This is a genomic window from Microtetraspora niveoalba (assembly GCF_001570405.1).
Classification (GTDB): Bacteria; Actinomycetota; Actinomycetes; order Streptosporangiales; family Streptosporangiaceae; genus Microtetraspora; species Microtetraspora niveoalba.
The window spans coordinates 1-82205 of the sequence record NZ_BBYM01000050.1 but is presented as its reverse complement, the minus strand read 5'-3'; the positions used below and the strand labels follow the sequence as shown (position 1 = coordinate 82205).

70 protein-coding genes, 1 rRNA gene and 1 riboswitch are annotated in these 82205 nt (G+C 71.4%); of the genes, 32 read left to right on the top strand and 39 right to left on the bottom strand.

Annotation, left to right across the window (positions count from 1 at the left end; genetic code table 11):
• The 8 genes from AWQ70_RS34700 to AWQ70_RS34665 all read left to right on the top strand — a co-directional run.
• Positions 1–360: transposase (locus AWQ70_RS34700; RefSeq protein WP_174552452.1), on the top strand; the 360-nt coding region annotated here is incomplete at its 5' end.
• A 543-nt stretch (positions 361–903) separates the two neighbouring features.
• Positions 904–1119, top strand: a complete 216-nt coding sequence (locus AWQ70_RS34695; RefSeq protein WP_067185992.1) for an EF-hand domain-containing protein — start codon at positions 904–906, stop codon at positions 1117–1119.
• Positions 1120–1571: 452 nt separating this feature from the next.
• Positions 1572–2489 (top strand): helix-turn-helix domain-containing protein, encoded by a 918-nt coding sequence (locus tag AWQ70_RS41775; protein ID WP_245647295.1) that lies wholly within the window; start codon positions 1572–1574, stop codon positions 2487–2489.
• A 311-nt stretch (positions 2490–2800) separates the two neighbouring features.
• Entirely contained in the window at positions 2801–3967 is a 1167-nt protein-coding gene (locus AWQ70_RS34685; protein WP_067185990.1) for a homogentisate 1,2-dioxygenase, read from the top strand.
• Positions 3968–4012: 45 nt separating this feature from the next.
• Positions 4013–5227, top strand: a complete 1215-nt coding sequence (fahA, locus tag AWQ70_RS34680; RefSeq protein WP_067185988.1) for a fumarylacetoacetase — start codon at positions 4013–4015, stop codon at positions 5225–5227.
• Positions 5228–5575: 348 nt separating this feature from the next.
• On the top strand, positions 5576–6859 hold the full coding sequence (locus tag AWQ70_RS34675; protein WP_067185986.1) for a L,D-transpeptidase: 1284 nt from the start codon (positions 5576–5578) through the stop codon (positions 6857–6859).
• A 52-nt stretch (positions 6860–6911) separates the two neighbouring features.
• Positions 6912–7343 carry an NfeD family protein gene (locus AWQ70_RS34670; RefSeq protein ID WP_067185984.1) on the top strand — a complete coding sequence of 144 codons (432 nt, stop codon included), beginning with the start codon at positions 6912–6914 and terminating at the stop codon, positions 7341–7343.
• A 14-nt stretch (positions 7344–7357) separates the two neighbouring features.
• Positions 7358–8455 (top strand): SPFH domain-containing protein, encoded by a 1098-nt coding sequence (locus AWQ70_RS34665; protein ID WP_067185982.1) that lies wholly within the window; start codon positions 7358–7360, stop codon positions 8453–8455.
• A gap of 182 nt (positions 8456–8637) precedes the next feature.
• Here AWQ70_RS34665 and AWQ70_RS34660 read toward each other — a convergent pair whose 3' ends face one another.
• The 9 genes from AWQ70_RS34660 to AWQ70_RS34620 form a co-directional block, all read right to left on the bottom strand.
• The gene (locus AWQ70_RS34660) at positions 8638–10233 is read right to left on the bottom strand and encodes a GTPase (protein ID WP_067185980.1); all 1596 of its coding nucleotides are present in this window, start codon (positions 10231–10233) and stop codon (positions 8638–8640) included.
• Positions 10230–12002 carry a GTPase family protein gene (locus AWQ70_RS34655; protein WP_174552451.1) on the bottom strand — a complete coding sequence of 591 codons (1773 nt, stop codon included), beginning with the start codon at positions 12000–12002 and terminating at the stop codon, positions 10230–10232. The genes AWQ70_RS34660 and AWQ70_RS34655 overlap by 4 nt, the downstream gene beginning before the upstream one ends.
• 314 nt (positions 12003–12316) lie before the next feature.
• Positions 12317–12994, bottom strand: coding sequence for a hypothetical protein (locus tag AWQ70_RS34650; RefSeq protein ID WP_157530816.1), 678 nt, complete (start codon positions 12992–12994; stop codon positions 12317–12319).
• Between the two features lie 285 nt (positions 12995–13279).
• Positions 13280–14809 carry a sensor histidine kinase gene (locus AWQ70_RS34645; RefSeq protein ID WP_245647294.1) on the bottom strand — a complete coding sequence of 510 codons (1530 nt, stop codon included), beginning with the start codon at positions 14807–14809 and terminating at the stop codon, positions 13280–13282.
• Positions 14793–15482, bottom strand: a complete 690-nt coding sequence (locus tag AWQ70_RS34640; protein WP_067185974.1) for a response regulator transcription factor — start codon at positions 15480–15482, stop codon at positions 14793–14795. Before AWQ70_RS34640 ends, AWQ70_RS34645 begins: the two co-directional genes overlap by 17 nt.
• A 77-nt stretch (positions 15483–15559) precedes the next feature.
• Positions 15560–16240, bottom strand: coding sequence for a hypothetical protein (locus AWQ70_RS34635; RefSeq protein ID WP_067185972.1), 681 nt, complete (start codon positions 16238–16240; stop codon positions 15560–15562).
• 50 nt (positions 16241–16290) lie between these two features.
• The gene (locus AWQ70_RS34630; protein ID WP_067185970.1) at positions 16291–17538 is read right to left on the bottom strand and encodes an ABC transporter permease; all 1248 of its coding nucleotides are present in this window, start codon (positions 17536–17538) and stop codon (positions 16291–16293) included.
• Complete coding sequence (locus AWQ70_RS34625) at positions 17535–18377, bottom strand: ABC transporter ATP-binding protein (protein ID WP_084518133.1); 843 nt, start codon at positions 18375–18377, stop codon at positions 17535–17537. Before AWQ70_RS34625 ends, AWQ70_RS34630 begins: the two co-directional genes overlap by 4 nt.
• Positions 18374–19531, bottom strand: coding sequence for an efflux RND transporter periplasmic adaptor subunit (locus AWQ70_RS34620; protein WP_067185968.1), 1158 nt, complete (start codon positions 19529–19531; stop codon positions 18374–18376). Before AWQ70_RS34620 ends, AWQ70_RS34625 begins: the two co-directional genes overlap by 4 nt.
• 207 nt (positions 19532–19738) lie before the next feature.
• On the opposite strand from AWQ70_RS34620, the gene AWQ70_RS39570 reads away from it, so the two are divergent.
• Positions 19739–21847 carry an efflux RND transporter periplasmic adaptor subunit gene (locus AWQ70_RS39570; protein WP_157530814.1) on the top strand — a complete coding sequence of 703 codons (2109 nt, stop codon included), beginning with the start codon at positions 19739–19741 and terminating at the stop codon, positions 21845–21847.
• Positions 21848–21927: 80 nt separating this feature from the next.
• Here the strand turns inward: AWQ70_RS39570 and AWQ70_RS34605 are convergent, their stop codons facing one another.
• The 3 genes from AWQ70_RS34605 to lhgD form a co-directional block, all read right to left on the bottom strand.
• Positions 21928–23583 carry a sensor histidine kinase gene (locus AWQ70_RS34605; RefSeq protein ID WP_245647293.1) on the bottom strand — a complete coding sequence of 552 codons (1656 nt, stop codon included), beginning with the start codon at positions 23581–23583 and terminating at the stop codon, positions 21928–21930.
• 2 nt (positions 23584–23585) lie between these two features.
• Positions 23586–24299: a response regulator transcription factor gene (locus AWQ70_RS34600; RefSeq protein WP_067185960.1), complete on the bottom strand. Its 714-nt coding sequence runs from the start codon at positions 24297–24299 to the stop codon at positions 23586–23588.
• 69 nt (positions 24300–24368) lie between these two features.
• The gene (gene lhgD / locus AWQ70_RS34595; RefSeq protein WP_067185959.1) at positions 24369–25550 is read right to left on the bottom strand and encodes an L-2-hydroxyglutarate dehydrogenase; all 1182 of its coding nucleotides are present in this window, start codon (positions 25548–25550) and stop codon (positions 24369–24371) included.
• Positions 25551–25657: 107 nt separating this feature from the next.
• Between lhgD and AWQ70_RS34590 the strand changes: the two genes are divergently transcribed.
• The gene (locus AWQ70_RS34590) at positions 25658–26020 is read left to right on the top strand and encodes a hypothetical protein (RefSeq protein ID WP_373282417.1); all 363 of its coding nucleotides are present in this window, start codon (positions 25658–25660) and stop codon (positions 26018–26020) included.
• A gap of 26 nt (positions 26021–26046) precedes the next feature.
• Here AWQ70_RS34590 and AWQ70_RS34585 read toward each other — a convergent pair whose 3' ends face one another.
• Positions 26047–27348, bottom strand: a complete 1302-nt coding sequence (locus tag AWQ70_RS34585; RefSeq protein WP_157530813.1) for a hypothetical protein — start codon at positions 27346–27348, stop codon at positions 26047–26049.
• Positions 27349–27591: 243 nt separating this feature from the next.
• Between AWQ70_RS34585 and AWQ70_RS34580 the strand changes: the two genes are divergently transcribed.
• Complete coding sequence (locus AWQ70_RS34580) at positions 27592–28560, top strand: aldo/keto reductase (RefSeq protein ID WP_067186008.1); 969 nt, start codon at positions 27592–27594, stop codon at positions 28558–28560.
• Positions 28561–28654: 94 nt separating this feature from the next.
• Here AWQ70_RS34580 and AWQ70_RS34575 read toward each other — a convergent pair whose 3' ends face one another.
• From AWQ70_RS34575 to AWQ70_RS34560, 4 genes are all read right to left on the bottom strand, one after another.
• On the bottom strand, positions 28655–29344 hold the full coding sequence (locus AWQ70_RS34575; RefSeq protein ID WP_084518131.1) for a 2'-5' RNA ligase family protein: 690 nt from the start codon (positions 29342–29344) through the stop codon (positions 28655–28657).
• Between the two features lie 128 nt (positions 29345–29472).
• On the bottom strand, positions 29473–30822 hold the full coding sequence (locus AWQ70_RS34570) for an MFS transporter (protein ID WP_084518130.1): 1350 nt from the start codon (positions 30820–30822) through the stop codon (positions 29473–29475).
• A 167-nt stretch (positions 30823–30989) separates the two neighbouring features.
• Positions 30990–31451 carry a MarR family winged helix-turn-helix transcriptional regulator gene (locus AWQ70_RS34565; protein ID WP_067185953.1) on the bottom strand — a complete coding sequence of 154 codons (462 nt, stop codon included), beginning with the start codon at positions 31449–31451 and terminating at the stop codon, positions 30990–30992.
• Between the two features lie 149 nt (positions 31452–31600).
• Positions 31601–33073, bottom strand: coding sequence for an NCS2 family permease (locus AWQ70_RS34560; RefSeq protein ID WP_067185951.1), 1473 nt, complete (start codon positions 33071–33073; stop codon positions 31601–31603).
• A 270-nt stretch (positions 33074–33343) separates the two neighbouring features.
• Between AWQ70_RS34560 and AWQ70_RS34555 the strand changes: the two genes are divergently transcribed.
• The gene (locus AWQ70_RS34555; RefSeq protein WP_157530811.1) at positions 33344–33553 is read left to right on the top strand and encodes a DUF2530 domain-containing protein; all 210 of its coding nucleotides are present in this window, start codon (positions 33344–33346) and stop codon (positions 33551–33553) included.
• Positions 33554–33580: 27 nt separating this feature from the next.
• Here AWQ70_RS34555 and AWQ70_RS34550 read toward each other — a convergent pair whose 3' ends face one another.
• Together AWQ70_RS34550 and AWQ70_RS34545 are read right to left on the bottom strand one after the other, a co-directional pair.
• Positions 33581–36730 carry a sacsin N-terminal ATP-binding-like domain-containing protein gene (locus AWQ70_RS34550; RefSeq protein WP_067185947.1) on the bottom strand — a complete coding sequence of 1050 codons (3150 nt, stop codon included), beginning with the start codon at positions 36728–36730 and terminating at the stop codon, positions 33581–33583.
• Positions 36731–36849: 119 nt separating this feature from the next.
• Positions 36850–37719 carry a DUF3027 domain-containing protein gene (locus AWQ70_RS34545; RefSeq protein WP_067185944.1) on the bottom strand — a complete coding sequence of 290 codons (870 nt, stop codon included), beginning with the start codon at positions 37717–37719 and terminating at the stop codon, positions 36850–36852.
• An 89-nt stretch (positions 37720–37808) separates the two neighbouring features.
• Here AWQ70_RS34545 and AWQ70_RS40755 point away from each other — a divergent pair, with 89 nt between their 5' ends.
• The gene (locus tag AWQ70_RS40755) at positions 37809–39596 is read left to right on the top strand and encodes an MFS transporter (protein WP_169808787.1); all 1788 of its coding nucleotides are present in this window, start codon (positions 37809–37811) and stop codon (positions 39594–39596) included.
• A 155-nt stretch (positions 39597–39751) separates the two neighbouring features.
• On the opposite strand, the gene AWQ70_RS34535 is transcribed toward AWQ70_RS40755, so the two are convergent.
• Positions 39752–40150 (bottom strand): cold-shock protein, encoded by a 399-nt coding sequence (locus AWQ70_RS34535; RefSeq protein WP_067185942.1) that lies wholly within the window; start codon positions 40148–40150, stop codon positions 39752–39754.
• 88 nt (positions 40151–40238) lie between these two features.
• The gene (locus tag AWQ70_RS34530; RefSeq protein WP_305071781.1) at positions 40239–40841 is read right to left on the bottom strand and encodes an HAD family hydrolase; all 603 of its coding nucleotides are present in this window, start codon (positions 40839–40841) and stop codon (positions 40239–40241) included.
• 252 nt (positions 40842–41093) lie between these two features.
• Between AWQ70_RS34530 and AWQ70_RS34525 the strand changes: the two genes are divergently transcribed.
• From AWQ70_RS34525 to AWQ70_RS42190, 5 genes are all read left to right on the top strand, one after another.
• The gene (locus tag AWQ70_RS34525; RefSeq protein ID WP_245647291.1) at positions 41094–43622 is read left to right on the top strand and encodes a helicase C-terminal domain-containing protein; all 2529 of its coding nucleotides are present in this window, start codon (positions 41094–41096) and stop codon (positions 43620–43622) included.
• A 211-nt stretch (positions 43623–43833) separates the two neighbouring features.
• Positions 43834–44421 (top strand): MgtC/SapB family protein, encoded by a 588-nt coding sequence (locus AWQ70_RS40355; protein WP_176580233.1) that lies wholly within the window; start codon positions 43834–43836, stop codon positions 44419–44421.
• 85 nt (positions 44422–44506) lie between these two features.
• Entirely contained in the window at positions 44507–46171 is a 1665-nt protein-coding gene (locus AWQ70_RS34515) for a DNA repair helicase XPB (RefSeq protein ID WP_067185937.1), read from the top strand.
• A 463-nt stretch (positions 46172–46634) separates the two neighbouring features.
• On the top strand, positions 46635–48656 hold the full coding sequence (locus tag AWQ70_RS34510; protein ID WP_067185935.1) for a HelD family protein: 2022 nt from the start codon (positions 46635–46637) through the stop codon (positions 48654–48656).
• 141 nt (positions 48657–48797) lie between these two features.
• Positions 48798–49724, top strand: coding sequence for a DUF4190 domain-containing protein (locus tag AWQ70_RS42190; RefSeq protein ID WP_157530809.1), 927 nt, complete (start codon positions 48798–48800; stop codon positions 49722–49724).
• A 105-nt stretch (positions 49725–49829) separates the two neighbouring features.
• On the opposite strand, the gene groL is transcribed toward AWQ70_RS42190, so the two are convergent.
• The 5 genes from groL to AWQ70_RS34480 form a co-directional block, all read right to left on the bottom strand.
• The gene (gene groL / locus AWQ70_RS34500) at positions 49830–51455 is read right to left on the bottom strand and encodes a chaperonin GroEL (protein WP_067185931.1); all 1626 of its coding nucleotides are present in this window, start codon (positions 51453–51455) and stop codon (positions 49830–49832) included.
• A gap of 391 nt (positions 51456–51846) precedes the next feature.
• On the bottom strand, positions 51847–52050 hold the full coding sequence (locus AWQ70_RS34495) for a cold-shock protein (RefSeq protein WP_061260793.1): 204 nt from the start codon (positions 52048–52050) through the stop codon (positions 51847–51849).
• 360 nt (positions 52051–52410) lie between these two features.
• The gene (locus AWQ70_RS34490; protein ID WP_067185929.1) at positions 52411–52686 is read right to left on the bottom strand and encodes a MoaD/ThiS family protein; all 276 of its coding nucleotides are present in this window, start codon (positions 52684–52686) and stop codon (positions 52411–52413) included.
• A gap of 37 nt (positions 52687–52723) precedes the next feature.
• Positions 52724–53986: a threonine synthase gene (gene thrC, locus AWQ70_RS34485; protein WP_067185927.1), complete on the bottom strand. Its 1263-nt coding sequence runs from the start codon at positions 53984–53986 to the stop codon at positions 52724–52726.
• Between the two features lie 14 nt (positions 53987–54000).
• Positions 54001–54140, bottom strand: a riboswitch (SAM riboswitch).
• A 148-nt stretch (positions 54141–54288) separates the two neighbouring features.
• Positions 54289–54840: an RNA polymerase sigma factor gene (locus AWQ70_RS34480; RefSeq protein ID WP_067185926.1), complete on the bottom strand. Its 552-nt coding sequence runs from the start codon at positions 54838–54840 to the stop codon at positions 54289–54291.
• 101 nt (positions 54841–54941) lie between these two features.
• Between AWQ70_RS34480 and AWQ70_RS34475 the strand changes: the two genes are divergently transcribed.
• A complete protein-coding gene (locus AWQ70_RS34475; protein ID WP_067185925.1) occupies positions 54942–56369 on the top strand; it encodes an alpha,alpha-trehalose-phosphate synthase (UDP-forming) in 1428 nt (475 codons plus the stop codon).
• An 85-nt stretch (positions 56370–56454) separates the two neighbouring features.
• Complete coding sequence (locus tag AWQ70_RS34470; RefSeq protein ID WP_067185924.1) at positions 56455–57630, top strand: MFS transporter; 1176 nt, start codon at positions 56455–56457, stop codon at positions 57628–57630.
• Here AWQ70_RS34470 and AWQ70_RS34465 read toward each other — a convergent pair.
• The 3 genes from AWQ70_RS34465 to AWQ70_RS34455 form a co-directional block, all read right to left on the bottom strand.
• Complete coding sequence (locus AWQ70_RS34465; protein ID WP_157530805.1) at positions 57608–58219, bottom strand: hypothetical protein; 612 nt, start codon at positions 58217–58219, stop codon at positions 57608–57610. The two genes, AWQ70_RS34470 and AWQ70_RS34465, sit on opposite strands and share 23 nt — an antisense overlap.
• Positions 58220–58300: 81 nt before the next feature.
• The gene (otsB, locus tag AWQ70_RS34460) at positions 58301–59134 is read right to left on the bottom strand and encodes a trehalose-phosphatase (RefSeq protein ID WP_067185920.1); all 834 of its coding nucleotides are present in this window, start codon (positions 59132–59134) and stop codon (positions 58301–58303) included.
• Positions 59135–59159: 25 nt separating this feature from the next.
• The gene (locus tag AWQ70_RS34455; RefSeq protein WP_066951230.1) at positions 59160–59462 is read right to left on the bottom strand and encodes a DUF3263 domain-containing protein; all 303 of its coding nucleotides are present in this window, start codon (positions 59460–59462) and stop codon (positions 59160–59162) included.
• A 94-nt stretch (positions 59463–59556) separates the two neighbouring features.
• Here AWQ70_RS34455 and AWQ70_RS34450 point away from each other — a divergent pair, with 94 nt between their 5' ends.
• Positions 59557–60378, top strand: coding sequence for an SAM hydrolase/SAM-dependent halogenase family protein (locus AWQ70_RS34450; RefSeq protein WP_245647290.1), 822 nt, complete (start codon positions 59557–59559; stop codon positions 60376–60378).
• A 110-nt stretch (positions 60379–60488) separates the two neighbouring features.
• On the top strand, positions 60489–61541 hold the full coding sequence (locus AWQ70_RS34445; RefSeq protein ID WP_067185916.1) for a S8 family serine peptidase: 1053 nt from the start codon (positions 60489–60491) through the stop codon (positions 61539–61541).
• Between the two features lie 16 nt (positions 61542–61557).
• Here AWQ70_RS34445 and AWQ70_RS34440 read toward each other — a convergent pair whose 3' ends face one another.
• The 5 genes from AWQ70_RS34440 to AWQ70_RS34420 form a co-directional block, all read right to left on the bottom strand.
• Positions 61558–62577 (bottom strand): ABC transporter ATP-binding protein, encoded by a 1020-nt coding sequence (locus tag AWQ70_RS34440; protein WP_067185913.1) that lies wholly within the window; start codon positions 62575–62577, stop codon positions 61558–61560.
• Complete coding sequence (locus AWQ70_RS34435) at positions 62561–63592, bottom strand: ABC transporter ATP-binding protein (protein WP_084518127.1); 1032 nt, start codon at positions 63590–63592, stop codon at positions 62561–62563. The genes AWQ70_RS34440 and AWQ70_RS34435 overlap by 17 nt, the downstream gene beginning before the upstream one ends.
• A 12-nt stretch (positions 63593–63604) precedes the next feature.
• A complete protein-coding gene (locus AWQ70_RS34430) occupies positions 63605–64552 on the bottom strand; it encodes an ABC transporter permease (RefSeq protein WP_067185910.1) in 948 nt (315 codons plus the stop codon).
• Positions 64545–65471, bottom strand: coding sequence for an ABC transporter permease (locus AWQ70_RS34425; RefSeq protein ID WP_067185908.1), 927 nt, complete (start codon positions 65469–65471; stop codon positions 64545–64547). Before AWQ70_RS34425 ends, AWQ70_RS34430 begins: the two co-directional genes overlap by 8 nt.
• A 198-nt stretch (positions 65472–65669) precedes the next feature.
• Positions 65670–67367 (bottom strand): peptide ABC transporter substrate-binding protein, encoded by a 1698-nt coding sequence (locus AWQ70_RS34420; protein ID WP_067185907.1) that lies wholly within the window; start codon positions 67365–67367, stop codon positions 65670–65672.
• Between the two features lie 473 nt (positions 67368–67840).
• Here AWQ70_RS34420 and AWQ70_RS34415 point away from each other — a divergent pair, with 473 nt between their 5' ends.
• The 4 genes from AWQ70_RS34415 to AWQ70_RS40060 all read left to right on the top strand — a co-directional run bounded on the left by AWQ70_RS34415 (position 67841) and on the right by AWQ70_RS40060 (position 70439).
• Positions 67841–68746, top strand: a complete 906-nt coding sequence (locus AWQ70_RS34415; RefSeq protein ID WP_067185904.1) for an ABC transporter permease — start codon at positions 67841–67843, stop codon at positions 68744–68746.
• Complete coding sequence (locus AWQ70_RS34410) at positions 68739–69584, top strand: ABC transporter ATP-binding protein (protein ID WP_084518126.1); 846 nt, start codon at positions 68739–68741, stop codon at positions 69582–69584. The genes AWQ70_RS34415 and AWQ70_RS34410 overlap by 8 nt, the downstream gene beginning before the upstream one ends.
• A 90-nt stretch (positions 69585–69674) precedes the next feature.
• A complete protein-coding gene (locus tag AWQ70_RS34405; protein WP_067185903.1) occupies positions 69675–70211 on the top strand; it encodes a YbhB/YbcL family Raf kinase inhibitor-like protein in 537 nt (178 codons plus the stop codon).
• A 66-nt stretch (positions 70212–70277) separates the two neighbouring features.
• On the top strand, positions 70278–70439 hold the full coding sequence (locus AWQ70_RS40060) for a hypothetical protein (protein ID WP_169808785.1): 162 nt from the start codon (positions 70278–70280) through the stop codon (positions 70437–70439).
• Positions 70440–70598: 159 nt separating this feature from the next.
• Here the strand turns inward: AWQ70_RS40060 and AWQ70_RS34400 are convergent, their stop codons facing one another.
• Together AWQ70_RS34400 and AWQ70_RS34395 are read right to left on the bottom strand one after the other, a co-directional pair.
• Positions 70599–71627: a hypothetical protein gene (locus tag AWQ70_RS34400; protein ID WP_067185901.1), complete on the bottom strand. Its 1029-nt coding sequence runs from the start codon at positions 71625–71627 to the stop codon at positions 70599–70601.
• Between the two features lie 374 nt (positions 71628–72001).
• Positions 72002–73321, bottom strand: a complete 1320-nt coding sequence (locus AWQ70_RS34395; RefSeq protein ID WP_067185897.1) for a KamA family radical SAM protein — start codon at positions 73319–73321, stop codon at positions 72002–72004.
• A 190-nt stretch (positions 73322–73511) separates the two neighbouring features.
• Between AWQ70_RS34395 and AWQ70_RS34390 the strand changes: the two genes are divergently transcribed.
• The 4 genes from AWQ70_RS34390 to AWQ70_RS34375 all read left to right on the top strand — a co-directional run bounded on the left by AWQ70_RS34390 (position 73512) and on the right by AWQ70_RS34375 (position 78728).
• Complete coding sequence (locus AWQ70_RS34390) at positions 73512–74105, top strand: DUF1707 SHOCT-like domain-containing protein (protein ID WP_084518125.1); 594 nt, start codon at positions 73512–73514, stop codon at positions 74103–74105.
• 65 nt (positions 74106–74170) lie between these two features.
• Positions 74171–75226, top strand: coding sequence for a phosphate acyltransferase PlsX (gene plsX / locus AWQ70_RS34385; protein ID WP_281197175.1), 1056 nt, complete (start codon positions 74171–74173; stop codon positions 75224–75226).
• A 52-nt stretch (positions 75227–75278) separates the two neighbouring features.
• Positions 75279–77000 carry an arginine--tRNA ligase gene (gene argS, locus AWQ70_RS34380; protein WP_067185892.1) on the top strand — a complete coding sequence of 574 codons (1722 nt, stop codon included), beginning with the start codon at positions 75279–75281 and terminating at the stop codon, positions 76998–77000.
• A 414-nt stretch (positions 77001–77414) separates the two neighbouring features.
• Entirely contained in the window at positions 77415–78728 is a 1314-nt protein-coding gene (locus tag AWQ70_RS34375; RefSeq protein WP_084518124.1) for a hypothetical protein, read from the top strand.
• 129 nt (positions 78729–78857) lie between these two features.
• Here the strand turns inward: AWQ70_RS34375 and AWQ70_RS34370 are convergent, their stop codons facing one another.
• Complete coding sequence (locus tag AWQ70_RS34370) at positions 78858–79238, bottom strand: cell division protein SepF (protein ID WP_067185890.1); 381 nt, start codon at positions 79236–79238, stop codon at positions 78858–78860.
• Between the two features lie 166 nt (positions 79239–79404).
• Here AWQ70_RS34370 and AWQ70_RS34365 point away from each other — a divergent pair, with 166 nt between their 5' ends.
• Positions 79405–80196 carry a PhzF family phenazine biosynthesis protein gene (locus tag AWQ70_RS34365; RefSeq protein ID WP_067185888.1) on the top strand — a complete coding sequence of 264 codons (792 nt, stop codon included), beginning with the start codon at positions 79405–79407 and terminating at the stop codon, positions 80194–80196.
• A 221-nt stretch (positions 80197–80417) separates the two neighbouring features.
• On the opposite strand, the gene AWQ70_RS41760 is transcribed toward AWQ70_RS34365, so the two are convergent.
• Positions 80418–80861 carry a hypothetical protein gene (locus AWQ70_RS41760; RefSeq protein WP_067185884.1) on the bottom strand — a complete coding sequence of 148 codons (444 nt, stop codon included), beginning with the start codon at positions 80859–80861 and terminating at the stop codon, positions 80418–80420.
• Here AWQ70_RS41760 and AWQ70_RS34355 point away from each other — a divergent pair.
• Complete coding sequence (locus AWQ70_RS34355; protein WP_067185883.1) at positions 80826–81728, top strand: helix-turn-helix transcriptional regulator; 903 nt, start codon at positions 80826–80828, stop codon at positions 81726–81728. The genes AWQ70_RS41760 and AWQ70_RS34355 overlap by 36 nt on opposite strands.
• Positions 81729–82061: 333 nt before the next feature.
• On the opposite strand, the gene rrf is transcribed toward AWQ70_RS34355, so the two are convergent.
• A 5S ribosomal RNA gene (gene rrf / locus AWQ70_RS34350) occupies positions 82062–82178 on the bottom strand.
• Between the last annotated feature and the right edge of the window lie 27 nt (positions 82179–82205).

The following is an 82205-nucleotide window of genomic DNA, read 5'->3' as shown; positions in this document are numbered from 1 at the left end:
GCCACCATGCTCGGCCGCCAGTTCCCGCCCGTGGAGCAGATGCTGCTCGAGGCCGCCGACGACATCACCGCCTTCGCCGACTTCCCCTCCCAGCACTGGAAGAAGATCTGGTCGACCAATCCCCTGGAACGGCTCAACCGGGAGATCAAACGCCGATCCGACGTCGTCGGGGTCTTCCCCAACCCCGCAGCCCTCGCCCGCCTAGCAGGCGCGGTGCTGGCCGAACATCACGATGAATGGCAGGTCAGCGACCGCCGCTACCTCTCGGAGGGATCGATGGCCCAACTCGCCGCACCGACCAGCGAGCCGAGCGGAGATATGAGCGAACCGCTGGCGCCGACCGCGCTGGCCGCGTCATAGTCACAACGTTCCGATACAACTCGCCGACCTCACATGATCGGCTGGAGTTACACCATTCAGCGGGACGTGACCGCTCTCACAGGCCCGACGAGGTCGTCGAGCCTCTGCACGACGTTTCCCCGCGGTGACCGATGAGGTCGAGGACCGGAGCGGTGCCAAAGGGAGAGCTCAGCACCCGCCGGGGCCGACGGCGTCCATCAGGTGGGCGGAGCGTGCGGGCCGCATCACCGACCGGGCCCCTGAGGCCCACGACCTCTTACAAAAGAAGGAGCTGATTACCCGCCGCGGCCCATGTGGCCTTCACCCGATGGGGAGCGTGCGGACCGCATCGCTGGCCGGGCTCCTGAGGACAACGACCTCTTCGTCACAGCCGCAAACGACCAGGGGTGCGCGACACAGGCGCAGTACTTCGCGACACCGGCGCAGTACTTGCCGCAAAACGGCACTGGTGGTGACTTATCCGGCTATCGTGCTGCTCGCCAACCTGAACCCATAGCCGGGGACGCTCTCGGACTCCGACGAGCCGCCGGGCGAGGAGAAGACATGAGCGAGTACGCGGCGACGTTCGACCTCGTGGACAGCGACGACGACGGCCTGATCTCGGCCGGCGAGCTGGTGCGCCTCATGGAGGTGCTCGGCGAGCGGATCACCGAGGAGGGCGCCCAGGGTGTGATCGCCAAGGTCGACACCGACGGTGACGGGCTGATCAACCTCGACGAGTTCGGCGCCTGGCTCCAGAGCGGCCGCCCGCTCGCCTGACGGTCCACGCCGGGCCACAGCGTCTTCCCCGACGCTCTCGCCGAGTATCCCCGGCCGCCTCACGGCGGCGCGGCCGGCAGTTCGACTCTCGGGGGGCGTGACGTCGGCCTCCGGCGGGCCGCCAGTTCACCCCTCAGGGGCCCAGGACATCGCTCTTCGGCGCCCGGCAGTTCACCTCCTCGGGGAGCGTGACGTCATCACCGGCGACCAGCAGGTTCGCCGCCCTCGGGGGCATGACGTCGCCCTCCGGCGGGCCAGCAGTTCACCCCCTCAGGGGCGTGACGTCGCCCTCCAACGGGTCGGCAGTTCGCCCTTCGGGAGGCCGTGACGTCGCTCTCCTGCGACCGGCAGTGCGCCAGGCGCGTGCCTCGCGGCGTCGCCCTCCGGCGGGGCCGGCCACGAACGCGTCGTCCACTCCGCACTGGTGTCATCGAGGCGGCGATAATCGCAGCATGGCGGCGGAATCGGCACAGACGCTGGAGCGAGGGCTGCGGCTGTTGCGGCTGCTGGCCGACGGGAACCGGGGGCGCACCCCCACTGAGCTGGCTCAGGAGCTCGGGCTGAGCCGTCCCGTCGTCTACCGGCTGCTCACCACGTTGCAGAACGAGGGTTTCGCCCGGCGTGACGCGGAGGGCCGGGTCCATCTCGGCTTCGGGGTGCTCGTGATGGCCCAGGCCGTGCAACCCCTGCTGCGCGCGGCGGCGCTTCCCGCGCTGCGCGCGCTGGCCGAGCAGGTCGGGGCCACCGCCCATCTGACCGTCGCGGAGGGCGAGGACGGCGTCGCCGTCGCCGTGGTCGAGCCCTCGTGGACCGACATGCATCTCTCCTATCGGGAGGGCTCCCGCCATCCGCTCACGCGTGGAGCCGCCGGGCTCGCCATCCTCGCCCTCCGCGAGGAGACGAGGCGCGGCCATGCGGCCACGCCCGCCGGTTCCCGGCTCCCCGGTGAGAAGGCACGACCGGCGAACGCGGCCGCGTCGGGAACTACGACGACGGGGAGGGCGGCGTCGCCCACGAAAGAAGCGGCTCCGGGCGAGGAAGCGGCCCCTCATGGGAAGGCAGTGCCGGGCGGGCAGACGGCACTCAGTGAGAGAGCGGTGCCGGGCCGGCAGACGGCCCCCTACGGCAAGCCGGCGCCGGACGAGCAGGCGGCGGGCGAGGAGGCGGCGGGCGAGGAGGCGGCGCGGCCGTTCCTGGTCACCGAGGGCCAGTTGCAGGAGGGCGCGCGGGGCATCGCCGTACCCGTCCGGGGCCTTCCGTGGCTGGAGGCGTCCGTAGGCGTCGTGACCTTCGGCATGCTCGACATCGATACGGTCGGCCCCCGCGTGGCCGAAGCCGCCCGCGACCTGGCCCGCACCCTCGCCCGGTAACGCCCTGGTGACGCATCCCGTGACGCCGCGGCCGAGGGTGCATGGGCTTATCCGGACGAACGACCGTCCGGCATACCCGGCGACGCCGACGCCTGGCCAGGGCCGACGCCAACGCCAGGGCCGGGGCCAACGCCGGGGCTGACGCCGGGGTCGGGATCGGGGTCGTCGGCACGTTCGCGCGGGCAGAGCTTCCCGCCATGCCTGAACAAATCATCTCTTTGTGGTCCGAAGGGTTTGACATCTCTGCGGCGATGGCGGATCGTCGTACGTATAGAGGACATCGACGTCCGCATTCCGTACGCGGAGGACCAATGCCGTACTACCGTGTCGTGGGCGAAGTGCCACGCAAGCGCCATGTCCAGTTCCGCCGTCCGGATGGTGGGCTCTACGCGGAAGAGCTCATGGGTGAGGAGGGCTTCTCGTCCGACTCCTCGCTCCTCTACCACCGCCACCTGCCGACGGCGATCGTGAAGGCGGAGGCCGTCGACCTCGCCGCTCCCGACCTCACGCCCAACCTGCCGCTCTCTCCGCGGCACTTCAGAACCCCGGATCTCACCCCCACCGGAGACCTCATCACCGGGCGGCAACCGCTCGCCGGGAACTCCGACGTCCGCATCTCGTACGTCGCGACCGACAGGCCCAGCGACCTCTACCGCAACTCCATGGGCGACGAGTGCGTCTACATCGCGAGCGGCCGGGCCCGCTTCGAGTCGACGTACGGCGTGCTGGAGGCGGCCGAGGGGGACTACGTCGTCATCCCGACCGGGACGATCCACCGGTGGGTTCCGGAGGGCCGGCTCACCGCGCTGGTCGTCGAGGCGGCCGGGCACATCCGCCCGCCCCGGCGCTACCTGTCCGCGTACGGCCAGTTCCTTGAGCACGCGCCGTACTGCGAGCGCGATCTGCGCGCGCCCTCCGAGCCGCTGGTCGTGGACGGCGGGGAGACGCAGGTGCTCGTGCGGACCCGTCGCGGGCTCACCCGGCTGACCTACGCCCACCACCCCTTCGACGTCGTCGGCTGGGACGGCTGCCTCTACCCGTACGCGTTCAACATCCAGGACTTCGAGCCGATCGTGAAGCGGACGCACGCGCCGCCCCCGGTCCACCAGACGTTCGAGGGCCCGGGCTTCGTGATCTGCTCGTTCTGCCCCCGGCCGCTGGACTTCCATCCCGACGCGGTGCCGATCCCGTACAACCACCACAACGTCGACTCCGACGAGCTGATGTTCTACGTCGGCGGCGACTACAGCGCGCGGCGAGGCTCCGGCATCGACGTCGGGTCGATCTCGCTGCACCCGGCCGGGTTCACGCACGGGCCGCAGCCGGGCGCCGTCGAGGCCGTCGTCGACGCCGTACGGCGCGGCCACTCGGAGACGAGCGAGATGGCCGTGATGATCGACACGTTCCGCCCGCTCGACCTGGGCGCGGCCGCCCTCGCCTGCGAGGATCCGGCGTACGCCTGGACGTGGGCCCGCTGACCGGCCCCTGACAACGGCCGCATGTGACTGACCGAGAGGACGACGGTGACGCGAAGCTGGGTGCCGGGAGCGGACGAGTCGCTCTTCGGCCTGGACAACCTGCCCTACGGCGTTTTCTCACGCCCGGGAGAGCCGCCCCGGGTCGGCGTGCGCGTGGGCGACCATGTGCTCGACCTCGCGCCCGTGCTGCACGACGAGGTGTTCGCCGCTCCCAGCCTCAACCCCTTCCTCGCCAGGGGCCGTACGGCATGGCAGGGGACGCGCGCCCGCCTGCGCACCCTCCTCGCCGACGGGCGGGTCCGCGACCGCGCCGCCGACGGCCCCACCGACGAAGGAAGCAGCGGGAGCGCGGGGAACCGGGCCGCGGTCGAGCCGCACCTGATCCCGCTCGACCAGGTCACGATGCATCTGCCGGTCGAGGTGGCCGACTACGTGGACTTCTACGCCTCGCTGGAGCACGCGTCCAACCTCGGGCGCATCTTCCGGCCGGACGAGGAGCCGCTGAAGCCCAACTGGCGGCACCTCCCCGTCGGCTATCACGGGCGCGCGGGAACGGTCGTCGTCTCCGGCACCCCGATCAGGCGGCCGTGCGGGCAGCGGATGCCGGGGCCGTCGTTCGGCCCCTCGGCGCGGCTCGACATCGAGGCCGAGCTCGGGTTCGTGGTGGGCGCGCCGACTCGGCTCGGCGATCGGGCGGGGGCGTTCGAGGACCATGTCTTCGGCGTCACCCTGCTCAACGACTGGAGCGCGCGGGACATCCAGGCGTGGGAGTACGTGCCGCTCGGCCCGTTCCTCGGCAAGTCGTTCGCGACGTCCGTCTCGCCGTGGATCACACCGCTGGAGGCCCTGCACGGCGCGCGGGTCGCCGGCCGCGAGCAGGACCCGGCGCCGATGGACTACCTGCGCAGGGACGCGCCGTGGGGCCTCGACCTCACGCTGCGCGTCGAGCTGAACGGCGAGACGATCTCGACCCCGTCGTACCGGGACATGTACTGGACGCCCGACCAGATGCTCGCCCACATGACGGTGAACGGCGCGTCGCTGCGCACGGGTGACCTCTTCGCCAGCGGGACGATCTCCAGCGAGGGCGCGTTCGGCTCGCTCATCGAAGTGACCTGGAACGGCGCCGAACCGATCAAACTGGCCGATGGCACCACGCGCGCCTTCCTGGAGGACGGCGACACGGTGACGATCAGCGCCGTGGCGCCGGGCGGGATCGGGCTCGGGGAGGTCACCGGGAGGATCACTCCGGCCACGTAGAGTACCTATACTGCTACGGAGTGCCAGGAAGACGTCCCGTGGCTCCCTCGCCATGGTGAGGGAGCACCCGGGGCGCCCCGGTGGAACGGCACAGCCGCGAGGAGCCGCACAGGCCGGCCGCGGCGAGCCGGGAAGGTCCACGGCACCTGGATCGGGCACCGAGGAGGCAGGCAGCGGATGCGGTTCGCAGCATGGGCGACGGCTCTCCTCCCGGCGGCCCCTCCGCACTCGGCCGCCACCGCGCACCCGAACGCTCCGCTTCTGGCATCCACCGCACGCCGGACCGGCCCCGGGCCCACCGCCCCGAGGCGTACCGGCGGGCCGGACGCGGCGGGCGGCGGGGGGCGGATGACCGCGGCGTTGTCGGCGGCGGTGCTGCTCGTCGCCTCCGGCTGCTCGGACGTGACCGCCCCGGCCGCCGAACGGCCGCACGACACGCCACGCATCACGATGTCCCCGGCGCCCGACGCGACCGCGGCCCGGCCGGACAAGGGCCTGGTCGTCACCGCGCAGGGCGGCACGCTGACCGCCCTCACCGCGTACGCGGGCGGCGTCGCCGTGCCGGGCAGGTTCAACGCCACCCGCACCGTGTGGCGGTCCGACTGGGCGCTGGCGCCCGACACCGAGTACGTCGTGACCGCCGCGGCGGGCGGGCTGGGCGGGTCCACCCGGCTGATGGGCCGGTTCCGCACCCTGCGCCCGCGGCGATCGCTCGACATCCTCGCCGTCACGCCGAACGACCACGAGACCGTCGGCGTGGGGATGCCGATCATCGTGACCTTCGACCAGCCCGTCCAGGACCGCAAGGCGGTCGAGCGGGCCCTGGAGGTGCGCGCGACACCGCTCGCCACCCCCGCCGCGTACGGCGAGCACGGCGCCACCGCGTACTCGAAGGCCTACAGCGGGCCGGTGGACGGCGCGTGGCACTGGTTCGACGGCACTCAGGTGGTGTTCCGCACCAGGAAGCTGTGGCCGGCCCGGCAGAGTGTCGTCCTCACCGCCCACCTCGCGGGCGTGCGCTCCGCCCCCGGCACGTACGGCACGGCGGACCGGACGGTCTCGTTCGCGGTCGGGCGGCGCATGGTCAGCACGGTGGACACCCGTACGCACCGGATGGTGGTGCGCCGGGACGGCGAGGTCGCCCAGCGCATGGCCATCAGCGCGGGCATGGCCACGACCAGGGAGTACACGACCACCAGCGGCGTCCACCTGACGATGGAGAAGGGCAACCCGGTCCGCATGATCTCGCCGGGGCGGTCCAAGGGCGATCCCGGGTATTACGACGTGATGATCGGGCACGCGGTGCGGATTTCCAACAGCGGGGAATACGTCCACGCGAAGAACAACGTGTGGGCCCAGGGACGGGCCAACGTGAGCCACGGCTGCGTGAACGCCCGCCCCGACCAGGCCGCCTGGTTCTACGACAACGCGCTGCGCGGTGATCCCGTCGTCGTCACGGGAACCGACCGCGAGCTGGAATGGAACAACGGCTGGGGCTTCTGGCAGCTTTCCTGGTACGAGTGGATCAAGGGCAGCGCGCTCCGCGCCCCCGGCCCGACGCGCGCGTTCATCCTCCCGGCCCCACCCGCGAATCTTGAAATATCACGTGACGCCCATACAGAGTTAACGTAAAAGAAGGAACCCCTGCGAAACGGGATCCGTTTATCGCTATGGAGGCGAAAAAATGGACTCGTGGATCATTTGGCTCATCCTGGCCGCCGGCCTGGGAGTGGCCGAGATCTTCACGCTGACCGCCGCCCTGGGGCTCGTCGCGGTCGCGGCGCTGCTCACGGCGGGCGTCGCCGCCATCGGGTTCCCCATCGGCATCCAGCTCGTCGTCTTCATCGCCGCCTCCGTCGCCGGACTCGCCGGAGTCCGCCCGATCGCCCGCCGACACATGACGCAGTCGCCCTCCCGCCAGTTCGGGGTCTCCGCGCTCGTCGGCCGGCCCGCCTACGTGACCCAGGAGGTCACCGGCCGGGACGGCCGGGTGCGCATCGGCGGCGAGGAGTGGTCGGCCCGCGCCTACGACGAGACCCTCGTCATCCCACCGGGCGCCACGGTGGACGTCATCGAGATCGAGGGAGCGACCGCCCTCGTCTACCCACGGGATTGAGTGCAGGAGTGAGCATGGATCCATCCCTGATCGCGGGAATCGTCGTCGCCCTGCTGGTGGTCTTCGTCGTGCTGCGATCCGTCCGGATCGTCCCGCAGGCCCGCGCGGGCAACGTGGAGCGGCTCGGCCGGTACAACAGGACGCTGGGGCCCGGCCTGAACTTCGTGATCCCCTTCGTGGACCGGGTGCGGCCACTGATCGATCTGCGCGAGCAGGTGGTCTCGTTCAAGCCGCAGCCGGTGATCACTGAGGACAACCTGGTCGTCGACATCGACACCGTGCTCTACTTCCAGGTCACCGACCCGCGCGCCGCGGCGTACGAGATCGCGAACTTCATCCAGGGTGTGGAGCAGCTCACCGTGACCACCCTGCGCAACGTGGTCGGCGGCATGGACCTGGAGAAGACGCTGACCTCGCGTGACACGATCAACAGCCAGCTTCGCGGCGTGCTCGACGAGGCGACCGGCAAGTGGGGCATCCGGGTCAACCGCGTCGAGATCAAGGCGATCGACCCGCCCAAGACCATCAAGGAGGCGATGGAGAAGCAGATGCGCGCCGAGCGGGACAAGCGCGCGGCGATCCTCACCGCCGAAGGTCTGCGGCAGTCGCAGATCCTCACCGCCGAGGGCGAGAAGCAGAGCGCGATCCTGCGGGCCGAGGGCGAGCGCACCTCCCAGATCCTCAAGGCCGAGGGGCAGGCGCAGGCGATCGACGAGGTCTTCCAGGCGGTCCACCGCAACGACCCCGACCCGAAGATGCTCGCGTACCAGTACCTCCAGGTCCTCCCGCAGCTCGCGAACGGCCAGGGCAACACGTTCTGGGTGATCCCGAGCGAGGTCACGTCCGCGCTGCAGGGCGTCTCCAGGGCGTTCACCGAGGCGCTGCCCCGCTCGGCGGCGACCCGCGCCCCCGAGGAGCGCGCGTATGAGCGCGCCGCGGGGACCGAGGCCGTCGCGGAGGCCGAACGCGCCGCCGCGGAGGCGAAGGCCGAGGCCGAGGACAGCGAGACCACCGGTCGTCCTCGCCAGATCGAGACGGCGAAGAACCCGCTGCCCGATCCACTGGACGCGGTCCGCAAGCAGGCCGACGGCGCCATCGACCCTGAACGCTGACCGACCGCCCGGCTCCCCCGGCCCCGGGGGAGACCGGGAGAACAGGCGGTCCGGCCGTTCCCCGGGAACAAGGCCCCGGGAACAGGGCCCCGGGGAGCAAGGCCCCGGGGAACCCGGAACGGGCGGCCCGCCGATCTCGCCGCCCACCGATCTCGGCCCGGCCCGGGAAGCCGGAGAACGGGTCAGCGTGAGCGCGCGATCCTGACGCGATCGGCGAAACGGCGATAGCGGTCCAGTTCCTCGTTCACCGGCGCGATCACCAGGCGCCGGGCGACGTCGGCGATGCTCACGCGCAGGGCGCGGGCGGCCCGGCGCGCCCGGCGCCTGCTGCCCAGCCAGGCGACCAGCCGGCACACCAGGGCGACGATCACCCCGGCGACCGCCCCTCCGACCAGCAGCGCGGTCGGCCACGGCACGTCGCCCTCCTTCGGCGTGGGCGGCGCGGGCAACATGAGCGCGGCGACGGCGAACAGCGCGAGCAGCCAGGCCGCCCCGGCCACCAGCACGGCGAAAACCAGCCACTGCAGCACGCCCACGACCCGCCACCAGCGCGGCCGCCGCGACGCGCCGAGCGAGGTCCAGGCCACCGCCATGTCGATCTGGTCCCCCAGCTCACCGACGTGCGAGCGGGCCGCGTGCCGGACGGCCGCCGCCCACGGCTCGGGCATCCCCCGGGCGGCCTCCGCGCCCACCTCGCGGATCGCGGTGTCCACCTGCGAACGCTGGATGGCGGTCGCCGCGGGCACCGAGGTCCGCCCCGGCGTACGGGCGACGCCTCCGATGTGGAGCCGCCGGAGCGGATCGGGACGCAGTCGCCGCAACCAGCGCGTCACCGGCCACCCCGTGGCCGCGACGGCCCGGTGCCGGTGCGCCTTGGCCACCGCCTCGACGACCAGCGGCACGGCCGCGGCCTCTTCCAGCGCGTCGACCAGCGGCTCGTCCGCCTCGTCCAGGGCGGCCGCCTCTGGTGGGGCCTCGTCCGACCCGGCGAGCGCGGTCGCCGCCGCCGCCGCGTCCGCGGCCAGTCGCGACGCCCACGCCGTACGGCGGGACACCAGGATGGACAGCGCCTCGCGCAGCTCGGGCAGCCCCTCGCCGGTCACCGCCGACGCCCCCACCACCCGTACGCCGGACAGGCCGTCGGCGGCGAGGAGCGAGCGCAGATCCGACAGGCAGCGGTCCACCGCGGGACGCGGCAGCCGGTCGATCTGGTTGAGCACGACGAGCATGACGTCCCGGTGCCGGGAGAGCGGCCGGAGGTACCGCTCGTGGACGGCCGCGTCCGCGTACTTCTGCGGGTCGAGCACCCACACGAGCAGGTCCACGACGGCGACGAGGCGATCGACCTCGAGCCGGTGCGTCAGCTCGATGGAGTCGTGGTCCGGCAGGTCGAGCAGGATGAGCCCGGAGAGGTCACGGCCGTCCACGGAGTGCCGCCGTGGGACGTCGAGCCAGTCGAGGAGCGGCCCCGCCCCTCCCGCGTCCCAGAGCGCCGCCTGGGCCTGCGAGGTCATCGGCCGGGTCACCCCCACGTCGGCGAGCGGCGTGCCGGCCAGCGCGTTGAACAGGGACGACTTCCCGCTGCCCGTCGCCCCGGCGAGGGCGACCGCGGTGTGCGCGACCGAGAGACCGCTTCGCGTGCCCGCCCGGGACACCACGGCCCTGGCCCGCTCCACCAGGGGGTGTCCGAGCCGTCCCTCCGCCAGATCGGCGGCCTCGGCGAGTGCGGCGAGCCGGTCGTCCAGGGGGAGGCCGGCCTTCTTCCGCCTCAGCTTCACCGCGTACCGCCGGAGGGCCCGCCGTCGCCGCCGTGCGGGACCGGCGCGACCGGGAGCTCCCGTTTCCGCTCCTCCACGGCTTGCGCGGCGGCCCGCAGCTTCGCGGAGGTCTCCTCGTCCGGGCCGAGGCCGTCGAGCAGGCCGGTGAAGCGGGCCAGCTCTTCGTCGAGGACGAGGCGGACGCGCCGGCGCAGGGCCTGGCGCGCCTCGTAGGTCAGGATGCGTACCGCCTGGTCGCCGAAGATGGCCTCGAGCAGTTTCTGGCTCAGCACGCTGGTGCCGCCCGCGATGCCGATCTCGATGCCGGTGATGCCGCCGGTGGACGCGAAGACGCCGAACATGAGCAGCAGGCCGAGGCCGTTCACGCCGAAGGAGGCCGTCCTGGCCGCGAGCCGCTTGTCCGCGCCCTCGCTGCGGACCAGGTCGAGGACCTCTCCCTGCCAGGCGCGCACCTCGGCTCCGGCCCTGGAGCGCAGCTCGGACGAGGCGCGGCCGAGCCGTCCGGCGGTGGCGACGCCCGCGCGTTCGAGCAGGTCACGGCCCGCGGGCATGGCCAGCCACGACTCCACGGCGCGTTCGGCGGCGCCTTCGGCCGAGGAGCGGATCAGGGACTCGATGCCGGTCTCCAGCGCGACCCGGAGCCGGCGGTCGGGGGCGGGCCGTCCCCTGACGAAGGCGACGACGCGGTCGCGCACCCAGCCGACGCGGGACTCCAGTGCCCTCATCAGGTCGCCGGTGCCGATGAAGTCCTGCCAGCGGGCCAGCACCTCGCCCCTGAGCAGCGAACCGTCGCGCATCCCCTCGTCGAAGGCCGACATCGCCGAGTCGTACGCCTTCTCGGCGACGTCGCGCAGGGCCGCTATGCCCTCCCGCTGCCGGTCGACGTGCGAGGCGAGCACGGGCACCCGGGCGACGAGGCTGTCCAGGGCGCCGGACAACGTCTGGCGCACCACCTGGGCGCGGGAGCGCGCGTCGGCGGACAGTTCGGCCAGCCATCGCGTGACGGGCCGTACGGCTTCCGCGGGCAACCTGGCCCGCTCCGAGGGGAGGACCAGCTCGGGGATCCCGAAGAGGGGGGTGCCGGCCAGCCCGTTCTCCCGGAGCAGGCGCTCCAGGTCGGCGGTGATGGGGGTCATCGCCTCGGACGGAACCCGCTGCAGGATGATCGCCAGGGCGGTGCTGCGCTCCCGGGCGCTGCGCAGGAAGCTCCACGGCACCTCGTCGGCGTAGCGGGCCGCCGTGGTGACGAACAGCCACAGGTCGGCGGCGGCGAGGAGCTGCGCGGCGAGCTCGCGGTTGGCGGTGACGACCGAGTCGATGTCCGGGGCGTCGAGCAGCGCCAGCCCCGGCGACAGGGAGTCCACCACGGCCACCTTCAGCGTGCCCGGCTCTCCCGGGCCCGGTCCGGTGACCCTGGGCAGTCCGGGCAGCACGCGGCCGGACATGAACCAGTCCGCGTCCTCGCGACCGGCCACGAGGGTGGGCGCGAGGGTGGTCGGCCGGAGCACGCCGGGTTCGGTGACGTCGGTCTGGACGATGGAGTTGACCAGGGTGGACTTGCCCGCGCCGGTGGATCCGCCGACGACCGCCAGGAGGGGCGCGTCGATGGCGGCCAGCCGGGGCAGCAGGTAGTCGTCGAGCTGCCCGGTCATCCCCTTGAGCGCGCGCCGGTCCGCCGCGACGTCCCCGATCTCCAGAGGGAACAGGTCGTGGTCGAGCTGGCGTCGCAGCACTCCGAGGGCTTCGAGCAGCCCCGTACCGCCCGGCATACCCACGGACCTTCCCGCACCGGCCTCCACTAAATGCCGAAATACAGGAACTTTCTTATACAAAGCACCACAAACGATGATTTATGGAGGTTTTGCGGTCTCGATAGGCGGCGGCATGGCATGGTCCCGGGCCGCGCGTCAGGCGGCATGGCGTGGTTCGGGCCGCGCGTCGCCGGCCGGGGTCGCCTCCAGGACCCGGGGGCCGTGTCGTCGGCCGGGGTCGCCTCCAGGACCCGGGGGCCGTGTCGTCGGCCGGGTCGCCTCCAGGACCGGGGGGCCGCGTCGTCGGCTGCCGCTCGACGCGGGCGGGGCGGCTACGAGGGCCGCGGGCTGGGCTCGGGCAGGAGGGTCCGGCACTTCGTGAGGGCGGCGGCCACCTTGGTGTCCTTCTGGTCGAGATCGCGCCAGCTCCCGCCCTCGGCGATCTCGGCGCCGTTGTCCTTCATGCAGGTGCGGAAGGGCCGCATGGCGGCTTCGACGGCGGCGGAATCGCGGGTCCCGTCGCCGGGGCCGCGTCCGTTCCCGCCCCACCCGCGCCCGCCCTCGGGCATGAGCGACCGGCACGCCTCCATGGCCTTGCGCATCTCCGGAGACATGGAACGGAAGCCGCCCGGCCCCCGGCTCGGACGCGCGCTGGGAGCATCGCTGGAAGCATCGCCGGGCGCGTCTCCCCGACCGTCCGAAGCCCCGCCATCGCCCTGCCCGTCCGAGGCGCCGGAAGTGCCCGCGGGGCCGGAAGCGTCGGTGTCGTCGCCCCGGCCTCCGGCCGCTTCACCGGCGGCCCCGCCCGCTTCGCCGTCCGGGGCACGGCTCGGACGGCCGCGGGGGCGTCCGCTGGGCAGCGTCACGCCGTTCTCGCGCAGGCAGTTCAGGTACGCCGCACGCTGGTCGCCCTCCGCTGCCGCACCGCCACCGGCACCGCCGTCCTCTCCCCCGCAGGCCGCGACGGTCAGCACGGAAACCGCCACCACGGCGGCGTACAGCGAACGCACGGTGATCGACCTGGCCTTTCGCACACGGGCGCGCGAGAGCGACGGCCTCCGGTGTCGTGAGGCCCGCGCCACGGCGATCCACTCCAGCGCGGGAAACTTGGAACCGCATCGGGCCCGGCTGAGGATCACCTGTCAACCCGCCCGCCCCGATGAGCCCCCGTCCGGACGCGAGCGACCCCACCTGCGAGCGCTCGGATCCGCGACCTGGGCCGGGACGCCGAACGGAGGCACTGGATTCCCCGATCTCCCGCACCGCTTCGAGTCCGGGCGGGCGATGGCGGGGTTTCAGCAGGCGGGGAGGCGGACCTGGAAGACGGCTCCGCCGCCGGGCGGGGACTCGGCGGTGATGGTCCCCCCGTGCGCCTTGACGAGGGCCGCCACGATGGACAGCCCGAGCCCGGTGCCGCCCGTGTCGGCGCGGCTGCGGGCCGGATCCGCGCGGTAGAACCGCTCGAAGACGCGCTCCACGTCGTCCTCGCGCAGGCCGGGGCCCTCGTCGGCCACCTCGATCACGACCGTCCCGCCGCCCCCGGAGCCGCCGTCGGAGCCGCCGCCCGGCCCGTCACCGGGCCCGTCACCGGACAGGGTCCCGACGCCGACGCGGAACGCCGTACCGGGCGGAGTGTGGCGGAGGACGTTGCCCACCAGGTTGCCGATCACCTGCCGGATCCGGTGCTCGTCGCCCAGCGCCTTGACCGGGGCGTCGGAGCCGTCGAGCCGGACGAGGTCGATCTCGCGGTCCGGTGCGAGCGTCTGCGCGTCCAGGACCGCCCCGGCCGCCAGGCTGAGCACGTCCACGGCGCGCCGTTGCAGCGGGCGCTGCTGGTCCAGCCGGGCGAGCAGCAGCAGGTCGTCCACGAGCAGGCCCATCCTGGCCGCCTCGTCCTCGATCCGGCGCAGCACCGCCGCCGGATCCTGTGAGCGCTCCTGGCGGTACAGCTCGGCGAACCCCCGGATCGACGTCAGCGGCGTGCGCAACTCGTGCGACGCGTCGGCGACGAACCGGCGCATCCGCTCCTCCGACCGCCGCGCCTCGAACGCCGACTCGCGCGCCATCGCCTCCGACTCCTCCCGGTCCCGGAAGGCCGACTCGATCTGCGCGAGCATGCCGTTGATCGCCCGGCCCAGCCGTCCGATCTCGGTACGGCGGTGCCGCAGTGGGAGCCGCCGCGACAGGTCGCCGCCCGCGATCGCCTGCGCCGTGCGTTCGATCTCGCCCAGGGGGCGCAGGCTGCGCCGTACGAGCCAGTAGCAGGCCAGGCCGAGAGCGACGAGCACCCCGAAGCCCACCCCGGCCACGATGACCACGAGCTGGGAGACGGTCCCGTCGACGTCGGCGAGGCTGACGGCGACGACCCGGGTGACGCCGTCGGCCTCGCCGACGGCGACCACGCGCCACTGCTCCCCGGACGGCGAGGACGCGGTGAACAGCCTGCGCCGCATACGTTCGGTGACGGCGGCCGTGAGCCTCGGCAGGACGGGCGGATCGACGTTCGGGGGCTCCTGCACGGTCCGTACGGCGTTGCCGTCCGCGTCCAGCAGGACGATGTAGTAGAAACCCGGCTGCCGCTGCGGCCGGGTCCCGCCGGGGGTCGTCGTGTCCCGGTCCTGGCCCCCCTGCGGGTCGCTCCTGGGCCGGGTGAAGCCGGTGAGCTGCCGGTCCACCCGGTCGATCAGATAGCCGCGCAGCAACTGCACGGCGAAGCCGCCGGTGAGCGCGATCGCGAGCGTCACCAGCAGCAGCGTGGCCCCCACCAGGCGGAGCCAGAGCGGGGTGCGGGCGAGCCGCCGCTTGACCTCAGCGACGGGGCGCACGGAGGACATAGCCCACGCCGCGAAGCGTGTGGATCAGCTTGGGATCCACCGTGTCGATCTTGCGCCGCAGGTAGGAGACGTACGACTCGACCACGTTGCGGTCGCCGCCGAAGTCGTAGTGCCACACGTGGTCGAGGATCTGGGCCTTCGACAACACCCGGCCCTGATTGATCATGAAATAGTGCAGCAGCTTGAACTCCGTGGGCGACAGCCGCACCTGCCGGCCGCCCCGCCACACCTGGTGCGCCTCCTCGTCCATCTCCAGGTCGGCGACCCGCAGCCGGCTGGGGTGGTGGCTCTCGCCGCGCGTACGGCGCAGCACCGCCCGGATCCGGGCGAGCACCTCCTCCAGGCTGAACGGCTTGGTCACGTAGTCGTCGCCCAGCGACAGTCCGGCGACCTTGTCCCCGGTGGCGTCCCGCGCGGTCAGGAAGACCACGGGGATCCGCCGCCCGGCGTCCCTCAGCCGGGAGCTCACCGCGAAGCCGTCCATGTCGGGCAGCATCACGTCGAGCACCATCAGATCGGGCCGCACCCGCTCGGCGATCTGGACGGCCTCCCGCCCGTCCGAGGCGGTCACCACCTCGAACCCGGCGTATCTGAGGCTCACCGAGAGCAGCTCTCTGATGTTGGGCTCGTCGTCCACGACGAGCAGGCGTGCCTCCGTTTTCATCTGGTGTTCTCCTTTCGGCGGTTCGTCCGCGTCCCTGCTGCCCCGGGCGGCGGGCTCGCCGCGCGCGGCCGGCTTCCCTAGCGGTTCCCGGCGCTCTGGACGACCGAGGTGGCGTCCACGGCGCCCTCCTCGTCCGCGGCGCCCGTGACGACGACCGGGCTGCCGACCTTGAGGTCGGTGACCTTTCCGGCCTTGGTGACCCGCACCTTCGTGTCGCCGGTGGTCCTGACGGTGACGATGGTGCCGCCCGAGGTCTGGACGTAGACCTTGGCGCCGTCCACGAGCTTGACCGTGCCGACGGTCATGCCGCCCGGCGAACCGGCACCGGCTCCCCTCCCCGTCTGGCCCCGTCCCTCAGACCACTGAGACCCCTGAGCGTCCTGCTCCTGGCCGCCCTGGGCTCCCTGGGTTCCCTGGCCCGCGCCGCCTCGGGAGCCGCCCGCCCCGCCGCCGAAGCCGGCCCCTCCGCCGAAGCCTCCGAAGCCGCGGCCCGTACCGCCCATGCCTCCGGCGAGCCCGCGGCTCGCGGCGCCGGACGGGGACGCCGTCCCCCACGCCTTCTGCGCCTGGATGCCGACCAGCACGCCCGCCATGAGCACCACGCCGGCGCCGAGCGCGAGGGTGACCTTCGACATCCCGCGCCCGGCCGGGCGAGCGGCCGGCTCCGTCTCGGGCTCGTCGCCGAACGGGGAGGTGTCCAGCAGCTCCGCCGCCGGCATCTCGGCCTCGGGCTGCGCCTTCGCCTTCGCTCTGCTCATCTCATCTCCTGGTCTGGTGCTCGCCTCGGGTCACCGCGCGGGGCGCGGGCTCACTCGAAGCGCAGTGCCTCGATCGGGCGCAGCTTCGCGGCGCGGTTGGCGGGATAGCTGCCGAAGAACAGGCCGATGGCGACGGAGACGCCGAGGGCCAGCACGATCGACTGCGGCACGATGACCGGCTGCACTCCCGCGATCGTGAAGCGGCTGCCCGCCACGGCCACGCCCACCCCGAGCAGGCCGCCGACCAGGCTGAGCAGGGTCGCCTCGATGAGGAACTGGCCGAGGATGGCCCCCCGGGGCGCGCCGATCGCCTTGCGGATGCCGATCTCGCGGGTCCGCTCCGTGACGGTCACGAGCATGATGTTCGTGATGCCGATGCCGCCGACGAGCAGGCTGATCGCCGCCACCGCGGCGAGCAGCACGGTGAACGTGCCGGTCGCCTCGGTCACCGTCTCCTGCAGGCTGGCCTGGTTGAGGATCCGGTAGTCCGCCGTCGCGTTCCCCGTGATGTCGTGCCGCTGGTCGAGGATCGCGGTGATCTCCGCCTCGGCCGCGTCCGTCTTCTCGGCGCCCGTGGCCTGCACGACGATGCTGCCGAGCGAGCCGTACCCGGTCAGGCTCTGCTGTACGGCGGGCAGCGGGGCGACGGCCACGTCGTCTGCGTCCTGGCCGCCGGTCGAGCCCGACTCCTTCAGCACTCCGACGACGGTGAACGAGACGCCCTGGATGTTGACGTTCCTGCCGACCGGGTCGAGCCGGCCGAACAGCTCGTCCGCGACCGTCTTCCCGATGACGACGACCTTTCGGACGCCTGTGACGTCCTGGTTCGTGAAGTACGACCCCGAGGCCACCGGCCTGTTGGTCGCCTCGAAATAGCTGGGATATGTGCCGACGACCTGGGATATGGCGTGACTCGCCCCTTCGTACGTCGTCGTGGCCGACGAGGAGGTCACCACCGGCGAGACGCTCTTGATGGAGGGGGCGTTGCCGGAGTCGGCGATGGCGCGGGCGTCCTCAAGGGTGAGGCCGCGCGCCTGCGTGCGCGGACCGCCGCCGCCCCCGCCGCCGCGCATGCCGGGGCCGCCGAACCCGCCCGAGAACGACGCGGAGACGGTGAGCGTGTTCGCCCCCAGGCTCTGGATCCGCTGCTTGATCGCGTCCGACGACCCCTGGCCGACCGCGACAAGCAGGATCACCGCCGCGACCCCGATGAGGATGCCGAGCATCGTCAGGACGCTGCGCATCTTGTTCGCGGTCAGGCCGCGTACGGCGAACCGGGTGATCTCCAGGGCGTTCATCGCTCGCTCATCGCTTCCGTGGGGGGTCGGTGCCCGGCGAGCGGCGGCGGCCCGTCCACCGGCGCCTGCCTGCGGTCCTCGACGATCCGGCCGTCCATCAGCCGGATCACCCGCTTGGCGTGCGCGGCGACGTCGTGCTCATGCGTGATCACGACGATGGTCCTGCCACTCAGGCTCAGCCGATCGAAGATCGCCAGAACGTCTCCTGTGGACGTGCTGTCCAGGGCGCCGGTCGGCTCGTCGGCCAGCAGCAGCGTCGGCGAGGTGACGAGGGCGCGGGCCACCGCCACCCGCTGCTGCTGCCCGCCGGACAGCTCGTTCGGCTGGTGTCCCACCCGGTCCGACAGCCCGACCAGGCCGAGGGCGGCCAGCGCCCGCAGCCGTCGTTCCGCCGCGCGTACGCCGCCGTAGGCCAGCGGAAGCTCGACGTTCGCCAGCGCGCTCATCCGGGGGATCAGGTTGAACGACTGGAAGACGAACCCGATCCTCCGGTTGCGCACCCGGGCGAGCCTGACCTCGTCGAGCACGCCCACGTCGACGCCCCCGAGCAGGTACGTCCCCGTGGTGGGCACGTCCAGGCAGCCGATGATGTTCATCAGCGTGGACTTCCCGGAGCCGGACGCGCCCATGATCGCGACGTAGTCGCCGCGTTCGACGGTCAGCGAGACCCCGCGCAGGGCACGCACGGTCGCCTCGCCCTCGCCATAGACCTTCGTGACGTCACGGATGAGCAGGACCGGCTCGGCCCCGTTCGCCGCGTCGCCCGCGCTCGCATCCGCGAGGCCGTACACCGGCCCCGCCGCCGGGCCGTGGGACGTCCCGTCCGCCCGGCGGTTCATCGGCCGCCGCCCGACCGGATGCCCCCGGTCATACCGCCGCCCATGCCGCCGCCCATGCCCGGGAAGCCGCCCTGCGTCCGGCCGCCGGACCCGAAGGTTCCGGTCGTCCCGCCCGACGCGGCGGCGGGGCGGACCACCTGGTCGCCCTCCTCGACACCGGACCTGATCTCGGTGGTGCCGTCGCCCTCGACACCGACCTCCACGGGCTGCGTCACCCGCTGCCCGTCCCGCACCAGGGTGACGCTGGTACGGCCTCCCGCCGTGGTGATCACGGAGGTCGGCACGGTGAGAACGTTCTCCGCCTTGCCGACGACGACCTCGACCGTGGCCGTCTGGCCCAGCCGTACGCCCTCGGGGATCTCGGTGAGGGTGACGGTCACGGGGTACTGCACGACGTTGTTGCTCGTGGACGCGACCGGGTTGATGATGCTGACCCTGCCCTGGGCGGTCACCCCGCTCAGCGCGTCGAACGAGACCGTGACCGCCTGCCCGACCTTCAGCTTCGTGACATCCGACTCGGTGAAGTTTCCGACGATCTGCATGCGCGAGGTGTCGATCAGCTCGATCAGACCGGACGAGCCCCCCGATCCCCCCGAACCCGACGCGGCCGACCCACCGCCGCCCGAGGACGCGCCGGCCCTGTCGCCGATCACGCCGTTGATCGCGGTGACCGTGGCGCTGAACGGCGCCTTGAGCACGGTCTCGGCCAGCGCGCGCTTGGCGCTCTTGTACGAGTTGAGCGCCTTCACGTACTGGGAATAGCTGGAGGCGGTCGCCTGGCTGTCGTTCTGCTCCTTGGCGACGGTGAGGCTCGCGGAGGCGGCGGCGAGATCGTCCCGCAGCGAGGAGCCGTCCAGCTTCGCCAGCACCTGCCCCTTCTTGACCTTCTGCCCCTCCTTCACGTCGACGGAGGAGATGGTCCCGCTGGTACGGAAGTCGAGGGAGGCGCTCCGGGCGCTCTCCAGCGAGCCGGAGGCCGAGACCGAGTCGAGGACCGTGCCCCGTCCCACGGTCACCGTCGAGGCGCCGGCCGCGCTCGCGGGACCGGCGGCGGTGCCCGCGATGGAGAGATAGGCGGCGACCGCACCACCCGCCACGAGCACCCCGAGGGTCCCGTTCACGATGAGCGCCCTGCGCCTGGTCGACAGCTTCACGGGCCTTCACCCTGCCTGGCCGGGCTTGGGCCAACTTCGGACGTGCCTGAAGCTTTGCTGACAACTCCGTATTCGCACCGTTGCCGGCATCCGAGCCGGGGAACCCGCGAATCATCGTGACCGTCCGGCACGGCGTGATCGCCGTACACAGACAACTCTCAGGCCCGCCTGAGCCTGGTATGACCTGGTGCCACCACCATTTTGCGCATGATTGTTCCGCCCAAGGTCCTTCGCACAGGAGGTCTGGCTCTCGCCTGCGCCGTACTCGTCTCCGGCGGCGTCTACCTCCTCGGCGGCGGCGACGAGAGCGCCCCCGCCACGAGGATCGAGCTGGTGGCCGCCAAGCGCGGCAACGTGACCGCCGCCGTCTCCGCGAGCGGCAACACGGTGGACGCGCACAGCCGCGACCTGTCCTTCGGCGCCTCCGGCGTCGTCAGGAAGGTGTACGTGAAACCCGGCCAGAAGGTCCGGGCGGGACAACCCCTCGCGCGGGTGGACGCGACGGAGGCCAGGGAGAACTACGTCGCGGCCCGCGCCGCGCTGTCGGCCGCGTACGAGGCGCTCGACAACGCCGAGAAGGCGGGGAGCTCCTCGACCGCCTCCCCCGCTCCCACGTCGAACCGGACGGGGGCGCGGCGGTCCGCCGCCCCCTCCGTGCGCCCGACGTCCTCGGCCGCGGCCTCGTGCCCGCCGGGGAAGGGCGCCTCGCCGAGGCCCTCCTCGGCCGCGCCGTCGCCCTCGGCGGTCGGCCCGATCGTGGTGAGCCCCGCCCCGCTGCTGACGACCTCCTCCGAGCCGGTGCCGATCTCGACGACGACCTCGCGCCCGACGCCCGTCTCTACGACCACGTCGAAGCCCTCCCCGATCGCCACGACCACGACCACCACCACGTCCGAGCCCGTACGGCGTTCCGCCGGCGGAGCCGGATCGTCCGGGACGGGGGCCTCCCACACCGGCTCGTCCGACACCGGATCCGCCGGAACGGGCACCCGGCAGGCCGGATCCGGCGCCTCCCACGCGTCGGCCGAGACCGGCGCCTCCGAGCGCGCCGAAGCACGGCGGTCCTCCCGGCGGACAGGACCGGAGCCGACGGCCTCCGGCTCCGAGACCACCCCGGAACCCACCGGGGAACCCACCCGGGCACCCGAGCCCGAGCCGACCCGGGCGCCCCGGCCCGAGCCCGTCCCCACGGTCACCGTCACCCAGACGATCGTCGTCACGGAACGCGTGACCGTCAGGGAGACCGTGACGATCACCCAGGGCATCATCGAGACCATCGTCAAGATGCTCACCGTCGGGGCGAACCCGGCCGGGGGCGGGTCGGGAGGCATCCTGGACGGCGTCTCCGCGGGCCGCTCGCCGGACGCGACGGCCACCGATGCCGCGGACCCGTCAGCGAAGCCGTCGGCGACGGGCTCGGCCTGCGGCACCGGCACCGATGACTCCGCCACCGGCCGCGCCACCACCTCGAACGGCTCAGGGGGCGGAGGCTCGACCCGGGGCGGCTCATCCGGCGGCACCGGCACCGGCTCCGGTTCCTCCGGAGGCGCCGGTGCCGGCAGCGGCGGTTCCGGAGCCACGGGCGGCGGCCGCGACGGAAACGGCTCCTCCGGAGGCGCGGGCGGGGCCGCCACGTCGGTGGAACAGGCCGAGGCCGACGTCGCCACCGCCAAGCGCGAGCTGGCGAACGCCAAGGACGCGCTCGACGGAGTGGTCATCACGGCCCCGTCCAAGGGCACGGTCATGAGCGTCGGCGGCAGGACGGGCGACACGGCGAACGCGGGCGCGGCCTTCATCACCCTCGGCAACCTGGACGAGCTCCAGGTGAACGCGCTCTTCACCGAGTCCGACATCGGCAAGCTCAAGGTCGGCCGGCGGGCCACGGTGACCATGGACACCCACCCCGGCCAGGAGTTCGCCGGGACCATCACCCACATCGACGTCACCGCGACGAAGACCGACCAGCTCGTCCGGTACGGCGTGCGCGTCGCCCTCTCCAGCGCGCCGCGTGACCTGCTCGTCGGTCAGACCGCGTACGTGCGGGTGACGACGGGCGCGGCCGAGAACGCCGTCTACGTCCCCACCCGGGCCGTGGAGATCGGGCAGGACGGCACGGCGACGGTGACGGTGCGGGCCGGGGGCGAGGACGTGCGCCGCCAGGTGCGGATCGGTGTCGAAGGCGACCAGTACGTCCAGATCGTCGAGGGGCTCGACGAGGGCGACTCGGTGATCGTGCCGGACGGCGCCGGGGGCGCGGGGACCTTCCCGGACGGAAGCTTCCCCGGCCTGTCCCCCACGCCGGCTCCCCCCTACTGACCTGGCCGTCCAGGACGTACCTGAGCACTTCGAGCGGGTCGCCGACAGAGAGGCCGGACGCGGACAACTTGTTTCGGCGACTATTCGGTGCGCGTCGCCTGAGTGGCGGGCGAGACCGCTCCTCCCGGGCCCGAGCCGTCCCGCGAGCCCGCGCCGTCCTCCAGAGGCGCGCCTTCCTCCGGGCCCGCGCATACTCCTGAGCCCGCGCCGTCTCCCGAGACGGTGACGTCTTCCGAGGCCGCGCCGGGCGGCGCGTCGTCTGATCCCTCCTCCTCCTCCGCGTCCTCGGAACCCAGGACTTCGGAGCCCAGGACTTCGGGGACCAGCGGGAGGACGACGCGGAAGGCCGCGCCCGCACCGGGCGCCGTCTCCACGGTCACGATGCCGCCGTGCGCGCGGACGATCGCGGTCACGATGGACAACCCCAGGCCGCTTCCGCCCGTCGACCGCATCGCGGCGTCGTCCTTGCGCGCCCGGGACAGGTCCGCCCGGTAGAAACGCTCGAAGACGCGTTCCGCCTGCTCCGCCGTCATGCCGGGGCCCTTGTCCGCGACCTCGACGACGGCCCGCCGGCCGGCCGTCCCGACCCGTACGGTCACCGGCGTTCCGGGAGGCGTGTGCGTCATCGCGTTGCTCATCAGGTTGCCGACGACCTGGCGCAGCCGCACCTCGTCTCCTTCGACGATCAGGGCGATGTCGGACTCGACCAGGAGGGACACGTCCCGGTCCGGCGCCAGGATCCGCGCGTCGTACACGACCTCGGCGGCGATCGCGAGGAGGTCCACCGGGTGCTCCTGGAGCGGGCGCTGCTGGTCCAGGCGGGCGAGCAGCAGCAGGTCGTCCACGAGCAGGCCCATCCGGGCGGCCTCGTCCTCGATCCGCCGCATCAGACGGGCGGTGTCGTTGCCGGGCACCCGCCGGTGGAACTCGGCGAACCCCCGGATCGACGTGAGAGGGGTGCGCAGCTCGTGCGAGGCGTCCGCGACGAACCTGCGCATCCGCTCCTCCGACTCGCGCGCGGCGGCCTCCGACGACGCCTTCGCCTGGAACGCCGCCTCGATCTGCGACAACATCCCGTTGAGCGAGCGGGACAGCCGCCCCACCTCGGTACGCGGATGGCGGTCGGGGACACGGCTGCTCAGATCGCCGTCCGCGATGGCCTCGGCCGTACGCTCGATCTCGGTCAGCGGGCGCAGGCTGCGCCGTACGGTCACTATGCCGACCACGGCGAGCACGGCCATGACGAGGAGGCTGCCGAGCAGCTCGATGAGCGCGAGCCGCGTGCTGATCTGCCGGACGGAGGCCAGGTCGATGGCGACGAGGGCGTGGCCGGAGTCCGGTTCCTTGACGACGCGCACGCGCCACGTGCCGCTTCCCGACTCGGCGGGGACGGTCTGCGGCGCCTCCGTGTCGCGGGAGGGCGAGCGCGGTCCCGGGATGTTCTCGACGGACATCCCGGCCTGGGTGGCGATGAGAACGCCGTCCTGGTCGTAGACGGCGACCCAGCCGTCGGGCGGGGTGCGCAGCCGGACGAGCTCCAGCGGTTTGTGCTTCATCTGCCGGCCGACGTCGTGCACGACCATGTCGAGCTGCGCGTCCACACGGTCCACGAGGTAGCCGTTGAGCACCGAGACGCTGCCGACGCCGATCACGGCGAGGGCGACGGCGACCAGCGCCAGCATCGCGGCGATCAGCTTGATCCGCAGCGGCGTGCGGTCCGACCACCTCCCCGCCACGGTCACACGGCGCCGGACGGCGGCGTTCGCATCACGTATCCGACGCCCCTGAGGGTGTGGATGAGCCTCGGGTGGGAGTTGTCGACCTTGCGGCGGAGCACCGACACATACGACTCGACGATGCCGGCGTCACCTCGGAAGTCGTAGTCCCACACGTGGTCGAGGATCTGGGCCTTGGACAACACCCGGCCGGCGTTCGCCATGAAGTAGCGCAGCAGCTTGAACTCGGTCGGGGACAGCGGGATCGCGGATCCGCCGCGCCACACCTCGTGGGACTCCTCGTCCAGCTCGATGTCCGCGAAAGTGAGCCGGGGCGGCGCCGCCATCGGGTCCCCCGCGGTACGGCGGAGCACGGCCCGGATGCGGGCGATGACCTCTTCGAGGCTGAACGGCTTGGTCACGTAGTCGTCGCCGCCGAGGGTGAGGCCGCGGATCTTGTCCTCGGTGGCGTCCCGGGCGGTGAGGAAGACGACAGGCGTGTGCGTCCCGCCGCCTCGCAGGCGGCGGACGATGTCGAATCCATCCATGTCGGGCAACATCACGTCGAGGACGATCAGGTCGGGCCGGTGGCGCTGGGCCGCCGCGACCGCCTCGCCTCCGTTGGAGGCGGTGGTGACCTCGAATCCGGCGAACCGCAGGCTGGCGGCCAGCAGTTCCAGGATGTTGGGCTCGTCTTCGACGATCAGCAACCGGGCTTCTGGGAATTCGCTCACCATGACATGTTGACCGAATTTCCTTAAGGCAACGTGAAGATGACGTACGGGGCATCAAGCACTCTAGGTGCATCACCTTAAAGGAACTGTTAAGACGACATGTCGGGCGATGGCGAGGCTCGCCGTGGCCGCCGGCGACGGCGCGTTCCTGACCAGCACGATCCGCCCGTGGACGTCGATCGCGAAGTCGTCGAGCAGCCGCCCCTCCCGGTCGACCGCCTGCGCCCGCACACCCCCCTCCGCGGGCTCCAGATCCGCCGGCCCCAGCGAGGGGACGTACCGTCTCGCCGCCTCCAGGAAGGCGTCGGCGGCCACCGAGCCGTACACCTCGCGCAGGCCGGTGCGCCAGTTCCGCCCGGCCATCCGCCACGTGCCGGGCCACGCGAGGATCTCCCGCAGGTCGTCGGGCGACACGTCCCGCCACCGGTAGCCCTCGAACGCGAGGGCCATGACCGCGTTGGGCCCGACCAGGACCTCGCCGTCGATCCGCCGGGTCAGGTGGACGCCGAGGAACGGATAACGAGGGTCGGGCACCGGATAGATCAACCCGCGCACCCGGTCACGCGCCGCGCCCGCCAGCCGCCGGTACTCGCCCCGGAACGGCACGATCCGCACGTCGCCCGGGGCCCCGGCGAGCGCGGCGACCCGGTCCGTGCCCAGCCCCGCGCACGACACCACGGCGTCGAACGCGAACCGGGAGCCTCCCGCGAGCACCTGGACGCCGCTCGCGGTCTCGCGCAGCGCGCGCACCGGGTGCGCCAGCCGTACGGCGCCGCCCATGGCGGCCAGGTCCTCGGCGAGGCGGCGGGCGACGGCCGGGAAGTCGGTGATCGCGGTCGTGGGCGAGTGCACCGCCCCCGCGCCCACCGCGAACGGCTCCACCTCGCGCAGCCCGAGCGCGTCCAGCTCGGCGATGCCCGGCACGCCGTTCTCGCGCGCCCGCTCGGCGATCCGGCGCAGCCCCGGCAGCTCGGCCCGGGTCGAGGCGACGACCAGCTTCCCCACCTCGTCGTACGGCAGGCGATGCTCGGCGCAGTACTCGCGCAGCATGGCGACGCCGTCGCGGCACAGCCGCGCCTTGAGCGATCCGGGGGCGTAGTAGATGCCCGCGTGGACGACGCCGCTGTTGTGCCCGGTCTGGTGCGCCGCGACGCGGCTCTCCTTGTCGAGCACGGTCACCTCGGCGCCGGAGGCGGCGAGCTCACGCGCGACCGCCAGCCCGAGGATGCCGGCGCCGATGACGCCGATTTTCATGATTGCCCGGCTTTCGCCCCCAGAACGCGCATCATCGCAAGTTAGCGCAGACGACACCCCGAGGGACAGCCCTCTAGATCGAACTCCTGTTCGGTATGCTGGTCGGCGTGTACCTGCCAACCGGATGGCCGTCGGAGGTGCGCCCGCCGGACACCCCCGAGTGGGAGGTGTCGGCGGCGGCGTGGCTGCTCGACGCCGTCCCACCCGACTACCGCGCGTACGGCGTGCTCAGGCGGCACCCGCTCGCGCTCGCCCGGATGGCCCGCCAGCACGTCCGGGCGGAGATCGAGGCGGCCAGGACGGGCTATCGCGGAGCCGCCGTCGACCTGAAGGGCCACCTGCCGCCGCACGCCGTCGAGGCCGTGCTCGACGCCTACCGGCGCGAGGGCGCCCGGCTGGTACGGCTGGCCCGCTCGGTCGATCTGGTCGAGCACGCGCTGCGCGGCGAACCGTTCGTCGCCAAGATGTGACCCGCCGGCGGGCGCCGGCCGGATGATCAGCGGGCGGTGCGGTACGCGATGACCGTGATGATCCCGATCGCCCCGACGGCCGTCCCCAGCCAGAGCGCCACCATCGAGAACGGGATGCCTCCGTCCTCGCCCTTCTCCGGCCCTCCGCCCGACGCGGTGACCGATCCCCCGTCCCTGGCCTGCGCCGCACCGGGTGGAGCGTCCGCGGTCTCGGCCGCCGCCGCGGACGCGGAGGGCGAGACCGCCCGGGCCGGAAGCGGCACGAGGTAGACCGGGCTGTTCAGCCCCTCCGATCCGGCCAGCAACGCCTTGCCGTCCCGGGTGTACGCGATGGACTCGGCCTGCTTGAGCGCCGGCATCGTGAGGTGGGCGATCAGGTCGCCCGGCGCGCGATAGAGCGAGGCGGAGAAATACGTGCGGATGACGAAGCTCGACCCGTCCGGCGCGTACGCGGCGTCCGTCGCCATGATCGGCGCGGGTCCGACCCGCTTGAGCAGGTTCACCCGGTCGGTGCGCAGTTCCTTGGGCGCCGCGTAAACGGAGCCGGAGAACTCCTTGCTCACGATGTACAGCCGGCCCGTCTTGGGATGAACCATCATGCCCTCGGCGTTCCTGGCCCCGCCCTCGTAGCGGAAGCGGTAGCGGGTGGCCGGAAGCGTCGCGGACTTCATGGTCGCCGGCTCGTCGACCCGGTAGACCGAGACGTCCGGCCAGGCGCCGTCGAAGTTGTCGCCGATGTCGGCGAACCACAGGACGCCCTTGCCGGTCGCCGGGTCCACGGACGCGGCCATCGCCTCCCAGTCCCGCGCGGTCACCCCGGCGAGCCGGAACGTGGCCCGGGTCCGCCCGTCCATGTCGACCGCGAAGAACCGGGCGCTGTCGCCGCTGTCGTTGTGGGTGTAGACGATGCCCTCATGGGTGGGCGAGACCGCGAGCCCGCTGGACTCGTCGATGCGCGAGTCGCGGAAGGTGAACAGCAGCCGCCCGTCGTCCCTCGCCGCCGACCTCGCGCCGGCGGCGTTCACCGGTACGGCGGGGGCGTTCACCGGTACGGCGGGGGCGAGCGCGGGTCGCACGGCGGCAGGGCGCACGGCGGCAGGGCGCACGGCGGCAGGGCGCGCGGCGGGCGGTGCCTCCCCGGGCTCCCCGGTGGACGCGGACGCGGGGTTCGCGGCGGCGAGGAAGAGGGCACACAGCCAGGCCACGACGATCAGCGGCGCCAGGAACCGGCCCGGACGCGGTCGACCGGAGAACGGCGCGCGCGATGTCGCCGCCCACATCGCCGAACCCGGCGGGGCGCAGCCGTACGAGCGATTTATCCTCCGCATCGGCAATCTCCCCGTCCCGCTCCGCATGCGCCAATCATTCCCGACCGCGCCCACGCCGACGCCGTCCCCACGCAAGCATGGGATCACCGGCACGGAAAGGGAGCACCCGGCCACCGCGCCGGGACGGTCCCGCCGCGACCCGGCGGCCACGACGGCCCACACGACGTTCCGGTCGCCGCCGCGCGGATTTCCGTACGCGATGCGCTCGACTGGAGTCCACTCCAGGTTCTTAGGGTGGACGGCATGGATTACGGACAGCTTGGCCGCACAGGTCTCCAGGTCAGCAGGCTCTGCCTCGGCACGATGAACTTCGGCCCCGTGACCTCGGAGGACGACTCCTTCGCCATCATGGACCGCGCCCACGAGCTGGGGATCAACTTCTTCGACACCGCCAACGTGTACGGGTGGAAGAAGGGCGAGGGCATCACCGAGAACATCATCGGGCGCTGGTTCGCCAAGGGCGGCGGCCGCCGCGAGCGCACCGTCATCGCCACGAAGCTCTACGGCGACATGGGCGACTGGCCCAACGAGGGCCGCCTGTCGGCGCTCAACATCCGCCGCGCCTGCGACGCGTCGCTGAAGCGGATGCAGACGGACTACATCGACCTCTACCAGGCCCACCACGTCGACCGGAACACCCCGTTCGAGGAGTTCTGGGAGGCCATGGACATCCTGAAGCAGCAGGGGAAGATCCTGTACGTCGGGTCGTCCAACTTCGCGGGGTGGCACATCGCCAAGGCGCAGGAGTCGGCCCGCCGCCGGAACTCGCTGGGCCTGGTCTCCGAACAGTCCCACTACAACCTGATCGTCCGGGCGGCCGAGCTGGAGGTCATCCCGGCGTGCGAGGACTACGGGCTCGGCCTGATCCCGTGGAGCCCGCTCGCGGGCGGCCTGCTCGGAGGCGTCCTCCGCAAGATCGACAAGGGCCGCTCCGCGTCCGAGACGATCGTCAAGGAGTTGGAGAAGCACCGCGACAAGATCGAGCGCTACGAGGCGTTCTGCGACGAGCTCGGCGAGGACCCGGCGCACGTGGGTCTGGCCTGGTTGCTCCACCAGAAGGCCGTCACCGCGCCGATCATCGGCCCGCGCACGCTGGACCAGCTCGACGGGACGGTGAGGGCCCTGGAGATCGAGCTCGACGAGAAGGCGCTCACCCGCATCGACGAGATCTTCCCCGGCTTCAGGACCTCTCCGGAGGAGTACGCCTGGTAGCTAGCGGAGCAACGCTCCGATCACCACGATGAGCACGAGTAGCGCGAGCACCGTGGGCAGCAACCAGCGACGAGGACGATCCACGCATTGGAGCCTAATCGCGTCCGCCGAGTGGGTAGACCGCGACCTGCTCATAGCGAACATGGGATCCCAGATGGCTGCGCACCAGATGGACGGCGTCCGCCTGCCATTCGTGTCCCCGGAACGCGCTCATCGAGGACACGAGCGTGCGCAGATCCTCGCCGCGTCGTGAGCGGGCCAGGGTCAGGTGGGGGTGGAACGCCTTGCGGTCCACCTCCTCGGCCCCGGCCCGCCGGGCTCCGGCCGCGAGCGACGCCGCCAGCCGCACCATCGGCTCGGCGAACGCCCCGGAGCGGCCCCGGGAGCCCTCCCGGCGCCCGCCCCGCTCGTCCCCGGGCATCCCGCCGCTCCGCGAGCCTCCGCGCCTCCCGGCACCCTCCGGGCCCTCCGGGTCGTCCGAGCCGGCGGGGACGGTGTTGAGCCCCACCCAGAAGGTCCTCGCCCGTGAGGGCGAGGGGAACGCGCCCGCCGAGCCGAACCACACCCTCATCGGCGCGTGACGCGCGGCGGCGCGCGCCAGCCGTACGTCGAGCTCGGGCAGCACGGTGTCGGGCACCTCGCCGAGGAACGCGAGCGTGACGTGCCACAGCGCGTCGTCCACCCAGCGCAGGCCCGGCCACTCGGCCCGCCTCGGGGCCACCTCGGCGGCGATCTCCGCCAGCACCCCGGCAGGCGGCGTCAACGCCACGAACAACCTGCTCATGCCCCGATTTTCGCGCACCGCCGTACGGAGCGCATCGCCGTACGGAGCGCACCGCCGCACGGAGCGCCCCGGGCGCCGGTTCCCCCGCACCGGCGAGGCGCCCGGAGTCTCCGTATCCGCGCCGTGCGTCAGGCGGCGCGGCGCAGCTTCCAGCGCGCCAGCGCGCCCACGCGCTCCCGGCGCGTGCGGAGCGTCTCCCTGAGGTTAGGCGTCGCCTCCGGCTCGCCGCCGGACGTCCCGCCCGCGATCTCACCGGGCACCCCGTCGGGCGTCTCCTCCGGCCGCATCCGCGCGGCCACGATCCTCGTCACCAGTACGGCGGCGCCGACGCCCACCAGGCTGAGGACGCCCGCCACGACCACCGACACGCGGGGACCGGCGGCCTCGGCCAGCCACCCAACCAACGGCGAGCCGATCGGGGCGCCGCCGGTGAAGACCAGCACGTAGATGCCCATGACCCGTCCGCGCATCTCGGGTGACGCGCCCATCTGGACGGTGGCGTTGGCGGTGGTGTTCACGGTGACCACGGCCATCCCGGCGGGGATCAGGAACGCCAGGAACGCCGGATAGCCGGGCGCGAGCCCCGCGACGGCCTGGAACACGCCGAAGCAGATCGCGCCGATGATCAGGAAGCGACGGCTGGGCCTGACCCGCTTCGCGGCGAGCAGCGCCCCGCCGAGCGCGCCGACGGCGAACGCGCTGGACGCGACGCCGAACGAGGACGCCCCCGCGCCGAACACCCCGGTGGCCATGAGCGCGATGCTGGTCGAGAAGCTCTGCGTGAATATCGCCATCGAGCCCACGATCAGGATCGGCAGCAGCAGGTCGGGCCGCCGCCCGACGTATCTGAGGCCTTCACGGAGCTGCCCCTTCGCCCGGGGGACGGGCTCGGGAGTGCACAGCTCCGACGTACGCATGAGCGCGAGCCCGGCGATCACCGCCGCGAACGACGCCGCGTTCAGCAGGAAGATCGGGCCGGTGCCCATCCAGTAGATGAGGACGCCCGCCACGGCCGGGCCGAACACCCGGGCCAGGTTGAACGTCGAGCTGTTCAGCGCGATCGCGTTCGGCAGGTCCTCGCGGCCGACCATCTCCACGACGAACGACTGCCGCGTGGGGACCTCGACGCACGAGATGACGCCGAGGATGAACGCCATCGCGTACACGTGCCAGACCTGGGCGGATCCGGTCACGGTGAGCACGCCCATGGTGAGGGCGAGCGCGCCCATGAGCGTCTGGGCGACGATGAGCACGCGCCGCTTCGGGTAGCGGTCGGCCAGCATCCCGCCCCACAGCCCGAACAGCAGCACGGGCAGGAACTGCAGCGCCACGGTCACGCCGAGGGCCGACCCGCTGCCGCCGGTCAGTTGGAGGACGAGCCAGTCCTGGGCGGTCCGCTGCATCCACGTTCCGACGTTGGACACGATGCCGCCGGACGCGAACAGCCGGTAGTTGTAGTTGCGCAGCGAGCGGAACATGCCGCCGCGTGCCTGTTCCTGACGGGTGTCGCCGCTCTCCGCTTCCGCGCCCTCGTCGCCCGAGGGGTCGTCAGCCGCCGAGACGCCCTGGTTTCCCGAGGCGTTCGTTCCGGTGGCGTCCCGGGGGTGCGTGGCGCCGGGGGCGTCCGTCCCGCCGGCGACGCCCGTCAGGTCTTGGAGAGTTTCTCCAGGATCGGCGCCGCCGCTCTCAGCGTCGCCTTCTCCTCTGGCGTCAGCCCCTTCAACTGCTGGGCCAGCCACGCCTCCTTGGTCCGCCGCTCCTCCTTGAGGAGCGAGGCTCCCTCGGCCGTCACACTCACGGTGACCTGCCGCCGGTCCCTGGGATGAGGGCTGCGGGCCAGCAGGCCGCGCTCCTCCAGTTTTGCGATGACGCGGGTCATCGAGGGCGGTTGCACCTTCTCGTGCTCCGCCAGCTCGCCGGGCGTCATCGCGGCGTGCCGTTCGACGGCGGCCAGCGTCGCGAGCTGTGTGGGCGTCAAGGAGTGCCGCGCGGCCTGCTTGCGCAGCCGCCGGTTCAGGCGCGCCAGGGAGACGCGCAGCGCGGACGCCAGACCGGCGTCGGTGCGTAGGTTCGCGATCGACTCTGTCTTGGGTTCGTTCGTTAGCATGACTCATTACCTTTGCTAACTATACCCGGCATCGCCGGTATTCCACGGGTCCGAACTTCACCAAAGAAACGCAAAGCGCGACCCTCGCGGAAGGACCGCGGGGGTCGCGCGGTGCGTACGGCGTCAGCGTACGACGAGGCGGGGACGGGTCAGAGACCGAGGAGGGACTTGATCGGCTCCACGGTGAAGTACACCACGAAGAGCGCGGCGACGACCCAGAGCAGCGGGTGGATCTGCCGGGCGTGCCCCTTCAGCGCCTTGATGAACACGTACGTGATGAACCCGGCGCCGATGCCCGCGGTGATCGAGTACGTGAACGGGATGAGGACGATCGTCAGGAACGCCGGGATCGCGATCTCGTAGTCGCTGAAGTCGATCTCGCGGATCTGCGACATCATCAGGAAGCCGACGATCACCAGCGCCGGGGTGGCGGCCTCGGACGGCACGACCTGCGTCAGCGGCGCGAAGAACATCGCGAGGAGGAACAGGACGCCGGTGACCACGCTGGCCAGACCGGTCCGCGCGCCCTCGCCGACGCCCGCGGCGGACTCGACGTAGGTGGTGTTCGACGAGACGCTGGCCGCGCCTCCGGCGGCCGCGGCGAGGGAGTCGACCAGCAGGATCGAGCGGGTCCGCTCCATGGTGCCGTCGGGGGCGACCAGCCCCGCCTGGCGGCCGACGCCGACGACGGTGCCCATGGTGTCGAAGAAGTCGGCCAGCAGGAGGGTGAAGACGAGCAGGATCGCCGCGACCCCGCCGATCTTCGAGAAGCTCCCGAACAGGTTGAACTGGCCGAGCAGCGACAGGTCCGGCAACTCCAGGAAGGTGGACGGCAGCTTCGGCACGTTCAGCGCCCAGCCGTCCGGGTTGACCGGCTTCCCCTGCGCCACCTGCGGACCGATTTTACCGACGGCCTCGACGACGATCGCCAGGATCGTGGTGCCGACGATGCCCAGGAGGATGGCGCCCTTGAACTTGCGGGCGATGAGGAACGCGGTCACGATCAGGCCGACGACGAAGACCAGCGTGGGCCAGCCGGTGAGCGACCCGTTGCCGAGCGCGCCCAGCTTCACGGGGACGGTGGTGTTCGAGGCGTCGGGAATGCGCCGCACGAAGCCCGCGTCGACGAACCCGATCAGCGCGATGAACAGGCCGATCCCGACGCTGATCGCCGTTTTCAACTGCGCCGGGATGGCGTTGAAGACGGCGACCCGGAACCCGGTGAGCACCAGGATCGCGATCACGATTCCTTCGAGGACCACGAGACCCATCGCGTCCGCCCAGGTCATCTGGGTGGCGATGCCGAAGGCCACGAACGCGTTCAGGCCGAGCCCGGTCGCCATGGCCAGCGGCACCCGGCCGAAGACGCCCATCGCGATCGTCAGGATTCCGGCCGCGAAGGCGGTCGCCGCCGCGATCAACGGGAAGTTCGGGACGGTGCCGCCCCCGAGGACGTTCTCGGTCTTGTCGGCGACCGTGCCGATGATGATGGGGTTGAGCACGACGATGTACGCCATCGTGAAGAAGGTGGCGAAACCGCCGCGCACCTCCTGGCCGATGGTCGAGCCACGCTCGGATATGAAAAAGAAACGATCAAGAAAGCCGGTGGCCCGAGGGTTCATGGGGTTACTCACGCGCGAAGAGTGGCAGGCGGTGTCACCTGCGAAAAGAGGTGGGTGATCAGTGTGACGGTTCTGTGACCGATTTGTGCCACATTTTACCGCTTCGGTGGGATGCCTGTTCCGCTCTGTGACACAGTCCGAGCCTCCCGAACCCGGCGGGACCTGCGGAACCGTCCGCTCGCCCCCGCACTCTCACCTCCCGGGCCGCCGCCCCCGCACCGCCTTGGTCCGCCGTTTCTCTGATTTGCGGGGGCTTTAAGCTTGGGTCTCGTGAGCCAGCAGCCCCGGCCTGACCTCCAGCCGATCAGGACCAACGACACCGCGACCGTCCTCACCGGGACGGTGTTGTGGCTGGTCGCGCTGATCGTGCTCCTCATCGTGCGTCCGGAGGACACCCGGTGGTTGTGGACCTGCGCGGCGGGCGTCGGCCTCGGCCTGTTCGGCCTCGCCTACCTCCGCCGCCGCGACCGCCGCCGCTGACCCACCGGGCCCGCCCGGGAGCCCGGGTCAGGAGTCCAGATCCGCCTCGGCGAGCAGCAGCGGGACCCGCGCCGGATCGCGCAGGAGCGCCGCGACCGCGAGGCGGTCGCCCCACTGCCCGGACGCCCACGCCAACCCCCGGGCCAGCCCCTCCACCCCGGACGCGTGGACCTTCCCCTCGAAGAACCGCCACGGCGCCGGCCTGCCGTCCACCAGCAGCTCGCCGTGCTCGACGTACGTCGGCGGGGCGGTCGGCAGCAGCGAGCGCACCTCCTGGGGCACCGACCGCTCCTCCCCCGACGACGTGACCGCGCCGCTCACCAGCTCTCCCGCCAACGGCAGGTCGAGCAGCTCCGACAACGCCTCGGCCAGGTCGAACGGCGCGAGCACCAGCGGCCGGTCCGCCACCAGGTTGAGCAGGTCGGGCGCCTCGACCACCACCGGCTCCCCGGCGCCCTCGCTCCCTGCCACGGACCCGTCGTCCGGCCCGCCGAGGACGCGGCCGTCCTCGGCGTCCGCCACCACGACGGCCCCCTCCAGTACGGCCCGCACCGCCGACGGCGGGCGCACCCGGGCCGGGTCGACCGCCGCGAGGGCGACCCACAGGGCGCGAAGCTGGGCGCGGTCCACCTCGATCGAGGGGTCGGCCATCAGGTCCAGCAGCTCCTCGGGGCCGCCGTGCGACGCGAGCAGCTCGGCGAGGGACGAGCGGACGCCGATCATGGTGAGCGCGACCTCGTCCACCCCGGCGGGCGCGTCGCCGTACAGGCCGAACAGGAGCGGGTCGCCACCGGGGAGCCGCAGGGACGTGGGCCGCCTGCCGTCGAGCACGGGATGCGTGCTCAGCCACCACGAGGTGTACGACGGCACCTCGACGACGTCACCGGCGGCCAGCACGCGCAGCGGCTGCAGGGCGGCGCGCAGCGGCGGCCGGGACAGCAGCGCGAGCGCCGACGGCCAGTCCGCGACGTACTCCAGGTCGCGGACGGCGGAGAACTCCCGGGCGACGGGAGGCACGTCGAGCTCGGGCAGCAGGTCGAGGACCGCCTCCAGCCACTCGTCCTCCCGGTCGAGGTCGTGGTCGCACTCCTCGGGGTCGAGCAGCACGTCGGCGTCGTTCACCACGGCGAACCCGTCCAGCACGCCGGTCGCCGCCAGGACGTGCGAGCCGTACCGCTCCACCAGGTCGGGCGCGGCGACGCCGAACGGCACGTCCTGGTCGATCAGGGTGGCCAGCGCGCCGTCGGCCAGCAGCAGGTCGCCCGCCGGATACAGCTCGCCGTCCGCGCCGCGCAGCGCCAGCTCGGCCAGCCACGGGGCCTCGCCGGCCGACAGCCCGGCCGCCTCGACCAGCGCGAGCACGGCCTGCGCGACGGGTTCGGGCTCGGCGCTCTCCAGCGACTGGGTCACCGCCGCGTGCGTGAGCGGGTCCTCCAGGACGGTGCGCGGGGTGGCCTCGGCCGCCCCCAGCCGCAGCAGCAGCGGGTGGGCCGCGCCGGGATGGACGATCCGCAGGCCCAGCGGCGCCAGGACGGCCGGATCGAGCGGACCGGCCCCGTCGCCCGAGCCGCCGTCCAAGCCGCCCGAGCCGTTCGTCAGGACCAGGGTGCCGCGCGGCCCGCGCACCAGCCGGCCGTCCGCGAGCGGCACGGGAACCGCGCCGACCGCCTCGGGGTCGTCCGCGGGCAGCACCTCGTACAGCGACCGCCACCAGGCGGGATCGCGGTCCTTCACCGCGTCGCCGGAGAGCATGTCGATCACGTCGGCCAGCTCGACCCGGCGTACGCCGAGGGCCGCCAGGGCGGGGTGGCGGGCCGGCCACCCGGCGGGCAGCAGCCCGGGGACCATCTCGGCGACCGTGTCCAGGAACTCCGCCGGCCCGGCCACGACCCGGGCCTCCCGGCCCGGCACCAGCCACCCGGGACGGCCGTCCGGCAGCTCCACCCGGGGCGCGGGGGCGGTCTCGGCGCCGTCCGGCGCCTCCTCGGGAGCGGAGACGGCCGGCAACAGGGGGATGTCCGGAAGCCGCCGCAGGATGGCGTGGCGGATCCGCGCGTCCAGCTCGCCCTTGCCGATGAGCCCCGGCACCAGGTCGAGCAGCCGCGGCGTGCGCGGCAGCGACGCCAGCAGCTCGACGTACGCGTCGGCCGCCCGCTCCACGATGAAGTCGGCGAGCGGGCCGCGTGCGGCGTGCCGCCGGTCGGTGGCCATCGGCAGCGTGGCGATCAGCAGCGCGGGCAGGTCGAGCGGCTCGTCGCTCGGCGTCGGCGCGTGCACGACGGGCGGCACGTCCTCCGGCAGCGGGCGCGGCTCGCCGGACGCCCCCACCGGCACCGCCCAGCGGACCTGCCAGTACGGCCGGGCCCGCTCCTCGGTCGGCCGGTCGGCGAACAGCTCGGCCACCCGCTCCGGGCCGAAGGATCCGGACGCGGTGACGAAATGCCACCCGTCGGCGGAGATCACGCGGGTGGCGCCGTGCTCGCCGTGCTCCCCGTCCTCACCGTTCTCGCCGTCGAGCTCGATCTCGATCGTGGCCAGCGCCGGCATGGCCAGCGGCAGCGCCGGGCCGGCCTCGCGCAACATCCGGCGCACGGCCCGCTCGGCCGCCTCGTCCCGGAGCGGGAGCCGTACCAGCGTGTCGAAGCCGTCCGGCACGTCGGCCGGCTCGGCGGGGAAGGGCAGCCGGAGCAGGGGGACGTGCCCCTCCCGCCCGGTGAGCTCGGCGGCCAGCTCGGGCCGCTCGGCCACGAGGGCGGCGGTCTCCTCCCGGGACCAGCGCACGCCACCGGTCTTGCGTGAAGTGATCGACGGCGCGTCGCAGACCGACACCACGGCGGCGAAACCCACGCCGAACCGGCCGACGGCGCCCGTCTCGTCCTTCTTGCCGGACACGCGCAGCGTGGACAGGCCCTCCACGCCCTCCGCGTCCAGCGGGGCCCCGGTGTTGGCGGCGAGGAGGACGCCGTCGCGCAGGGTCAGCCGCAGGTGGCCGGGCGATCCGGCGCGCAGCGCGGCGTCCGCCGCGTTCTGCGCCAGCTCGACCACCAGCCGGTCCCGGTAGCCGCCGAGCGCGAAGTCCTCCTCCGCGTTGGCGTCCTCGCGGAACCGCGCCGGAGACGCCGTCCACGCCGCGAGAACCGTCTCGCGCATCCGCGCGGTGCCGAAGGAGTCGTTCATCTGTCGAGGCCCCCAGGTCCCTGATCTCGCCGCCATGTCCGGACGTACCTTAACCAACCCCACCGACACGGCTCGGTCTCAACGATCGGCACGCCCCGGGAGCCGCCCGGGAGCCGGGATCAGGAGTGGCCGAGGGGCTCGGAGCCGGACTCGTCCACGGAGCCCGCGGACTCGGCGGGGCCTCCGCCCGCGGTCGCGCCCCCGGCTCCGCCCGCGACCTCCTCCTGCGCCTCGGCGGGCAGCAGGTCGTATCCGAGGTCGTCGAGGATGGGCGGCGGCTGGTCCACGATCATCGAAGGCACGGTGGTCGCCTCGGAGTGGGCTCCGCACCCGTGGTCGGCGGCGACCACGCGCCCGTCGTCCGGGGCGTACTCGTTCGCGCAGACGCCGAACCCGAGCCGCAGCGCGCCCGCGAGCGGCCAGTAGAACCCGCAGGTGGAGCACTGGGCGGGGGCGGCGTGCGCGATGGGGCTGTGCGGGCCGGACTCGCCGGAGTGCCAGCGGCGCACCGCGAGATCACGCCCGAAGGACGAGAGGACGCGGGCCCTGCCCAGGCCGTACTCGAAGATCATCTGACGGTCGGCCTCGTCGTCGTCCGTGGCCGTGTATCCGGGGACGAGCCGGTCGTCGTCGGCCTCGGTCGGCAGCAGGTCGCCCACGCCGAGGTCGCCGGGCAGCAGGCGCCGGCTCCACGGGACCCAGCTCGGAGCGAGCAGCGCGCCCGATCCGGGCAGCAGCACGGTCTCGCTCACCGTCACGACACGCGCCCGCGACGCCCGGGCGACGGTCACCGCCCAGCGCCACCCCTTGTACGCTCGATCAAGGCACGCGAAGTAGTGCGTGACAACGCGGTCGCCCTCACTGTCGAAACCGAGATGCTCGCCCACCTCCGCCGGCCGGGCGACCTCCTCGGCGGCCTGGCGGGCCAGCTCGACGGCCGCGACACATGCCTGGTCCGCTGCGCTGCTTCGGGTTCGGGTGCGACTCACACTCCATTTTCACCCACTCCGGGAGCGGACGGCACCCTGATCAGTGGGTAAGACTGAAATTCCCCAGGGTGGGAAGGGAGTCGTTCTTCGTGGGGAATGCCTGGAACCGGCTGTGTCGTGCGACTCGTGCCACCGCGGAGGCCTCCCGGCGGGCGGGACGGTCCGCCGCGCACGCGGGCCGGCGGCTCGGCCGCGGCACCCGCACCGTCGGCAGGACGACCCGGAGGCTCGGGCAGGCGACCCGGAAACTCACGCACGCGCAGGGAGCCGGGCGCACCGGGCTCGGCCGCCTGATCGAGCTCACCTCCGCGCACTCGGCGGGCGACGCGTTCGTCACCGTGGCGCTGGCGGGAGCCCTGTTCTTCAAGTTGCCGGTCGGCCAGGCGCGCGGCCAGGTCGCGCTCTACCTCCTGGTCACGATGATCCCGTTCACCGTCGTCGCCCCCTTCGTGGGCCCTGTGCTGGACCGGTTCCGCTCCGGCCGCCGCTACGTCATGGCGGGGACGCTCTTCGCCCGGGGACTCCTGTGCTGGGGCATGGCGGCGGCGATCCGGCCGTCCGACGCGCTCACGCTCTTTCCGGCGGCCCTCGCCGTACTGGTCCTGTCGAAGGCGTACAACGTGTCCCGGGCGGCGATCATGCCGAGTGTGCTGCCCGCCGACATCACCCTGGTCGCGGCCAACGCCCGGGTGGCGCTGTTCGCGCTGGTCGCCGCGGGCGCCGCGGCGGCCGTCTCGACCGGCCTGACCGCCTGGGTGGGAGCCGACTGGGTCCTGCGCGGCACCACGGCGCTCTTCCTCGTCGCGGGAGTCGCGGCCGTACGGCTGCCGCGGCATGTCGACTCCCCGGACCTCGACGCCGATCTCGCGCCCGATCCCGACCCCTGTCCCGAGCCCGTCCCGGACGCCGGCCCCGATCGTCCGTACGCGGAGGCGCCGGACGGCCCGCACGCCGGCCGCGAAGATCACGAACGGGTCCGGGAGGGTCAGGAGGCCGGGGACGCGCCTCCTGGCGAGAACGGCCCGGCGGCACCCGGGAAGGCCGGGCCGGGCCCACGCTGGCGCGAGCTGATCCGGATGGGGCCCTTGGTCGGCGAGGCCATGTGGGCGAACACCGCGATCCGCGTACAGGCCGGATTCCTCGTCTTCTTCCTGCTCTTCCTCGTGCAGGACGGCAACATCCCGGGCCTCTCCCCGCATGTCACCCTCGGCCTGCTCGCCGTCGCCGCCGGTGGCGGCGGCTTCCTCGGGGCGGCGGTCGCCTCGTGGACGCGGTCGCGCTCTCCGCAGATCATCGTGCTCGGCACGCTCGTGCTGGCCACCGTCGCGACGATCGTCACGGCGGTCTTCTTCACGCTGTGGACGGCGGTCGTCGTGGCGCTGGTGGCGGCGTTCGCGCAGGGCCTCGGCAAACTGGCCCTTGACGCGATCGTGCAGCGGGAGATCGCCGAGGAGGTGCGGTCCTCCACGTTCGGGGTCACCGAGGCGCTGCTCCAGATCGCCTGGGTGTTCGGCGGGCTGGCCGGGCTGGTCATGTCGTTGTCCGGGCACGGCCCGGCCGGACTCGCGGTGGTCTCCACCGGACTCGCCGTCACGTTCGTCTGGCTTCTCGTCCGGCGGCGGGGCCGGCTCGCCGCCGCCGCGCGGCGGGTCGCCGACAACGGCGGAACGCCGCCCTCCGCGCCGAACGGCGAGGCGGCGGCTCCGCGGGACCGGAGCGCCGACGGCACGACAACGCAGGAGCCGGGCGACGAGGACCGTACGCCGCGGGAGCAGGTGTGGACGCCGCACGAGGACTCCGACATCACCCCCGTCGTCCCGCGCGAGCCGCTACGCCCCCGCCGGGACGACACCAAGCCCCTGACCAACCCCTATTAGCCCGCACCGGCGGTGGGTCCGGCCGGTGACAGACCTCCGCCCGGCCGGGACGGCGCCGCCGGACAGGACCGGGCGGCCGCGACCCGCCGGGCGGGAAGGGGTATCGGAGCCGGGGGTTCGGCCGAGCCGGACGAGGTCCGGCCGAACACGCGCCGTCAGCCGTCGATGTCGTCCGCGACCGCGCGCAGCACGCTCGCGACCTTCTTCGCGTGCGCGGAGTCCGGCTGCTTGCCCTTCTGGTAGGACGTCGAGATGTCGTCGAGAAGCTTGATCAGGTCCTCGACGATGACGACCATCTCATCCGGCTTCTTGCGCTTGCCCTTGGCGCGCGCGGCCCTGGCGAGGGTCGGCGGCTGTTCGAGGACCCGGACCGACAGAGCCTGCTGGCCGCGACGGCCCTCGGCCACTCCGAACTCGACCTTCTGCCCGGGCTTGAGCACGTCCACGCCCTTGGGCAGCGCCGATGAATGCACGAAAACCTCACCGCCGTCGTCGCGGGTGAGGAAGCCGAATCCCTTGTCGGCGTCGTACCACTTGACCTTGCCACTCGGCACAGGGGTGACCTCGTTCAGACTGTCGTGAAAGGAATGGATGTAGGTTATGCCCGCGAAGGGCGCCTGTGGACCGCCTGACGGCCGTGTTTTACGCGGATGCGGCGGCCCAGGAGTCGAACCACCCGGCGAAGTGGGTGAGGTCCTCCAGCACCACGTCAGCTCCATGATCGATCAGTTGGTCCGCCGTGAACGACCCGGTGGCGACCGCGACGCTCGTGGCTCCACCGGCACGCGCCGCCTCGATGTCGGCTACGTGATCTCCAACATATGCTCCGGCACCGAAACTCGCGAGGGCCTGTCCCTTGTCGGCCCCGAAGACGGATCCCACGATCTCGTCCACCTCGAAGCCCAGGGCCTCCACGGTGTGCCGGGCGTGGAGCGCGTTCTTGCCCGTGACCACGATGATCCGGCCGCCCGCGTCGCGCACGGCCGCGAGCGCCTCGCGCGCGCCGGGCATGATCCCCGTGGCGGGCAGCGCGATCGCCGGATACAGCTCCCGGTACAGCGCGACGGCCGCGGGCACCTCCTCCTCCGGCATCCAGTGGGCCAGCTCCACCTCCAGCGGCGGCCCCAGCCTGGAGACCACCACGTCCACATCGATGGGATAGGCCAGCCGGGGCAACATCGCCTCGTACACGGCGGCGATGGCGGCGCGCGTGTCCGCCAGGGTCAGGTCAAGGTCGAATCCCACCGAGTTCACCTGACAAAGGATGCCAAAGGCGACACTGTGCCGCATCGGCACCCGGCCCGGCCCGCCTGCCGGGCCCGCCCTGGTCACCGCCACGAGGACGCGGAACGGCTCCGGCGGTACGGCACGTCTGAGGTCACCCCGGCGGCGCTCCCCGGAGGCTCGGTCGAGGGGGCTCCCCTTCCGCCGCGGACACCGTACGACCGGCCTCCTTCACGGAGAATCACGCGCACGCGTACTCCTACGATGAGAAGGATGAGCGACGGGATGGGCGGTGACTTCACCGCGTGGCTGCGCGGCCGCGCGGACGAGCAGCTCCGTGCCCTCGTCACGGCCCGTCCGGAGCTCATCATGCCGGTGCCGCCGCACATGGAGGGGTTGGCGGCACGCGCCGCGACCCCGTCGGCGGTCGGCCGCGCGCTCGACCGGCTCGACCGGTTCCGCGTCTCCGTGGCCGAGACGCTGGCCTCGCGGCCCGGCCCGGTGGCGTACGAGGAGCTGAGATCGTCGCTCGTCCGCGCCCTCCCGCACCGGAGCCGTACGGAGGACAGGCGGCAGGCCGCGGCGCTGGCCACCGCGCTCCGGGAAGCCGTCGACCGGCTCAGGACGGCGTGCCTGATCTTCGGTCCGGACGAGGCGCTGCTGCCCGCGCCGGGCGTCAGGGAGGCCCTCGACCCGCCCGCGGGCCTCGGACCGCCCGCCGCCGAGGTGTTCCGGCACCACGCGCCCGAGTCACTCGCCGTCCTGCTCGCCGACATCGCCTCCGGGGGAACGGCCGCCGGGGAAGCCGGCACCGAAGCCGGTACGGGCCAGGACATGACGTTCATGACGGAGAGCGCGGCGACCGCCGGGGAAACCGGCCGGGCCGCCCCTCCCGTACGGCGGCTGGCCGCGTTGCTCGCCGAACCCGGCACCGTCGAACGGCTGATCGCCGAGGTGTCCCCGCAGGCGAGGGCCGCGCTGGACGAGCTGGCCTGGGGCCCGCCGAGCGGCCGGGTGGCCGGGGCCAGGCGCGAGGTCCGCGCCGCCACCGCGCGGTCGCCGATCGAGGAGTTGCTCGCACGCGGCCTCCTGGGGGCCACCGGCGAGGAGACCGTCACGCTGCCGCGCGAGGTGGCGCTGCACCTGCGCGGCGGCCGCCTCCACCGGGACCTGACCCCCGGCCCGCCCGACCTCGACGGGGTCGCCCGCGACCAGGCGCTCGCCGAGCGTACGGCCGCCGGACAGGCGTTCACCTTCGTCCGTACGGTCGAGGAGCTGTGCGAGCTCTGGAGCCACGACCCGCCGGGTGTCCTGCGCGCGGGCGGCCTCGCCGTACGGGATCTGAAGCGGACGGCGCAGCTCATGGACCTCCCCGAGTGGGCGGCCGGGCTCGTGGTCGAGGTCGCGCACGCGGCCGGGCTCGTCGCCTCCGGCGGTTCGGTCGACGGCGAGTGGCTGCCCACCTCCGCGTACGACGCCTGGCGGGTCAAGGCGACCGAGGACAGATGGGCGCTGCTCGCCTCCGCCTGGGCGGGCATGGACCGCGCCCCCGGCCTGATCGGAGAGCGCGACGAGCGCGACCGGCCGATCAACGCCCTGCACCCGGACCTGCGCCGGTCGGCCGCCTCCGAGGTACGGCTGCGCACGTTGTCGGTGCTCGCCGCGGCAGGTCCCGGCATCGCCCCGACGGCGGCGTCGGTGATCGGCCGTCTCGCCTGGGAGCAGCCGCGCCGCCGGGTCGCGCACCGCGACCGGCTGGCCGAGTTCACGCTGCGCGAGGCCGAGCACATCGGCGTCACCGGGCTCGGCGTCCTGTCCGGCCACGGGCGCGCGCTGCTGCGCGCCTTCCCGTCCTATGGCCCCGCGTACGCGCCGAAGAGCGGGACAGGGAGCGGGCCCGCGGAACTGCTGGCGCCGCTGCTGCCGGAGCCGGTGGACCGGGTGCTGCTGCAGGCCGACCTGACCGCCGTCGCGCCCGGGCCGCTCACCAGCGACCTCGGCCGCTGGCTCGCGCTGGCGGCGGACGTCGAGTCCAAGGGCGGCGCGACCGTGTACAGGTTCGGCGAGAACTCGATCCGCCGGGCGCTCGACGCCGGACAGGCGGCGGACGAGCTGCTCGCGATGCTCGAACGGCACTCGGCCACGCCGGTGCCGCAGCCGCTGCGCTACCTGGTCACCGATGTGGCGCGCAGGCACGGCCGGCTGCGCGTGGGTACGGCCTCCGCCTACATCCGCTGCGACGATCCGGCGGTCCTGGACGAGGTGGTGGCCGACCGGCGGGCGGCCGTGTTGCGCCTGCGCAGGCTCGCGCCGACCGTGCTCGCCTCCAAGACGTCACGGGCGACGTTGGTGGACGCGCTGCGGGCGATGGGGTACGCGCCCGTGGCCGAGTCGCTGGAGGGCGACGTGCTGGTGTCGCGGGCGGACGCGCGGCGCACCGAGGGCCAGCCGCTCACCCGCGCCGGGACCGCCGCCGGGCCCGACCCCGACATGGTGGCCGCCGCCGTACGCGCGATCAGGGCGGGCGACGACGCCCATCTCGCGCGGCGCGGCCCGTCGGACGCGCCGCGCGGGCAGGTGCCGCGCTCGCCCTCGACCGCGACGATCAGCGCCCTGCAGGAGGCGATCCGCCAGGGGACGCGGGTGTGGATCGGCTACCTCGACTCGCAGGGGCACGCCACCAGCCGCATCCTGGAGCCGGCCCGCATGGAGGGCGGCTATCTGACCGCGTACGACGAGACCCGGGCCGCCGTCCACCGATTCGCGTTGCACCGCATCACCGGCATCGCCGACGTGAACTAGCCGCCCGCCGGGCGGTTAAATCCGTTGCCGTCGGATGCCCGATTGGCGATGATCCGGCTGACCGATGAGGGCTGGATTGGCGACCGGTCCCTCGCGGTCGCCGCGCTCCCCGTTTCGATGCCGTCCTCAGCACCGGAGCGGGGAGCGCCATACCGTGATATCTCTGGACACCGACAATCTGGACCCCGACGCGACGAAGGATCGATCGACGGTGACGACCCCAGACCAGCCGGGCCAGAACCCCCAGGAGTGGCAGAGCCCGCAGAACCCGCAGAACCCGTACGGGACCGGGCCCCAGGCCGGGCAGCCCCACGCCGACCCCCAGTACGGCCAGCAGCAGTACGGACAGCAACAGTACGGTCAGGCGCCCTACGGCCAGCCGTACGGTCAGTCCTACGGGCAGCAGGACTACGGCCAGCAGCAGTACGGGCAACAGCAGTACGGACAGCAGGGCTACGGACAGCAGCAGCAGTACGGGCAGCAGGGTTACGGCGCGCCGTACGGCTCTCCCTACGGCCAGCCGCCGTACGGATATCCGCCGCGCCAGGAGGGGCCGCGCACCCACGCTATCGTGGCGCTCGTCATCAGCCTCGTGCTGGCGCTGAGCTGCTACGTCTCGCTGGGCGGCATCGCGGGCGCCATCCTGTCCGGCATCGCGCTCAGCAAGGTGGACACCGAGCCGGACTCCGCCCGGCGCCTGCTGAGGTGGACGTGGATCTCCATCGCCATCAACGTCGTCCTGCTCATCATCGGCTTCGGCGTGCTCATCTGGGCGGGCGTGAACGGCTATCTCGACTGACACGCCGCCCCCTAATCGGCGAACCCGGGAGTGATTCCGCTCGATCCCTTGTTTGATAGGCGGTAGCCGTACAAGGGAGCAGGCATTGAATGACGGACCGCTGATCGTTCAGTCGGACAAGACGCTGCTGCTCGAAGTGGACCACGAGCGGGCGGACGAGTGCCGCAAGGCGATCGCGCCCTTCGCCGAGCTGGAGCGCGCCCCCGAACACGTCCACACCTACCGGGTGACCCCGCTCGCGCTGTGGAACGCGCGGGCCGCCGGGCACGACGCCGAGCAGGTCGTGGACACGCTGATCGGGTTCAGCCGGTATCCCGTCCCGCACGCGCTCCTCGTGGACGTGGTCGAGACGATGGCCCGCTACGGGCGGCTCCGGCTGGAGAAGCACCCCACTCACGGCCTGGTGCTGACCAGCACCGACCGGGCGGTGCTCGAAGAGGTGCTGCGGTCCAAGAAGGTGCAGCCCCTGGTCGGCGAGCGGATCGACGCGGAGACCGTCGCCGTGCATCCCTCCGAGCGCGGCAACATCAAGCAGGTGCTGCTCAAGCTGGGCTGGCCGGCCGACGACCTCGCCGGCTACGTGGACGGCGAGCACCACCCCATCACGCTGGCCGAGGACGGCTGGACGCTCCGGTCGTACCAGAAGGAGGCGGCGGACGCCTTCTGGCACGGCGGCTCCGGCGTCGTCGTGCTGCCCTGCGGCGCGGGCAAGACGATCGTCGGCGCGGCGGCGATGGCGCACGCGCGGGCGACCACGCTCATCCTGGTCACCAACACGGTCTCCGCCCACCAGTGGAAGCAGGAGCTGATCAAGCGGACGTCGCTGACCGCCGACGAGATCGGCGAGTACACCGGCACGAAGAAGGAGATCCGGCCGGTCACCATCGCGACGTACCAGGTCATGACGACGAAGCGCCAGGGCGTGTACCGCCACCTGGAGCTGTTCGACGCCCGTGACTGGGGGCTCGTGGTGTACGACGAGGTCCACCTGCTGCCCGCGCCGATCTTCCGGATGACGGCCGACCTGCAGGCCCGCCGCCGGATCGGGCTGACCGCCACCCTGGTCCGCGAGGACGGCCGCGAGGGCGACGTGTTCTCGCTGATCGGCCCCAAGCGGTACGACGCGCCCTGGAAGGAGATGGAGAACCAGGGCTGGATCGCGCCGGCCGACTGCGTCGAGGTGCGCGTCACGCTGAGCGACGAGGAGCGGCTGGCGTACGCGATGTCGGAGGCCGAGGAGCGCTACCGCTTCTGCGCCACGACCCCGTCCAAGAACCGGATCGCCGAGGCTCTCGTACGGCGGCACGCGGGCGAGCAGGTGCTGGTCATCGGCCAGTACATCGACCAGCTCGACGAGCTGGGCGAGCACCTGGACGCCCCGGTGATCAAGGGTGAGACGCGGGTCCGCGAGCGTGAGCGTCTCTTCCAGGCGTTCCGCGACAAGGAGATCCAGGTGCTGGTCGTCTCGAAGGTCGCGAACTTCTCGATCGACCTGCCCGAGGCGTCCATCGCCATCCAGGTGTCCGGCACGTTCGGGTCCCGGCAGGAGGAGGCGCAGCGGCTCGGCCGCGTGCTCCGCCCGAAGGCCGACGGCGGCGGCGCCCGGTTCTACTCCGTGGTCAGCCGCGACACCGTCGACCAGGACTTCGCCGCCCATCGGCAGCGCTTCCTCGCGGAGCAGGGGTACTCGTACCAGATCGTCGACGCCGACGAGGTGCTGGCCGAGGGGGAGGAGGACCCGGCGAGGTGATCCTCGCCAGGGGTTCCTCGGCGTGGGACGGCGAACCGACCCGTTCGTGCGCGACTCCGGCCCGGTCGCCCGGGTCCGGTCACATCCTGTAGCGACCCAGGTCTGACGACCTGGGAGACAGGACCTAGGTCCAGGAGATACCTTCGGCTCGGGACAACCGCATCACCCCCTTGTACGCCGGCCGGGTGCCCATCACAACCGGTCGCGGCATACCCCATCATTAGTCCAAATCACGCGATTTACGCGGTTTTTTCGGCATTGATGCCATGCCGATTTGTTCGATTTCGCACGGTGTCGGGGTGCTTACAGGGAGATCATGGCGATGGCGGGCGAGCACCGCCGACACGGCCGCCCCCGGCCGGGAAAATCGGTTGGGAGCATATTCCGGCGCCAGTAGACTTCTGCGTTTCGCTACCCGCCGTCACCACACGGCGAACCACCACCGACCCGCGAGGAGTTTCGCATGCCCGGACACCAACTCGCCCCCGACATATCGGCGGCCGACGACGTGCTCGCCGCCGAACGCGCCCATCTCGCCCTCTCCCGCGCCGCCCTCAAGAAGATGCGGGACCACGCCGCGTCACTCTCCGCCGACGCGGCCGGCGACTGGGTCTCCCAGCAGGTGCTGCAGGCGCTGCTCGACCAGCGGGTGGCCGCCCTCGCCGACCATCCCGACACCCCGCTCTTCTTCGGCCGGCTCGACCGGTCGGCCGCCGACGACCTCCCCGACACGATCTACGTCGGCCGCAGGCACGTCCACGACGACGACAGCCGGGCCCTCGTGATCGACTGGCGGGCCCCCGTGTCCCGCGCGTTCTACCAAGCCGGCCCGGCCGACCCGATGGGCGTCGCGCTGCGCCGCCGCTTCGGCTACCAGGGCGGCTCGCTCACCGCGTACGAGGACGAACCCCTCGACGGCCGCGAGCTGGGACAGAGCAGGCTGCTCACCGAGGAGATCGAGCGCCCCCGCACCGGGCCCATGCGCGACATCGTCGCCACCATCCAGCCCGACCAGGACGAGATCGTCCGCTCCGACCTCGGCGTGACCGTCTGCGTGCAGGGGGCGCCGGGCACCGGGAAGACCGCCGTCGGCCTGCACCGCGCGGCCTACCTGCTCTTCACCCACCGCGAGCGGCTGACCAGATCCGGCGTGGTGATCGTCGGCCCGAACCGGGCGTTCCTCTCCTACATCTCCTCGGTGCTGCCCGCGCTGGGCGAGGTGAAGGTCGACCAGTCGACCGTGGCGGGCGTCCTCGGCGACCACGACCACCCCGAGGATCCGGCCGTGGCCGCGATCAAGGGTGACGCGCGCATGGCCGGCGTGCTCAGGCGCGCCCTCTGGCTGCACGTCACCAAACCCGAGGACGGCGTTCTCTACACCAAGGGCGTCAACCGCTACCGTGTGGCCGACCACGAGGTCCGCGAGATCGTCGCCGCGCTGCGCGGCACCACCCGCTACGGCCCGGGCCGTACGGCTCTCGCCCAGCGGCTGGCCAACGCGGTGCTCGTGCAGATGGAGCGCCGGGGCGAGTCGCCCGACGACCGGGTCCAGGACGCCGTGGCCAGGTCCCGCCCGGTGAAGCAGGTCCTGGACGCGGTGTGGCCGAAGCTCGCGCCCGAGCAGGTCCTGTTCCGGTTGTTGTCCGACCCGGAGTTCCTCGCCCGCGCCGCCAGATCCGACCTGTCGCCCGACGAGCAGGAGACGCTGATCTGGCGGAAGCCGTACCGGTCATACAAGTCGGCGCGATGGACGGCGGCGGACGGCGCCCTCCTCGACGAGCTGGGCGACCTCATCGAACGCACCCCCTCGCACGGCCACGTCGTGGTGGACGAGGCCCAGGACCTCTCCGCGATGCAGTTGCGCGCGCTCGGACGGCGCTGCCGCAACGGCTCGGCGACCATCCTCGGCGACATCGCCCAGGGCACCACCCCCTGGTCCGCCCGCTCGTGGAAGGACGTGCTCGATCACCTCGGCCAGCCGTCCGGCGAGGTCACCGAGCTGACGCTGGGCTTCCGCGTGCCGCGCGAGGTGCTCGACTACGCCGCGCGCCTGCTCCCCTCCGTGGCGCCCGAGCTCGCCGTTCCGCGCTCGCTGCGCCCCGGCGCCGGCTCCCTGTCCGTACGGCGGGCGTCCGACATTCGCGCGGAGATCGTCCGGGCGGCCGCGGAAGCCCTCGCCCACCCCGGCTCCGTCGGCGTGATCGTCGCCGACGCCGCCGTTCCCGAGACGTCGGCCGCCCTGACGGAGAGCGGAGTGGACCACGCCGTTCTCGGCCCCGACTCGACCGGCGACCACCGGCTGCTCGTCATCCCGGCCGGCCTCGCGAAGGGCCTCGAGTACGACCACGTCATCGTCGCCGAGCCCGCCGACATCGTCGCGGCCGAGGAGCGCGGCCTCGCCCGGCTGTACGTGGTCCTCACCCGGGCCGTCACGTCATTGACCGTCATCCACGAAAAGGACCTCCCCGCCGAACTGGCCGGATAGCTCCCATACGCGTGGACCGAAAAGCCCCCCGACACGTTCGGGGGGCCGCGCCCTGACACGTTCGGGGGGCCGCACCCTGACCGCACGTCATGACATTTACCGCTTGCTGCTGACAAGGGCGGCAGGCCACCATGTGGTGCCGTGAACGAATCTCCCCCGGGCCCCCCTTCCACCTCGGGCGGCCCGCATCCCCCAGCCCCCGATCCGGCCGGCATGGCGGCCGGTCCCGGTGGCGGCCACCCGCCCGCCCCCGATCCGGGTTCTCCTTATCCCCCGACGTATCCCCCGGGGTCCGGTGCTCCGGGTTCCGGCTGGGCCCCGTACGGCCCGCCGCCCCAGGGTGCCCCGTACGGCCAGGGCACCCCGTACGGCCAGGGCTCCCAGTACGGCCAGGGCTCCCAGTACGGCCAGGGGGCGCCGTACGGCCAGGGGCCGTACACGTCCGGGCCCCATCCCCCCTACGGCGGTCGCCCGGCGAGAACGAACGGCCTCGCCGTGGTCTCGCTCGTCTTCGGGATCCTCGGCGGCCTGCCGGTCGCCGTCGTCTCGGGCATCGTCGCGCTGGTGCAGATCAGGAAGCGGGGCGAGCAGGGGCGCGGGCTCGCCATCGCGGGACTCGCCGTCTCCGGCGTATGGGTGCTGGTGATCGGCGCCGTCATCGCGATCAGCGCGGTGGCGTCGGTGCAGCGCGACGACTCCGGCACGATCACGGCGGGCGGCCTCATGAGCGTCAACGACCTGCGGAAGGGCGACTGCCTCAACGGCGTCGCCGACGGCAAGCTGTCCCGCGTCATCACCGCCACGTCCTGCTCCGAGCCGCACGACGCCGAAGTGATCACCCAGTTCGTCCTGGCCGACTCGTGGCCCGGCGCGAAGGCGGCGGAGGACAAGGCCACGTCCGAGTGCGAGACACGGCTCGCGCGGATCCTGTCGGACAGCCCGATGATCGACCGGCTGGCCAGCTTCATCCTGTACCCGCCCAACGCCGCCTCGTGGAAACAGGACCCGTCCGTCAAATGCCTGGTGGTCGACGTGAACGGCGGCAAGCTCACCCGGAAGGCCGGCTGAGCCGCCGGGGAACCCAGGCCCGGCGGATCGGGCCGGCACGCAGAGAAGGGCGGCTCCCCGAGGGGAACCGCCCTTCTCTGTGACGAGCAGGCTCGGAAGTCCGGCTCAGAAGTCCATGTCGCCGCCGCCGGGCATGGCGGGAGCGGCCGCGGCCTTCTCGGGCTTCTCGGCGATGACGGCCTCGGTGGTCAGGAACAGAGCCGCGATGGAGGCGGCGTTCTGCAGCGCGGAGCGCGTCACCTTGGCCGGGTCGATGATGCCCGACTCGAACATGTTGACGTACTCGCCGGAGGCCGCGTTGAGGCCCTCACCCGGGGTGAGGTTGCGCACCTTCTCGACCACGACGCCGCCCTCGAGGCCGGCGTTCACGGCGATCTGCTTCAGCGGCTCCTCGAGCGCCTTGCGGACGATCGCGGCACCGGTGGCCTCGTCGCCGTTCAGCTCCAGCTTGTCGAACGCCTTGGCGCCGGCCTGCAGCAGGGCCACGCCACCGCCGGGGACGATGCCCTCCTCGACGGCCGCCTTCGCGTTGCGGACGGCGTCCTCGATGCGGTGCTTGCGCTCCTTCAGCTCGACCTCGGTGGCCGCGCCGGCCTTGATGACGGCGACGCCGCCGGCCAGCTTGGCGAGGCGCTCCTGGAGCTTCTCGCGGTCGTAGTCGGAGTCGGTGTTGTCGATCTCGGCGCGGATCTGGTTCACCCGGCCGGCGATCTGCTCGGCGTCACCGGCGCCGTCCACGATCGTGGTCTCGTCCTTGGTGATGACGACCTTGCGGGCCTTGCCGAGCAGGTCGAGGGTGGCGTTCTCGAGCTTGAGACCGACCTCCTCGCTGATGACCTGGCCACCGGTGAGGATGGCGATGTCGCCCAGCATGGCCTTGCGGCGGTCACCGAAGCCCGGAGCCTTGACGGCAACGGACTTGAACAGGCCGCGGATCTTGTTGACGACCAGGGTGGCCAGGGCCTCGCCCTCGACGTCCTCGGCGATGATGACCAGCGGCTTGCCGGCCTGCACGACCTTGTCGAGCAGCGGCAGCAGGTCCTTGTTGGCCGAGACCTTGGAGTTGACGATGAGGATGTAGGGGTCCTCGAAGACCGCCTCCATGCGCTCCGGGTCGGTGACGAAGTAGCCCGAGATGTAGCCCTTGTCGAAGCGCATACCCTCGGTGAGCTCGAGCTCCAGGCCGAAGGCGTTGCTCTCCTCGACGGTGATGACGCCTTCCTTGCCGACCTTGTCCATCGCCTCGGCGATCATCTCGCCGATCTGGGCGTCGCCGGCGGAGATGGTGGCCGTGGAGGCGATCTGCTCCTTGGTCTCCACGTCCTTGGCCAGCTTGGAGAGCTCCTCGCTGACGCGCTCGACGGCGGCCTCGATGCCCTTCTTCAGGGACATCGGGTTGGCGCCGGCGGCGACGTTGCGCAGGCCCTCGCGTACCAGCGCCTGGGCGAGCACGGTGGCGGTGGTGGTGCCGTCACCCGCGACGTCGTCGGTCTTCTTGGCGACTTCCTTGACGAGCTCGGCCCCGATCTTCTCCCACGGGTCCTCGAGCTCGATCTCCTTGGCGATGGAGACACCGTCGTTGGTGATGGTGGGGGCGCCCCACTTCTTCTCCAGAACGACGTTGCGGCCCTTGGGGCCGAGAGTCACCTTCACGGCGTCGGCGAGCTGGTTCATACCGCGCTCGAGACCGCGCCGGGCGTCCTCGTCAAACGCGATCATTTTGGCTGCCATAAGGCTAGACCTCCCAGTTGCAGGGTGGCTTGCGAGGACCGAGCCGACGCCCGCGACGGCATCCGGGCCCGCTTTCCCTTCGCGGACCCCATCGCCTCGATCCCTGGTGTTTCTGTCACTCTCGACATCAGAGTGCCAACGAACTGTTTAGCACTCTACCCATGTGAGTGCAAGCCGCAACGGGCCTGAGCTGGCCGCATCACTTTTTCGCACGTCGCGCATCATGGATCTACCCGGCCTGTACGGATCGTCCCGCGTGCGCCGCCGCCTCCCTCCCACCGTCCCGAGCTCAAGCGGGGCCCGGGAACGCGAGAGGCCCGGCTCGCCCCACACGAACCGGGCCCCGCGCGCCGGTGCTCCGCCGAAGCACCGGCCATACGCCGCCTCGGGATCAGACGACGGTCCGCACGCCTTCCGCCTGCGGCCCCTTCTGCCCCTGCGTGATGTCGAACTCCACCCGTTGCCCCTGCTCCAGGGCCTTGTAACCGTCCATCATGATTGCCGAGTAATGGACGAACACGTCCTTACCACCGTCTACCGCGATGAAGCCGTAGCCCTTGTCCGCGTTGAACCACTTGACGGTGCCCTGCGCCACTTTCCGACTCCTCTTGCTGGGCTGGAGATCACGCCCATTCCCGCGCGATCCGTAACGCCGATCTCAATGCTTACGCCGAGACCAGTGCTGACCGCCGACACCGAAGAGGCCCCCGGTTACGTCGATCGTCCTCGACCATACCCGTGTCAAGCCGTAGGGCAACAGAGTCAATCCCCAAACTACTTCTTGGCGTTCGCTCAAAGCGGGATCAGGACAATATTCGGTTAACCATTGGTTAGTTGAGAATTGCACTAAACGCCATGTGGTCCACATAATGCACCATTAGCCATAACCGCACGTCAAACATGCGAACACCCACGTACCGGGCATGGCACGTGGGTGTCGTGAGGGTGTGCGGGGTCAGCCGCCGGCGACCGCGGGGATCACCGAGATCTGAACGCCGTCGGGGGTCGCCGTGTCCAGACCCTCGACGAAACGGACGTCCTCTTCTCCGACATAGACGTTGACAAAACGCCGGATCTTGCCCGTCTCGTCGAGGATGCGGGCGCCGATACCGGGATAGTCCGCGTCGAGCTTCTGCAGGACCTCGCGAAGCGTTCCGCCTTCACCGGTCACCTCCGCGACTCCGCCCGTGTACGTGCGAAGAATCGTCGGAATCCGCACAGATACACTCATTTTTCGCTCGCTTTCGTTGCTTGTGGGTAAAACGCGGTCAGTTGGCGAAAGCCGTACGGAATGCCGCGAGAGAGGGACGGATGACCGCGGCCGGCCGGGCCTCGGCCGCGACGGCGTCCAGCGTCTTCAGCCCGTCGCCGGTGTTGAGCACGACGGTCTCGGCCTCGGGGTCGAGCAGGCCGTTCTCGGTGAGCTTGCGCAACACGCCGACGGTCACCCCGCCCGCCGTCTCGGCGAAGATGCCCTCGGTGCGGGCCAGCAGGCGGATGGCCTCGACCACCTCGCCGTCGGTCACGTCCTCGACCGCGCCGCCGGTGCGGCGCGCGATGTCCAGCACGTACGGCCCGTCGGCCGGGTTGCCGATCGCCAGCGACTTGGCGATCGTGTCCGGCTTCACCGGCTGGACCACGTCGTGCCCGGCCTTGTACGCGCCGGAGACCGGCGAGCAGCCCTGGGCCTGGGCGCCGAAGACGCGATAGGGCTTGTCCTCGACCAGGCCCAGCTTGATGAGCTCGCGGAAGCCCTTGTCGATCTTGGTGAGCTGGGACCCGGAGGCCACCGGGATCACGATCTGGTCGGGAATGCGCCAGCCGAGCTGCTCGGCGATCTCGTACGCCAGGGTCTTGGACCCCTCGGCGTAGTAGGGCCGGAGGTTGACGTTGACGAAGCCCCACTTCTCGCCCAGCTCGTCGCCGATCAGCTCGGAGCAGAACCGGTTGACCTCGTCGTACGTGCCGTCGATGGCGACCAGGCGGCCGCCGTAGACGGAGGCCATGGTGATCTTGGCCGCTTCGAGGTCGGAGGGGATGAACACGCACGAGTCGAGCCCGGCGCGGGCCGCCGCCGCGCCGACGGCGCCGGCGAGGTTGCCCGTGGAGGAGCAGGAGAGGGTGTGGAAGCCGAAGGTGCGCGCCGCCTCCAGGGCGATCGCCACCACGCGGTCCTTGAAGGAGTGGGTGGGGTTGCCCGAGTCGTCCTTGACGTACAGCGAGCGGAGGCCCAGCTCGGCGGCGAGGGTGTCGGCCTTGACCAGCTTGGTCCAGCCCGGCTGGAGGTTGGGCCGGCTCTCGACGTTGACGGGGACGGGGAGGAGCTTGCGGTATCGCCAGATGTTGCTCGGACCGGCCGCGATCTCCTCGCGGGTCACCGGGCCGAAGTCGTACGCCACCTCAAGTGGCCCGAAACACTCGACACAGGCGAAGATCGGGCCGAGGTCGTAACGTGCGCCGCACTCGCGGCAGGAAAGGGCGGAGGCGGGACCGAAGTCGAGAGCGGTGTCTGCAGTGCTTGCGAGCGCCATGAAGCGAGGCCTTTCCCTCATCTTCGCTCGTGGCCACCCTGGTCACGAGCCGGAATTGGCACCTGTCCCGGCCGGCCTCGTGGTCACGAGCACGGACACCGGGAGGGTTGCCGGGGCTTCGCAGGGCCGGTCCCTCCACCCCTCTGGATGAGCAATGTTCAGTTGTGTCTCCCGCGGGCATGCCGCGGGTCACGCCCCGCTTGATCATCGGCGGGACGTTCCCTAGCACTGTACCTTGTCGTCCCCGGTGTCCGATCCGACGTCTCACTATCTGAGACCAGAAGCGTTGCCAGGTAAGACGATCAGCCGTACGCCTCGCCCAGGGCCGTCTGCACGTACTTGCGCGCCTGATGGATGCGGGACTTGGCGGTGCCAAGCGGGATGCGCAGCTGCTCGGCCACCTCCGCGTAGTCGAGCTGGCAGATGTCGCGCAGCACCAGCGCCTGCGCGAGGTCCGGCTTCTCCGCCTCCAGCGCCTCCATCGCGTCCAGCAGGTCGAGCCGCGACCCGGCGATCACGCTGACCCGGCGCGGGTCGGGACGCTGCTCCGGCAGCTCCTCCGCCTGCTCGGACGACCGCCGCTTCAGCGAGCGGTACGTGGTGCGGGCGCAGTTCGCGGTCACGATGTGCAGCCAGGTGCTGAACTTGGCCCGGCCCTCGAACCTGCCGATGTTGCGGGCCACCGCGAGCAGGGTGTCCTGCGCGGCCTCCTCCGCGTCCTGCCGGTACGGCAGCAGCCGCTCGCAGTGCCGCAGCACGTCCGGCTCGATCCTGCGCAGCAGCTCACCGAGGGATCGGTGATCGCCCTGGGCGGCCGATCGGGCCAGTTCCTCGGTCGTCTCGTCCAGTGCCATCTCTGTTCTCATCCCGCCTCGTGGGGGCGCACGCGGTTCCCTGACATCCTATTGGCGACGATCGCGATTTTCGCCGGTCCGGCCCGGTAGGGTCGGCTGTGATGAGCAGCAACGTGCTGATCGCCTCCAACCGGGGGCCGGTCTCGTTCACCCTGTCGGACGACGGCGCGCTCACCATGCGCCGCGGCGGCGGCGGACTCGTCTCCGGCCTGTCCGAGGCGTTCAAGGGCTCGGACATGCTCTGGGTCTGCGCGGCGCTCTCCGACGGCGACCGCGGCGCGGTGCGGCTCGCGCCCGGCGGGCGGCTCGACCAGGCGGGGTACGACACCGGACGGCTGCGGATGCTGGACATCCCCCCGACGACCTTCCACCGGGCCTACAACGCGATCGCGAACTCGACCCTGTGGTTCGTCAACCACCTGCTCTACAACACCCCGACCAGCCCGCACTTCGACCGGCGCTTCCGGCGCGAGTGGGCCTCCTACCAGGAGTACAACGGCGCGTTCGCGCTCGCGCTGGCCGAGGAGGCCGCGCACGGCGCCAAGGTGGCGATCCAGGACTACCACCTCACGCTGGCCCCGGCCATGCTGCGGGTCGAACGGCCCGACGTGCGGATCGCCCACTTCTCGCACACGCCGTGGGCTCCGCCCGAGTACTTCTCGCTCCTGCCCGACGACGTCGCCGCCGAGGTGCTGTGCGGCATCCTGGGGGCCGACCACGCCGGGTTCCTCACCGCCCGCTGGGCGGACGCGTTCATGGACTGCTGCGCCGCGATCCTGGGCGCGCGGGTGGACCGGGCCGGCCGCACGGTCACGTACGAGGGCCGGACGACGCGCGTCGGCGTGCACGCGCTCGGCGTGGACGGCGAGGCCCTGCGGGCCAGGGCGGCCGAGCCGGACGTCGAGTCGCACATGACCGCGCTCAAGCAGCAGGTGGGCGACCGGCGGCTGATCGTCCGCATCGACCGCACCGAGCTGTCCAAGAACATCGTCCGCGGCCTGATGGCCTACCGGGAGTTCCTGGCCGAGCACCCCGAGTGGCACGGCAAGGTGGTCCACCTCGCCTTCGCCTACCCGTCCCGCCACGACCTGCCGGAGTACCGCGAGTACACGGCCGCCGTGCAGCGCTGCGCCAAGGAGATCGAGGACGCGTACGCGACCGAGGACTGGGACCCGCTCATCCTCAACGTGCACGACGACTATCCCCGCTCGCTCGCGGCGTACCGGCTGGCCGACGTGCTGCTGGTCAACCCGATCCGCGACGGCATGAACCTGGTCGCCAAGGAGGGCCCGCTCCTGTCGCCCCGGTGCGCGCTCGTGCTCTCGCGGGAGGCGGGGGCCGCCGCCGAGCTCGGCGCCGACTCGCTGCTGGTCAACCCCTTCGACGTCTCGGGTACGGCGGCCGCGCTGCACGAGGCGCTGGTCATGCCGGAGGACGAGCGGGCGGAGCGGTGCGCGCGGCTGCGCGTCGCGGCCACCGCGCTCCCCCCGCGATCGTGGCTCGCGGAGCAGCTCGCCGCTCTGTCCTGACTGCCCACCGCTGAGGCCACTGTCCGCCTTTGATCTCGGGTGGTACGGTCTGCCTGCGTTCGGGATGAAAGCGGGGGATCAGCGCGTGACCACCGTCGCGGCGGCCAGGCTCTCCAGGGACCGGCCCACCTGGCTGATCTACCTCCAGCTCGCCACCTTCGCCACGTACCTCTACGGGCTCTCGGCCGCGCTTCCCACGCTCAGGGCGGAGCTCGGCCTCTCCCAGGCCGCCGCAGGGCTGCACGGCACCGCCATAGCGGTCGGCGGCATCGCCGCCGGGTTGTCCCTGCCCGCGCTGACGGCGCGGTTCGGGCGGCGGGCCGTCACGTGGGGCGGGCTCGCGGGCATGAACGCCGGCATGGTCACCGTGGCGCTCGGCCACGCGCTCCCCGTGACGCTGCTCGGCTATCTGCTGGCCGGCGGCGCGTCCTCGGTGGCCCTCTACGCCGCGATGGCCGTGCTCAGCGACCACCACGGCCCCGCCGGGCCCGCCGCGATCAGCGAGGCCAACGCCGTCGGGGTGACGGCCGGCATCGCCGTCTCGTACTTGTTCAGCCTGGCGGCCGGGTCCGCGCTCGGGTGGCGCTCCGCGCTCTACGTGCCCGTCGTCGCGACCGCGATCCTCGCCCTGACCATGCGCCGGGTGTGGGTGCCCGCCCCGCCTCCGGCCCCGGAACAGGCGCCGGAGCCGCCCGCCGGCGCACGGCGGGCGCCGTACGGCCGGCGGTTCCACGTCGCGGGCGCGGTCCTGCTGTGCTGCGTGGCCCTGGAGTTCACGTTCAACCTGTGGGCCGCCGAGCTGCTCGCCCAGCGGACCGGCCTGACGGCGGCCGAGGCGGCGACCGGGCTGACCGCGATGCTGGCCGGGGTCGCCGCCGGACGGTTCGGCGGCGCCCGGCTGGCGCTGCGCCATCCCGCGTCGGCCGTGCTGCTCGGCGCGCTCGCCGTGACCCTGGCCGGGTGGGCGATCTTCTGGACCAGCTCGGCGGCGCCGGCGGCCTACGCCGGGCTGGCGCTGAGCGGCCTCGGCATCTCGGTCCACTTCCCGATGGCCCTGTCCCGGGTCATCGACGCGTCGGGCGGCCGTCCCGACATGGCGTCCGGGGCCGCGTCGATCTGGGGCAGCGTCGGCTCCGGAGGCGGGCCGTTCGTCCTCGGAGCGCTGGGCGACGGGTTCGGCACGCACACGGCCTTCCTGCTCGTGCCCGCGCTGATCCTGCTGGCCTGCGGCGGGATCCTCAGCTCCAGGTCGCCTTCCTGAGGATCGCCGGCAGGCCCGGGGTCTTCCACTGGTCGACGAACAGGATCTTCGACGTGGGCAGGAACCACTCGCGCTGGGTGAAGCGTCGTCCCTTGTTCTTGTGCGACGTGGGAGAGACGCACCTGGCCGACCAGGCGCGATAGTGCGCCTTGTGGCCGCGGCCGACCTGGGCCAGCCCCTTGTCCGCGAGGGTCATCTGGCCGAGCCACAACTTCTTGTCGTACGGGCAGGGGCCGACGTCGCTGGCCGGATAGAAGGGTTCGTCCGGCGTGTACGCGTCGAAGTGCTCGTGCCCGACCTTGATCGCCTCGGGGCCCATGACCCAGAAGCTGCGGCATCCCGAGTCGCGGAAGCCGAACCGGGAGGTGCCCGCCGTCGGGCACGCGCCGGTCACGACCCGGGTCCAGTCCTTGTCGACCTTGTACACCTTCCAGGCCGTGGGGATCCGCAACGTCAGGCCCGCGCGCAGGCGCAGCTCCTTGGTGCCCTGCGCTGTGCCCTGCGCGGAGGCGGACGCGGCCGAGGGGAGGGACAGTGCGGCGACTCCGGCGAGCCCGGCCGCGACCATCGCGATCGCTCTTTTATCCATGACCGGAAAGCGTAGGTGTGAGCACTTGCAGTTCGATTTAAGGCGGTTCGCCGGCCGTCCAGCGCGTGCGCGCGCGGTACGTCAGCCGATCCGGGACGCGAGCGCGCCGAGGAACCGTACGACGCCCTCAGGGCCGTCCACGACGGCGTCGGCGTGCTCGACCAGCCGGGTGACCTCGGCGGAGCCGCTGCACACCCGCACCCCCGGGACGCCGGAGGCCGCCACCGCGTCGAAGGCCGCGATGTCGCCCAGGTCGTCCCCGAAGAACATGACGGACCGGGCCGCGCGCTCGGCGAGGAACGCGCGCAGAGCCTTCCCCTTGTCCATGCCGGGCGGCCGGAGCTCCAGGACCAGCCGTCCCGGCTCGACGATCAGTCCGGACGCGGCGGCCAGCTTCGCCACCGGCTCGGCGAGCGCCAGCAGCGCCCCCTCGGGGTCGGCGGCCGTACGGGTGTGCACGGCCACCCCCCGTCCCTTGTCCTCGATCAGGACGCCGTCGAAGGGCCGCGTGATCGCGGGCAGCTCGGCCCGTACGCGGTCGAGACCGGGCGGCGGGGGCGGCGCGGTGACCTCGCCGCGCTCCCATCGCTCCATGCCGTAGTGGCCGAGGACGACCAGCCCCGGCACGTCGGCGAGGGACGGGCCGCCGGACGCCTCGCCGAGGGCGAGCGCCTGGAGGGGCGGGCGGCCGGTCACGATCACGACCGAGCGCACCAGCTCGCCGAGCCGTACGAGCACGGCGGGGGCGGCGGGGTGGATCCGGGCGGACGCCGGGTCGGACACGATGGGCGACAACGTGCCGTCGAAGTCGAGGCCGATCACCGCCCCGGAGGGGTCGGCGTGCACGGCGGCCAGCCCGGCGCGCCCGGTCTCGGTCCTGATCAGCGCCTCGACGGGCGTCGTCTCATCTGACATGACGGGCTACATACCCCCAAAACGGTCAAGGGCCCAGGCGGCGGGCGGCGCGATCACGGCGGCGCGCGGCACGCATCCGCCGCAGGCGCTTGACCAGCATCGGGTCGTGCTCCATCGCCTCGACCCGGTCGATCAGCTCGCCCAGGATCTGGTAGTAACGGGTCGCGGAGATGTCGAAGGTCTCCCGGATGGCCTGTTCCTTGGCTCCCGCGTAGCGCCACCACTGACGCTCGAACGCGAGCACCTGGCGATCGCGATCCGAGAGTGCCTGAGGTCGGGGGGCGTTCTCGGGAGCGGGACCTTCGCCGCCGACCGGCGCAGTATCCATGCTCTCCTCCTCAGCGGGCTTGTGGCCCGCCCTCATGGTAGTCGCGGTACGCCGGGGTGTTCAGAGCGGAGAGCCGGACGTAATGTCACCTGGTGTGACCTCAGTTATCACGCTCCTCACCGACTACGGGCTGGAAGACGGGTTCGTCGCCGCGTGCCACGGAGTGATCATCGGAATAGCGCCACAGGCCCGGATCATCGACGTCGCGCACCTCGTGCCGGAGGGCGACGTGCGGCGTGGGGCGGCGATCCTGGCGCAGACCCTGCCGTACCTGCCGCCGGGCGTGCACATCGCGGACGTCGATCCCGCGATGGGCGGCAACCGCCGCCTGGTCGCCGTGGAGGCGGGCGGGCGGGTGTTCCTCGGCCCCGACAACGGCGTGCTGTCCTGGGCGGTCCACGCGGCGGGCGGCGCGGAGGCGGCCTACGAGATCGCCGACGAGGACCTGTTCCTCAAGCCGGTGTCGCCGACGTTCCCCGGGCGGGACATCTTCGCGCCCGTGGCCGCGCACATCTGCGCCGGGCATCGGCCATCCGACGTGGGCCCCCGGATCGACGTCCTCGGGCTGGTCTCACTGCCCGCGCCCACCTCGCGGCTGCGGGACGGCGCGGTCGAGGGCGAGGTGCTGTCGGTGGACCGCCACGGCAACGTGCAGCTCTCCATCACGGGGGCGGACCTCGCCGCCCTGGGCGTACGCGCGGGCGACACGATCGGCGTCTGGCTCGGCCGGCGCCAGCTCGCCGTGCCGTACCGGGAGACGTTCGCGGCGGTGCCGCCCGGGGACCTGGTCGCGTTCACCGACTCGGCGGGGCTCATCGCGCTCGCGGTCAACTCCGGCGACGCGTCCGAACGGCTCGGCCTGCCCCCCGGCGCGCACGTACGGCTGTCGCCGCCGTCGCAGAAGAGTCAGCAGTGAGATAACGGAGCGCGACGGCCCGTTCACCGAAACACCGGCTCCGACCGGCCGGCCCGTGCGAGAATTGGCCCTTCCTGGCCCGCGCACCCGGGGAGGAGGCCCGTCACGGCATGAGGTCGGCGCTGCTGTTCTGCGTCGTCCCTCTCCTGCTGGCCGCCTTCCTGCTCACCGGCGCGACGGCCGGCCCCTCCGACGACCTCGGCGCGACGATGCGGGCCCGCCAGTGGCCGCTCCAGGCGATGGAGGTCAGGGAGGCGTGGCGCACCACCCGCGGCGCCGGGATCACGGTCGCCGTGCTCGACACCGGCGTCGACGACCGGCACCCCGACCTCTCCGGAGCGGTCGTCCAGGGCCCCGACCTCACCGGGACCACCTCCGGGTCCGGGGCCCGGCCGTCCTGCGGCCCCGCGTCGCCCGCGAGCGCTCCCGCCGACACTCCCCGCGCGTCGCCGGGAAAGCACGGCACCGCGATGGCCGCCCTGATCGCGGGACGCGGACACGGCCCGGCCCGCGCGTACGGCGTCCTCGGCGTCGCCCCCGAGGCGCGCATCCTCTCCGTCAAGGTCACCCTGGACGGCGACGACCCGCTCTGGACCGGCGGCGGAGAGGTCTGCCGCGACGCCGTCGCCCGCGGCATCCGGTACGCGGTGGACCACGGCGCGCAGGTGATCAGCATGTCGCTCGGCGGGGGCAGCGGCGCCTACCGGGGCTCGGCGGCCGAGGAGCGGGCCGTCCGGTACGCGCTGTCCCGCCAGGTCGTGCTGGTCGCGTCCTCCGGCAACGACGGCGCCGAGGCGAACCGGAGGAACTTCCCCGCCGCCTACCCCGGAGTGATCGCGGTGGGCGCGGTGGACCGGGCGCTGCGTCCCGCGGGCTTCTCCAACCGGCAGGACTATCTCACCCTGGCCGCGCCCGGGACGGAGATCGTCAGCGCCCGGGGTCGCGGCTCCTACGTGACCGCGGACGGGACCAGCGCCGCCGCGGCCCTCGTCTCCGGCGTCGCCGCGCTGGTCCGCTCCCGCTACCCCGACCTGCCGGCCCGGGACGTGCGGCGGGCGCTCCGACTCGGTGCCGCCCCGCCACCGCCCGGCGGCTCCCCCGACGCGTACGGCGCCGGAACGGCGAACGCCCGGCGCGCCCTTGAGGCGGCCGGGCGTCTGTGACCCGTGAGCGGCGGCGTCAGTTCACGTGGACGACGTCCTCCGACTCGGCGAAGTGGCAGGCGCTCGGGTGGTCGCCGCTCTTCGGACGGATCTCCAGCAGCGGCTCCTGCTCGGCGCAGATGTCCTGCGCCTTCCAGCAGCGCGTACGGAAGCGGCAGCCCGACGGCGGGTTGGCCGGCGAGGGCGGGTCGCCCTTGAGGATGATCCGCTCCCGCTGCTCGCGCCCCTCCGGGTCGGGCACGGGCACGGCCGACAGCAGGGCCTGCGTGTACGGGTGGCTCGGCCGGTCGTAGATGTCGGAGTCCTTGCCGACCTCGACCATCTTGCCGAGATACATCACCGCGACCCGGTCGGAGATGTGGCGCACCACCGACAGGTCGTGGGCGATGAAGATGTACGCGAGGTTGAACTCCTTCTGGAGGCTGTCCAGCAGGTTCATCACCTGTGCCTGGATCGACACGTCGAGCGCGGAGACCGGCTCGTCGCAGATGATGATCTCAGGCTGGAGCGCGAGCCCCCGCGCGATGCCGATGCGCTGCCGCTGGCCGCCGGAGAACTGGTGCGGATAGCGGTTGATGTGGTCGGGGTTGAGGCCCACGACCTCCAGCAGCTCCTGCACCCGCTTGCGCCGGTCGCCCTTCGGCGCGACCCCCTGGTGGATCTCGAACGGCTCGCCGACGATGTCGCCGACCGTCATCCGGGGGTTCAGCGAGGTGTAGGGGTCCTGCATCACCATCTGGATGTTGCGGCGCATGTGCTTGAGCTCGGATCCCTTGGCGGCGGCGATGTCCTTGCCGTTCACCAGGACCTTGCCCGACGTGGGCTTCTCGAGCGCCATCAGGAGCTTGGCCAGGGTGGACTTGCCGCAGCCCGACTCGCCCACGATGCCCAGCGTCTCGCCGCGGTGGAGGTCGAAGGAGACGCCGTCGACCGCCTTGATCGCGCCGATCTGCCGCCGGTAGAGGATGCCCTGGGTCAGCGGGAAGTGCTTGACCAGGTCGCGGACTTCGAGCACGACCTCACTGGGCGTCGCCATCGAGGACCTCCCTCCAGAAGTGGCAGGCGCTGCCGCGCGTGCCGCTGATCGTGTGCAGCGGGGGAACGTCGGTCACGCACTTCTCCTGCCGGTACGGGCAGCGGGGGTTGAACGCGCAGCCCGTCGGCATGTCGAGCAGGTTGGGCGGCATCCCCTTGATCGCGTACAGCTCCTGGCCCTTGAGGTCGACCCGGGGGATCGACTCCAGCAGGCCCTTGGTGTACGGGTGCGCCGGGTTGCGGTAGAGATCGTGGACCGAGGCGTTCTCCACGATCCGCCCGCCGTACATGACGGCGATCTTGTCGGCGACGTCGGCGACGACGCCGAGGTCGTGGGTGATCAGGATCAGGCCCATGTTGCTCTCGCGCTGCAGTTCGGCGAGCAGCTCCATGATCTGCGCCTGCACCGTCACGTCGAGCGCGGTGGTCGGCTCGTCCGCGATCAGCACCTCGGGGTCAAGCGCGATCGACATCGCGATCATGATGCGCTGGCGCATACCGCCGGAGAACTGGTGAGGATAGTCGCTCACCCGGTCCTTGGCGGCCGGGATGCGCACCCGGTCCATGAGCTCGACGGCCTTCTTCTTGGCGTCGGCCCGGGACATGCCGCGGTGCATCCGGAACATCTCGGCGATCTGCCAGCCGACCGGGAAAACCGGGTTGAGCGCGGACAGCGCGTCCTGGAAGATCATGGCGATGCCCTCGCCCCTGACCTTCCTGCGCTCGTCCTCCGGCAGCTTCAGCAGGTCCGTCCCGCGGAAGCGGATCTCGCCGCCGACGATCTTGCCGGGCGGGATGTCCAGGATGCCCATGATGGTCTGGGCGGTGACGCTCTTGCCGGAGCCGGACTCGCCCAGCACGGCCAGCGTCTCCCCCGCGTTCACGCTGTAGGTGACGCCGTTCACGGCCTTGGCCACGCCCGCCCGCGTGTGGAACTCGACCTGGAGGTTCTCGACCTCCAGGAGCGCTCCACCGCCGGTGCCGCCGCTCTTGGTCTCGGGAAGCACTTCGGTCACGGTACGTGCCTCCTAGCGAAGCTTCGGGTCGAGTGCGTCGCGCACGGCTTCGCCCAGCATGACGAAGGTGAGCACGCAGAGGGACAGGAAGGCGGCCGGGAAGAGCATCGCGTGCGCGCCGGTCCGGATGTACCGGGTGTGGTCCGCGATCGCGATACCCCACGAGATGACGGGCGTGCGCAGGCCGATGCCGAGCAGCGACAGCGTCGCCTCGGCGCCGATGTAGCTGCCGATCGTGATCGTGGCGTACACCAGGATCGGGGCCAGCGAGTTCGGCAGCAGGTGCTTGAAGACGATCCGGAACGGCCCGGCACCGAGGGCACGCGCCGCCTGCACGTAGTCCTGGTGCTTCGCCTGGATGACCGCCGACCGGGCGATGCGGGCCAGCACGGGCCAGCCGAGCACCGCGAGCACGAGGATCACGACCGTCATGATCATGGTCTTGCCGGGGTTGGACTGCACCGGTGCCACCGAGCCCAGGATGATGATCGCGCCCAGCACGTACGGCACGCCGAGGAAGATCTCACCGATGCGGGACAGCAGCGAGTCGAGCCACCGTCCCCGATACGCCGCGATCACGCCGATCACGCCGCCGAGGATCACGGTGCCCACCGTGGCGAGCACGCCCACGATGATCGAGGTGCGGGCGCCGTAGATGGTGCGCGCGAACACGTCGCGGCCCTGCAGGTCGAACCCGAACCAGGCGTCCGAGCTCGGCGGCTCCATGCTCCTGGCCAGGGTCGCGTACTCGGGGTTCTTGTCCGTGAACAGCGTCGGGAAGGCGGCCATGACCAGGAACACGAGAAGCAGTGCGAAGGAGACCCAGAAGATCTTCCGGCGCTTCAGGATGTCCCAGGTGTCGTGCCACAGGCCGCGCGGCTTGTCCGCCTTGGCGGGCGCCGCGGCCGTCGGCTCCGGCGTGCCCTGGATCAGGTCTTGCGTGGCGGTCGGTTCACTCATAACGGATCCTCGGGTCGAGCACGCCGTAGAGGAGGTCGACGAGCAGGTTGGCGAGCAGATAGACCAGCACCAGCAGTGACGCGATCGGCACCACGATGGTGAAGTCGTGGTCGTTGACCGCTCGCCACAGCAGGCCGCCGATGCCGTTGATGTTGAAGATGCCCTCGGTGATGATCGCGCCGGACATCAGGGAGCCGACCTCGGTGCCGATGAAGGTCAGCGCGGGGATCAGCGAGTTGCGCAGGAGGTGCACACCCACCACCCGGCGGTTCGTCATGCCCTTGGCGATCGCCGTCCGCACGTAGTCGGACCTGCGGTTCTCGATGATGCTCGTACGTGTCAGCCGGGCGGTGAAGGCCAGGTTGAGGCTGGCGAGCACGAACGCCGGGATGATCAGTTCGGAGAACGGCGCCTCGGGCGAGACGGTCGGCTTCACCCACTCGAGCTGCACGCCGAGCAGCCACTGCAGGAGGAAGCCGGTGACGAAGACCGGCAGCGAGAGAAGAACCAGCGACGAGATCGTGATGACGTTGTCGATGAAGCCGCCGCGCTTGAGTCCGGAGAGCACGCCGGCGGTGATGCCGATGACGGCCTCGATGGCGACGGCCATCAGACCGAGCCGGACCGTGATCGGCCACGAGTCGGCGAGCTGCGACGCGACGGAGACGTTGTTGAAGTTGACGCCAAGGTCGCCGGTCAGCAGGTTCTTCAGGAAGTGCCAGTACTGCACGATGATCGGCTGGTCGAGGCCGAACTCCGCGCGCATGGCGTTGATGTAGGCGTCCGGGCACGGACGCTGGCCGCAGCGCGCGGCGAAGGGGTCGCCGGGAAGCTGCCAGACCATGTAGTTGATGAGAAATGTCGTGCCGAGGAGCACGGGTATGAGTTGCAACAGGCGCCGGATCGCATATCGGCCCATGCGCACCTCCACTCTGACGCTAAAAGGTCGTGCACGCGAATCCCCTACCGGTCCACAATGCCGCAGGTGGATGAGTGCGGGTGACCGAAAGGAAGGGCTGGACGGTGGCGACCACGTGACGTTGCGTGATCACCGACAAACAGCCAGCGAGGCCGGCCCCGGGTCAGGAACCGGCCTCGTGGCACATGCGAGGCGAGCCTACGCTTCCTTGATCGCGATGGAGAGCGGGTCGAGGACGCCGAACGGCGTGACCTTCACCCCGGTCACCCACTTGGAGGTGCCGGCCTGCAGACCGTAGGACCACAGCGGGATGGCGTTCATGTCCTTGACCAGCATGGCCTCAGCCTCCTGGTACTTGGCGATGGAGTCCGCCGGGTCGGTCGCGGTGTCGGCCTCGCGCAGCTTGGCGTCGAGCTCCTTGTCGCTGAACTCACCGTCGTTCGAGCCCGCACCCGTCTTGTACAGCGGGTTCAGGAAGTTCTCGATGTGCGGGTAGTCCATCTGCCAGCCGGTGCGGAACAGGCCCTTCATCTTCCGGGTCGTGATGATGTCACGGAACTCGGCGAAGGTCGGGACCGGCTTGCCGACGAAGGTCACGCCGGCGTCCGGGCCGAAGGCCTGGTTGAGGCTGTTGGCCGTGGCGTCCACCCACTCCTTGTGAGCGGAGTCGCCGTTGTACCAGATCGGGAACTCCTTGGGCGGCGTGTAGCCGGCCGCCTTGGCCTTCGCGAGGTACTCCTTGGCCTTGGCCGGGTCGTAGCTGCAGAACTCGCCGCAGGCGCCCGGCGTCTTGTAGCCGTCGACCAGCGGGGAGATCCAGCCGTCCAGCGGGACGCGGGCCTTGTTGAAGATCTTCTCGGTGATCGTCTTCCGGTCGATGCCCAGAGCGACGGCCTTGCGGAAGTCCGCGTTGCCGCCGAACTCCTTGTCGTACAGCGGGAAGGTGATCGTCTGGATGACGCCCTGCTGGCCCTCGATGGCGCGGTCGCCGAGGTCGCTCTTCCACTTGTCGCCGGCGAGGGCCGACGGCGGGACGAGCTCGGTGAAGTCGAGGTTGTTGGAGACCAGGTCCGCGTAGGCCGCGTCGTCGTCCTTGTACATCTTGTAGACGATCTTCTTGACCTTGGGCTTCTCGGCGCCCGGGTAGTCCGGGACGGCCTCGATCACGATCTGCGAGTTGTGGTCCCACTTCACGAACTTGAAGGGGCCGTTCGTGACCGGGTTGCTCGCGAAGGCCTTCGGGTCCTTGAAGAACGCCTCGGGGAGCGGGGAGAAGGTGGTGTAGCCCAGCTTGGTGCGGAACACCGCCTCGGGGGCCGTCAGCGTCACCTTGAAGGTCAGGTCGTCGATCACCTCGAGACCGGACATCTTGTCGGTCTTGGGCTTCGGGGCCTCCTTCGGCCCGTCAGCGCCGTCCGGGTCCTCGGTCGCCACGTCGGAGTAGCCCTCGACGCTACCGAACCACCAGCCGCCGTTCTGCGCGTTCGGGCTGTACGCGGTGTAGTTCCACGCGTCCACGTAGTTCTTGGCGGTGACCGGCGTGCCGTCGCTCCACTTCAGGCCCGGCTTGAGCTTGATCGTCCAGACCTTGTTGTCCGGGCTCTCGATCGACTCGGCCTGGCTCAACTCGGGGGCGGCGGTGTCGCTGTTGTACTTGATCAACTGGTCGTAGACGAACTGGTTGATCGTGCCGCCACACGTCTCGTTGATGTTGCCCGGGACGAAGCCGGTCTGGGGCTCACATCCGCGGATGAAGACGGTGCCGTCGGCCGCGCGCGGGTTTGTGCCGCCGCCGCCGCTGTCGCCGGAGCTGCTGCCGCCACCGCCGCACGCGGCGACACCCAGCGCAAGCAGCGCGGTGCCGGCGGCGATCTGTGCGCCCTTAGCTACGCGCATAGTGGATTGATCCTCCCTCTAAGGATGGGCGTTGGCGGGCCCGCCGGTCTCCGCACGTGGGCTCCTCGGATGGTGGTGAGGTTCCCTCGTTTGCAAACATGGTCAAGCCTGCTTGACGCCCTGCCAGTCGTCGCGAGCATCCCTCACTCCGCACACCAGACGAGTCTCTGGTGCGTTGCAGTTCGGTCACACGTGCGTTGGCGGGGCGTCATACGCATACCAACAAGGCCGGGCTAAATGCCGATGCGAAGCCCAAACCACCCAATAAGGTACACATAGGATGGGATTGGTGGGGCATCGGAGCCGTCATGACGTAAGACCTCGTGCCGTTGTCCCCATACCACGAGCCGCTGGGCTACCTTTGACCATGCCGCGGCCCCGCGCCACGCGACGGTAGCGGCCGACATCCGCGAGAGGCCAACGGATCACCATCACCGGTCTCTTACTCATCACCATCCAATAGAGTCCATCCCATGAGCCAGCCGGATTCCGCGGTCGCGGACGCCCAGGCGGGCGGCGGGGCGCCGGAGTCACTGGCCGCGCTCGCCGCGCGACACGGGTTGCGACGCGCCATCGCGCGCCCCAGCCTGCCCGCGTACCTGCGCCAATTGTGGACGCGAAGGCACTTCATCCTGACGTACGCCACGTCCAGGACCGTGTCGAAGTACTCCGAGTCGGCGCTCGGCCAGCTCTGGCAGGTGCTCACGCCGCTGCTCAACGCCGCCGTCTACTGGCTGATGTTCGGCGTCATCCTCGGGCAGAGCAAGAACATCGAGAACTACCCCGCGTTCCTCATCACCGGGGTCATGGTCTTCACCTTCACCCAGCGCACCGTGACCGGCGGCGCCAAGTCCGTCTCGTCCAACCTGTCGCTCATCCGGGCCCTCCACTTCCCGCGCGCCTCACTGCCCCTGGCGTACGCCGTGCAGGAGCTGCAGCAGCTCGCCTGGTCGATGGGCGTGCTCGTCCTGCTCATCCTGGTCACCGGGGAGCCGATCACCTGGCTCTGGCTGCTCATCCCCGTGACGCTGGCCCTGCAGCTGGTCTTCAACATCGGCATGAGCCTCTTCATGGCCCGGGTCGGCGCGTTCGTCCGCGACATGAACCAGCTCCTGCCGTTCATCACCCGGACCTGGCTGTACGCCTCCGGAGTCTTCTACAGCATCAGCGAGCGGACGGACAAACTGCCCGAAGTGCTCCGCTGGGCCCTCGAGTTCAACCCGGCCGCCGCGTACATCGAGTTCATGCGGGACCTGCTGATCTACCAGAGATTCCCCGAACGCTGGGCCTGGATAACCTGCGTATTCTGGGCGGTGTTCGCACTGATCGTCGGCTTCTGGTACTTCTGGCGCGCCGAGGAGAGGTACGGACGTGGCTGAGCTGACCAAGGAGTCGTCCCACGTGGCCCAGGAAGAGTCGCAGGAGCCCAAGCCCGCCAAGAAGCCCAAGCCCCCCAAGGCCACGGTGGAGCTCGGAACCCCCACGGTGATCGTGGACAACCTGCACATCGTCTACAAGGTCTACGGCGCCGCCTCAGACTCGCAGAAGGGCAACGCCGCCAACGCGCTCATGCGCATCGTCCGGCGCCAGGGCCGTCCCCAGATGAAGGAGGTCCACGCCGTCAAGGGTGTCTCCTTCGTCGCCCGGCACGGCGAGGCGATCGGCATCGTGGGCCGCAACGGCTCCGGCAAGTCCACGCTGCTGCGGGCGATCGCCGGACTGCTCCCGCCGCACAAGGGCGCCGTCTACACCGACGGCCAGCCGTCCCTGCTCGGCGTCAACGCGGCCCTGATGAAGGAGCTCACCGGCGAGCGCAACATCGTCCTCGGCTGCTACGCCATGGGCATGTCCCCCGGCGAGCTGCGCGACAAGTACGACGAGATCGTCGACTTCTCCGGCATCGGCGAGTTCGTGCAGTTCCCGATGTCCACCTACTCCTCGGGCATGGGCGCGCGGCTGCGCTTCGCCATCTCCTCGGCGAAGACCCACGACGTCCTCCTCATCGACGAGGCCCTGGCCACCGGCGACCGCGAGTTCAAGAAGCGCAGCCAGAAGCGCATCAAGCAGATGCGCGAGTCGGCCGGCACCGTCTTCCTGGTCGCCCACAACCTCGACGTCATCGAGGACACCTGCAGCCGGGTGATCTGGCTGCACAAGGGCAAGATCAAGATGGACGGCGACCCGACCGAGGTGCTCGCCGCGTACAACAAGGCCTGATCCCGGCCCTGAGCGCGGTCAGTGGCGACCGGGCGGCGGCCGTACCAGGATGGGAGGCGACCATGACGTCTCACCATCGGAGGACGGATCGTGCCGACGCAGCCGCCGATTCCCTATGATCACCTGCCGCAGGTGCCCAGCCTGACCGTCGAGAGCGACGACGTCCGGGACGGCGAGCGCCTGTCCGGCGCCCACGTTTTCGACGACTGGGGCATGAGCGGCGGGAACCTTTCGCCGAGCCTGCGCTGGTCGGGTGCGCCCGAGGGCACGAAGAGCTACGCGGTGACCTGCTTCGACCCGGACGCGCCCACCGGCAGCGGATTCTGGCACTGGCTCCTGTACGACATCCCCGCGGACGTCACCGAGTTGCCGACCGGCGCGGGCACGGCCGCGGACTTCGCCGGCCTCCCCGAGGGCGCCCAGCACGGGCGCAACGACTACGGCCTGCGCGCGTACGGCGGCGCCGCCCCGCCGCCCGGATGGCCGCACCGCTACGTCTTCGCGGTGCACGCGTTGAAGGTCGAGAAGCTCGGGGTGGGCGAGGACGCGTCGGCCGCCGCGGTGGGCTTCAACATCACCGCCAACACCCTGGCCCGCGGTTACATCGCGCCGACCTACGAAACCTGATGCGGTCACCCCTGCGTTCCATTATGATTCGAACGTAGATTCGACCCGGACCAACCGGAGGTCGGGATGGGTGACCTCGCCACGGCGATCGACCGCTTGGCCGCCGAGGATCCTGCGGAGCTTCCGTTCGACCAGATCGCCCAGCAGCTGATCGACCTGCACTGGCAGATGGCCCGACTGCAGGCGGAGATCGGGCGGCGCACCTGCCTGCGCGGCTCGTACAACTGATCCCGCGCCCGGCCCCGGCCGGCGCCGCCCCACATCGGGGGACGGCGCCGCCGGACCGGCGGACGACACGAAAGAGCCGGCCGACGCCTGGATGGCGCCGACCGGCTCTTTCGTGCTCTCAGAACTGCTCGGTGCCCCGTCGGCACCGGGCCTCCACGATCAGCTGCCGGACCGGGTGTAGGACGAGGTGCCCGGAGTGCTGGTGCCCGGCGTGCTGGTGGTCGTCGTGGTCGTGGTGGTGGTCGGCGTGCCGCCGTTGGTGCTGGTGCTGCTGGTCTGGGTGTTCTTGACCACGGTCACCGTGTTCCACGGCACGACGGTGGTGGTCACCGTCTTCGACCAGCCGTTGACACGGGTGGTGGTGGTCGACGAGGTCGACTTCACCGTGTGGAAGGCGGTGGTGGCCACACCGGGGATCAGCACCCTGACCCCGGCCAGGGCGTTGACCCCGACGTTGACGTTGAGCAGAGCGCTGAGGTTGGCCACGAGGCCGACGTTGATGGCGGCGTTCACGTTGGCCGTGAGCGCGGCCTGGGTGGTGGCCAGCGTCCGCACGTCACCGACGAGGAGGACGACGGGGATCCTGATGCCCGCGAGGACGGCCACGCCGGCGCTCAGGGGCGCGGTCGTGACGGTGGTGAGGGTGGCGGCCGCGTTGGCGGCGGCGCTCGCGGCGACGGCGAGCTGGGCCGCGACGACCGCGTTCGCGTTCACCGCGGCGTTGACGGCGGCGTTGACGTTGGCGGTGAGGGTGGCGGCGACGCCCGCGGTGAGGTTCGCGGCGGCGGTGAGCTGGGCCTGCACGTTCGCGTTCACGTTCGCGGCGAGCGCGGCGGTGACGCCGGCGGTCAGGTCCGCGGCCGCGGCGAGCTGAGCCTCCGTGGCGGCCTTGACGTCGACGACGGCGCCGAGCGCGACGTTCGCCGTGGCGGCGAGCTGGGCCGCGACCGTCGCGTTGACGGTGGCGTCCGCGTGAGCCGCCAGGTTCGCCACGGTGGCGAGCTGGCCCTGCAGGGAGCCGGTCGCGCCGGCGACCACGTCGGCGCGGACGTCTGCGAGGACCCTCGTGACGGCCGCGAGCTGCGCGTCGGCGCCGGTGTCAGCGGCCGAGGCCTGGGCCGGCACGGCGGACATGCCCGCGATACCGGCGGTGACGAGGACCGCGGCAGCCTTAATGATTCGATTCATAATTCCCCCGGTTCATATCCCATTTCACGAGAGCGGGAATTTACCCCTCGTGTGCCGGCGTACGTCGCCGGCCAGGACTCAGCTACGGACGGCATTTGTATCACCCTTCTCGGTGATGGGCCTGCCGAGCTCGTCCCGGGCGCTACCAGGGAAGAGGACCGGAATATCCGGAAATCAGGGGACTACCGATCACCTTCCAGTCATCCCCAGGAATCCCTTTTCATCGGGATATGAGCGAAGCGTTCCCCGGCCTGGGAGAAAGGCTGGGTAAACGCGCCTCCCAGGCCGGGCGAACAGATTTTCCTCGCGCTTGAGAATTCAGCCCGATACCGGGGCCCGCGACGGGACGCCCCGGGAGCCGATTCCGTACCGGATCAGGCGCCGGCGCGGGCGAGGCCGTCCGCGGCCTCGAACGGGAAACGGTCCGCGAAAGCCGGTCGCAGGTCGTCGAGCCAGACCGCGTTCGGGTCGTAACGGGCGAAGAACGGGCGCCCGACCAGATCGGGGTCGCGCGCCTGGATGAAGTGGAGGACGAAGACGCGCTCGCCGGCGACCTCGGTGACGCCGTCGACGCACACCTTGCCGGGAGTGGCGGACATGGACGGCCCCCGGACCGTACGGCACAGCCCGGACACCTGGGCGTACGCGTCGCGGAAGATCCGGTGGGCATCGGCGAGGGGGACCGCGAAGTAGTCCTGCGGGCCGGTGTCGCGCTCGACGAACATGTAATAGGGGATCAGGCCCATGGCGGTCTGCCGCCGCCACATGTGGGCCCAGGTGTCGGGCCGGTCGTTGATGGAGCGGATGAGCGGCGCCTGGGTCCTGATGGTCGCCCCGCTCTCCTGGATCCGCCCGACCGCCGTCTGCACGATGTCGGGTTCGAGCTCGCGGGGGTGCGAGAAGTGCGCCATGAAGGCGAGGCTCTTGCCCGCCGCGACCACCTCGGAGAAGAGCTTGAGCGTCGCGTCCGCGTCCGGGTCGCCGACGAACCTGTCCGGCCAGTACGCCAGGGACTTGGTGCCGATGCGGATGGACTCGATCTGCTCCAGTCCGAGCAGCGGCTCGACGTACCGGCGGAGCACCGCCTCACTCATGATCATCGGGTCGCCGCCGGTGAAGAGGATGCTCGTCACCTCGGGATTGGCCTTGACGTACTCGACGAGGTTGCCGATGTCGTCGGAGGCCATCTTCAGGTCGGGCTCACCGATGAACTGCGCCCACCGGAAGCAGTAGGTGCAGTACGCGTGGCAGGTCTGCCCCTGCTTCGGGAAGAACAGCACGGTCTCGGGGTATTTGTGCTGCAGCCCCGGAACGACTTCGCCTCCCACGCGGGGCACGTTGAGTTCGAGTTGCCCGGCCGGGTGCGGGTTGAGCCGCATCCGGATCTCGCGGGCCGCCTCCTGGACCCGCGCCGCCGGCGCGCCGTCGCGCAGTAGGCCCGCCAGCCGCGAGACGTCCGCCTCGGGCAGCATGTCCTCCTGCGGGAAGACGAGCCGGTAGATCGGGTCATCGGGGACGGCCGACCAGTCGATCAGGTGGTCGACGACATAGGCGTTCGTGCGGAACGGCAGGACCGTGGCCACGGCCCGCACGCGCAGCCGGGCCTCGCCGTCGAGGCCGCCGCGGCCGAGAAGTTCGTCGAGATGCTTGGTGGTGTAGGCCCGGAAGCCGCGTTTGCCTTCGCTAAAGATCACTCGGCCTTCCTTTCTCGGTAGGTTTTGGGAACTGTGTAAACCAACTACCCCCGTCGCGCGTCTGAGGTTCTCATATAACCCGAGCGAGCGCCTCCACCGCAGGTTCCACAGCCGGGAAACTTCCTTGTGAGGTTCTGCCGCAACCGTCGACATCTCGCGACATATCGCGAAAAGGAGTATCGTGCGGCTTGTGACTTCCTTGACCCCATACGGCGATGGAGACGCAGGCCAGCGGGCCTCGGACGCCGACCGGGACAGGATCGCCGCCGTCCTCGGTGAGGCCCTGGCCACCGGCCGCCTCACCTCCACCGAACACGCGGACCGGCTCGACGCGGCCTACAGCGCGGTGACGATCGGCGACCTCATCCCCCTGACCCACGACCTTCCCGACCTTTCCGGCACCTCCCAGGCATCGGTCCCGACGGCCGAACGGCAGGAAGTGGCCGCGGTCTTCAGCAAGGTCATCCGCGGCGGCCGCTGGGTCGCCGGCCGCCACACACAACTCCGCTCGACCTTCGGCGCGCTGATCGTGGATCTGCGCGACGCGGTGCTGCCCGGCCGGGAGATCACCCTCGAACTCAACTCGTTCTGCGGCAAGCTCATCGTCCGGGTGCCGGAGAACGCCCGGATCCTGGACGAGGGCAGCGCGCTGTTCTCCAAGCGCCACGTCTCCGGCGGCCACGAGGGCGACGGTCCGCTCATCAGGGTGACCGGGAAGGCCAGGTTCGGAAAGATCATCCTTTCGCGGGTCGCCGCCGACTGGCACTCCCCCTGGCAGGGCTGACCGTCCCGCGCCCACGTAAGGTCTACGCTCGCGCCAGCGATCCGCGCAGGTGGCAGACTCGTGAGGTGAACCGATTGGACCGTGTCGCGCCTGCTCCGGCCCCGGTCGGCACGCTTCCGGTGGCTCTCGACGCCATGGGCGGCGACAACGCCCCCGGAGAGATCGTGGCGGGAGCCGTACTGGCGGTCAGGGAACGCGGCGTTCCCGTGGTCCTCGTCGGCCAGCCGCGGCTGCTCTACGAAGCGCTGGCCGCGCACGACGCCACCTCCGAGATCCCCATCGTCCGCGCGGAGGAGGCCCTCGCCATGGACGAGGGGGCGCTCGCCAGCCTGCGCCGTCCCCGCTCCAGCATCGCGGTCGCCTGCCACCTGCTGAAACGCGGCGACGCCTCGGCCGTGGTCTCGGCCGGGTCGACCGCGGGGGTGGTCGCCACCGGAAAGCTGCGCCTGCGCGGGCAGCAGGGCGTCGGACGCCCCGCCATCGCGGTCACCCTGCCGACCCTGCCGACGCCCACCGTGCTCCTCGACGCGGGCGCCAACGCCGACGCCAAGCCCGAGATGCTGGTCCAGTTCGCGCACCTCGGCGTCGCCTTCGCGCAGACCGCGCTCGACCTCCCCCGGCCCCGGGTCGGGCTGCTCACCATCGGGTCGGAGGCGGAGAAGGGCAACAAGCTGGTCAAGCGGGCCCACGAGTTGCTCTCCGCCACGCCCGGGGTCGACTTCATCGGAAACGTCGAAGGCCACGACCTCCTCACCGGCCGGGCCGACATCGTCGTCACCGACGGATTCACCGGCAATGTCGCGCTGAAGACCCTCGAAGGCAGCATCAGGTACGCCTTCGCCCAGTTCAGGGAGACGATCGAGGAGAGCGCCGTGGCCCGGCTCGGCGGCGTGCTCCAGCGCCCCCGGCTGCGCCGCCTCTACCGCCGGCTCGACCCCGAGGCCCACGGCGGAGCCGTACTGCTCGGCCTGAACGGCACCGTCGTCATCGCGCACGGCTCGTCCAGGGCCGCCGGCGTCGCGGCCGCGTGCGAGCTGGCCGCCCGGCTCTCCTCCGGAGAGATCGTCGCCCGCATCGGCGAGCGGATCGCCTCGATCCCGAGATCCCATCGGCTCTGGTGAGACGGGCTTCGGGCCTGGAAAACGGGTGGACGCGCGTCGATAAACTTGGCGCATGACCGACCCGCAACTCGTACTCGCCGCGCGGGTCCAGCAGGCGCTGGGCACCGCGTTCGGCCAGGAGTACTCCGCCGAAGACCCGCTGATCAGGCCCTCACAGTTCGCCGACTACCAGGCGAACGTCGCGCTCAGCCTGGCCAAGCGGCTCCGACGCGCGCCGCGGGAGGTCGCCCAGGCCCTGGTGGACGCGCTCGACACCACCGACATCCGGGTCGAGATCAGCGGCCCGGGGTTCCTCAACCTGACCCTCGACGACGGCTGGATCGGCGCGCAGGCCGCCCGGCTGCTCGAGGACGAGCGGATCGGCGTGCCGCAGCCCGCCCCCAAGACCATCGTCATCGACTACTCCGCGCCCAACGCGGCCAAGGAGATGCACGTCGGGCACCTGCGCACCACGATCGTCGGCGACACGCTCGCGCGCACGCACGAGCACCTCGGCGACAACGTCATCCGGCAGAACCACCTCGGCGACTGGGGCACCCCGTTCGGGATGCTGATCGAGCACCTGCTCGACATCGGCGAGAAGGAGTCCCTCGACCGGCTCGCCGCCGGCGACGGCAACGCCTTCTACCAGGAGGCCCGTCGCAAGTTCGACAGCGACCCCGAGTTCGAGGAGCGCGCCCGCCGCCGGGTGCCGCTGCTGCAGGGCGGCGACCCCGACACGCTCCGCCTCTGGCGCGAGTTCATCGAGTACACCCAGCGGTACTTCAACCGGGTCTACCGGCAGCTCGGCGTCACCCTCACCGACGACGACATCGCCGGCGAGAGCATGTACAACCCGATGCTGGCCGACGCGTGCGACGAGCTGGAGCACGCGGGTGTCGCCGTCATGAGCGAAGGCGCGCTCTGCGTCTTCCCGCCCGGCTTCACCGGCCGCGACGACCAGCCGCTCCCGCTGATCATCCGCAAGAGCGACGGCGGGTACGGCTACGCCACCACCGACCTCGCCGCCATCCGGTACCGCGTACGCGACCTGAAGGCCGACCGCATCCTCTACGTCGTGGGCGCGACCCAGTCGCTGCACTTCCAGATGGTGTTCGCGTCGGCTCGCCTGGCGGGCTGGCTGACCGACGACGCCAGCGCCGAGCACGTGCAGATCGGCAGTGTGCTGGGCAGCGACGGCAAGATGTTCAAGACCCGCAGCGGCGAGTCGGTCAAGCTGACCGAGTTGCTGGAGGAGGCAGTCATCCGGGCCGAGGCGGTCATCGCCGACCGTGGCTACGACGCCTCCACCCGGCGCTCGATCGCGCAGCAGGTCGGCATGGGCGCGGTCAAGTACGCCGACCTGTCGGTCAGCCACGACAGCGAGTACGTCTTCGACTTCGACCGCATGCTCGCGCTGACCGGCAACACCGGGCCGTACCTGCAGTACGCCACCGCCCGGATCCGCTCGATCTTCCGCAACGGCGAGATCGACCCGGCCACCGTGTCCGGTCCGATCGTCCTCGGCGAGCCCGCGGAACGCGCCCTCGCGCTGCAGCTCCTCGGTTTCGGCTCGGTCGTCGAGAGCGTCGCCGAGCTGTCCGAGCCGCACCGGCTGTGCAACTACCTCTTCGACGTGGCCCAGGCGTTCACGTCGTTCTACGAGAGCTGCCCGGTGCTCAAGGCCGAGGACGACGTGGTGCGGCGGTCGCGCCTCGCTCTCTCCGCCCTGACCCTCCGGGTCCTGCTCCAGGGCCTCGACCTGCTCGGCATCGAGGTTCCCGAGCGGATGTGACGGCCGTCCCCCGCCCCGCGGCCGGCCGCTACGGGGCGGGGACGCCTCCGCACCGCCATCCGGCACTCGGCGACGAGGGGCCGGTGGAGCCGGTCGCCGCCGGGGACGGCATGCGAATGGGAACACCCGTCCCGAGCGGCTCCAGGGCGGGAACCGGCATGCGCCGCTTCGGGGCGGGGACCATGGCATGCGGGTCTCCGGGGGCCGCTCGGCACCCCGTCGGTGCGGCCGCCGGGCAGAGGTAACTCTCCACGTCGTCATTCGGCGCGTCTCGTCCAGATATGCCGCCACGACGGTCTAGTCTTGACCCGGTCAAGGGAGTGTCCGCCGATCCCGCAGTGCGTGGCCACCGCCAGGAGCGGTCTTCAGTCGGCGGCATTTCGTCACCTTCTCGGGGAGCGTTCTGCGTTGAGCATGGACCTGAGCAAGAACCCCGACGTCGCGGGTCTCGCCGACACCACCGAGCTGCATCGGTACGCTGAAGCGCTCCTGGTCCACCTCGCCGCCGACGGGAGCGCGCCCGGCCTGCCGCCCGGCATCGCCGACGTCCCCGGCTACTGGCTCGCCCCCGCCGTCGAAGCCCTCATCCTCACACTCGCGGGCGAGGACGCCATGGAGCCGCTCTCCCGCGCCGCCAGCCTGGACGAGGGCCGCACCGCGCTCTTCCTCTGCCTCGCCCTCGCCGTCGCCGGCCACGGCGACCGCATCCACGCCTCCTGGCTCGGCACCGCCTTCGGCGACCTGAGCGACGACCACCCGGTGACCTCCGGTCAGCGCGCCGTGTGGCTCGCCGCGGCTCGCGGCGCGTACGGGCCGGTCGGAAAGATCTTCGTGCTCCGCAAGCTCGACGCGGTGGCCGTTCCCGCCGAGGACGCCCTCTGGCTGAACGCCCTCGTGCCCGAAGAGCCCGCGGCCGTCGTGCCCCAAGCGCTCACCGGATTTCCCAAACTGGCCGAGATCCCCGAGATCTCCGGTCCGGTCCAGGCGGCCGCCCGGCTGAGTCGGCTGCGCGAACGTTGCGCCGAGATCACCGCGTCCCGGCAGCCCGCCGCCGTCTCCAAGGACGCGACCGGCTCCGTCTGGCCGGACGCCGAGCCTCTCACCGTGCTGCGTACATTGATCGGCCAGGGCGACCAGGAGGGGCCGCTCAGCTCGCTTCGGGGGCATCTGCTCCAGGACGTCCAGCCGGGAGTCGAACCCCACCTCGCCGCGCTCGCCCTCCACGTGGCCGCGCCCGCCGTGAAGGCCGCCGCCGAGTCGCTGCTGCGGGCCGCGCAGGAGCCGCCGCCCGAGACGGTGACCGTTCCGGTGCTCGGCCATCCGGTGGTCCTTCGCCCGGAAGGGCCCGATCGCGACTCCATGCAGGCGGCCGAACACGGCATCGTCACCCAGACGGTGCCGGACCGGCGGGGAAACTGGCTGGGTTACGTGCTCATCGGCATCGGCGTCATCCTGCTCGGCACGGGCTTCGCGGTCTCGCCGGCCGCCGTACTCGCCGGGGTCGCCGTCGCCGGTTGGGGCGCCTTCCTGCTGTGGCGACGCCGCGTGCAGGAGCAGGCCGATCTCGACCGCGTCCAGGCCCGGCTCGCCGAGCTGCACGAGACCGCCGAAGGCGCGGTGTGGGCACTGCACGAGCACGCGCGAGAGTCGCTGAAACGTGCCGACGCGGCCACCGAGGATTTCACGGAGCTCACCCGCCTGCTCCGTCGCGGACCCCGGGCCGCCTGAGCTCGCCCGGGTTTCGGGTCTCTGTGGGTCGTGCGTCGGCGAGCGCCTGATCTCGGTTCGGGTTGTTCACCGGGCTCGTACGGCCGAGCCGGGACGGGCGAACGTACGGCCCGGGATCCCGGCCCGGCGTCAGACCATGGAGACTTCGACGTTGGCAGGGGTCAACAGGAAGACCTTCTCCGCGATGCGCTCGATCCGGCCCTCACAGCCGTACGCGAGGCCGGCCGCGAAATCCACCATCCGCGTCGCCTCGGCCATCGACATGCCGACCACGTCCATGACCACCGTGTGGCCCTCGCGGAAATGCCGCCCAATGGTCAACGCGTCATCGTACTTCTGCGGACGCACCATCACGATCCGCGCGGGCTGTTCCGCGGGCTGCCAGCGCCTGGCCGCCCGCTCCGAGGCCGGCATCCACTCATCCTCGTATTCTTCGTCGCCATAGGGCTCGTCGTACTGCTCAACGCCACCCAGGCCAAGGTAGCTTGCCACCTTGCGCACTGCCCCCATCGGTACATCCTCTCCCCGAGATCCGGCCGCATTGGGCTACCCCGATAGAAAGGACGGTAACCAACCATTCGGCCCCAGTCGGGCGACACGCCCGACTGGCATTTCTTTTTTTCTGGCGTACGCCCCCGCGCCAGGCCGCATTCACGGCGTCGATAGCATCACCCGTATGCGCGTCTTCACCGTCGATTCGTTCACCGACCAACCCTTCAAGGGTAACCCGGCGGGCGTCTGTTTGCTGGAAGCCTCGGCGACTGATTCCTGGATGCAGTCCGTCGCCGCCGAAATGCGTCACTCGGAAACCGCGTTCGTACTCGGCCCGGACGACGACGGACGCTACTCGCTGCGCTGGTTCACTCCGACGGTGGAGGTCGCGCTGTGCGGGCACGCCACCCTCGCCGCGGCGCACGTGCTCTATTCGACCGGCCTCGCCGAAAACACGATCGAATTTACGACGCTGAGTGGAATTCTCACCGTCAGCCAGTCGGAAGACCGCTCCATAGCGATGGATTTCCCAGCGCATTCCCCGTCGGAAATCACCCCGCCGGACGGTTTGGCCGAGGCCCTCGGTGTGCCCGTACGGTGGACAGGAATGGGGCGTACCGATCTCCTCGCCGAGGTCGAGTCGTCACAAGTGGTACGCGATCTGACCCCTGACATCGACGCGCTGTCCGCGTTCGACGTCCGAGCCGTCATCGTGACCGCTCCCGCTGACCCCGCCGACGCGGCTGATTACGTGTCCCGATTCTTCGCTCCCCGGGTCGGCGTCCCAGAGGACCCGGTGACGGGTTCGGCCCACTGCGTCCTGGCGCCGTACTGGTCCGCCAAGCTGGGGCGGGAGAGCCTCCTCGCCGAGCAGCTCTCGCCGCGCACCGGCACGATGCGCACGACCGTCAAGGGGGACCGGGTCGAGCTCGTCGGCCAGGCCCTCACGATCTGGTCCGGCGATCTCCACGTCTAGGAACAGCGGGCGCAGGCCGGACGCGGGCGCAGGCCGGCGTCGAGGAGTGCGGCCTGCAACCGCCGTCGCATGGGGGGAAGCGGTGGCCGGAGCCCGCAGGCGCCACGACGGTCTTTCGCAACGTGTGCCCGGTTACCCATCACGTTTCCAACGGACAGCGTGTCCTTCGTACAGGGGTAACGGGTCGTGACACCGACGCGGGTGCCACGACCCTCGGGTGGCTAGCGAAGTGTGCGGAAGAACGCCCGGATGTCGGCGGTGAGCAGGTCCGGCGCCTCCAGCGCGGCGAAGTGACCGCCCCGATCGAACTCCGACCAGTGGGTGATGGTGTTGCCGCGTTGGGCGTAGCGGCGGATGGGCAGGTCCTGGGCGAACACCGCGACCCCGGTCGGGGTCACGGCCGGCTGGGTGTGCCGGCCCTGGGCGTGCATGTTCTCGTAGTAGAACTGAGCCGCGGACCCGCCGGTGCCGGTGAGCCAGTACAGCATCACGTTGGTCAGCAGCACGTCCCGGTCGATGGCCATCTCGGGCAGATCGGCCGTGGGGAAGGTCCATTCCTTGAACTTCTCGACCAGCCAGGCGAGCTGGCCGACCGCCTCGGCGCCACTACCCGCACTGTGCGCCGGGACGTGGACAAGCTGCGCGACCTGGACTACCCGGTCCACGCGGTGAAGGGCATCGCCGGCGGCTATCGACTCGGCCCGGGCGCCCAACTCCCCCCGCTGTTGCTCGATGACGACGAAGCCGTCGCCTCGGCCATCGCGCTGCGCATGGCGGCCGGCAGCGGTGTCGCGGAGATCGGCGAAACCGCGGTGCGCGCCCTGCTCAAGCTCGAACAGGTGCTGCCGGCCCGGCTCCGGCACCGGGTCGACGCCGTACGGCCCTCCGCGGTGCGCACCCCGTCGCCCGCGTCCGCCGTGGACGCCGACGTGCTGAGCATCATCGGCTCCGCCTGCCGAGACCACCAGCGCCTGCGCTTCGACTACCGCGGCAGCGGCGGTGCCCACACCCGTCGGCTGGTCGAACCGCACGCGCTGGTGACTTGGGGTTCTCGCTGGTATCTGGTCGCCTGGGACTGCGACCGCGGGGACTGGCCCACCTTCCGCGTCGACCGCATCCAGCCCAAGACCCCCACCGGACCACGGTTCACGCCGCGTGAGCTGCCCGGTGGAGACCCTGCCGCACATGTCGCCTCCAGCGTCGGCCGGATGTGGACCTACCAGGCAACTGTCCGGCTGCACATCGCGGCCACCTCCGACATCGCCAGAACCGCCGCGACCTACGGCCGCGTGGAGCCCGTCGACGAAGAGAGCCGCCTGCTGCACATCGGCGCCGACACCCCGCGTGCGCTCACATTCCTGCTCGGCGCGCTCGAGGTCGACTTCGACATCGTTGACGCCCCCGGACTCGCCGTCCATTTGCGGCACATCGCGGAGCGATACCAGCGGGCCGTCAGCCGGGCCGTCAGCGCGTGCCCGCCGGAAAGCCGGGAAGATCGTGCATCTCCCGCCCGCCTTGTCTCAACCACCTGAACGCGCCGGCCGGCCACCAGCCTCACAGGTCTCCTTCCACCGGGTTGCTCATCCAGGTTGCTCATCGGTATCTACCGCAGGGGCTTCACGCATCATGCAGTCCCGCAAGCACAGCCCCCGCGCTCGCGACCCGCGACCCGCGACCCGCGACCAGCACAACTCCCGGAAAACAAAAAAGGGGGCCCGAAGACCCCCACAACGAAACAACAACCAACCCCACAAAACAAAAAGAGGCCACCCCAACCAGACAGGACAACCCCCACAAACACAACAAACAACCCTCGGAAAACGAAGAAGGGGGCCACCCAAAGGTGACCCCCAACTCCAACAATTGTCCGGCGGCGTCCTACTCTCCCACACCGTCCCCAGTGCAGTACCATCGGCGCTGGAAGGCTTAACTTCCGGGTTCGGAATGTAACCGGGTGTTTCCCAACCGCTATAACCGCCGTAACCCTATGAAACACACAACCAGCCACC

What these genes read in the sequence shown, in the direction of transcription:
- AWQ70_RS34365 (WP_067185888.1), top strand. Translation starts at nt 79,405, where the DNA reads ATGCGCGTCTTCACCGTCGATTCGTTCACCGACCAACCCTTCAAGGGT.
- AWQ70_RS39570 (WP_157530814.1), top strand. Translation starts at nt 19,739, where the DNA reads ATGATTGTTCCGCCCAAGGTCCTTCGCACAGGAGGTCTGGCTCTCGCC.
- AWQ70_RS34440 (WP_067185913.1), bottom strand. Translation starts at nt 62,577, where the DNA reads ATGGCGACGCCCAGTGAGGTCGTGCTCGAAGTCCGCGACCTGGTCAAG.
- AWQ70_RS34480 (WP_067185926.1), bottom strand. Translation starts at nt 54,840, where the DNA reads ATGGCACTGGACGAGACGACCGAGGAACTGGCCCGATCGGCCGCCCAG.
- AWQ70_RS34475 (WP_067185925.1), top strand. Translation starts at nt 54,942, where the DNA reads ATGAGCAGCAACGTGCTGATCGCCTCCAACCGGGGGCCGGTCTCGTTC.
- AWQ70_RS34370 (WP_067185890.1), bottom strand. Translation starts at nt 79,238, where the DNA reads ATGGGGGCAGTGCGCAAGGTGGCAAGCTACCTTGGCCTGGGTGGCGTT.
- AWQ70_RS34635 (WP_067185972.1), bottom strand. Translation starts at nt 16,240, where the DNA reads ATGAGCAGAGCGAAGGCGAAGGCGCAGCCCGAGGCCGAGATGCCGGCG.
- AWQ70_RS34625 (WP_084518133.1), bottom strand. Translation starts at nt 18,377, where the DNA reads ATGAACCGCCGGGCGGACGGGACGTCCCACGGCCCGGCGGCGGGGCCG.
- AWQ70_RS34455 (WP_066951230.1), bottom strand. Translation starts at nt 59,462, where the DNA reads ATGGATACTGCGCCGGTCGGCGGCGAAGGTCCCGCTCCCGAGAACGCC.
- AWQ70_RS34580 (WP_067186008.1), top strand. Translation starts at nt 27,592, where the DNA reads ATGGATTACGGACAGCTTGGCCGCACAGGTCTCCAGGTCAGCAGGCTC.
- groL (WP_067185931.1), bottom strand. Translation starts at nt 51,455, where the DNA reads ATGGCAGCCAAAATGATCGCGTTTGACGAGGACGCCCGGCGCGGTCTC.
- AWQ70_RS34375 (WP_084518124.1), top strand. Translation starts at nt 77,415, where the DNA reads ATGGACCTGAGCAAGAACCCCGACGTCGCGGGTCTCGCCGACACCACC.
- otsB (WP_067185920.1), bottom strand. Translation starts at nt 59,134, where the DNA reads ATGTCAGATGAGACGACGCCCGTCGAGGCGCTGATCAGGACCGAGACC.
- AWQ70_RS34425 (WP_067185908.1), bottom strand. Translation starts at nt 65,471, where the DNA reads ATGGGCCGATATGCGATCCGGCGCCTGTTGCAACTCATACCCGTGCTC.
- AWQ70_RS34465 (WP_157530805.1), bottom strand. Translation starts at nt 58,219, where the DNA reads ATGGATAAAAGAGCGATCGCGATGGTCGCGGCCGGGCTCGCCGGAGTC.
- AWQ70_RS34630 (WP_067185970.1), bottom strand. Translation starts at nt 17,538, where the DNA reads ATGAACGCCCTGGAGATCACCCGGTTCGCCGTACGCGGCCTGACCGCG.
- AWQ70_RS34525 (WP_245647291.1), top strand. Translation starts at nt 41,094, where the DNA reads ATGAGCGACGGGATGGGCGGTGACTTCACCGCGTGGCTGCGCGGCCGC.
- AWQ70_RS34565 (WP_067185953.1), bottom strand. Translation starts at nt 31,451, where the DNA reads ATGCTAACGAACGAACCCAAGACAGAGTCGATCGCGAACCTACGCACC.
- AWQ70_RS34415 (WP_067185904.1), top strand. Translation starts at nt 67,841, where the DNA reads ATGAGCCAGCCGGATTCCGCGGTCGCGGACGCCCAGGCGGGCGGCGGG.
- AWQ70_RS34695 (WP_067185992.1), top strand. Translation starts at nt 904, where the DNA reads ATGAGCGAGTACGCGGCGACGTTCGACCTCGTGGACAGCGACGACGAC.
- AWQ70_RS34490 (WP_067185929.1), bottom strand. Translation starts at nt 52,686, where the DNA reads ATGAGTGTATCTGTGCGGATTCCGACGATTCTTCGCACGTACACGGGC.
- thrC (WP_067185927.1), bottom strand. Translation starts at nt 53,986, where the DNA reads ATGGCGCTCGCAAGCACTGCAGACACCGCTCTCGACTTCGGTCCCGCC.
- AWQ70_RS34420 (WP_067185907.1), bottom strand. Translation starts at nt 67,367, where the DNA reads ATGCGCGTAGCTAAGGGCGCACAGATCGCCGCCGGCACCGCGCTGCTT.
- AWQ70_RS34550 (WP_067185947.1), bottom strand. Translation starts at nt 36,730, where the DNA reads ATGAACGACTCCTTCGGCACCGCGCGGATGCGCGAGACGGTTCTCGCG.
- AWQ70_RS34665 (WP_067185982.1), top strand. Translation starts at nt 7,358, where the DNA reads ATGGATCCATCCCTGATCGCGGGAATCGTCGTCGCCCTGCTGGTGGTC.
- AWQ70_RS41775 (WP_245647295.1), top strand. Translation starts at nt 1,572, where the DNA reads ATGGCGGCGGAATCGGCACAGACGCTGGAGCGAGGGCTGCGGCTGTTG.
- AWQ70_RS34640 (WP_067185974.1), bottom strand. Translation starts at nt 15,482, where the DNA reads ATGAAAACGGAGGCACGCCTGCTCGTCGTGGACGACGAGCCCAACATC.
- AWQ70_RS34670 (WP_067185984.1), top strand. Translation starts at nt 6,912, where the DNA reads ATGGACTCGTGGATCATTTGGCTCATCCTGGCCGCCGGCCTGGGAGTG.
- lhgD (WP_067185959.1), bottom strand. Translation starts at nt 25,550, where the DNA reads ATGAAAATCGGCGTCATCGGCGCCGGCATCCTCGGGCTGGCGGTCGCG.
- AWQ70_RS40060 (WP_169808785.1), top strand. Translation starts at nt 70,278, where the DNA reads ATGGGTGACCTCGCCACGGCGATCGACCGCTTGGCCGCCGAGGATCCT.
- AWQ70_RS34570 (WP_084518130.1), bottom strand. Translation starts at nt 30,822, where the DNA reads ATGTTCCGCTCGCTGCGCAACTACAACTACCGGCTGTTCGCGTCCGGC.
- argS (WP_067185892.1), top strand. Translation starts at nt 75,279, where the DNA reads ATGACCGACCCGCAACTCGTACTCGCCGCGCGGGTCCAGCAGGCGCTG.
- AWQ70_RS34445 (WP_067185916.1), top strand. Translation starts at nt 60,489, where the DNA reads ATGAGGTCGGCGCTGCTGTTCTGCGTCGTCCCTCTCCTGCTGGCCGCC.
- AWQ70_RS34675 (WP_067185986.1), top strand. Translation starts at nt 5,576, where the DNA reads ATGACCGCGGCGTTGTCGGCGGCGGTGCTGCTCGTCGCCTCCGGCTGC.
- AWQ70_RS34575 (WP_084518131.1), bottom strand. Translation starts at nt 29,344, where the DNA reads ATGAGCAGGTTGTTCGTGGCGTTGACGCCGCCTGCCGGGGTGCTGGCG.
- AWQ70_RS34560 (WP_067185951.1), bottom strand. Translation starts at nt 33,073, where the DNA reads ATGAACCCTCGGGCCACCGGCTTTCTTGATCGTTTCTTTTTCATATCC.
- AWQ70_RS34585 (WP_157530813.1), bottom strand. Translation starts at nt 27,348, where the DNA reads ATGCGGAGGATAAATCGCTCGTACGGCTGCGCCCCGCCGGGTTCGGCG.
- AWQ70_RS34510 (WP_067185935.1), top strand. Translation starts at nt 46,635, where the DNA reads ATGCCCGGACACCAACTCGCCCCCGACATATCGGCGGCCGACGACGTG.
- AWQ70_RS34430 (WP_067185910.1), bottom strand. Translation starts at nt 64,552, where the DNA reads ATGAGTGAACCGACCGCCACGCAAGACCTGATCCAGGGCACGCCGGAG.
- AWQ70_RS34685 (WP_067185990.1), top strand. Translation starts at nt 2,801, where the DNA reads ATGCCGTACTACCGTGTCGTGGGCGAAGTGCCACGCAAGCGCCATGTC.
- AWQ70_RS34655 (WP_174552451.1), bottom strand. Translation starts at nt 12,002, where the DNA reads ATGCCGGGCGGTACGGGGCTGCTCGAAGCCCTCGGAGTGCTGCGACGC.
- AWQ70_RS34600 (WP_067185960.1), bottom strand. Translation starts at nt 24,299, where the DNA reads ATGGTGAGCGAATTCCCAGAAGCCCGGTTGCTGATCGTCGAAGACGAG.
- AWQ70_RS34400 (WP_067185901.1), bottom strand. Translation starts at nt 71,627, where the DNA reads ATGAATCGAATCATTAAGGCTGCCGCGGTCCTCGTCACCGCCGGTATC.